The organism is Rhodococcus aetherivorans, from assembly GCF_025722975.1.
Taxonomy (GTDB): Bacteria; Actinomycetota; Actinomycetes; order Mycobacteriales; family Mycobacteriaceae; genus Rhodococcus; species Rhodococcus aetherivorans.
The window spans coordinates 5,893,928-6,009,270 of the sequence record NZ_CP106982.1; the positions used below are offsets into that span (position 1 = coordinate 5,893,928).

Annotated in this window: 91 protein-coding genes, 1 tRNA gene, 1 other RNA gene and 3 pseudogenes (2 of these 96 running past the window's edge); 42 read left to right on the forward strand and 54 right to left on the reverse strand. The window is 68.7% G+C overall.

Going from position 1 to position 115,343, the window contains the following annotated elements:
• The 6 genes from OCS65_RS27040 to OCS65_RS27065 form a co-directional block, all read right to left on the reverse strand.
• Positions 1 to 174: the 5' portion of an NAD(P)H-dependent flavin oxidoreductase gene (locus OCS65_RS27040; protein ID WP_065923141.1), read on the reverse strand. Its footprint begins 825 nt before the window's first position; the window shows 174 of its 999 coding nt (coding positions 1-174); its start codon is at positions 172 to 174; the stop codon falls past the left edge of the window.
• A gap of 72 nt (positions 175 to 246) precedes the next feature.
• Positions 247 to 1,095, reverse strand: a complete 849-nt coding sequence (locus OCS65_RS27045; RefSeq protein ID WP_065923142.1) for a crotonase/enoyl-CoA hydratase family protein — start codon at positions 1,093 to 1,095, stop codon at positions 247 to 249.
• Entirely contained in the window at positions 1,095 to 2,270 is a 1,176-nt protein-coding gene (locus OCS65_RS27050; RefSeq protein ID WP_050034450.1) for an acyl-CoA dehydrogenase family protein, read from the reverse strand. Before OCS65_RS27050 ends, OCS65_RS27045 begins: the two co-directional genes overlap by 1 nt.
• Before the next feature lie 130 nt (positions 2,271 to 2,400).
• The gene (locus tag OCS65_RS27055) at positions 2,401 to 3,555 is read right to left on the reverse strand and encodes an acyl-CoA dehydrogenase family protein (protein ID WP_231772094.1); all 1,155 of its coding nucleotides are present in this window, start codon (positions 3,553 to 3,555) and stop codon (positions 2,401 to 2,403) included.
• Between the two features lie 239 nt (positions 3,556 to 3,794).
• Positions 3,795 to 4,535: an SDR family NAD(P)-dependent oxidoreductase gene (locus OCS65_RS27060; protein ID WP_065923143.1), complete on the reverse strand. Its 741-nt coding sequence runs from the start codon at positions 4,533 to 4,535 to the stop codon at positions 3,795 to 3,797.
• An 861-nt stretch (positions 4,536 to 5,396) separates the two neighbouring features.
• A complete protein-coding gene (locus OCS65_RS27065) occupies positions 5,397 to 6,260 on the reverse strand; it encodes an acyl-CoA thioesterase (protein WP_050034447.1) in 864 nt (287 codons plus the stop codon).
• A gap of 590 nt (positions 6,261 to 6,850) precedes the next feature.
• On the opposite strand from OCS65_RS27065, the gene OCS65_RS27070 reads away from it, so the two are divergent.
• The gene (locus OCS65_RS27070; protein ID WP_050034446.1) at positions 6,851 to 7,984 is read left to right on the forward strand and encodes a thiolase family protein; all 1,134 of its coding nucleotides are present in this window, start codon (positions 6,851 to 6,853) and stop codon (positions 7,982 to 7,984) included.
• 772 nt (positions 7,985 to 8,756) lie between these two features.
• Complete coding sequence (locus OCS65_RS27075; RefSeq protein WP_231772095.1) at positions 8,757 to 9,038, forward strand: hypothetical protein; 282 nt, start codon at positions 8,757 to 8,759, stop codon at positions 9,036 to 9,038.
• A 359-nt stretch (positions 9,039 to 9,397) separates the two neighbouring features.
• Here the strand turns inward: OCS65_RS27075 and OCS65_RS29975 are convergent.
• The 6 genes and pseudogenes from OCS65_RS29975 to OCS65_RS27105 all read right to left on the reverse strand — a co-directional run.
• Positions 9,398 to 10,141 (reverse strand): annotated as a pseudogene (locus OCS65_RS29975) (enoyl-CoA hydratase/isomerase family protein); the annotation flags it as partial.
• Positions 10,107 to 11,468: an MFS transporter gene (locus OCS65_RS27085; protein WP_231772096.1), complete on the reverse strand. Its 1,362-nt coding sequence runs from the start codon at positions 11,466 to 11,468 to the stop codon at positions 10,107 to 10,109. The pseudogene OCS65_RS29975 and the gene OCS65_RS27085, both read right to left, overlap by 35 nt.
• A gap of 1,022 nt (positions 11,469 to 12,490) precedes the next feature.
• Positions 12,491 to 12,661 (reverse strand): hypothetical protein, encoded by a 171-nt coding sequence (locus tag OCS65_RS27090; RefSeq protein ID WP_263508238.1) that lies wholly within the window; start codon positions 12,659 to 12,661, stop codon positions 12,491 to 12,493.
• Positions 12,662 to 12,745: 84 nt separating this feature from the next.
• The gene (locus tag OCS65_RS27095; protein WP_050034441.1) at positions 12,746 to 12,940 is read right to left on the reverse strand and encodes a hypothetical protein; all 195 of its coding nucleotides are present in this window, start codon (positions 12,938 to 12,940) and stop codon (positions 12,746 to 12,748) included.
• A gap of 63 nt (positions 12,941 to 13,003) precedes the next feature.
• Entirely contained in the window at positions 13,004 to 14,806 is a 1,803-nt protein-coding gene (locus OCS65_RS27100; protein ID WP_338049254.1) for an AMP-dependent synthetase/ligase, read from the reverse strand.
• A gap of 31 nt (positions 14,807 to 14,837) precedes the next feature.
• Entirely contained in the window at positions 14,838 to 15,602 is a 765-nt protein-coding gene (locus tag OCS65_RS27105) for an SDR family NAD(P)-dependent oxidoreductase (protein ID WP_050034440.1), read from the reverse strand.
• A 194-nt stretch (positions 15,603 to 15,796) separates the two neighbouring features.
• Between OCS65_RS27105 and OCS65_RS27110 the strand changes: the two genes are divergently transcribed.
• The 3 genes from OCS65_RS27110 to OCS65_RS27120 are packed head-to-tail and all read left to right on the forward strand — an operon-like array spanning position 15,797 to position 18,410.
• Positions 15,797 to 17,029: a cytochrome P450 gene (locus OCS65_RS27110; protein WP_065923144.1), complete on the forward strand. Its 1,233-nt coding sequence runs from the start codon at positions 15,797 to 15,799 to the stop codon at positions 17,027 to 17,029.
• Between the two features lie 17 nt (positions 17,030 to 17,046).
• A complete protein-coding gene (locus tag OCS65_RS27115) occupies positions 17,047 to 17,241 on the forward strand; it encodes a ferredoxin (RefSeq protein WP_050034438.1) in 195 nt (64 codons plus the stop codon).
• A complete protein-coding gene (locus OCS65_RS27120) occupies positions 17,238 to 18,410 on the forward strand; it encodes an NAD(P)/FAD-dependent oxidoreductase (protein WP_065923145.1) in 1,173 nt (390 codons plus the stop codon). Before OCS65_RS27115 ends, OCS65_RS27120 begins: the two co-directional genes overlap by 4 nt.
• Here OCS65_RS27120 and OCS65_RS27125 read toward each other — a convergent pair.
• The 8 genes from OCS65_RS27125 to OCS65_RS27160 all read right to left on the reverse strand — a co-directional run bounded on the left by OCS65_RS27125 (position 18,360) and on the right by OCS65_RS27160 (position 25,945).
• Positions 18,360 to 18,572, reverse strand: coding sequence for a hypothetical protein (locus OCS65_RS27125; protein ID WP_168578952.1), 213 nt, complete (start codon positions 18,570 to 18,572; stop codon positions 18,360 to 18,362). The genes OCS65_RS27120 and OCS65_RS27125 overlap by 51 nt on opposite strands.
• Positions 18,573 to 18,966: 394 nt before the next feature.
• Positions 18,967 to 19,425 carry an acyl-CoA thioesterase gene (locus OCS65_RS27130; protein WP_263508243.1) on the reverse strand — a complete coding sequence of 153 codons (459 nt, stop codon included), beginning with the start codon at positions 19,423 to 19,425 and terminating at the stop codon, positions 18,967 to 18,969.
• Positions 19,412 to 20,566 carry a CaiB/BaiF CoA transferase family protein gene (locus tag OCS65_RS27135; protein ID WP_050034436.1) on the reverse strand — a complete coding sequence of 385 codons (1,155 nt, stop codon included), beginning with the start codon at positions 20,564 to 20,566 and terminating at the stop codon, positions 19,412 to 19,414. The genes OCS65_RS27130 and OCS65_RS27135 overlap by 14 nt, the downstream gene beginning before the upstream one ends.
• Positions 20,567 to 20,570: 4 nt before the next feature.
• The gene (locus OCS65_RS27140) at positions 20,571 to 21,359 is read right to left on the reverse strand and encodes an enoyl-CoA hydratase/isomerase family protein (RefSeq protein WP_263508245.1); all 789 of its coding nucleotides are present in this window, start codon (positions 21,357 to 21,359) and stop codon (positions 20,571 to 20,573) included.
• 16 nt (positions 21,360 to 21,375) lie between these two features.
• The gene (locus tag OCS65_RS27145) at positions 21,376 to 22,533 is read right to left on the reverse strand and encodes an acyl-CoA dehydrogenase family protein (protein WP_050034434.1); all 1,158 of its coding nucleotides are present in this window, start codon (positions 22,531 to 22,533) and stop codon (positions 21,376 to 21,378) included.
• A gap of 25 nt (positions 22,534 to 22,558) precedes the next feature.
• On the reverse strand, positions 22,559 to 24,085 hold the full coding sequence (locus tag OCS65_RS27150; RefSeq protein WP_263508249.1) for an acyl-CoA synthetase: 1,527 nt from the start codon (positions 24,083 to 24,085) through the stop codon (positions 22,559 to 22,561).
• 13 nt (positions 24,086 to 24,098) lie between these two features.
• A complete protein-coding gene (locus OCS65_RS27155; RefSeq protein WP_231772101.1) occupies positions 24,099 to 24,983 on the reverse strand; it encodes an SDR family NAD(P)-dependent oxidoreductase in 885 nt (294 codons plus the stop codon).
• A gap of 8 nt (positions 24,984 to 24,991) precedes the next feature.
• The gene (locus OCS65_RS27160) at positions 24,992 to 25,945 is read right to left on the reverse strand and encodes an acyl-CoA thioesterase (RefSeq protein ID WP_050034431.1); all 954 of its coding nucleotides are present in this window, start codon (positions 25,943 to 25,945) and stop codon (positions 24,992 to 24,994) included.
• Positions 25,946 to 26,161: 216 nt separating this feature from the next.
• On the opposite strand from OCS65_RS27160, the gene OCS65_RS27165 reads away from it, so the two are divergent.
• From OCS65_RS27165 to OCS65_RS27190, 6 genes are read left to right on the forward strand one after another with little or no spacing between them, the layout of a single operon-like run.
• Positions 26,162 to 27,349, forward strand: a complete 1,188-nt coding sequence (locus tag OCS65_RS27165; RefSeq protein ID WP_050034430.1) for a lipid-transfer protein — start codon at positions 26,162 to 26,164, stop codon at positions 27,347 to 27,349.
• A gap of 1 nt (position 27,350) precedes the next feature.
• Complete coding sequence (locus tag OCS65_RS27170) at positions 27,351 to 27,809, forward strand: MaoC family dehydratase N-terminal domain-containing protein (protein WP_050034429.1); 459 nt, start codon at positions 27,351 to 27,353, stop codon at positions 27,807 to 27,809.
• Positions 27,806 to 28,207, forward strand: coding sequence for a MaoC/PaaZ C-terminal domain-containing protein (locus tag OCS65_RS27175; RefSeq protein ID WP_050034428.1), 402 nt, complete (start codon positions 27,806 to 27,808; stop codon positions 28,205 to 28,207). Before OCS65_RS27170 ends, OCS65_RS27175 begins: the two co-directional genes overlap by 4 nt.
• Positions 28,208 to 28,244: 37 nt before the next feature.
• Entirely contained in the window at positions 28,245 to 29,048 is an 804-nt protein-coding gene (locus OCS65_RS27180) for an SDR family NAD(P)-dependent oxidoreductase (protein ID WP_050034427.1), read from the forward strand.
• Positions 29,048 to 30,214 carry a thiolase family protein gene (locus OCS65_RS27185; RefSeq protein WP_263510387.1) on the forward strand — a complete coding sequence of 389 codons (1,167 nt, stop codon included), beginning with the start codon at positions 29,048 to 29,050 and terminating at the stop codon, positions 30,212 to 30,214. Before OCS65_RS27180 ends, OCS65_RS27185 begins: the two co-directional genes overlap by 1 nt.
• 26 nt (positions 30,215 to 30,240) lie before the next feature.
• Positions 30,241 to 31,038 (forward strand): enoyl-CoA hydratase/isomerase family protein, encoded by a 798-nt coding sequence (locus OCS65_RS27190; protein WP_263508252.1) that lies wholly within the window; start codon positions 30,241 to 30,243, stop codon positions 31,036 to 31,038.
• Positions 31,039 to 31,186: 148 nt separating this feature from the next.
• On the opposite strand, the gene OCS65_RS27195 is transcribed toward OCS65_RS27190, so the two are convergent.
• The 3 genes and pseudogenes from OCS65_RS27195 to OCS65_RS29980 form a co-directional block, all read right to left on the reverse strand.
• Positions 31,187 to 31,429 (reverse strand): hypothetical protein, encoded by a 243-nt coding sequence (locus OCS65_RS27195; RefSeq protein WP_168578951.1) that lies wholly within the window; start codon positions 31,427 to 31,429, stop codon positions 31,187 to 31,189.
• Positions 31,430 to 31,434: 5 nt separating this feature from the next.
• Entirely contained in the window at positions 31,435 to 31,761 is a 327-nt protein-coding gene (locus OCS65_RS27200; protein ID WP_263508256.1) for a hypothetical protein, read from the reverse strand.
• Between the two features lie 32 nt (positions 31,762 to 31,793).
• Positions 31,794 to 31,949, reverse strand: a pseudogene (locus OCS65_RS29980) (TetR/AcrR family transcriptional regulator); the annotation flags it as partial.
• Positions 31,950 to 32,474: 525 nt separating this feature from the next.
• Between OCS65_RS29980 and OCS65_RS27205 the strand changes: the two are divergent.
• The 4 genes from OCS65_RS27205 to OCS65_RS27220 all read left to right on the forward strand — a co-directional run bounded on the left by OCS65_RS27205 (position 32,475) and on the right by OCS65_RS27220 (position 37,144).
• The gene (locus OCS65_RS27205; RefSeq protein WP_232334128.1) at positions 32,475 to 33,206 is read left to right on the forward strand and encodes an ABC transporter permease; all 732 of its coding nucleotides are present in this window, start codon (positions 32,475 to 32,477) and stop codon (positions 33,204 to 33,206) included.
• A 19-nt stretch (positions 33,207 to 33,225) separates the two neighbouring features.
• Positions 33,226 to 34,023 carry an ABC transporter ATP-binding protein gene (locus tag OCS65_RS27210; protein WP_065923564.1) on the forward strand — a complete coding sequence of 266 codons (798 nt, stop codon included), beginning with the start codon at positions 33,226 to 33,228 and terminating at the stop codon, positions 34,021 to 34,023.
• Between the two features lie 41 nt (positions 34,024 to 34,064).
• On the forward strand, positions 34,065 to 35,033 hold the full coding sequence (locus OCS65_RS27215) for an ABC transporter substrate-binding protein (protein ID WP_050034423.1): 969 nt from the start codon (positions 34,065 to 34,067) through the stop codon (positions 35,031 to 35,033).
• 470 nt (positions 35,034 to 35,503) lie between these two features.
• On the forward strand, positions 35,504 to 37,144 hold the full coding sequence (locus OCS65_RS27220; protein WP_263508260.1) for a thiamine pyrophosphate-binding protein: 1,641 nt from the start codon (positions 35,504 to 35,506) through the stop codon (positions 37,142 to 37,144).
• 358 nt (positions 37,145 to 37,502) lie between these two features.
• On the opposite strand, the gene OCS65_RS27225 is transcribed toward OCS65_RS27220, so the two are convergent.
• The 8 genes and pseudogenes from OCS65_RS27225 to OCS65_RS27255 all read right to left on the reverse strand — a co-directional run bounded on the left by OCS65_RS27225 (position 37,503) and on the right by OCS65_RS27255 (position 48,838).
• Positions 37,503 to 38,699 carry a TetR/AcrR family transcriptional regulator gene (locus OCS65_RS27225; RefSeq protein WP_050034421.1) on the reverse strand — a complete coding sequence of 399 codons (1,197 nt, stop codon included), beginning with the start codon at positions 38,697 to 38,699 and terminating at the stop codon, positions 37,503 to 37,505.
• Between the two features lie 942 nt (positions 38,700 to 39,641).
• Complete coding sequence (istB, locus tag OCS65_RS27230; protein WP_263507379.1) at positions 39,642 to 40,406, reverse strand: IS21-like element helper ATPase IstB; 765 nt, start codon at positions 40,404 to 40,406, stop codon at positions 39,642 to 39,644.
• Positions 40,407 to 40,463: 57 nt separating this feature from the next.
• Positions 40,464 to 42,002, reverse strand: a complete 1,539-nt coding sequence (gene istA / locus OCS65_RS27235; RefSeq protein ID WP_006938289.1) for an IS21 family transposase — start codon at positions 42,000 to 42,002, stop codon at positions 40,464 to 40,466.
• A 199-nt stretch (positions 42,003 to 42,201) separates the two neighbouring features.
• On the reverse strand, positions 42,202 to 42,585 hold the full coding sequence (locus OCS65_RS27240; protein WP_050034420.1) for a Zn-ribbon domain-containing OB-fold protein: 384 nt from the start codon (positions 42,583 to 42,585) through the stop codon (positions 42,202 to 42,204).
• Positions 42,582 to 43,421 carry an alpha/beta fold hydrolase gene (locus tag OCS65_RS27245; protein ID WP_050034419.1) on the reverse strand — a complete coding sequence of 280 codons (840 nt, stop codon included), beginning with the start codon at positions 43,419 to 43,421 and terminating at the stop codon, positions 42,582 to 42,584. The genes OCS65_RS27240 and OCS65_RS27245 overlap by 4 nt, the downstream gene beginning before the upstream one ends.
• A 757-nt stretch (positions 43,422 to 44,178) precedes the next feature.
• Positions 44,179 to 46,332, reverse strand: coding sequence for an ATP-binding protein (locus tag OCS65_RS27250; RefSeq protein ID WP_420833254.1), 2,154 nt, complete (start codon positions 46,330 to 46,332; stop codon positions 44,179 to 44,181).
• Between the two features lie 366 nt (positions 46,333 to 46,698).
• Positions 46,699 to 47,463, reverse strand: a pseudogene (locus OCS65_RS29985) (serine/threonine-protein kinase); the annotation flags it as partial.
• A 799-nt stretch (positions 47,464 to 48,262) separates the two neighbouring features.
• A complete protein-coding gene (locus OCS65_RS27255) occupies positions 48,263 to 48,838 on the reverse strand; it encodes an HhH-GPD-type base excision DNA repair protein (protein ID WP_029547108.1) in 576 nt (191 codons plus the stop codon).
• A gap of 239 nt (positions 48,839 to 49,077) precedes the next feature.
• On the opposite strand from OCS65_RS27255, the gene OCS65_RS27260 reads away from it, so the two are divergent.
• Positions 49,078 to 50,256 carry a carboxymuconolactone decarboxylase family protein gene (locus OCS65_RS27260; RefSeq protein ID WP_168578945.1) on the forward strand — a complete coding sequence of 393 codons (1,179 nt, stop codon included), beginning with the start codon at positions 49,078 to 49,080 and terminating at the stop codon, positions 50,254 to 50,256.
• A gap of 24 nt (positions 50,257 to 50,280) precedes the next feature.
• On the opposite strand, the gene OCS65_RS27265 is transcribed toward OCS65_RS27260, so the two are convergent.
• From OCS65_RS27265 to OCS65_RS27280, 4 genes are all read right to left on the reverse strand, one after another.
• A complete protein-coding gene (locus OCS65_RS27265; RefSeq protein WP_157127598.1) occupies positions 50,281 to 50,433 on the reverse strand; it encodes a hypothetical protein in 153 nt (50 codons plus the stop codon).
• A gap of 60 nt (positions 50,434 to 50,493) precedes the next feature.
• Positions 50,494 to 51,183 carry a ZIP family metal transporter gene (locus tag OCS65_RS27270; protein ID WP_065923156.1) on the reverse strand — a complete coding sequence of 230 codons (690 nt, stop codon included), beginning with the start codon at positions 51,181 to 51,183 and terminating at the stop codon, positions 50,494 to 50,496.
• A gap of 112 nt (positions 51,184 to 51,295) precedes the next feature.
• A complete protein-coding gene (locus OCS65_RS27275; protein WP_263508269.1) occupies positions 51,296 to 52,912 on the reverse strand; it encodes an MFS transporter in 1,617 nt (538 codons plus the stop codon).
• Positions 52,913 to 53,332: 420 nt separating this feature from the next.
• Positions 53,333 to 53,824 (reverse strand): DUF2231 domain-containing protein, encoded by a 492-nt coding sequence (locus OCS65_RS27280; protein WP_050034415.1) that lies wholly within the window; start codon positions 53,822 to 53,824, stop codon positions 53,333 to 53,335.
• 81 nt (positions 53,825 to 53,905) lie between these two features.
• Between OCS65_RS27280 and OCS65_RS27285 the strand changes: the two genes are divergently transcribed.
• Together OCS65_RS27285 and OCS65_RS27290 are read left to right on the forward strand one after the other, a co-directional pair.
• Positions 53,906 to 54,298 (forward strand): BlaI/MecI/CopY family transcriptional regulator, encoded by a 393-nt coding sequence (locus OCS65_RS27285; RefSeq protein ID WP_029547104.1) that lies wholly within the window; start codon positions 53,906 to 53,908, stop codon positions 54,296 to 54,298.
• Positions 54,299 to 54,300: 2 nt separating this feature from the next.
• The gene (locus tag OCS65_RS27290) at positions 54,301 to 55,179 is read left to right on the forward strand and encodes a M48 family metalloprotease (protein WP_082120174.1); all 879 of its coding nucleotides are present in this window, start codon (positions 54,301 to 54,303) and stop codon (positions 55,177 to 55,179) included.
• 45 nt (positions 55,180 to 55,224) lie between these two features.
• Here the strand turns inward: OCS65_RS27290 and OCS65_RS27295 are convergent, their stop codons facing one another.
• On the reverse strand, positions 55,225 to 55,680 hold the full coding sequence (locus OCS65_RS27295; RefSeq protein ID WP_050034412.1) for a DUF6098 family protein: 456 nt from the start codon (positions 55,678 to 55,680) through the stop codon (positions 55,225 to 55,227).
• A gap of 408 nt (positions 55,681 to 56,088) precedes the next feature.
• Here OCS65_RS27295 and OCS65_RS27300 point away from each other — a divergent pair, with 408 nt between their 5' ends.
• Positions 56,089 to 56,247, forward strand: coding sequence for a hypothetical protein (locus OCS65_RS27300; protein WP_006943091.1), 159 nt, complete (start codon positions 56,089 to 56,091; stop codon positions 56,245 to 56,247).
• Between the two features lie 66 nt (positions 56,248 to 56,313).
• Positions 56,314 to 57,477, forward strand: coding sequence for an IS30 family transposase (locus OCS65_RS27305; protein ID WP_029546562.1), 1,164 nt, complete (start codon positions 56,314 to 56,316; stop codon positions 57,475 to 57,477).
• A gap of 180 nt (positions 57,478 to 57,657) precedes the next feature.
• On the opposite strand, the gene OCS65_RS27310 is transcribed toward OCS65_RS27305, so the two are convergent.
• Together OCS65_RS27310 and ffs are read right to left on the reverse strand one after the other, a co-directional pair.
• On the reverse strand, positions 57,658 to 58,947 hold the full coding sequence (locus OCS65_RS27310; protein WP_263508274.1) for an aspartate aminotransferase type Ic: 1,290 nt from the start codon (positions 58,945 to 58,947) through the stop codon (positions 57,658 to 57,660).
• A gap of 49 nt (positions 58,948 to 58,996) precedes the next feature.
• An RNA gene (gene ffs / locus OCS65_RS27315) (signal recognition particle sRNA small type) lies at positions 58,997 to 59,091 on the reverse strand.
• Between the two features lie 117 nt (positions 59,092 to 59,208).
• Between ffs and OCS65_RS27320 the strand changes: the two genes are divergently transcribed.
• Positions 59,209 to 59,296 (forward strand) — tRNA-Ser (locus OCS65_RS27320).
• 89 nt (positions 59,297 to 59,385) lie between these two features.
• Positions 59,386 to 59,652: a DUF1905 domain-containing protein gene (locus OCS65_RS27325; protein WP_050034410.1), complete on the forward strand. Its 267-nt coding sequence runs from the start codon at positions 59,386 to 59,388 to the stop codon at positions 59,650 to 59,652.
• Between the two features lie 13 nt (positions 59,653 to 59,665).
• Here OCS65_RS27325 and OCS65_RS27330 read toward each other — a convergent pair whose 3' ends face one another.
• Complete coding sequence (locus tag OCS65_RS27330) at positions 59,666 to 60,652, reverse strand: GmrSD restriction endonuclease domain-containing protein (protein WP_168578942.1); 987 nt, start codon at positions 60,650 to 60,652, stop codon at positions 59,666 to 59,668.
• Positions 60,653 to 60,786: 134 nt separating this feature from the next.
• Between OCS65_RS27330 and OCS65_RS27335 the strand changes: the two genes are divergently transcribed.
• The 4 genes from OCS65_RS27335 (at position 60,787) to OCS65_RS27350 (ending at position 64,526) form a co-directional block, all read left to right on the forward strand.
• Positions 60,787 to 61,437 carry a YoaK family protein gene (locus OCS65_RS27335; RefSeq protein WP_029547091.1) on the forward strand — a complete coding sequence of 217 codons (651 nt, stop codon included), beginning with the start codon at positions 60,787 to 60,789 and terminating at the stop codon, positions 61,435 to 61,437.
• Positions 61,438 to 61,497: 60 nt separating this feature from the next.
• A complete protein-coding gene (locus OCS65_RS27340; RefSeq protein WP_231772115.1) occupies positions 61,498 to 62,310 on the forward strand; it encodes a helix-turn-helix domain-containing protein in 813 nt (270 codons plus the stop codon).
• On the forward strand, positions 62,307 to 62,864 hold the full coding sequence (locus tag OCS65_RS27345; RefSeq protein ID WP_231772116.1) for a TIGR03086 family metal-binding protein: 558 nt from the start codon (positions 62,307 to 62,309) through the stop codon (positions 62,862 to 62,864). Before OCS65_RS27340 ends, OCS65_RS27345 begins: the two co-directional genes overlap by 4 nt.
• A gap of 129 nt (positions 62,865 to 62,993) precedes the next feature.
• Positions 62,994 to 64,526 (forward strand): metallophosphoesterase, encoded by a 1,533-nt coding sequence (locus tag OCS65_RS27350; protein ID WP_231772117.1) that lies wholly within the window; start codon positions 62,994 to 62,996, stop codon positions 64,524 to 64,526.
• Between the two features lie 7 nt (positions 64,527 to 64,533).
• Here OCS65_RS27350 and OCS65_RS27355 read toward each other — a convergent pair whose 3' ends face one another.
• Positions 64,534 to 65,421: an LLM class flavin-dependent oxidoreductase gene (locus OCS65_RS27355; protein WP_029547087.1), complete on the reverse strand. Its 888-nt coding sequence runs from the start codon at positions 65,419 to 65,421 to the stop codon at positions 64,534 to 64,536.
• A gap of 124 nt (positions 65,422 to 65,545) precedes the next feature.
• On the opposite strand from OCS65_RS27355, the gene OCS65_RS27360 reads away from it, so the two are divergent.
• From OCS65_RS27360 to OCS65_RS27370, 3 genes are all read left to right on the forward strand, one after another.
• Entirely contained in the window at positions 65,546 to 65,953 is a 408-nt protein-coding gene (locus tag OCS65_RS27360) for a hypothetical protein (protein WP_006943069.1), read from the forward strand.
• A 113-nt stretch (positions 65,954 to 66,066) separates the two neighbouring features.
• A complete protein-coding gene (locus OCS65_RS27365) occupies positions 66,067 to 66,720 on the forward strand; it encodes a superoxide dismutase family protein (RefSeq protein WP_006943067.1) in 654 nt (217 codons plus the stop codon).
• Between the two features lie 138 nt (positions 66,721 to 66,858).
• Positions 66,859 to 67,443: a TetR/AcrR family transcriptional regulator gene (locus tag OCS65_RS27370; protein WP_029547085.1), complete on the forward strand. Its 585-nt coding sequence runs from the start codon at positions 66,859 to 66,861 to the stop codon at positions 67,441 to 67,443.
• Between the two features lie 54 nt (positions 67,444 to 67,497).
• On the opposite strand, the gene OCS65_RS27375 is transcribed toward OCS65_RS27370, so the two are convergent.
• The 3 genes from OCS65_RS27375 to OCS65_RS27385 form a co-directional block, all read right to left on the reverse strand.
• Complete coding sequence (locus OCS65_RS27375) at positions 67,498 to 68,661, reverse strand: IS30 family transposase (protein WP_029546562.1); 1,164 nt, start codon at positions 68,659 to 68,661, stop codon at positions 67,498 to 67,500.
• A 90-nt stretch (positions 68,662 to 68,751) separates the two neighbouring features.
• The gene (locus OCS65_RS27380) at positions 68,752 to 69,489 is read right to left on the reverse strand and encodes a 3-hydroxybutyrate dehydrogenase (protein WP_102799326.1); all 738 of its coding nucleotides are present in this window, start codon (positions 69,487 to 69,489) and stop codon (positions 68,752 to 68,754) included.
• Complete coding sequence (locus OCS65_RS27385; RefSeq protein ID WP_006943064.1) at positions 69,486 to 70,871, reverse strand: MFS transporter; 1,386 nt, start codon at positions 70,869 to 70,871, stop codon at positions 69,486 to 69,488. Before OCS65_RS27385 ends, OCS65_RS27380 begins: the two co-directional genes overlap by 4 nt.
• Before the next feature lie 123 nt (positions 70,872 to 70,994).
• On the opposite strand from OCS65_RS27385, the gene OCS65_RS27390 reads away from it, so the two are divergent.
• From OCS65_RS27390 to OCS65_RS27410, 5 genes are all read left to right on the forward strand, one after another.
• Entirely contained in the window at positions 70,995 to 71,897 is a 903-nt protein-coding gene (locus tag OCS65_RS27390) for a LysR family transcriptional regulator (RefSeq protein WP_006943063.1), read from the forward strand.
• Between the two features lie 53 nt (positions 71,898 to 71,950).
• Positions 71,951 to 72,874 (forward strand): tRNA glutamyl-Q(34) synthetase GluQRS, encoded by a 924-nt coding sequence (gluQRS, locus tag OCS65_RS27395; protein WP_168578940.1) that lies wholly within the window; start codon positions 71,951 to 71,953, stop codon positions 72,872 to 72,874.
• 181 nt (positions 72,875 to 73,055) lie between these two features.
• Positions 73,056 to 73,970 (forward strand): DUF2189 domain-containing protein, encoded by a 915-nt coding sequence (locus OCS65_RS27400; protein WP_029547082.1) that lies wholly within the window; start codon positions 73,056 to 73,058, stop codon positions 73,968 to 73,970.
• Positions 73,971 to 74,019: 49 nt separating this feature from the next.
• Positions 74,020 to 75,054: a DUF2189 domain-containing protein gene (locus OCS65_RS27405; RefSeq protein ID WP_050034404.1), complete on the forward strand. Its 1,035-nt coding sequence runs from the start codon at positions 74,020 to 74,022 to the stop codon at positions 75,052 to 75,054.
• Between the two features lie 117 nt (positions 75,055 to 75,171).
• Positions 75,172 to 75,897 carry a queuosine precursor transporter gene (locus tag OCS65_RS27410; protein WP_006946396.1) on the forward strand — a complete coding sequence of 242 codons (726 nt, stop codon included), beginning with the start codon at positions 75,172 to 75,174 and terminating at the stop codon, positions 75,895 to 75,897.
• Between the two features lie 67 nt (positions 75,898 to 75,964).
• Here OCS65_RS27410 and tgt read toward each other — a convergent pair whose 3' ends face one another.
• The 4 genes from tgt to OCS65_RS27430 form a co-directional block, all read right to left on the reverse strand.
• A complete protein-coding gene (gene tgt, locus OCS65_RS27415) occupies positions 75,965 to 77,230 on the reverse strand; it encodes a tRNA guanosine(34) transglycosylase Tgt (RefSeq protein WP_006946397.1) in 1,266 nt (421 codons plus the stop codon).
• 25 nt (positions 77,231 to 77,255) lie between these two features.
• Entirely contained in the window at positions 77,256 to 78,488 is a 1,233-nt protein-coding gene (locus tag OCS65_RS27420) for an MFS transporter (RefSeq protein ID WP_044476513.1), read from the reverse strand.
• Between the two features lie 295 nt (positions 78,489 to 78,783).
• The gene (locus tag OCS65_RS27425; protein ID WP_006946400.1) at positions 78,784 to 79,281 is read right to left on the reverse strand and encodes a cysteine dioxygenase; all 498 of its coding nucleotides are present in this window, start codon (positions 79,279 to 79,281) and stop codon (positions 78,784 to 78,786) included.
• 179 nt (positions 79,282 to 79,460) lie between these two features.
• Positions 79,461 to 80,363 (reverse strand): amidohydrolase family protein, encoded by a 903-nt coding sequence (locus OCS65_RS27430; RefSeq protein WP_080688518.1) that lies wholly within the window; start codon positions 80,361 to 80,363, stop codon positions 79,461 to 79,463.
• A gap of 181 nt (positions 80,364 to 80,544) precedes the next feature.
• On the opposite strand from OCS65_RS27430, the gene OCS65_RS27435 reads away from it, so the two are divergent.
• Positions 80,545 to 81,069 carry a DUF6448 family protein gene (locus OCS65_RS27435; protein ID WP_006946403.1) on the forward strand — a complete coding sequence of 175 codons (525 nt, stop codon included), beginning with the start codon at positions 80,545 to 80,547 and terminating at the stop codon, positions 81,067 to 81,069.
• Positions 81,070 to 81,308: 239 nt separating this feature from the next.
• Here OCS65_RS27435 and OCS65_RS27440 read toward each other — a convergent pair whose 3' ends face one another.
• Complete coding sequence (locus OCS65_RS27440; protein ID WP_231772119.1) at positions 81,309 to 84,032, reverse strand: cation-translocating P-type ATPase; 2,724 nt, start codon at positions 84,030 to 84,032, stop codon at positions 81,309 to 81,311.
• Between the two features lie 158 nt (positions 84,033 to 84,190).
• Here OCS65_RS27440 and OCS65_RS27445 point away from each other — a divergent pair, with 158 nt between their 5' ends.
• Positions 84,191 to 84,607, forward strand: coding sequence for a pyridoxamine 5'-phosphate oxidase family protein (locus tag OCS65_RS27445; protein ID WP_006946406.1), 417 nt, complete (start codon positions 84,191 to 84,193; stop codon positions 84,605 to 84,607).
• 13 nt (positions 84,608 to 84,620) lie between these two features.
• On the opposite strand, the gene OCS65_RS27450 is transcribed toward OCS65_RS27445, so the two are convergent.
• Positions 84,621 to 85,220, reverse strand: coding sequence for a LysE/ArgO family amino acid transporter (locus OCS65_RS27450; RefSeq protein WP_029547076.1), 600 nt, complete (start codon positions 85,218 to 85,220; stop codon positions 84,621 to 84,623).
• 72 nt (positions 85,221 to 85,292) lie between these two features.
• On the opposite strand from OCS65_RS27450, the gene OCS65_RS27455 reads away from it, so the two are divergent.
• On the forward strand, positions 85,293 to 86,174 hold the full coding sequence (locus OCS65_RS27455; protein WP_050034400.1) for a LysR family transcriptional regulator ArgP: 882 nt from the start codon (positions 85,293 to 85,295) through the stop codon (positions 86,172 to 86,174).
• 163 nt (positions 86,175 to 86,337) lie between these two features.
• On the opposite strand, the gene OCS65_RS27460 is transcribed toward OCS65_RS27455, so the two are convergent.
• Complete coding sequence (locus OCS65_RS27460) at positions 86,338 to 87,525, reverse strand: PucR family transcriptional regulator (protein ID WP_231772947.1); 1,188 nt, start codon at positions 87,523 to 87,525, stop codon at positions 86,338 to 86,340.
• Between the two features lie 185 nt (positions 87,526 to 87,710).
• On the opposite strand from OCS65_RS27460, the gene OCS65_RS27465 reads away from it, so the two are divergent.
• From OCS65_RS27465 to OCS65_RS27485, 5 genes are all read left to right on the forward strand, one after another.
• On the forward strand, positions 87,711 to 89,228 hold the full coding sequence (locus tag OCS65_RS27465) for a flavin-containing monooxygenase (RefSeq protein ID WP_231772120.1): 1,518 nt from the start codon (positions 87,711 to 87,713) through the stop codon (positions 89,226 to 89,228).
• Positions 89,229 to 89,244: 16 nt separating this feature from the next.
• Positions 89,245 to 90,162 (forward strand): alpha/beta hydrolase, encoded by a 918-nt coding sequence (locus tag OCS65_RS27470; RefSeq protein ID WP_231772121.1) that lies wholly within the window; start codon positions 89,245 to 89,247, stop codon positions 90,160 to 90,162.
• Between the two features lie 256 nt (positions 90,163 to 90,418).
• The gene (locus OCS65_RS27475) at positions 90,419 to 91,651 is read left to right on the forward strand and encodes an MFS transporter (RefSeq protein WP_051446036.1); all 1,233 of its coding nucleotides are present in this window, start codon (positions 90,419 to 90,421) and stop codon (positions 91,649 to 91,651) included.
• Complete coding sequence (locus OCS65_RS27480) at positions 91,648 to 93,972, forward strand: glycoside hydrolase family 3 C-terminal domain-containing protein (RefSeq protein WP_231772122.1); 2,325 nt, start codon at positions 91,648 to 91,650, stop codon at positions 93,970 to 93,972. Before OCS65_RS27475 ends, OCS65_RS27480 begins: the two co-directional genes overlap by 4 nt.
• 820 nt (positions 93,973 to 94,792) lie before the next feature.
• A complete protein-coding gene (locus tag OCS65_RS27485; RefSeq protein ID WP_420833221.1) occupies positions 94,793 to 108,622 on the forward strand; it encodes an amino acid adenylation domain-containing protein in 13,830 nt (4,609 codons plus the stop codon).
• Positions 108,623 to 108,684: 62 nt separating this feature from the next.
• Here OCS65_RS27485 and OCS65_RS27490 read toward each other — a convergent pair whose 3' ends face one another.
• The 4 genes from OCS65_RS27490 to OCS65_RS27505 all read right to left on the reverse strand — a co-directional run.
• Positions 108,685 to 110,616 carry an ABC transporter ATP-binding protein gene (locus tag OCS65_RS27490; RefSeq protein ID WP_231772124.1) on the reverse strand — a complete coding sequence of 644 codons (1,932 nt, stop codon included), beginning with the start codon at positions 110,614 to 110,616 and terminating at the stop codon, positions 108,685 to 108,687.
• Positions 110,613 to 112,340, reverse strand: coding sequence for an ABC transporter ATP-binding protein (locus tag OCS65_RS27495; protein ID WP_029547068.1), 1,728 nt, complete (start codon positions 112,338 to 112,340; stop codon positions 110,613 to 110,615). Before OCS65_RS27495 ends, OCS65_RS27490 begins: the two co-directional genes overlap by 4 nt.
• A gap of 82 nt (positions 112,341 to 112,422) precedes the next feature.
• Positions 112,423 to 114,765: an MMPL family transporter gene (locus OCS65_RS27500; protein WP_050034396.1), complete on the reverse strand. Its 2,343-nt coding sequence runs from the start codon at positions 114,763 to 114,765 to the stop codon at positions 112,423 to 112,425.
• Between the two features lie 37 nt (positions 114,766 to 114,802).
• On the reverse strand, positions 114,803 to 115,343 hold the 3' portion of the coding sequence (locus OCS65_RS27505) for a TetR/AcrR family transcriptional regulator (protein WP_044476379.1). It continues 74 nt past the right edge of the window; 541 of the gene's 615 nt are visible here — the last part of the coding sequence; its start codon lies off the right edge, out of view; its stop codon occupies positions 114,803 to 114,805.

Consider the following 115,343-nt stretch of genomic DNA (forward strand, 5'->3'; position numbering starts at 1 on the left):
GGCGATTTCCGCGGCCAACGCCTCCGGGGTCGGCTGCGTCAATGCCGTGAGAAACGCCAGTGCACCCGCGTTCGCAGTGGCAGCCACGAGTTCGGCTCGTCCCACCCACTGCATCCCGCCCTGCACAATCGGGTGTTCGATTCCGAACAGGTCGGTGAATCTAGTGCTCAGCATGGCTATTCCCGCTCTCTGTGTTGGTCCGGAGGCTGCTTTGGGACCGCTCCGGTCGACCTTGTCCGGCCTTATTCACCTGAACTCCGGCTCGCGCCAATGCGGGAAGATGGCGGGCAGGTCGGCTTCGACCGTCCGCACGAACTTGGCCGGCCGCTTCTCGAGAAATGAGGTGATGCCCTCGTGGGCGTCGCTGCTCCCGCCCTGCACGGCCATGCCCCGCGATTCGGCAATGTGTGCCTCCATCGGGTGTGCGGCTCCGAGCATCCGCCAGATCAGCTGCCGCGTCAGCGCAACCGACACCGGGGCGGTGTTGTCGATGATCTCGGCGGCGATTGCGCGCGCCTCATCGAGCAGCCGATCTCTCGGGTGGACCGCCGAGACCAGCCCCGCCTCCAGTGCCTCCCCTGCCGAGAACATCCGTCCGGTGTACAACCACTCGAGTGAGCGCTGTACCCCGACCAAGCGCGGCAGGAACCAGCTCGAGCAGCTCTCCGGGATGACACCCCGGCGGGTGAAAGGCATCGCAAATCGCGCGTCCTCAGATGCCAGTCGAATGTCCATTGGCAGCGTGATCGTGGTACCGACGCCCACCGCGGCGCCGTTGATCGCGGCGATCACCGGCTTCACGGAGTCGAAAATTCGCAGGGTAGCTACGCCGCCGCCGTCACGTGGGACGTCGTCCCCGAAATCGCCGTAGTCGAATCGTGCACCGCCGCCGGAGAGGTCGGCACCGGCACAGAACGCACGGCCCGAGCCGGTGACGATGACGACCTTGACGCCGTCATCGGCGTCTGTCCTGGCGAAGGCCGCGACGATCTCGGCGCTCATTTGCCGGGTGAAGGCGTTGAGTTTGTCCGGGCGATGCAAGGTGATGACGGCGATGCCATCTGCGATCTCGAGTCGAATCGTGTGGAATTCCATCACAGTTTCCGTTCGGTGTCGGTGCCCGCCGCGGCGCGGACATGGCGGCCCAGGTTGCGCTCGTGAATTTGGGATGCTCCCTCATAGATCCGGAGTGCCCGGACGTCGCGCCACATCCGGGGCACCGGACTGTCTCCGACGATCCCCTCGCCGCCCAGGATCTGCACCGCCCGGTCGGCCACCCGGCTGGCCATCTCCGTGCAGAAATACTTGGCGGCCGCGATGCGGTGCCGGGGAATGGACTGTCCGTGAAACTGACGGGCGCAGTCGAGTACGAGAGCTCGGCCGGCCTCCAACTCCGCGTAGCTCGATCCGAGCATCGCCTCGATGCTGCCGAATTCGCCGATAGGGCGACCGAACTGGGTTCGGGTAGCAGCATGGCGTGCCGCCTCGTCCAGGATCCGCGTCGCCTGCCCGACCGCAGTCGCGGCGACGTGGATCCGGGCATGGTTGATCCCGCGCATCGCCAACCGCAGACCCGCCCCCTCGAGCCCGCCGATCAACGCGGTGGCCGGCACGACCACCTGGTCGAACCGCAGCTCGGCGACCGGCGCCTCGGCATGCCCATTCATCCGATCGGGCAGGCTCGCGCTGACTCCGGGCGTGTCCGCCCGCACCAGGAAAGCGGACACCCCCTCAGCGCCGGCACCGCCGGTGCGGGCGAAAACCACCAGCAGATCGGCCCATGCGCCGTTGGTGATGTACCGCTTGCTGCCATTGATGACGAAATGGTCGCCCTCGCGCACGGCGGTCGTGCATATCGCTGCGGCGTCCGAGCCTGCACCCCGCTCAGTGAGTGCGAACGCAGTGACGCATTCGCCCCGTGCCATCGGCGGCAGATAGAGTTCACGTTGCGCGTCGGTGCCATAGTCGAGCAAGATTTGTGACGACAGTCCGATGGTGGTCGAGAACCGCGACCGGTACACGCACGATGCCCGGGTGAACTCGAACGTGAGCAGCACCTGCTGCTCGACCGACCATTCCAGGCCCTCCCAGCGTCTGGGCAGGGTGATCCCGAACAGTCCGAGCGACGCCATCTTCTCAACGAGGTCCGGCGGCACCTCGCCCTTGGACACCATCTCCGCCTCGCGGATGATCAGCTCCTCGTCGGTGAACCGGCGGATCCGGTCGAGGTAATCGTCGAAGGACAGCTCGTAGACGGGTGCCGCGATCATGCCAACTCCTCACCGGGGAAGATCGCGCTTCCCCTTCGCGCAGGGTTTGCGGGTGCGCCGTCCTCGAGCGCGGCCCGCGGAATGTGTTCGATTCGTCCGCGTAGCGGGGGTCCGGGGGTCGTCATACCGTTCAGTCAAGCTCGCCCATGATCACGTGCCCACGAAGAAGGTTCCGTGCGATCGTCTTGCGCTGGATCTCGTCGGTGCCGTCGTAGATCCGGGCCAGACGCAGTTCCCGGTACCACCGCTCGATCGGCAACTCGCGGGTGTAGCCCATGCCGCCGTGAATTTGCAGAATGCGGTCGACGACCTCGTTTGCAATGGTGGCTCCGTAGAGCTTGGCCTGTGAATTGGCATGCCGTGCATCCCCGCCCTGATCGCCGACCCACGCTGCACGCAGCGTCAGCAGCCGGGCCGCATCGACCTCCACCGCCGAATCGGCGAGCATCCACTGGATCGCCTGCCGCTCACCGATCGGCTTTCCGAAGGTCTGCCTTGTGTTGGCGTAGTCCACACCCATCTGGATCAGCCGATCGCAGGCGCCGATCGCCCGCGCCGGTACTCCCCATCGGGCCTTTCCGATCCACTCCATCGCCAGAGCGAATCCGAAACCCGGTTGCCCGAGGACATTTTTGGCAGGGACGCGGACATCCTCGAACACCAGGGAGGCCGGACCCCACTGGCCCATAGTGTGAATGGGCTCGGACTTCCATCCCATGTCCCGGTCGACCAGGAAGCAGGTGATGCCGCCGTTTGCACCGCGGTCCCGGTCGGTGACCGCGAAGACCATCGCGAAATCGGCCTCGTTGCCCTGCGTGATAAACACCTTCTCACCATTGATCACCCAGTCGTCGCCGTCCCGGCGAGCTGATGTGCGGATCGCCGTCGCATCGGATCCCGCTCCCGGTTCCGTAAGCGCGAAGCACGAGATCCGATCGCCTTCGATGGTGGGAAGCAGGTACCGCGCACGCTGATCGTCGTTGCATCCGTACAGAATGTTGTCGGCGCTGCCGCCGAACCTGAATCGGATGAAGCTGCGCCCCAGTTCCATCTCGATCACCGCTGCCATCACCGCGCTCAGGCCCATGCCGCCGAGCTCCTCCGGTGTCTGCACGCCCCAGAATCCGGCTTCTCGGGCCTTGAGCTGCAGGGACCGGATGGTGTCGGGCTCGACACCGACCTGGCCTGCGCGTTCGTTGCGTAGTGCTTGCTCCTCCAGCGGCTTGATCTCACGGTCGACGAAGGTGCGAACCCACATCTGGATGTCGCGCTCTTCGACTGTCAACGAAAAGTCCATACTTCGTTCTCCAATGATCGGTGGTGTTTCGGGGAATGCGGTGGCGCGGCGATCCGATCTCCGACCGGTCCGGCGGCGGGCCGACCGCCGACGCTCGAGAGCGCCGAGAGCTTACTGCCCTATGAATCAGACCTCGGACAGTCGAGACGAGCAAGACTGTCTCGGTGATGTGACGGATAGGCTGGGCCGATCGATGTGATCGGGAGCGCTTTCCACGTCCCGCCCTGTCACAGCGGCCTACGCGCGAGGCTGAATGTCTGGCCGGTCGGCCCCTCGACGGGCCGGCCAGCGAGCCAGACAATCAATTCGGCCACCTCGTCCGGGTGCTTCACCCGCTCCGTCTTGGACAACGCAGGAACCTCGCCAAGGCGAAAATCGTCCCGGGTCAAATCAGTCGCGACCGGCCCCGGTACGATCTCGTTGACGTCGACGCCGTGGCGCCACACCTCCTTGGCCAGGACCCGCACCAGATGTGCGACCCCTGCTTTTGCAGCGGCGTACGCCGATCCACCGGCACCGGCGACGTGACCGGTACCCGATCCGATGACGATGATCTTGCCCATTCCTTGAGCGGCCATCTGCGGTAGTGCAGCCTGTGCGCAATGGAAGACACTGGTGAGGTTCAGGGCGATGGTCCGTTCCCAGTCGTCCGGTGCGCTGTCGACCAGCCGGCCCGAGGTCAGGCCACCGCCCGCGTTGCAGAGCAGCACGTGCAGGCCACCGAATTCGTCGACGGTACGGGCAACCATCGCGGCCACCTGGTCGGCAACAGTGACGTCGGCCGATATCGCGATCGCGCGACCGCCCTCGTTCCGAATCGCTCGGGCCACGGATTCGACCTGGTCGGCCGTGCGGGCAGCCACGGCAACGGCGGCACCGGCACGTGCCAACGAGAGCGCACCGGCGCGCCCAATACCTCGGCCCCCACCGGTCACCAGGCAGGTAAGTCCCTCCAACGACGGTGTCATCGATGTGCGTCCTTCCTCGACGTCGGCGCGGGGAATCCGCGCCGAGGTCGATGCAACCGTCTTCGGGGGTGGCTGTCCAAGAGCGGATTTCGACACAACCCATAGGAAATACCCATCGGTCCCGACCATCGGGCGGAGGTGAATCGGCGATGTGATCCGGACGCGCTGCTGCTGTTGTCTCGATCGAGAGGCGAGGTGAGGAGGCGGACCAAGAGGGCGTGGCCGGCTCACCACCTCACGGGATCGTTTTTCGCCTCCAGCCTTTCCGTGACATACCTCGCATGTTCGGCACGCGCAGGACGTACCGCCGACATTGCACCCTCGTAATCGGATCGCCGCAGATGCACACCGTGGTGCCGGTCGGTGATACGTGCGCCGCAAAGCGTCACAGCCGCAAGCGAACTGCTAGGGGACGTCACCATGTCACGCGCGACTGGCACTTCTGCGCAAGAGGACCGGCCGGGATCACGATGTGCATTCGCCCGAATTCCCTCCACCAGACGGTGCCCTCAGCGGGCGACCTGAGTGCGTTGGTTTCGGAGATGTCCGTGTCCGTCTCGGCGCGGCGAGGGTGGCAGATATCCCGACATACCGGGAAACACCGTTCAAATATGGCGTAGCATCCGCGATCGTCGAGGTTCAATCGTGGTGGTCGCCGCACCGGTCACCCATATGATCCCGGCGAGCGGTGCAGGTCGCTTCCACTGCCGGATGTATTTGCTTGGGCGTATCGACATTCGCACTTGCGGTCGTGGCAATACTCTCGGACCGCGCACACGCCGTCGGAACCGCCGAACCGACACACTGCCCCCGGGTCCGCAGCGGGGCGGGAAGCCGTCACGTCTGCCGAACTGGACTCGCTCAGCCCGGCCCGGCGGGAACCGGTGTCGATTCACGTAGCGAGCGGAGGACCACCTCCTGTGTGGTTGTTGCGATCAATTCTCCCCGTCGGCTCCAGATTTCGCCGAAGGTATGTCCGCGCCCGTCCCCGGAGACCCGACTGCGCTGGGTGTAGAGCATCCACCGGTCGGCGTGACACTGCTGGTGAAACCAGATCGAGTGATCGAGCGACGTGGTGAAGACGGTCGACGGGTCCTGCGCGGTCGACGGGGAATGGCCGACTACCGCTGTCCGGGCGAGCGCCAGGTCCGACAAGAAGGTGAGCGCGCAATCGTGGCGGGCGGGAGAAGCGGGCAGATGCCCCGCGAAACGGATCCACAACGAGCGACGGGACTCGCCGGGTTCGCCCCCCTGATGGGGTTTCGCACGAACGGGTCGTATCTCGACGGCCCGTCCGACCGGTGAAGTCCTGTCCAGGTTTGCCCATGTTCGATCCCACTCGCCTCCGAGCTCTTCGAGCAGCTCCGGCGCGGGCACGTCCGGCATCACCGTGTGCCGGGACGAATCGCTCTCGGGAACTTTGAACGATGCGGTCATCGTGAAGATGGCACCCGACCCCTGCCAGGCAGTGACCGCACGAAGATCGTAGGAGTTCCCGTCCTTGAGTCGCTGCACGACGTATCGGACCTCACGGTCCGGGCAGCCACGGCTCGGGAAGTAGCCGTGCAGAGAGTGCACCGACCGGTCCTCCCGGATCGTGCGCTGCACCGCAGCCAATGCCTGTGCAGCGATGTGCCCACCGAATGCCCGACCGGGCGAACCCTCACAGCACAGGCCGCGAAACTCGTCTGGACCGACCATGTCCACGTCCAACAACTCGGGCATCTCGTTCCTTCACTTCACACCCCACAGGGTTCGGGATGACGGTCCTCATCACTTCGTCCGGCGGTTTCTACGGATGCGCTCAGGACCGACTGTCATGCCGGTCACGGCGCGAGTCGACCACATTCGTCGAGGAGGGCATGTGACCGCCGGACATCCGAGCAACAACTCGCTTCCCACCTAAACCAGTTCCGCGAGCGAAGTCCAATAGCGAATACGGAACTGCTCAATCGTAAGTCGCTATCTTCCCCATAGTTCGTCGCGACGGGGGAAAACGCGGCATCGAACTGATTGTCACGATCGACGAGTGGGGCGTCTCGCTCACTGCCTCGGCGCCGGAGCTGGGTGAGGACACGGAGGCAGTGCTCTGCGCGCCGGGTCGGGCTGCGAAGTTCGAGACTCTCATCTCCTCCGGTGTCATTCACCAGCGAGCAACCGCCCGAACAGAAGTCGCTACCCGATCTGCATCGATTCGTCGCGATGGTCATTCATAGGTGGATCGAATCGCCGTGTTCGCATTCGCCTCTTTGTGCCCGATGCGCTGCCCTGATTGATTCGAGGGTGCATCGAACCGAGGACACCAGGAGCACATCATGCGAGATGCAGTCATAGTCGACGCGGTACGAACCCCGGTCGGCAAGCGCAATGGATCACTGGCCGGGATCCATCCCGCAGACCTGTCGGCCCACGTATTGACCGCTCTGGCGGCGCGGACTGGTATCGATCCCGCGGTCGTCGACGACGTTGTGTGGGGTTGTGTCGGCCAGATCGGAGACCAGGCGAACAACATCGGCCGGAGCGGCGTCCTCGCGGCGGGCTGGCCCGAGTCGGTTCCGGCCACCACGGTAGACCGGCAGTGTGGTTCGAGCCAGCAGGCGCTGCACTTCGCCGCCGCCGGGGTGATCGCCGGCCACTATGACGTTGCCGTTGCCGGCGGTGTGGAGTCGATGTCTCGGGTCCCGATGGGTTCCAGCCGCCAATCCGGACAACCGTTCGGGCAGACTGTTCTGGACCGATTCGGGGTCGAGACCTTCAACCAGGGAGTCGGCGCCGAAATGATCGCCGCGAAGTGGGGGCTCACCCGTCGCCAGCTCGATCACTTCGCGGTGATGTCACATGAGAAGGCGGCCGCGGCAGTCGATTCAGAAGCACTGGTGGGCCAGATCGCCCCTCTTCCCGGTGTGTTGGACATGGACGAGGGTATTCGCCGGGGCACCACTGTCGACAAGCTCGCCGAACTGAAAACCTCGTTCAAGAAGGACGGCGTCATCCACGCCGGCAACGCCTCCCAAATCTCCGACGGTGCCGGAGCACTGCTGGTCACTACCAGCGAAAAGGCACACCAACTCGGTCTGACCCCGATCGCACGAGTCCATACCGCCGTGATGGCAGGCGACGATCCGGTAATGATGCTGACGGGGCCCATCCCGGCAACCGCAAAGGCGCTCGAACGATCCGGCCTCTCGATCGCCGATATCGGCGCATTCGAGGTCAACGAGGCGTTTGCCTCGGTTCCGCTCGCATGGCTCGGCGAGACCGGAGCCGACCCGACCCTGGTGAATCCGCTGGGCGGCGCGATTGCGGTCGGGCACCCACTCGGCGGTTCCGGCGCGATCCTGGCGACCCGGCTGGTGCATCACATGCGAGACCGAAAGATCCGGTACGGCCTGCAGACGATGTGCGAGGGCGGCGGCATGGCCAACGCCACGATTCTCGAGCTGCTCTGACAACCTACTTCTGTCGAAGATCCGTCGGGGTACAGATCAGGGGTGAAGCCACAGACGAAAGAGGATGACCAGCAGCACCGGCCTCCCGTGGCGGTGTACTCGGTGGGCGAGCAGCCGGACACCCGCTTCTCGCTCGCCAATGAATGCACCGCACGAGCCTGCGTCCGAACAGTCCGACCCCGGTCGCCGGTGAGGCCACCCCGATGACCACCCTGACGGGTCTGTCACAGACCACGATCTATCTCGGGACAAGGTCGCGTTCGTCGCCTGCGGTACCGGCAGCGTACTCGCGGTGGCAGCCGTGCGGTCATGGCGGCGCCAAGAACGAGCCCTCCACTCGACCAGCCCCTACCCCTCCCCCGGGCTCGCCGGCGGCGTCTGTGCTCTGGCCGTCGAACTGGTCGCATTCGACGTAGCCGCTCCACGTGCCGATGTGACACTCGCGGGAGGAAGGGGGCAGGCAGTGCGACGCACTCCACGCGGTGGCATCGACGTCACGCCCCACACAGCACGATGGCGGTCATCAGCGAGACGCTTCGAGCCCTCGAGTCAGGTGAACGGACCCCGCAGTGACCTGCGGCCTCGATCGACTTGTCGTGCTGGTCGACGAGGACGGTGGTGATCGTCGCTCGTGACGGCATCGGCACGTTGTGGCCCGACCAGCGGTTCGCGAGGTTGGCGTCGGGAAGGTTCGGGGTCCCGCTTGCGCGTCGGCCCGCGCGCACTCGGCCTGGATGGCCACGTTCGTGGCAACCGAGAAAAGAATGTCGCCGTGAGTGAGCTTCACGCCCTGGGGTGCACCGGTGGTTCGAGAAGGGAAGATCAGTGCGAGCAGGCCGTCGCGGGACACCGAACGCCAGACGCGGTCGAAGTCGAAATCCGGGACGTCACGCGACTCGAGGTCGTCGAGGCCGACGGTCCCGTCTGCGTAGCTGTCGACACAGACGACGGTACGGACCCCGGTGTCCGCGGCCCCCATACGAATCTTGTCGAGAGATTGCTTCTCGTACAACACAACCCGCTTGTCGATGCTGTCGACGAGGTAGGCGGCTGATCGGCGGTAAGGTGTTGTAGAACGAGGCCCAGCCGTTCGGCTCGTGGCGGGTACGGCGATCCAGGGGGAGCGGCAATTCGGCCGCGTGTCGTGGTGCGCTGAGCCGCTCCCTGCGGTGGCGTTCGACTCGCGACCGGGGAAACAACTCGCCTACCCGGCGGTGTTCGCCGCAGCCGAAGCGCTCCTTTTCGGTGGTGAACACGTCGTCGAGCACCAGATCGGCAGTATCGCGCAGGATCTGGTTGAGCACGGCCTTGCCCTGCACCGCCTTCACCGGGCCGACGGCAGATCATTCCGTGAGCGCGTGCGGCCTGGTCGAGCAGATGCTCGCGCTCGACGACACGGTTCATCAGGCCGATCCGCTCCGACTCCGACGCGGTGACCTTGTCGCCGGTCATCAGGGACTTTTTCGGGCGGGTCATCCCGACCAGCCATGACCAGGTAATAGCACCGTCGTCGCCGGCGGTGACGGTGACGGTCACGTGCGGATCGGAGATGATCGCCGTGCTCGAGATGAGCATGATGTCGCACAGCAGCGCGATGGTGGCGCCGAGATCGACTGCAGGCGTTGACCGGCGAGATGATGGCCTGGGGCGGTGCGAGGATGTCCATAGTGATCTTCCGGGCTTCCTGGAAGAGCGCGTCGAGCACTGGGCCGGCTTCCGGCTGCTCGCCCCAGGGTTTCCCGCCGTGGCGAATGCCTTGCCCTGACCGGTCAGCACGACGGCTCGTATCGTGTCGTCCTTCCGGATCTGGGCAGATTTCCGGGCGAGCTCCTCATGCATCGGACGGCGGATCGCGTTGTACAATTCGGGGCGGCTGAACTCGACCGCCAGCACGTGCCCGCCACGGTGAAATGTCAGGGGCGGCAGTCCGAGTAGTGCTTGTTCTCCCCCGTGTATGCCCCTCTTCCAGGAAGATGTGCCGGCCGGACAAATCGGCCCACCGTTCGAGTGTGTGCAGACTTGACTGCACTTCAGGCACGCAACAGGTCCTAGCGTGAGCCACAGTCGGACACGGTAGTAGTTGACTTTCTCCGTCATCGACACGACAGGACCGCAGGCGCACTCAGCGCGGTCCGATCTGCCCCGCCGATGCCGCATCGTCCGCGCGCACAGCCGACAATTCCTGCGCCTCGACGAAACACGCAACGTTGCGTTCGGGGTTGATGAGCGCAGCGGCGATCAGCGCTCCGCCCACCAGGACGACACCGAAGGCGGCGAACCCGAGCTGGTAACCATGGAGCGGGTTCGAAGCGTCGTTCACCAGGTTGCCCAGCAGCAAAGGCGCGATCACGCCACCCATGCTGTAGCAGGTGATCATCACGCCCATGACGGTGCCGCGCTGTTTGACCGGGACGACGTCCGAGACCAGCGTCCAGGCGATACCCTGGGCGCCGACCACCAGGGACGCTCCGACCGCGAGCAGGACAATTTGCAGCACACCGCGATCCAGGAGAGGCCATGCGATGGTGCTCAAACCGCCTAGTGCCACCAGCGCGCAGGGCAGCAGTCCCCTAGCAGCGCGGACGCTTGCCCCTCGCCGGGTCATGGCGCGGGACACTGCCGCGAAGACGATCATCAAGATCGCGCCGCAGAGGTACGGCAGGGACACCAGCCAGCCGGTGGCGACCTTGTCGTAACCCAGCCCCTGACGCAACGCCAACGGCAGCCAGCTGATCTTGAGCGCCACGCTGCAGTAGGTGGCAAAGAAGAGCAGGGTAATGCCGACGATGGTGCCGGACGTCAACAGGCGACGGTAGGGGACCCGCTCCGGAAGCATCGGAAACGACGACACCGCGTGCCCTGTGACCTCGGGGCCGTCGCGACCGACAATCAACCAGCCGACCACCCACACCAGGCCCACGATCGCCATGGCGGCGAAGGCCGCATGCCACGAGTAGTGGATGACGAGTGCGGTGATGATCGGTGCGGCGACGAGCGGACCGACCGATGTTCCCGACGCGACAATGGATGTGGGCAGAGCCCGCTTCTCGGCCCGGAACCAGCTATGCGTCACTCCGAAGGCCAGGGCGGCCGTCGGGCCCTCCGCGAAACCGAGGATCATGCGCGTGATCAGCAGCACGGTGAAACTGGTGCTCCACACCATCGGGAGAAGGCACAGCGCCCATATCAGTGCAACGCCGGCGAGAAGCCACCGGCCTGGAATTCGACCGATCAGCATGCCGCCGACGATGGCGCCGATTGCAAAGAACCAGAAGAAGCCGCTCTGCACGAGACCGAACTGGCTCGGGGTGATGCCCAGGTCGTCGATAAGGTCCACGCCGACGAGGCCGAGCACGGCCTTGTCGGCGAAGTTGATGAGCATGAACACGAAGAGCATCGCCGCGGTGACCCAGGCCTGACGCCTGGTCGGCGAACGGTGTGGCCCGGCCGAAACCGTTGCCGAAAATGTGTGATCGACAGCCATGGGTGGCCTTTCTCTACGTCGTTGAGTCTCGCGGAGGTGATCGACGATCGGCTCACCGCTCGGAATCCGGCCCGGCCCGGCCCGGCTGCGAGAAGCACATCACAGACCCCGCTATAGAGTGAAGTGAACCACTTTCGACACCGTCGCACAAGCCCCCCGGTCACTATCAGCGATTAACTTTAAGGCCGATTACCCTGCATACGAACCCAGGCACTCCGAATATTGAGTCACAATCGAGGGGTGGCGTACGGTGCATGTGCCGGGAACGCTGCGGATCGAGCAGACCGGCCTGCCGCCCGTCCGGGCAACCGACAACCGATCGAGGCGACGGGGACGATCGATCCCTCGCGACTCACGCATCCGCCGCCCGAACGCCCAGGTGCACAGTGGACATCCGGCGCAATCGACGTCAAACACCCCATGCCACACCCGCAGTTCGACGTCGAGTAGCGAGCCTCCGCGGACCGCGGCATTGTCGACGAGGGCCCAGGCGCGCCAACACCTCACCGATCTGATCGACGACCCGCTCGACGCTGTGTTCTGCGTTCTGCGAACCTGGCCGGTATGGACACCCGAGACATTCAGGATGAGATCAAGGTTGCGGTGCCGGCAACGATCACCAGGCCGATGACCGCAGACCGAAAGACGGTCGTGGGTACGCGCCGTGCCGCTTCCAGCCCGACGGCATTGCCGACTGGAGCAGCAATGACACCCAGTGGTACGAGTGCCCACACCATGTCCTGCGGACATCACCCTCGACAGAGGGATGCCGGCGTAAAAGTGCTAGCCACAACGACATACTCCACAAGATCGGCAATGAAGGTCAGTGGGGCCTCGGCTCGCTACATCGAAAAGGAGTACCGGCGGCAGCCCGCCGAGCGAGGTCTTGGCCGCCATGAAACCGCCCAGATCCCGGTGACTGCATGTGTCGCGTGTCGGTCCCCCCGAGTCGGTGCGATCCGGAATCGCCAACCGGATTCCGCACAACAGACCGTCACCCCGGCGACCGGTTCGAGCAGGCGCTAGGGCAGATGAGCGCCCCACACGCTCCCCGACCACGCCCCCAGGATCCTGCCCGCGCATAGCGGGCGCACCCGACACCAGTTCATGTGCTCACGCATGCAGATCGCCTCGGCAATCCACGGGATGAGCCCGGCGGCGAGTTCGGCCACCGAGACCACGGTGACGTCCATGCTTTCAGCCCCCACGCCCCGCCGGGCCCATCGAGGGTGCTGTGGTCGCGACGATGGCGCGCGCCGAGACCATCCATCTCGTGCTCACAGTTCAGGTCGCCAACGCGCGACGCCCGACCAAACATCCTTGTGGCCCATGAGAGTCGCGCCACCGCCGTCGACGATCAGGGTCTGGACACCGCCGTTGGCGAGGATGCCGGCGATTCCTTCCGGAGCCGGGTCACGAACGGTTTCGACCAGTGCGGCACGGCCGACCGGCGTCCCGAGGTCGGCGGTCACCTGGACACCGCCGAGATCGACGCCGATTACACGCACTCATGCGCAGGAACATTCCCGGTCAGGTCAGGCATAGAGCGCGGCGATTTCGGCGGCGTACTTCTCGTGCACGAGCTTGCGACGCACCTTCGTGGTGGCGGTGAGCTCGTCACTGTTGACATCCCAGTACGACGGCAGCACCGTGTGCGCACGCACCTGCTCCACCCGCGAGAGCCGCTCGTTGCCGCGCGCGATACCTTCGGCCACCTCCCGCACCACGCGCGGGTCCTGGGACAGCGTCTCGGCGCGGAGGTCGGTGATGCCGTGGGCGGCCGCGAACGCCGCGGCCTGCTCGCGGTCGAGGACGACGAGCGCCGCGACGTGCGGCCGCCCGTCACCGACGGCGACGACCGAGCCGGCGAGGGGGCAGGCGAGACGGACTGCGTTCTCGATGTTCGCCGGTGCGAGGTTCTTGCCCGACGAGTTGATGATCATGTCCTTCTTGCGGTCGACGATCCGGACGTAGCCGTCCTCATCCACGGTGGCGATGTCGCCGGTGTGGAGCCAGCCCTCCGAGTCGACGGCCTCCGCCGTCTTCGCGGGGTCGTTGCGGTAGCCGCGCATCACGCCCGGGCTGCGGAGCAGCAGCTCACCGTCGTCGGCGAGCCTCACCTCGACTCCGTTACGCGCCTGGCCCACGGTGCCCACCCGGATCCGGTGGGGGTGGTTGGCGATGCCCGAGGCAGCGCTCTCGGTGAGCCCGTAGACCTCGCAGACCGGCACGCCGAGCGCCAAGAAGAACTCCAGCGTCTCCGGCGCGATCGGCGCACCGCCCGAGGTCGCGTAGTACAGACCGTCCAAGCCGAACCGACGCCGCCAGGCGTGCAGGACCGCCGCGTCCACTGTGGCGTGCTGGGTGGCGAGCGTTTCGGGAACCGGGTCGCCGGCAAGTTCTGTGCGCACCTTCTCCAGCCCGACGGCGAGGGCTTGCTCGATCGCGGCCCGCTCGGCGGGCGGCTCGGCGGCAATTGCGTTCTCGATCAGCGCCTCGAGCTTGTACCAGATCATCGGCACGCCCATGAAGGTCGACGGGTGGACCTCCTGGAATGCCGTCAGCACCGACCGGCCGTCGACCACGTCGGTCACCGTGGCTCCGGTCACCATCGGCAGGTAGTGCGCGGCGAATCTGTTGGCGAGGTTGGCGTCGGGTAGGTACGACAGCACCCGTTCTTCCGCATCGCGCGTCGTGAACTCCGCCTGCTGTCGCGCCCTGACCGACGAAGAGTAGAGCAGGTTGGCGTGGGTGATTTCGACACCCTTGGGTTCACCGGTCGTGCCCGAGGTGTAGATCAGGGCGACCAGGTCGTCGCGCCCGACCGCGCGCCACGACGCGTCGAAGTCGAAGTCCGGGTCACCGAGCGCGACGAGCGCGTCCAGGGAGAGCTGGTCGTCGGCGGCATCGTCGATGCAGACCACGCGGGTGTCCGGGTGCTGCAGTGCGGCTGTGCGGATGACCTCACCGAACCGCGCCTCGCAGATCACCACCCGGCTGCCGGCACTACCGAACAGCGACGACACCTGGTCGGCGGTGAACGTGTTGTAGATCGAGTACGACGTCGCGCCGAGGTGCATCACCGCGGTGTCGACGATGTGGAACTCCGGTCGGTTCGTCAGCATGATCGCAACCGTGTCGCCGGGTCGGACGCCTAGTCCCGCCAGGCCGGCGGCGATGCGGCGAACTCGGTGGTCGTACTCGCGCCAGGTGAAGGTTCGACCGTCCTCCCAGGCACGGAGCGCGACCTGGTCGGGGCGCGCGGCGACGGTGGACTGGAACACGTGGCACAGGCTCTGAGCTTCGGCGACCTGCTGCATCGTCAGATGGGTGGGCACGTTGGCCTTCCTGGGGTTCGGGGAGCGGGACTCAGCGGACATCCGGCGGCCAGAGCTGAAGCACCTGACCCGACATGTGCGTGGTGGCGGGAGAGAGGAGGTAGCGTACGGCCGCTGCGACTTCGTCCGGCGTCCCGAGGCGGTCGGCGATTTCCTTCTCGCGCTCCGGCTGCTCGCTGAGGCGCACGCGCAGCCTGCCGGTCGAGATCAGGCCCGGCGCCACGCAATTGACGCGGATGCCCTCGGGTGTCAGCTCGTTGGCGAGGTAGCGGGTGTAGTGCATGACGGCCGCCTTGGTGATCCCGTAGTGGGCGTAGCCGCCCTGCGGGTTGGCGACCACGCCGGTGAGTGAACCCATGGTCACGATCGCCGGATTGGTCGCCTGCCGCAGGGCCGGGAGGGCGGCCTGCACGGTCGTGATCGTGCCGTGCAGGTTGCGGCGCAGTACGTCGTCCAACGCGCTCAGATCGATGGTGGCGGCCGTGTTGTCGGCGAAGCCGCCGCTGCCGCCGCCTGCATTGCAGACCAACGCATCGAGCCGCGACCAGTCCTGGTGGATCCGAGCGCCCAGCTCTTGCATGGCCTCGACGTCGGTGGTGCTGGCCTCGACGGCGATGGTCGGCACGCCGATCTCGCGCAGCTCGTCGACAACCGAGCCGGCGGCCTCGTCGAACTCACGGTAGCCGTCGAAGTCGGTGTCGACGACAGCGATGGCGTACCCCTCACGGGCGAGGGAGACGGCGATCTGCCGGCCGATGCCGCGAGCTGCGCCGGTGACCAGGGCTGTGGGGTGCACAGATACCTCCTTGAGTCGAACGATTATTCACTTCTAGATGCCCGCGAGAGCTCTGTCAAGAGCCCAGCCGGCACAGCATGTAATTGACTGTTTGGGTGCAGATCTTGACCTTACGCAGAATAGGTGGATACTACCAGGAGTAAGTGAATACAATTTAGAGTATTCCATCTCTCCCTTCCGCTTCTGGAGGTCGCATGCTGCACACCGCCGATGTCCCCCTGTACCCCATGCCGCGTGACACCGCACGATGCCCGTTCGACCCGGCGGGCGACCTAGCCGAGATTCAGCAGGAAGAGGGTTTGCGCCGGGTGCGGATCTGGGACGGCAGTGAGCCCTGGCTGGTGACCCGGCACACCGACATCCGCGCGGTGATGGCGAGTCCACTGGTCAGCGCGGACACCGACAATCCGGCATACCCGCACAGCTCAGCCGCGATCAAGGCGCGCCGGGCGCGGGCGAAAACCTTCTTCACCGAGGACGGCCCGGCCCACGACGAGCCGCGCCGCGCGCTGGCCCGGGACTTCACCGCCAAGCGCATGCAGAGCATGCGGGACGTCGTCCAGGCCGTCACCGACCGGTGCATCGACGAGATGCTCGCCGGCCCCAAGCCTGTCGATCTCGTCGAGTCGCTCGCCCTGCCGGTGCCGTCGGTCATGATCTGCGAGCTGCTGGGCGTTCCCTACTCCGAGCACGACCGCTTCCAGGAGCTCACCAAGGTATTCACCGCGGCAACCTCCACACCCGCGGACACCGTGGCAGCGGCCGAGGAGATGCTCGCGATGATCGGAAACGTCATCGACGCCAAGATCGAGAAACCGACTGACGACACTCTGAGCCGCCTCGTCGTCGAACAGCTCAACCCCGGTCTCATGACCCGCGAAGAGGTTGCCCGGATGGGCTTGCTGCTCCTGACCGCCGGCCATGAGACCTCCGCCAACATGATCGCCCTCGGCACCGCCGCACTACTGACCAACCCGGAGCAGGCCGCGCTGATCCGTGACGCCGACGACCCGGCGGTGGCCGCAGGTGCGGTCGAGGAGCTGCTGCGTTACCTCACGATCGTCCACAGCGGTGCCCGGCGCGTGGCCATCGGCGACTTCGAGGTTGCGGGCACGCAGATCCGCGCCGGCGACGGCCTGATCCTCGACTTTCCCTCCGCCAACCGCGACAAGGCCGCCTTCGCCAGCGAGGGCCACGCCGAACCCGACGTCCTCGACATCACCCGGCCCGCACGGCACCACCTCGCGTTCAGCTTCGGGGTCCACCAGTGCCTGGGGCAGCAGCTGGCCAGGGTCGAGCTGCAGGTCGTCTACTCGACTCTCCTCAAGCGGATCCCCACTCTCGCTCTGGCGGAGCCGGTGACGGAACTCCAATACAAGACCGACATGTCCATCTACGGCTTGCATCGCCTGCCTGTGACCTGGTGACCGAAAGGACAGACCTGATGAGGATCCACATCGACGAGGACAAGTGCGTCGGCGGCGGGCAATGCGTGCTTGCCGCGCCCGAGGTGTTCGACCAGCGGGACGAGGACGGCATCGTCATCCTGCTCGAGGACTCACCCCCGGCCGACCTCGCCCCCCAAGTGCACGAGGCCGCGCTGCTCTGCCCGGCCCTCGCGATCGTGGTCGAGGAATGAGCCTCGACCAGGTCGTGGTCGTCGGTGTCTCGGCCGCGGGTCTGACCGCGGCCGAGACACTGCGCCGCGAGGGGTACACCGCCAGACTGGTCCTGGTCGACGGAGACCAGCGGCCCCCGTACGACCGACCGCCACTGTCGAAGCAGCTGCTTCGCGGAGAGTGGGAAGAGGAGAAACTCACCCTGCGCCCGCCCGCCGCGCTCGAAGGGCTCGACGCCGAATGGCGGCTGGGAGTACGGGCCGAGCGGCTCGACCTCGCGGCGGGCCGGCTCGCGCTCGCGGACGGTTCCGACATCGCCTTCGACGGACTGGTCGTCGCGACGGGCGTGCGTCCCCGGGCCCTGCCCTTCGCAGTCGGCCGCCCCGGGGTGCACATGCTCCGCACGATCGAGGACGCCCTCGCGCTGCGTCGGGAGGTTGTACCCGGCGCAGCCGTCGTCGTCGTCGGCGCAGGCTTCCTCGGCACGGAAGCAGCCTCGGTGGCCGCCGAACTCGGCTGCCGGGTCACCGTCATCGACCCGCTGGAGCTGCCGCTGCAGCGCCAACTCGGTCCGCGGATCGGCCAGCGGGTCGCGCGACTGCACCGTGACCACGGTGTGCAGCTGCTCTGTGGACGCGGCGTCGCCGATGTCCGGGAGACCGACGGCCGGGTGAGCGGCGTCGTCCTGGACGACGGCGCGGAGGTCGCCGCAGACGTACTGCTCGTCGCGATCGGCGCCGAGCCGGTCACCGACTGGCTGCGCGGCAGCGGACTCACCATCGACGACGGAGTCCAGTGCGACGAATTCTGCCAGGCCGCACCGGGGGTCGTCGCCGCCGGTGATGTCGCCTCGTGGCTTCACCCGACGCTCGGACGGCTTCGTCTCGAGCACCGGATGAACGCCACCGAGCAGGGCATGGCGGCCGCGAGGACCCTGCTGGGGAAGCGGACACCGTTCGCACCGGTGCCATACTTCTGGAGCGACCAGTACGACGTGCGGATCCAGGTTTACGGCCGCCCCACGGCCGCGGACTTCACCGCCGTCGAGGGCTCGCTCGACGAGGGACCCTTTGCCGCCGTGCAACGCGACGCGTCCGGGCGTACCACCGCTGTCGCCGGATGGAACATGCCGCGCCAGCTACGCGCGCTGCGCCAGGAACTCGTCGAGCAGCAGGCTGTCCGGTGCTGACTGCGGCCCCGGAGGCGCGCTGCTGACGAAAACCACGGCAGCAACACCCTTCTCATCGGCCCACGTGTCGAGGTAGCGAGTTCGGGCGGATCCGTCGACGACCGTGCACAAAGTCATACACCCTTGGCCGTCGACCACGTCACAGGCGTGGTCGACGGTCACGGCGTAGCTCCTGCCTCGCAGCAATGAACATGCCGGCCGTATCGCGGTCCTACTGCTCCGACAGCAGTTCCTCGGTGAAACGGTGCAGGCAACCGGCGACTGTCCGGGGCTTCGCCCGGAACCCCGGTGCTGAGAGCGTCCGCGATACGAGTCACCAGACGACAACGCAACTCTTCCCCGACACCCTCGCCGAATTCAGTGAGCACCCATAGAGCCGCTCGCCGGTCGGAAGGGTCCGGTTCACGACCTACGAGGTCTCCGGTACCCGAGGTTTGCTTGATCGCTCACGCGAGTACCGGAGACCACACTCATTTCAATTGTCACCACACGCCGACAAGACTCCATCTTCGCTGCGGCGCCATTCTCGAAACACTCCCCAGGCCAACGGCGGTCGCTACTGGGGAATGACGCTACCTGTGAATTGTCCGCCGATTTCACACGGGATCGGCCACGGTTTGCCGGTCTCCAGGTCGACGAGCACGATGACCGCCTCGGGGGTCACCGCCGGCTCGGCGTCGGCCGAGGTGCGGATCGCGCTACCGAGGCGGAAGGACGTCGTGCCGACCGCGGACACCCACACGTCGACGAGGAACGGCTCGGCTTGGTACCAGAGTTCGTCGCGGTACTCGATGTCCTGCCGGCGCACCAGGTGCTGAATGTGGCTCGGCACCAGGTCGAGCAGCCCGCCTGGGGCGTGCGGCGTCACCGGGTGTCCGAGGAACGTGTGCCGCGCCTCTTCGATGATCCGCATCGACGCGACGTTGTCGACATGGCCGGTCGAACCCAGATCGTCGTACCGGACTGCGACGGGGACGGACGTCCCCCGTACCGCGGCGAGCTCAGGCGACGACACCGGCGGCCCGCAGTTCGTCGATCCGCTCCGGTAGGACACCCGCGGCCACAAGCACCGCGTCGGTGTCGGCACCGAGGACCGGGGCAGCGATCGGGCGCGGCAACGGCGTGCCGGAGAACCGCGGCGTCGGCGCCGGCTCGATGGTCCCTCCAGGACCTACGAGGAAGGTCTGGCGCGCCTGATTGTGCGGGTGGTGGGGCGCCTCGACCAGGTCGAGGACGGGCGAGAAGCTTGCGCCGCGACCAGCGAACAGCTGCGCCCACGTGTCGCGCTCGCGCTGGGCGAACAGGGCGGCGAGGGTCTTGCGCATCCGCGGCCACTCGGCACTGTCCTGCCGGTCGGCGAAGGTCGGGTCCTCGGCGAGGCCGAGGACGTCGAGCAACGCGGCGTAGGAGCGCTCGTCCCCGATGCCGAGGGCGACGTGGCGGTCGTCGACACAGCGGTAGACGCCGTAGCAGGGGCTGCCGCCGTCGATGCCGTTGGTACCGCGCTCGACGTTCCACCGGCCCGCGTTCCAGAAGTCGTACACCATCGCCATCATCGTGGCGCTGCCGTCGCACATGGCGGCGTCGACGACCTGGCCGCAGCCGCCGGCGCGGGCGTTCATCACGGCGCCGAGCACGCCGAGCGCCAGGAACATCCCACCACCCATGTCGCCGACCAGGTTGAGCGGCGGCAACGGCTCCTCGTGGGTCCCGATCGCCTCGAGCACGCCGGTGAGCGCGATGAAGTTGATGTCGTGACCGGGCTCCTGGGCCAGCGGTCCGTCCTGCCCCCAGCCTGTCATGCGGCCGTAGACGAGCGCGGGGTTGCAGGCGAACAGGTTGTCCGGCCCGAGACCCAGCCGCTCGGCCACCCCGGGGCGAAAGCCCTCGATGACCGCATCGACGCCGCGGGCGAGATCCAGCACGAGTCCGGCGCCGCGCCGGTCCTTGAGGTCGACCGTGATCGAACGCCGATTACGGTGCAGCACCGGGAACGGGTTGTTCCGGCCGGCCTCGCCGGGACGGTCGACGCGGATCACCTCGGCCCCCATGTCGCCGAGCAGCATGCCGGCGAAGGGCGCGGGACCGATGCCGCCCAGTTCGAGGACCCGGACGCCGGTGAGCGGGCCGCGGGAGGCGGCGGGATCGCAGTTCATCGGCTCAGCTCGCGAACTTCGGAGCGCGCTTCTCGACGAACGCCAGCCGTGCCTCCTCGGCGTCCGGAGACGCCAGGCAGGTCGCGAACTGCTCCGCCTCGAGCGGCAGGTAGTCGCCGAGCGACATGGTCGCGGCGGCCTTGAGGTTCCGCCGTACGGCGGTCAGCCCGCGCGGCGACTTCGCGGCGATCTGGGCGGCGATGTCGCGCACCCGTGCCGAAAGGTGTTCAGGCGGGAGCACTTCGTTGGCCAGTCCCCACTCGACGATCTCCGCGCCGCGGATCTTCGGCGACAGCAGCAGCAGCTCGGCGGCCTTGGCGGAGCCGAGCAGCCGGGAGAGCTGCCACGGCCCGCCGAGGTCGCCGCCGAAGGCGACGTTGACGAAGGCCGTGCTCATCACGGTCGTGGTCGCGACGTACCGCAGGTCGGCGTTGAGGGCGAGCGACATACCCGCGCCGGCGCAGCCGCCTTTGACCTCCGCGATCACGGGAGTGTTCATGTCGTGTAGCTGGGTGATCAGGCGGGTATAGCGCATCAGGCCGGCCCGGCCGAAGAGGTGATCTCCTGGGGGGTACGGCGCCGGGTCGGTGTCGGAGTTGTCACGACCCACGCAGAAGTGGTCCCCAGCGCTGGTGAGCACGACGACCCGGACGGACGGGTCCACCTCGGAGCGCTCGAGGGCGTCGAGCAGCCCGTCGGCCATCTCGATGGTGAAGGAATTGCGGCGCTCGGGACGGTTCATCGCGATAGTGGCGATGCCGCCCTCGATCGTGAACAGAACGGTGTCGGTCATGGGTTTCCCTCCGGGCCTAGAGGCCCATGTCCTTCGCGATGATGGTCTTCATGACCTCGGTGGATCCGCCGTAGATGCGGTTGACCCGCAGGTCGGTGAACATACGGGCGATGGCGTACTCCCGCATGTAGCCGTAACCGCCGTGAAGCTGGAGACACTTGTCGACCACCCGACCGGCCATCTCCGTGGTCTGCAGCTTGATGCGTGCCGCATCGGCAGGGGTGAGCTCGTGCGCGTCCTCGAGTTCGATGCCGCGGTCGACCAACGCCTGGCTCGTCTCGACCTCGACGTCGCACTCGGCGAGCACGAACTTGGTGTTCTGGAAGGCCGCCACCGGCTTGCCGAACACCTTGCGTTCCTGGACGTAGGCGCGCGTCATCTCCACGGCGGCGCGCGCGCGAGACACGGCGTCGACCCCGACGATGAGCCTCTCCCGCGGCAGGTTCTGCCCCAGGTAACTGAAGGCCATGCCCTCCTCACCGAGGAGGTTCTCGACCGGGACGTGCACGTCGGCGAACGACAGCTCGTTGGTGTCACTGGACTTGAGCCCGATCTTGTCGAGGTTGCGGCCGAACTCGAAGCCCTCGCTGTCGGTGGGCACCACGAGCAGACTCAGTCCGTTGCGGCGGTCGGTCTCGCTCGGCGCCGCGGTGCGGGCCACGACGACGCACAATTCGGAGTTGCGGGCGCCGGAGATGAACGTCTTCGCGCCATTGAGCACGTAGTGGCGCCCGTCGTCGGAGAGCCGTGCGGATGTGCGGATGCCGGCGAGATCGGAGCCTGTGCCCGGCTCGGTCATGGCGATGCACAGCAGGATGTCGCCCGACGCGATGCCCGGCAACCACCGCTGCTTCTGCTCGTCGGTGGCGAGGGTCAGCAGGTACGGCAACACCATGCCGGTGCTCAGTCCGTAGTGGCCCATGTGCACGCTCGCGCGGGCATTCTCCTCGGAAATGATCGCCTGATACTTGAAGCTCACCTCCCCCGGGCCGCCGTACACCTCGGGGATGCCGAAGCCGGTGACCCCGATCGCGCCCAGTTTGCGGAAGAAGTCCCGCGGCACGATGTGATCGTGTTCCCACTCCATGTAGTAGGGCGACAACTCGGCCGCGATGAAGTCGCGGATCATGACACGAAACGCCTCGTGGTCGGCGTCGTAGATCTTGCGTTGCACCTGAAGTTCTCCTGGGTCGTTCGGCTCAGTCGGCCGCGATGGTGGCGCGCAGCTCGCGCTTGAGGATCTTGCCGACGCCGCTCATCGGCATCTCGCCGATGATCGACATGCTGCGTGGCGCCTTGTAGCTGGCGATCCGCTCCTTGACGAAGGCCCGGACCTCCTCGATCGAGGTCGTGTGCCCAGGGCGCAGCACCAGGACGGCGTGCACCCGCTCGCCCCAGTCCGGGTCGGGGATTCCGATCACGGCGCACGAAGCGACGGCGGGATGGTCGGCGAGCACGTTCTCGACCTCGGCGGAGTACACGTTCTCGCCGCCGGTGATGATCATGTCCTTGAGCCGGTCCGCGATCCAGAGATAGCCGTCCTCGTCGAGATAGCCGCCGTCGCCGGTTTGGAACCAGCCGTCCTTGAACGCGGCGGCGGTTTCGTCGGGCTTGTTCCAGTAACCGATCATCAGGTGTCCGCCCCGGGTGACGATCTGGCCGACCGTGCCCGGCGGCACCGGGTTCCCGTCCGGGTCCACGACGTCGAGCTCGACGATCGGGGTCGCTCGTCCGACCGACCCGAGCTTGCGGCCGGCCCGGTGGTCGGGCCCGTTGAGCATGGTGAGGCACCCGGCCTCGGTCATGCCGTAGACGTGGACGAGCTGGGTCTGCGGAAGGTTCTTCATGACCAGTTCGAGCAGGCTGTCGGGGGTCCCGGAGGCGCCGTACCCGATGAACTCCAGGCTGCTGAGGTCGTACGACGCGAAGTCGGGATGCTCGCAGATCCGCTGGATCATCGTCGGCACCAGCGCACAGCCGGTGACCCGGTGCTCCTGGATCGTGCGCATCGCGTTCTCGGGCGAGAACGTCGGCACAAAGACGAGCTTGCCACCGAGCAGCTGCTGCGAGTACCACCCGAGCAGAGCCCCGATGTGGAAGAGCGGACCGGTCAGCATGGTGACGCCCCCTGCGCGGACCGCCGCCCCGGACATCTGGTAGCTGAGCAGACCGGTGAGAAACGAGCGATGGGTGATCATCACGCCCTTGGCGTGGCCCGTAGTGCCGCCGGTATAGAGGATGAACGCGAGGTCGTCGCCCGACCGGTGCGCGTCCGCAATCGGCTCGGCCCCCTCGATCAGCTCGTCGTGGACCAGCGTGCCCTGAGGCGCCTCGCCGCGGCCGACGTACACGATCGCTTCGAGGCCGGGCACCTGCTCGCGCAGCACCGGGACCATAGCGGCGAACGCCTCGTCGACGAAGACGACCTTGGTGCCCGAGTCGTTGAGCGCGTAGGTGATCTCGGTGGCGGACCAGCGCGTGTTGAGCGGGCTCGGTACCGCACCCGCCCACCAGCTCGCGAAGAACACCTCGTGGTGCCGGTCGGAGTTGAGCGCGACAATCGAGACCCGGTCGTTGTCACCGACGCCGAGTGTTCGCAGCGCGCCCGCGAGCCGGGCGACCCTCGTGGCCGACTGCGTCGAGGTGAACGCACGGTCGGCGTCGACGGTCAGAATGTCATCGCCCCAGTAGCGGACCGCGCGGTGCAGGGCGTGGGTGAGGTACATGGGGTCAGTCCCTTCAGCTCATGATCTTCGGTCGTTCGACGTCCAACGCGCGCGGGAACGAAGGATTCTCCATCACCTCGGCGAGCTCGGCGACGCTCCAGCCGTGGTCAGCGTTGACAACGTGCCCGAGCGAGAAACCTTGGTAGAGACCGACATGCCCGCCGGTGACGGAGAAGATCTGTCCGGTGAAGGGACAGTCGGCCTTCGTGAGGTAGGCGACCAGCGGAGAGGTGTTGCGCGGGTGGAACTTGTCGAACGCGTCCTCGTCCTCGGGTGCGGCGACCGCCGCGGCGAGGCCGGGTGAGGAGGTGACCATCGCGGTCCGGGCAGCGGGCGAGATCGCGTTGGCGCGAACGCCGTACCGGCCGAGCTCGGCGACCGCGAGCAACACTTGCGCAGCGAGACCCGCCTTGGCCGCAGCGTAGTTCCACTGGCCGACGTTGCCGTGCAGACCCGCGGCCGACGTGGTGTTGACGATCGAGCGGTCGGCCGAACGGCCCGCCTTGCCCTCCGCGCGCCAGTGCCGTGCCGCCGCCCGGGTCACCGAGAATGCGCCCTTGAGGTGGACGTCGACGACGAGGTCGAAGTCCTCCTCGGACATGTTCCAGACCATCGCGTCGCGGACGATACCCGCATTGTTCACAATCGCGTGCAGGTCTCCGAATGCGTGGACCGCGGCCTCGACCAGCCGCTCCCCGGTCGCCATCTCTGCCACGCTGCCGGCAACGCCGACCGCCTCGCCTCCGGCGGCGATGATCTCCGCCACGACGTCGGCCGGGTCGGACAGGTCGTTGACGACGATCCGCGCCCCCTCCTGCGCCATGAGGAGCGCGTGCTCACGTCCGATGCCGCCACCTGCGCCGGTCACGATTGCGACTCGGCCGTCGAGTTGTCCCATGTGTTGATTCACCTTTCGTCGTTACTGTCGGGAAGAAGCCTGACCACCGACTCCTGAGTAGCACTGGCGACCATGGTCCCGTCCGGACTCCAGAACGTGCCCTGGTTGAACCCCCGGCAAGACGCGATGCTGGTGCTCGTCTGACGCAGCAGCAGCCAGTCGTCGGCACGCAGCGGCCGGTGGAACCAGACCGCGTGGTCGATCGAAGCCAATCCCACCCGGCCGTGCTCGCGACGCAGGGGGTACATCACCTCGTGCTCGATCGCCGAAGACTGCGCGAGCGTGGCATCGGCGAGGTACGTCAGCGCGCAGGCGTGGACGAGTGGGTCGTCCGGGAGGGGGCCCCGCGAACGCAGCCAGACGTCCTGGCGGACGGTGCCGTCGGCCTCCGGCGCGGTGGGCCCGGCCGGTCGCGGCACGATCCGTACCTCGACCGCGCCGGCGTACACCGCCTGGGCGTGCGCCTCGGGGTGCAGCGCGCTCCACACGTCGTACACGTCGGGGGCGGTGTCGGGCGCGGGTACGACGGGTGCGACCAGTTGCCGCTCGGGGCCGGCTCCCGGCCGGACGAACGATGCGGTCAGCACGAAGATCTCGGCGCCGTCCTGGACGGCGGCAACCTGGCGCGCACTGTAGCTGCGGCCGTCGCGGCTGCGGCTGACGTGGTACTCGATGACCCGGTCCGGCCGGCCCTCGCGCAGGAAGTAGCCGTGCAGCGAGTGGGCGACACGACCAGCGTCGACGGTCGCGCCCGCGGCCGCAAGCGCCTGGGCGGCAACCTGTCCCCCCATCACCCGCTGGGGAGCACCCGCGTGACCGAAGCCGTGGAAGATGTCCGTGCCACGCGGCCGAACCGCGACGAGGTCGGCCAGCGGCGTACCGACCGCGACGACTTCGTTCGCATCGGGGCCGTCTATCGGAGCCGACGCGACCACCTTCGTCCGGACAACCTGTTCGGTCACGGCACCCCCTCTTCTCGTCACTGACGACCCGCCGTCGTCATCTCTCAGGTCTGGTCGAACGATAGTTCACTTCATGGTGTGGATGTCAAGACCGTCCCTCGAAATCGAAACTCGGCCGGCCGGACTCGGGAGCCACGTCGCCCGACCCATCCCCGACCTCGCTTGACAGTATGCGAACCGTACTGGAAAGTGAATCTACGTTAGATAAGGAGACTGATGAACTCTCGAGTCCTCATCGCCGGCGTGGGCATGGTTCCTTTCACCAAACCCAGCGCTGGCGCCAAATACGACGAAATAGGCGCCGCTGCTGCGGCTGCGGCCCTCGAAGACGCGGGGCTGAGTTACGACCAGGTCGGCCAGGTCTACGCCGGATATGTGTACGGCGACTCGACTTCTGGCCAGCGAGTCGTCTACCAGCTCGGCATGACCCGCATCCCAGTGCTCAACGTCAACAACAACTGCGCGTCCGGATCCTCGGCGCTGTGGCTCGCCCGCCAGGCGGTCGCCAACGGCGCAACCGAGTGTGCGCTCACAATCGGCTTCGAGCAGATGCCCCCGGGCGCGCTTACCGCCAAGTGGAACGATCGGCCGGCTCCGCTGTCGGCGTTCATGTCCGCCCTCGAGGACGTCTACCCTGTCGACCCCGCGCTGCCGATGACACCGCAGTACTTCGCGGCCGCAGCACAGGAGTACCTCGACACCACCGATTCCACCGTCGAGACCCTGGCCGCCGTCGCCGTCAAGGCACGCACGCACGCACGCACCAACCCCCGCGCAGTCTTCCGTGACCCGATCACCCTCGAGGACGTGCTCTCCTCCCCCACGGTCGCCGGCACGCTGACACGGCTGCAGTGCTGCCCGCCCACCTCCGGCGCGGCTGCCGCGGTCGTGTGCACCGAGGAGTTCGCCCGCAAGCACGGGCTCGATGCTCGGGTCGCGATCACAGCGCAGGCGCTGGAGTCCGACGACGAGGGCCTCTTCGACAGTCCGAGCGCGATCGCTCTCGTGGGGTCGGGCGTGACCCGTCGTACCGCCGACCGCGTCTACGCCGAGGCCGGTGTCGACCCCGCCGACATCGACGTCGTGGAGCTGCACGACTGCTTCACCATCAACGAGATACTCACCTATGAGGGGCTCGGCCTCTGCGAGCCCGGTGGTGCCGCGAAGTTCATTGCGGACGGTGACAACACCTACGGCGGCCGGGTGGTCACCAACCCGTCCGGTGGGTTGCTCTCCAAGGGCCATCCCCTCGGCGCGACCGGCCTGGCCCAGATCGCCGAGATCACTTGGCAGTTGCGCGGTTCCGCCGGCGACCGGCAGGTGCCGGGTGCCCGACTCGGCCTGCAGCACAATCTGGGCCTCGGCACGGCCGGCGTCGTGACGATCCTCGAAAGGCTCTCCTGACATGAAGATCATCGACCGCTCCATCGTCGGCTCCCGCACCGAGGAGTTCACCACGTCCGCCGAGCGTGGACGGCTCCGCTTCTTCGCCGAAGCGACGGCCCAGAGCGACCCGGTCTACACAGACCTGAGCGCCGCGAAGGCAGCAGGCCACCCGGATCTCCCGATCCCACCGACGTTCTTCTTCTGCCTGGAGATGGACAACCCGAACAGACACGTCTTCCTCGCGAACCTCGGCGTCGACGTGCGCACGATCCTCCACGGCGGCCAGAAGTTCACCTACCACGCTCCCGCTCACGCCGGCGACGTGCTGACCTATTGGACCGAGGTCGCCGACGTGTCGAGCAAGAAGGGCGGTGCGCTGCAGTTCATCGTCCGCAACACCCACGTCAGCCGCGCCGGCGAACCGGTCGCAACGCTCACCAGCACGATCGTCGTGCGTGACCCCAAGGCGGCGTCATGACCTCCCCGACCACCCACCTCGCCCCCGGCCAGGAACTGACCCTCGCGTGCCCGCGGATCACCCGCACCACGCTCGCCCTCTACGCAGGCGCGTCCGGAGACCACAACCCGGTGCACATCGACATCGACGCCTGCCGCGCCGTCGGCATCGACGACGTCTTCGCCCACGGGATGCTGTCGATGGCCTATCTCGGCCGGCTGCTCACCGACCACTGGCCCCAGGAGCAGATCGTCTCCTTCGAAGTCCGCTTCAGCGCGATCACCCCGGTCAACAGCGAGCCGACGTGCACCGGCACGATCACCAAGGTCGAGGACGGCGTGGCCCACCTCCATCTCACGGTGGCCCTGCCCGACGGGACCGTCACGCTGCGCGGCGCGGCCGTTGTGCGGCTCGCCTGAATTCCCCAGATACCACTCCCCGCAAGGAAGAACTGACATGCCCACACTGCAGGACAAGGTCGCGCTCGTCACCGGCTCCGGTCGCGGTATCGGTCGCGCCGTCGCACTCAAGCTTGCCGCCGAGGGTGCGAAGATCGTCGTCAACGACCTGGACGAGGCGCCCGCCAAGGAGACCGTCGAAGACATCATCGGCGCGGGCGGCCAGGCCGTCGCGTGCGTCGGCTCGGTTACCGCGCCCGACTTCGCCCAGCGCTTCGTCGACACGGCGATCGAGAGCTTCGGCGGACTCGACATCATCGTCAACAACGCTGGCTATATCAGGGACAACGTCATCCAGCGGATGACCGACGAACAGTGGGACGGCGTCATCGAGATGCACCTGACTGCGCCGTTCAAGATCCTGCGGGCGGCCGCGCCGTACATCAAGTCGAACCCGACCGACTACCACCGCAAGGTCGTCAATGTCTCGTCGGTCTCCGGGGTCTTCGGCAACGTGGGCCAGGCCAACTACGCCGCCGCCAAGTCCGGCGTCATCGGCTTGACCAAGACCCTTGCCAAGGAGTGGGGCCGCTACAAGGTCAACGTCAACGCCGTCGCCTTCGGATTCATCCTGACCCGGATGACCGAGGCCGTCGCCAGTGAGGACACGGTGGTCGAGATCGAGGGCCGCAAGATGCGGGTCGGCGTCAGCCAGGCCGCGATGGACTCTGTGAAGAAGACCAGTCCGCTCGGCCGCCCGGGCACGCCCGAAGAGGCGGCCGGTGCGATCTACGCCCTGTGCCTGCAGGAGATGAACTACGTCTCCGGCCAGTGCGTCACCGTCGATGCGGGTGCCCGATGATGCGCGACGCGGTCATCGTCGAGGCCGTCCGGACGCCGGTAGGGAAGCGCAACGGCTCGCTCTCCCGACAGCACGCGGCGGATCTGTCCGCCCATGTCCTCGACGCGCTGACCGAGCGCACAGGGCTCGACCCCGAACTCGTGGACGACGTGGTCTGGGGTTGCGCGATCCCGATCGGCATGCAGAGCGGAGGCATCGGCCGCGCCTCGGTGCTCGCGGCAGGGTGGCCCGAGTCGGTCCCGGCCGTGACGGTCGAGCGCCAGTGCGGCTCGTCGCAACAGGCCGTGCACCAAGCCGCGGCCGGCGTCATCGCGGGACAGTACGACATCGCGGTGGCCGGTGGCGTCGAGATCATGAGCGCCGTGCCGGCACAGGCGGCGCTCGGCGACGGCTCGTTCGGCGAGCCGTTCGGCCCCTCGGTGCTGAAGCGCTACAACGGCGTCCGCTTCCACCAGGGCGTCGGGGCGCAGATGATCGCCGACGAATACGGCCTCACCCGCACCGACCTCGACCAGCACGCGCTCGACTCCCACGCTCGGGCCGCGCGAGCGATCGACGAGGGACGATTCAAGAACCAGATCGCCCCGGTCGAGGTCCTCGACGAGGACGGCACGACGCGGCTCTTCGACACCGACGAGGGCGTCCGCCGCGGCTCCACGCTCGAGAAGCTCGCTGCACTCAGGCCCGCCTTCGGGGAGGACGGCGTCATCACCGCCGGCAACGCTTCGCAGATCTCCGACGGCTCGGCGGCGCTGCTCATCACGACCAGCGAGATCGCGAAGCAGCGCGGCTGGCGTCCGCTCGTGCGCATCCACACCGCTGTGGTCGCGGGCACCGATCCGATCACCATGCTCAAGGGCCCGATTCCCGCCACCCGTCGTGCGCTGGCAAAGGCCGGCCTGAGCATCGACGACATCGGTGTCTTCGAGATCAACGAGGCCTTCGCGCCCGTCACCCTCGCGTGGCAGCGCGAGACCGGGGCGTCGTACGAGCTGATGAACCCGAACGGCGGCGCGATGGCCATCGGTCACCCGATCGGCGGCTCCGGCGCCCGGCTCATGACCACGATGGTGCACCACATGGTCGACCACAACATCCGCTACGGGCTCCAGTCGATGTGCGAGGGCGGCGGCATGGCCAACGCCACGATCCTCGAGCGCCTCTGAACCCGACCGACAAGGAGAACACTGCCATGGACAAGCTTCACCACTACGCGTTCGACAACCTTGTCGCCACCCGGCACGGCGCGGTCCTCGAGGTCCGCATCAACCGGCCCGACGACTTCAACGCGATCAACCACGCCACCCATCGCGACCTGATCCGGCTGTGGCGCGAGCTGCGTCGCGACACCTCGGTACGTGCCGTTGTCCTGACGGGCAACGGGAAGGCCTTCTCCGCCGGCGGCAACCTCAAGGGGCCGCGGATGTCGGCGGGCCAGGAGCTCGACGACTTCTTCCTCGACGCACGCTCGATCGTCGTAGACCTGTTCGAGGTGCCGCAGCCGATCATCGCCGCCATCAACGGTCCGGCGATCGGTCTGGGCGCAACCATTGCCCTGCTCTGCGACGTCACCTATGCCTCGCGCACCGCCGTCATCGCCGATCCCCACGTCAACGTGGGCGTCGTCGCCGGCGACGGCGGTGCGATCGTCTGGCCCTGGCTGGTCGGCATGGCCAGGACCAAGGAGTACTTCCTCACCGGCGACAAGATCGACGCCGTCGAGGCCGAGCGGATCGGCCTGGTCAACCACGTCGTCGACCCCGAGGAACTTCTCGACGCCGCGCACGCATTCGCGCAGCGGGTGGCCAATGGGCACACTCGGGCCATCCAGGGCACCAAGCAGGTCCTCAACGCGGTCCTGCGCGACACCGCCCATACTGTGCTCGACCTGGCGCTGTCGGTGGAAAAGGAGTGCTTCGCCTCGGGTGACCACGCCCGCGCGGTCGAGCAGTTCTTCGCCCAGCGCGACACGGCAAAGAAGGGTGCCTGAGCCGCGGGTGAAAAAGCCGAAAGGCCGGGGAGCTCGCGCTCTTCCCGGCTCCGGGCGCTCATCTGCTCAGACCGGCAAGTGCGCGGCATCGATCCGCTTCGGAATGCCCAGGACGCCGTGCCCGAGCCGCCGGAGCGGTTCGCGCTGCTCAGTGTTCGCCACCGGTAGGCGGTGTCGCCGAGCGGTCCAGGGCCTCCACATCGGCCGGGCTCAAGTCGTCCCGGCCGGCGACAAGCAGCACCGTCCACTCGTTGACGTAGTCCTGCGGCGCCCGTCGGATCGGTGCGCCCTCCTCCCCCGGCACGTGGACAATCTCGGTCGTCAACGCCGGGCAGCCCCGCTCGGCGAGCAGACGTACGGCGGCGGCCAGCGGTGCCGCGCGCCGTGACACAGCGCTCAGCCCGCCAGGTGCCGGGTGCACCGACGCCGCGGGGAACAAGCGGGAAATCTCGGCCACCGTGAGGACTGCAGCGACAAGAGCTGCCGGCCGTGCTCGCGGTCCAGCTTGGCCCGCTCGAAGGCGCGGGCGCTGGGCAGCACCGCCTGGACAGCCCAGGTCAGGGCGTCGGCCTGGGCTTCGGTCGGGTCGGTGCGAGTCCTGGCCAGGGCGGACCACAACGGCTGTGGCGCGGCGAGATGGCGATCGGTGAGCTTCGCCCGCGTCTCCGGATCGACGAAGGAACTGCTGCGCTGCCACAGGGGGTCGACACGACCGGGGCGCAAGAGTGCCCTGGCCGCCCCGTCGAGCAGCGTCGTCAGCTCCGTCGCCCCGGAGACCCATTCGCGCTGATCGATCTCGAGCTCGATGACGGCACCAGCAGTTCCAACTTTCCGCGGAAGTGGCGGTAGGGAGCCGGACCGGTAATGCTCACTTCGGCCGCGATGTCGGTGACCGAGGTGTCGTGGAAGCCCTTGTGCTCGAACTATCGCGCGGCCGCCGCGACGATCAGCTGCTTGCGATTGCGCGGGCGACGCTGCGCAGCGCCTTCGGACATTGCTGACCCTCTCCTGACGGAACGCCGGTCGGCGCAGCGACATTGTTACCAATCGTTCGAAATGCGATGACGTTGTCGGCTACGCATGCATTGCCCGTAGCCACTGAAGTTCGCAACGGAAATCCCACAAAGTTACCTGTAGGACAGCAAAAGTGACCTGACTGTACACAAGTCACGGTACTCATAACCAGTATTGACGACTTCGTCACACCCAGGCAAAGTAAGTGACGACTTGATCACCAGTGAATTCTCACTCCGGCGCAGAAGCGCCGGCCCGCCATAGCTGAGGAGACCGTCTTGTCGCAGATCACTGCTAGCGAGCAGCCGACACATCGCCGGGACGACATGCCCCCGGTCGCGGACGCCCCCATAACGATGAAAGGCCGGCGACCACGCGCACGTACATCAAGGACGATGCTGCTCGTCCGAGGAGCACAACTCGTGCTCGTCGTCCTCTGGCTCGGCGCGTGGGACCTGACCGCGCGCAACCAGTGGATCACCCCTGTCCTTGCCAAGTCGCCGAAACAGTCGTGGGACTACTTCGTCAACGCCGTCGAGAACGGCGAGCTCTGGTCCAACGGTCAAGCCACGATGCTCGCCGTCGTCATCGCCTGGGCCCTCGCCAGCGGCGTCGGCGTCGTCGTCGGCATCACGCTGGGCCTCCTGCCCACTTTCGAGCGCATTCTCGCCCCGTTCCTCGACGCAGCCAACGCGATGCCCCGCATCGCCCTCGCACCCTTCTTCATCGTCGCCTTCGGCATCGGCACCCAGGCCAAGGTGGCACTGGCCAGCACACTCGTGTTCTTCATCGTGCTGTCGGCCTCTCGGGCCGGTGTCCGATCGGCCGACGCCGAATGGCTGCGCCTGTCGGCGGTTCTCGGCGCAAAGAAGCGCCACCTGTTCTGGAAGGTCATGCTGCCGGTTGCAACCCCCGCGATCATCGCCTCGCTCCGACTCGGCCTGATCTACGCGCTACTGGGCGTCGTCGGCTCCGAACTCATCGCCGCCGAAAACGGCCTCGGCCAGCTGATCGCCCAGTACTCGTCGCTGTTCCAACTAGAGGCGGTTTACGCGATCTTGATCCTGCTCGCCGTCATCGCCGTCGTCCTGAACCAAGTCATGGGAGCCACCGAGAGGCGACTCCTCCGCTGGCAGCCCCCAGCCGACCACTGATCCCGAGGAGATGACCGCCATGACCCACTCCACTCTCAGCGCCGACGCCGCGAACGTCCCGCCCTTCGACACGATGATCCGTCTCCGCCGGGCACAGGTCACCTTCACCAAGCCGGAGGGCGGGACGCGAACGGTCCTGCACGACATCGACCTCGACGTCACCCCCGGCCAGTTCGTCGCCCTGGTCGGACGCAGCGGCTGCGGCAAGACCACTCTGCTCAACATGATCGCCGCCTTGGTCGAGCCGTCATCCGGCAAGATCGAGGTCCACGGCACCAGCCCCCGCGAGGCCCGCCCCCACCTGGGCTTCATGCTCGCCCGCGACGCGCTGCTCCCGTGGCGCTCCGCCCAGGGCAACGTCGAATACGGTCTCGAACTGCGCGGTGTCGACCGCGCCACCCGCCGCCGGGTCGCCCACGACTGGCTGAGCCGGGTCCACCTCGGCGGCTCCGAACGGCTGTGGCCGTGGCAGCTCTCCCAGGGCATGCGCCAACGCGTCGCCCTCGCCCGTACATGGGCGCTCGACCCCGACGTCCTACTGATGGACGAACCCTTCGCAGCGCTCGACGCCCGGACCCGGATCGCGGTCCAGCAGGAGTTCCTCGAGCTGTGGCAGTCAGGACCCCAGCGCACGGTCGTCTTCGTCACCCACGACCTGGGTGAGGCGATCGCCCTCGCCGACCGCGTCGTTCTCCTCGGCGAGGGCCGGATCCTCGACGACGTCGAGGTCGGCATCGAACGGCCGCGGGACCTGGAGAGCGTAGCTGCACACCCGCGCTACCAGGAACTGTACGAACGATTCCGCAAATCCCTCTGAATCACCTCCAGACCCCGCGAATTCAGGAGATCTACACACCGATGAAGAAGAAGTTCCTGTCTCTGTGCGGCGCACTCGCACTGCTCGCCGGAGCCGCAGCGTGCGGCTCGAACGAGACCGCGGGCGCCAACCCGAACGTGATCAATGTCGGTTCGTTCCCCGGCACGATCTATACCTACCCACTTTCCGTCGCCGAGAAGAAGAGTTTCTTCACGGACCAGGATCTGAACGTGAAACTGATCGAGGGCAAGTCCGGGCCGGAGATCTTGTCCGCGATGATCGGCGGCAGCACACAAGTCATCTTCGGCCAGCCCGGCGCCATCGTCCCGGCCGGCGCCGAGGGCCAGGAGCTCAGGATCCTCGGCCCCTATTCGCGCGGCCGAGTCGTCATGGTGGCGACCGAGGAGTCCGGCATCACCTCGCTCAACGACCTTCCCGGCAAGAGATTCGCGGTCCCGCAGCGCGGCGACTCCAACGAGCAACGGACCTTGAGCGTGCTCGCGGAGTACGGCATCGACGGCAAGGAAGTCACCTTCATCGGCACCGGTACGCCAGCCACAACCGCCGCAGCCATTGCCAACGGCCAGGCCGACGCGAGCGTCCTCGGCCTGACGACCTACGAGTCGCTACTCGCCAAGGGTTCCAAGCTCCGCATCATCGCCGATTCCGCCGAGGGCACGATGGGCGAACGCGGCAGGAACGACGTGACCGGCATGTTCGCCACTACGAAGCAGTTCTGGAGCGAGAACCCCGACACGATCGGCAAGTTCTGCCGGGCGATGAAGTCCTCGATCGAGTGGATCGTCGACGAGGAGAATGCCGACGAGGCGACCAAGATCCTCGTCGACTGGACCGGTCTGCCCGAGGACGCCGCCCGCGCCGTCTGGGAGAGCGAACGCGACACCTGGTCTATGGACCTGAGCAAGGAGCTCTGGGACGCCAACGTCGCCTACGTCGACCCGACGATCGACCCGAATTACGGCGCCATCGTCACCAACGGCTGCCCCTGAGGCCACACCCTGCCCTGCCCGGGCGGGCCGGACCACTCGTGGCCGGCCCGCCCGGCGTCAGCCCCCAACCACATCTCCCTATTTCACTCATGAAGCCGGCACCCACCGACAACGGCGATCTGTCGCGCCTGCGCCCCCTCGTTCAGATCGCCACGGCGGTTCCTGACCGGGGTCACGTTTCACAGCCGGGACCCCAGTGCGCCCCTGATCTGACGCGAGTACGGTGCCGCGTACTCCCATGCAGCCGCCGGACCGGCGGCACTGGGCGCGCCGCACGGGGATTAGATCGACTAGCGGACGATCGCGTCGGCATGGCCCCGAGGCCAGCGCGCAACGTCGACAACTGCACCTCGGGATCCTCCACGAACCACGTCGCACAGCGCGGAGACCTCACGGGCACGGCCGTTCATATCGACGACGGCTTCCGTCCCGTCATCTGACCAGTACACACCGATCTCGGAGGAAACCCCATGAAGACCTATCAACTTGCGGCCCTGGCCCTGTCCGAGCTCGGGGTCGGCACCGTCTTCGGACTCATGGGCGACGCCAACCTCGCGTATCTCGGTGACTTCGTGGAGAACCACGGCGGCGAGTTCGTCGCAGCCGTGGCCGAAGGTGGTGCCGTGTCGATGGCAGACGGCTACGCCCGCATGACCGGTGGTGTCGGCGTCGCGTCGGTCACGCACGGCCCGGCCGTCACGAACTGCACGACCGCCCTGGTCGAGGCGGTGCGCTCGCGCAGCGCAGTGCTGCTGCTGACCGGCAGCACCCCGGACGTGCGCGACCACTTCCAGGACTTCGACCTCGAAGGGTTCGCCCGGCTCGCCGGTGCCGAGTACCGCCGGGTGCGCCAGGCCGCCGCGGTCGGGGCGGATATCGCCGAAGCGCTTTCGCGCGTCGCTACCACCCGGACTCCCCTCGTGCTCGACCTGCCCTACGACCTGCTCGAGGTCGCGGCAACCGGTGAGTCGCCGCGCGCGGTGCCCTCACCGCCGGTACCCGGAGCGCCCGCCGCCGACCTCGTCGACGACGCGCTCGCCGCGTTGCTCGGCAGCGCACGCCCGCTCATCCTCGCGGGCCGCGGCGCGGTCGGCTCCGGCGCCCGCGACGACATCCTGCGCCTGGCGCGGGCCCTCGACGCGCCGGTGATGACAACGCTACTCGCGAAGGACCTGTTCGCCGGCGAACCCGAGAACCTCGGTATACACGGTTCGCTGTCGCACGCGGTGGCGATCGAGGAGCTCGGCCGGATCGACTGCGTGCTTGTCGTCGGCGCCGCCCTCTCGTCGTTCACGACCGACAACACGGCGCTGCTGGCCGGCAAATTCGTCATCCAGATCGACGACCGGTCCGATGCGTTCGGGCGGTTCGCGCCGGTGGATCTGCCGATTACGGGTGACGCCGCGAAGGTGATGCACGCACTGTGCAAGCGGCTGGCCGAGGCCGACGCTCCGGCACCGTCCGGTCGCCGCGTCACGCAGCTCGCCGAAGCCGTGCGCGCCCTCGAGCAGAAGGGCTACCACAGCATCTCCGGGGGCGGCACCGTCGACATGCGAGATGCGATGGCCCGACTCGCCGCGCTACTCCCGCCAGGGTCGCAGGTCGTCACCGATATCGGACGGTTCTCGACCGCGGCGTGGAAGTACCTGCCGGTCGAGCCGGGGCGGTTCACCGTTCCTGGTGCGTTCGGCTCGATCGGGCTGGGTATCGCGACTGCGGTGGGCGCTGCGGCGAGTCACCGCGATGTGCCGACGGTCTGCGTGGTCGGGGATGGCGGCGCGATGATGGGACTGACGGAGTTGAGCACTGCGGTCCGGCATCACCTGCCGGTTGTACTCGTCGTGCTCGACGATCATTGCTACGGCGCCGAGTACCTCAAGCTCGCGGGTCTCGGCTTGAAGCCCGCGCACTCGGAGGTCGAATGGCCGGGGTTCGCGGAGACGGCGCGCGCACTCGGCGCCCGCGCGGTGACGGTGCGCGAAGTCGACGAGTTCGCACAGGTCGCGGCGCTGATCGAGAAGGGGAACTATCCGCTGGTTGTCGAGGTCAAGGCAGACCCCGCGCGGCGTCGCCCCCACGTGGCCACGGCCGCCGCAGGACGTGCGCATTGATACGGGACGGTTCCATACGGGACGCAGACTGAGTGCCCGTGGGTCGAACTCATCGGAGGAGCCCGGCATCCGGCAGCTTCTGCCTCCTGTGTGAATTTACGCTCGAACTCCAGTGGGCTGATCGTCCCCCGGCTCGAATGACGCCGACGGTTGTTCACCTGTTCGATCATGTCCCCGACTCGGACTGGTGAGCTCGTCCGCCGGCCCGCAGAACTCGAGTGCGATGTAGTCCGTGACGATGGGTCACCTCGGTGCCGTCAGCGGTTTCGTCGTTCCGGTGCGATGCCGGTCAACCCAGTGCGCAGAGTGAGGGCCTATGACAACTGATCTGTCCAACGACCATGTGGGTGCGGGTCGCCTACTGGTGTCCCGACGAAACCGCCGGACCGGCAAGCCCCAGGACGGCCCGGCCCACACGGTTCAGCTGGTTCCCCACATCCCCGGGTTCCCCACGAAGCTGTCTCCGCATCCGGTTGATGACGGACTGAGCGGTCCGTGCCAGAGCCTCGGCCTCCGCCGCCGCGAGATCGGGGCGAACCCGGATCAACAGCGCAACCCATTCGCTGGCGTAGTCGTGCTGTAGGCGCCGGATAGCGGCACGCTCGTCCGCCGGTACGTTGACGACTTCGGTGAGCAATGCACTCAACGCGTCTCCGTGTTCGACGTTGATCCGAACGAAGGACGTCAGCGCAGAGTCGAGGGCGCGGGCGGGATCATCCGTAGCCGACAACGCCCCGGAGACATCGAAGTACAGCGCGTCGAGACAACGGGTGATCACCGTGACGAGGATCGCCGACTTCCCGGAAAAATGATGGTAGAGAGTCGGTCCGGTAATCCCTGCCGCAGCGCCGATGTCGTCCATCCCCACGGCCTGATAACCACGTTCGGCGAACAAGGTCACCGCCGCCTCGAGGATCGCTTCCCGGCGCGATGCCGGCATGATCCGACCGCGCGCACCACCACGCGCGGTTGCTCGTTCGACAACGCCTAGGTCCGTCATCTCGCACACCGCCGAAGCGGCCTTGGTCATCAGCATTCGTGCTCGACCAGAATCGAGTTTGTTTCGGCTGAACAACCGATTGCTGCTCAGTACGGCATGAGCGCCCGCTACCAGCAGCTCTACCGCAGGTCCGGCGAGACCGGGCCTGGCCGTCTGTATCGCCTCGTGCAGCGGGGCGATCGCCTTCTGGTAGCGGTCGCGTAGTTCAGCGCTCACCGACGGTTCGAGGTACGCCTGATTTCGTTCCCACAGCGCGCTTGGGCGATTCTGTGCCAGCGACTTACCCGCGGCGTACTCCAGCAACTCCTGGAGCCCCGGTTGTGGTGCACCATAGGCCGCCTCGAGTCCCTCGATCTCGAATTCCACCGCAGCAGCAAGAAGATCCTGCTTACCTCGGAAATGGCGATACAACGCCGGGCCGGTAATACCGACATCGGCCGCGATTTCCGCAATCGCGGCATCATGAAAGCCCCGCCGCTCGAACTGCTTCGCCGCAGCCGCAACGATGAGTTGCTTGCGGTTTCGTGGCCGACGCTGTACGGCAACCTCGGTCATGCTCCGCTCCTCTCATCCAGGCGCTGCACTCGAGGAATCCCACGGCGACGTGCACCCCGGGTACTTGCCCCCAGCTCCGCCGACCCTCCAGCAACCGAAACCGTCGTCTTTCACCGTCATGTTAGCAGCTGTTCGGGACTATTCCGGATGCCAGGACCGCGCCGGCCGGGAGCCTCCAGGTACGTCGTCCCGAGATCGACGTATGAACCAGCACCATGCGGCATCGCTGTGCCACCCCAGGGTCGGCTTCGACGGGCCGCTCCATGAAGCGACGTGGACTGCGGCCGGCCCGAGCGACGGGATCAGGTCAGCGAGACGGAGGACACGCAGAGGATGCCTCGCAGACCCGGCGAGTGCCCCGCGGAAGTCCGTTCAGAGCGTCACCGACATTCCTGACGGGCCTTCCGCGGCCGCGGCACGGACTCTCGCCGCGGCAGAGTTGACGATGAGGTCGCCGTACGTCTGGGATACCGCGGGGCCGGATGCGTTCGATTGCTCGGATCTCGCGTAGTTGGCGTACCTGCTCGGCAAGTCCGGATCTCGGTTCCAGAGCAGGGCCACTCCACCGGAACATCCACGATGGCGATGAGAACGAATATCGGTCGGCCGCCATGTCCGGACTGTCGGCACCACGCCCACGGCGCTCGTACCTTCATACCCGCGTGTGCTTTTCGCTCCGGAAAAGGGAATTGCTGCGACCAACGGCCGAGGCGATGCGTGTCCGATCCGGGTCGACCACCAGTCAGGAAAGGGGAAGCAACGACACGGGCTTCGGCGAAAAATGTCCACCTTTGGTCCTGCTCCCATTGTTGTTTTCCAGCAGTGTTTTCAGGCTGAGCCGGAAGTGTCGACCGTCACGCAATTCCCCAGGGGTTTCCTTCACGTAATTCCCCATGCTCGGGCGTGCTGAGTCGAGGGTAGCCCGAGCGGCGGACATGCGGATCAGGTTGCGTTGGCGGCCCGGTTGCCGGGTCGTTTTCGGGGTCGGTAGGACGGTCCGTCCATCAGGGCTTGATGGCTGGTGTTGATGAGCCGGTCGAGGAGGGACTCGGCGACGATCGGGTTCGGGAACAGTGGATACCAGTCCTTCGGGGCGCGGTTGCTCGTCAGAATCAGCGGTTTGCCGGCGATCGCCCGGTCCGAGACCAGATCGTAGAGGTCGTCGGACTGAGTGGTGGTGTGCTCACGCATGGCGAAGTCATCGATGATCAACACCAGCGGCCGGGTGTATTCGCGCATCCGCTGGCCGATGGTGCGGTCTGCATGGCCGCCGGCGAGATCGGCGAGCATGCGGGAGCATTTGACGAACCGCACGTCCCCGCCGCGGCGGGCGACATGATGGCCAAGCGCCTGTGCCACATGGGTTTTGCCGACGCCAACGGGTCCGTAGAGGATGACCGACTCGCCGGCATCGAGCCAGCGCAGGGCGGCCAGATCCCGCAGCATCGCCGCCGGGAGTTTCGGGTTCGCGCTGAAATCGAAGTCCTCGAAGGTGGCCTGTTGCTCGAACCTCGCCCGCCGCAACCGACGGGCCAGCGCCGCCGTTTCCCGGCGGGCGATCTCGTCCTCACACAGCACTTGGAGGAATTCGAGGTGTCCGAGCTTCCCGTCCCGGGTTTGGGCGAGCCGGGCGTCGAGCGTGTCGAGCATCCCGGTCAACTTCAACGTCTTGAGCGCAGCCCGCAGGCTGGGATCATGAATGGTCATCACAGAAACCTCACTGGTTCAACGTGATTGCAGGAACAGTTTGGGGCGGGGTCACGGTCAGGCGGTGCGTTCGGCGTCGAAGGCGTCGGGTCCGCGCAGGAACGCCGACGTCGGCGCGGCGGCCGGGGCAGGCTGTCCGTCGTGCTCGGTGCCGGCGGCGAGGATGCCCTTGACGGTGCGGTAGCTGGGGTCACCGACCTCGAGGGCGCGGGCGCACGCCGCATCCAGGCGCCGATCCTCGTAGCGATCCCGCAGCCGGACAATGCCCTGGATCGCCCGTAGCCGGTGCAACGCGTTGACCTGCGACAACTCGGCGACCACTGCGACCGCCGCCGGGCCGATCTGCTCGGCCTGCGCCCGGCACCAGGACACGGTCTGCAGCGTGTAGGCGATCTTGTGCGGCGGATAGTGCTCAGGGTTCGTCGACCGCCCCGACAGGTGCAGCACGTGGGTGGCGACCACCTGCTCGGCGTGGAAGATCTGCACCACGTCGCCGCTGGTGCGGACCAGCACCTGCTGGCCGATCAGCCGCCAGGGCACCGAATACAGGGCCTTACCGGCCTTGACATGGCAGTCCGGGGCGACCTTCCCGACCTGGTAGAGACCCGGTTCGAATGGTCGCGGTGGCAGCTTTGTGAGACGGTGCTTTTCGGCGGCTTCGAACACCGCTGTCGGTTGTGCTCCGTCGAGACCGCGGTGCTGGTGCCGGCCGTAGACGTCGGTGCACCAGGTCAGGGCGGCGTCCTGCATCTGCGCCAGGCCGGTGAACTCGCGGCCCTTGAAGAACGAGTCGCGGATATAGGGCATCGGACGCTCGATCCGCGGTTTGTCCTTCGGCTTGCCGGCGCGGGCCGGATCGATCAACAGCCCGTAGAACAGGGCGAGCTCGGCATAGGCGCGGTTGATCTTCGGGTCGTACAGGTCCGGCCGGTCCACCCCGGTTTTGAGGTTGTCGCACACCATCCGGGCCGGGACACCGCCGAAGAACTCGAACGCCGCGACGTGCGAGGCGCACCACGAGGACTGGTCCATCCGCAGCACCGGCTGGACGAACAGCATCCGCGAGCAGGTCAGGATCATCGCGAACGCCCACACCGCCACCCGCCGGTCGGTGGCGGGATCGCGCCACATGCCGAGCTTGCCGTAGTCGACCTGGGCCTCGTCGCCCGGCGGGACCGGGCCACGAGGCACCGTCACCTTCGTCTCCGCGATCTGGTCGGCGAATTGCGCTGCCACATAACGACGTACCGTCGACTCGGACACCGCGGTACCGTGGTCGTCCCGCAGGCGTTGCGCGATCGTCGCGACCGTCACCGACGCCTTCAACTGTGCGTCGATCCAGTCGTGGTGCGCGGCGATCGCCGGCCACGTCACCGCCCGCGCTGCCGGGTCGCCGACCTCGGGAAACCATCCCGAGATCAGCTCCCGCCAGAGCGCGTCGTCGAACTTGCCGCCCTCGCCGGGCGCCAACCCGGCCGCCAACGCGGGTGCCAGGTATTTCCGGATCGTCTTGCGGTCGATCCCCAGGGCCGTCGAGATCTGCACCTGAGACCGGCCGGCATGCCAATGCCGGAACAACTCCATCAGATCGATCATCGTCCACGTTCTCCTTGCCACCGTCAGGCCCCTTCCCGGGCCTTGTCGGTGGCCCAGTCAGGAGCGAACCTGCAGCAGCGCCGGAACCCCGGCCGACACGCCCCAGGGTGGGGAATTACGTGACGGCCGGGTGGGGAATTACGTGACGGACGAACCCCTCAACCTGGGGAATTACATGACCGCTGACAGGAAGCGGCCGTCACAAGCAATCGCGGGGTGCGAAGACCGGGAATCTCTCGCCTGGCTGCGTGTACCGGAACCGCACCCGCACCGGCCGATCGGAAGAGACCGGAACGTCGCCGTCGATCCACGAATAGACCCAGGGACCCTCGTCGAGTGCGACGATGGCGATGATCGACGGGCAGGGCGCGCCGCACACCGGGTCGGGGGTGCGATCGACGACCCGGCACGAGACGATCACTCCCGCGCCGGCCGAGGAGATGGGTTCGAGAGTGCGGGCGCCGCACGAGGGACAGCACCCGGTCAGGGGTGCGAGCACCGCGGCGCAGCCCTGGCACTTCCAGATGACGAGTTTGCCGAATCGGGTGGTCTCGCGCCCGCGACGGGCGAGACCGGCGCTCACGACGCCACCTCGGTGGGGAGCCGGTCCAAGGCGGTGCGCATCGTGTGCCCGAAACACTCCGGGTCGGTGATCGGCCACCCGTGCCCGCCCGCGACGGTGAACACCGGCGGTCCCCCCAGGCCCGCGCGGAGCGATTCGACGCTCGCCCACGGGACCAGGCGGTCGCCCCGGCTCCACACCAGCGCTACCGGCAGACGTCGTTGCGCGAGCCGGTGCAGCTCAGCGGTCAGGTCCCCACCCCGGGCGGTGGGGTCCGTGCTCCCCACGCTTCCCGGATCACCGACGTCGTGGCGACTGGTAGTGGTGGGACGAGTCCGTGTGGTCGAGGCGAGCATCCGCAGCGACAGCGCGTCCCCCAGCGCCGCAGCGCCCCGCTCCCACAGGGGTCCGTCACCGAGCGGGGGCGTCGCACCATTGACGTCCGGCCACGCTCCTGCCCCGACGGAATTGACGAGAACCAGTCGCGCTACCCGATCCGGCAGATCATGGGCGGCCCGGATCGCCAGCGCCCCGCCGAACGAGTGCCCGACCAAGGTCACCGGACCGAGTCCGGCAGCGCCGAGAAACCGTCCGAGCCAGGCGGCGCAGTCCGCCACGGTCCGCTTGTCGAGGGGACGGTCCGGCACTCCGGCAAACCCGGGGATCGCCGGGGCGTAGACCCGACAGCTCCGGGCCAGCCGGGCCAAGGCGTGACGGTAGATCCAGGGCGTCAATCCCCATCCGGGCACGAAGACCACCGGCGATCCCCGCCCGAGAACGCCGCACACCTCCGCCCGGTCGTCGACGCGAACAGTGGACCAGTGGATCGCTGTGTGGTGACCGTGGGCTCGGGTCACCGGAGATCGGTGTCGGTAGGGCATCGGATGGACCTTCGGTCGAGCTGGTGAGACATGTCACACCATGGCCCGCCTGTCGCGGCCAGGCGACGGCCGTAATACCTAGCGACATACCTATTTTTTCAGAGGAAGGAAACTGGTCGGTACGAAACGAAGGCCGACGGCCGCACCCCGACATACCTTTTCGCACCGCCCGATCGTCACTAGGGGCGGAGTCATCGGACTCCGTGTCCGCCAAAGTGACGATTGTCGCGACATGACCAACACCGAAAGCGATTATTTCACAGCACTATTCTGTGTCGATTGCAATCATTCACGACAGTGGGGTGCAAAGTTCACCGTCGAATGCTGCAGAAGTTGCCGCTCACGCATCCCTTCCGCGGCACAGGCCGGTGCATACCGATCGGTCCTTACAAAAGCTGGGAAGCGGGGTGTCCGGGACTGTCAGGTACTACCGTGCCGCCCACGCAACGCACCTGCGAGTTCCGCGACTTCCTCGAGACTGTGCGAGTACTCCGACCCGGAAAGAAGTTGTATGTGGTGATCAACGACTTCAGTGTGAGGCTCCGCGCTCCTTCGCGCTGGACGGACCTGTTCACCGAGGCCATGCGGACCACACGCCGCCATCGCTCCTACACGCTGGCGAAACCCCGCGCCGACCTGAAGACGAATTGTCCCGCCCCAACGATCCTGGACCGTTTGACATCCTCCCCGGCCTGAAGGCCGAGGATTCCTACCAGCGCCAGTGGCGCTCTCCTTAGTCGTGCGTCTGCTCGGTGACCCAAGCCGCGACCTGGGCCCGGGAGGTGAATCCGAGTTTGGCCAGGATGTGCTCCACATGGCCTTGTGCCGTGCGAGGGGAGATCACCAGGCGACGGGCGATGGCCTGATTCGTCAGGCCTTCGCCGATCAGGTCGGCGACTTGGCGTTCCCTCTTGGTCAGTCGCGCCGACGCCTCGGTGCCGGGCGGGGAGTCGACTGGCGGGTGCTCGCGCAAGGCGTAGGCGATGGCCGCGTCGAAGCCGAATTGCTCACCTTGGCGGTAGGCCGCGCTGAAGGCGTCGCCCCCGAGCTTCTGCCGGGTCTTGCGGGCACCTTCTTCGTGGTAAGCAACCAGATGGGAGTGAATGATCGGGGAACTGCCGATCGCCTGCGCCAACCCGTCCGCAGCTCCCATCAGAACCGCAGCCCGACGTGCATCGCGTTGGTCGACGCTGATCCAGGCCAGCGCCTCGAGGGAGGCTGCAACGATGTGGGGACTGCGCACCTGCCGGGACAGCTCCAGTGATTCCTCGAGAAACTGCGCCGAACGACTTGTATTACCCTGCTGCCACAGGATAATTCCCAAGGCCCACAGCGCATACGATCGATGCACCGTCTCGTCGTGCGTTGTCGTGATCGCGAGGACCCGCTCATGGCATTCGAGTGCCTCCTCTCTCAGGCCGGACAGCCCATAGGCCGTCCCGAGTGCCGTCAGCGCAGTCACCTCGAGCGTCCGATCGCCGCGTTCACTGAACTGTGCAAGTGCGGATTCGAGGTGAGAACGGGCATGTTCGAAATCACCGCTGAGGAGTCCGAGCCGTCCGTCGGCGAAGGAAACCAACGCGCGCACCAGGGGGTCGGTGGTCTGCGCGGCGAGCGTGCGCGCGTGCTCGACGAGTGTGGTCCCGGCGTGGAAGTCGCCCTGGACGTTGGCCATTACGCTGGCACAGTAGAGCGCCCTGGCCCGTTCGAGGATGGGTGGGCCGTCCTGGCGGGCGAGCAGTTGGTCGTACCAGCGCCGCCCCTCGTTGTAGAGGCTCTGAGAGCTCCAGAACGAGAACAGTGCGGCAGCGATGCGCAGTCCGGCGACGGGATCGTCCTTGACGCAGAAGTCCAGTGCCTCGCGAATGTTCGGTTGTTCCCGCTTCAGGCGGGCGATCCAGTCGAGCTGGCGGGCGCTGATCCACTCGGCCTCCGCGGCGCGCGCCAACGCCTCGTACCAGTCCCGGTGGCGGCGACGCACGGCAATGTCCTCGCCGGACTGCTCGAGCTTCTCGACGCCGTAGTCGCGCAGCGTCTCGAGCATCCGGAACCGCACCACCGACCCGGCCTCCTCCCGGATCAGGATCGACTTGTCCACCAGGGCGGTCAGGGTGTCGAGCACCTCGCCCGCGGCCATATCTGCACCGCACACCTGCTCCGCGGCGTCGAGGTCGAAGCTGCCCGCGAACACCGCCACCCGACCCCACACCCGTTGCTCGACGGCGGTGCACAACTCGAAACTCCAGTCGATACACCACCGCAGCGTCTGTTGCCGCGTCGGCGCACCCCGGCTGCCGCGGGTGAGCAGGGTGTAGCGGTCGGTGAGCCGCTCGAGGATCTGCTCGGGGGAGAGCGCCCGCAGCCGGGCCGCGGCCAGCTCGATCGGCAGGGGCAACCCGTCGAGCCGGTGGCAGATCCGTGCCACCGTCGCCGCGTTGTTCTCGGTGAGCGCGAAACCGGGCACGGCGGCCGCGGCGCGTTCGGTGAACATTTTCACCGCCTCGTATCGGGGCAACGTCCGCATCGAGGGTGGCTGCTGTGGATCCGGGACCGTCAGCGGGGGGACGGCGAGCACCGCCTCTCCGCCGAGGACCAGGGGTTCGCGGCTGGTGGCCAGGATCCGCAGCCGAGGACACGTTCGCAGCAGCAGGTCGGCGAGGTCGGCGACCGCGTCGATCAGGTGCTCGCAGTTGTCGAGCACCACCAGCACCTGCCGCGGGGCGAGGAATTCGAGCAGCACTTCCTGCATCGGCCGCGCCGACTGGTCCCGCAGCCCCACTGCGGCGGCCACCGCGTCGAGCAGCGACGCGCGGTCGTGCAGCTCCCCGAGTTCGACCAGGCGCACCCCTTGGGCGTAGTCGCGCTGCACCGCCGCGGCGACGCGCATCGCCAGGCGGGTCTTGCCGACTCCGCCGATTCCGGTCAACGTCACCAGCCGGGAGCCGGTCAGGAGGTTCTTCGCCTCGGTGAGCTCGTGCCGGCGGCCGACGAAACTGGTCCGCTCCAAGGGCAGACTGCCGGTGGTGCCCGGTATGGCGGGTGCCGTGGTCCGGCGTCGGCCGCTCGGCACCGGCCCGGGGTCCCCGGCCTCCGAGTCGACCTCGGCCTCTGCGTCGGGTTCGGCGCGTAGGGCCATGTCGTCGACCGGGAGGTCGTGGTTGCGTTGCAGCTGCTGCAATTGGGTCCCGAAGGCGGCGGCGGTGGCCGGACGCCGACCGGGCTGGCGGGCCATCGCCCGGGCGATCGTGTCGGCCACGTCGTCGGGGATCCCGTGCTCGCGCAGATCCGGCACCGGTTGCGTGGTGATCCGCAGGAACTGCGCGACCACCTGCTCCCCGCTGCGGCGTTCGAACGCGGCGTGGCCGGTCAGCGCACTGAACACAGTGGCGCCCAGACCGTAGACGTCGGCGGCCGGACTCGGTGGATCCCCGGCCAGCACCTCCGGCGCGGTGTAGGCGGGCGATCCGGTGACGGCACCGGTGGCGGTCTCGAAACCCCCGGCGATGTGCGCGATGCCGAAGTCGGCCAGTTGCGGTTCGCCGTACTCGGTGAGCAGGATGTTCGCCGGTTTGACGTCGCGGTGCACGATGCCGAGCCGGTGCGCGGTCTCGAGCGCCCCGGCCATCTTCACCCCGAGCCGCAGGGCCTGATCCAGCGGCAGCGGCCCGTGCCGGTGGATTCGCGCGTCGAGGGAACCCTGCGGGTGGTACGGCATCACCAGGTAGGGCCGGCCGCTGGCGGTGGTGCCGACCTGCAGGATGGGGACGATGTTCGGGTGCCCGGTCAGCCGCCCCATCGCCCGCTGCTCCCGGAGGAACCGTGCCCGGTTCTCCTCGTCGAGGTCGACGGTGAGTACCTTCACCGCCACCGTGCGATCCAGGTCCGCCTGGGTGCAGCGGTAGACCACGCCGAACCCGCCGCGGCCGATCTCCCGGACCTCGTCGAACCCGGCGTCGGCCAACTCCGCGGCCGGGGCCGGCGGGTACCGCTGCGTATCGAACCGATCCCGGTCACCCATCGGTACGAGCTACTCACTCCGTCGACTCGCTACTCCCGCGCACCGGTCCCGACGGCACAACCAGCGCACGTTCCTCCATGACCACACCTCGTGAGGCGTGGCCTCAGGATATCGCCGTATGCGGTCGACGGATGCCTTCGACCGCTCCGGAACTGCAAGACGAGACCCAGCCCCGGTGCGACACCCGTGGTGATCAGTTTCGAGGCCACGGACCAAGTGGTGCAACTGCGGCAGGTCATCCGCTGGAGACCGCAGCCATCCACATGCCCCAGACTCTCGCCGCGGCCGTCGATGAAGCACCTCGGCGGCAGCGTGACCTGGGCGACGGTGACCTCGAGATGCCGGCAGCCGGCGAGGACCTGCTCGAGCCCGCTCTGCTCGTCGGCGGTCAGGTCATCGGAGCGCAGCCTCGAAAGACACGATCCGCCGGACCTTCGGCGCCGACCTTCCGAGCGGGGCGGCTCCGACCTTACGCCGTGGCCGTAGGTAGTCGCGGACGGTGGCGCAGCTCCGGCGATACTCCAATGTCCGACGTTCCTCGGAGACAGCAGAAGTGGAGACTTATCCGTAGTTGAGCCCACGCACGGAGACATCCGGCGAACTCGTCCCGCAGGCTGGGACGGCCGGCACGGCGATGACGAAGCGGAATCCACGGAGACAATCGGATCTTCCGGTAACCGGCGCCGGTGCGACGAACCCGCCATTACCAATTGGCCACTCACATTCGTCGTTGCCGCGACATGGTGGGTGTCCATGTGGGTGCCGCTCCCCATAGACGCCGATCGCGCTCTAGCGCGGCTCACTTCTTCTTCGCGGCCGCCTTCGACGCCTTCTTGAACTCCCGGACCTCCTGCAGGGTCTGCGCGTCGACGACGTCGGCGATGGACCGCCGCGACCCGTCCTCGCCGTACTCCCCCGCGGCCTCCCGCCAGCCCTCCGGCCGCACCCCGATCTGCTTGCCCAGCAGAGCCAGGAAGATCCGGGCCTTCTGGTCGCCGTAGCCGGGCAGGGCCTTCAGGCGCTTCAGCACCTCCTTGCCGTCGGGGTCGCCGCTCGTCCACAGTGCTGCCGCGTCGCCGTCGTAGCGGTCCGTGACCTCGGCGCACAGCGCCTGGATCCGCTTGGCCATCGATCCGGGAAACCGGTGCACGGCCGGCGGCCGGGCGCAGATCGCGGCGAACTCGTCCGGATCGGCGTCGGCAATGCGGTGCACGTCCAGACCACCGAGGCGGTCGGCGAGCTTCTTCGGTCCCGCGAACGCGGTCTCCATCGGAACCTGCTGATCGAGGAGCATCCCGATGAGCAGGGCGAGCGGATCGGCGGCGAGCAACGCATCGGCGTCGGCATCGCCCACGAGGTTCAACGTCGGTGCCATGGCCACGATCATGGCATCCGCGGCGGGCATGGGCCGAGGAGGCACTCCGCTCCGGTCGGTCATGTGAGTCAGGCCGCAGCCTGGGGCGGAGGGGTGTTCGGCGGCGTAACGCCGGGCCGACGAACTCCTCGACCTTCGCCGGCGTGCGCGGACCTGGTACCGCGGTCGGTGTCGGCGGTACGATTCGCCTCGTGACGTCCTCGCCCGGGACAATCGCTCAGGCGCTGCACGGATCGTCCGTGGACATGGTGACCCTGCAACGCCGATACGGTGCGCAGTTTGCAATGGTCCGGAAGGTTCTCGGCGTAGCGCCGAATGCCGCCGCGTATTTGGAGATCTGGCCGATCGGGATGCGCACGTACAACGTGCTCGTACCCAACTTCCTCAACCTGCCCTTCCTGCTGTTCGGTTTCGGACCCCCCAAGGCGACGGTCGGCCTCGCCATGTACACGGCCAGCCGCGCAGCGGGGTGCGCATACTGTGCATCACACTGCTGCGCGTTCGCGCTCCGGCGTGGGGCCGACGAGGGTGATCTTGTGCGGATCGTGGGCCGGGGGCCGGCGTCGGGTGGCTACAGCAGTGCCGAGCGGTCCGCGCTCGACGTCGCGGAGGGACTCGGACGCGTTCCCGGGTCGCTGACCCCGGCGCAGCGGGATGCGCTGCGCGATTCCTTTTCTCCGGCGGACGCGGAGTGGTTGGTGCTCGCAGTCGCGGTGATGGGCTTCTTGAACAAATTCAATGACACTGTGGGCATTCCGCTCGAAGAGAGCATGCTGGCCCTCGCCGACGAGGTGATCGGTCCGACGGGCTGGACGGCCGGAAAACACCTGCCGATACCGGCAGCCACCGTAACGCCGACCAAGCCGCAACCGGACAGGTTTGTGGACCTGCTCGGCTTGTTGCCGGTCTTGCCGTCGGTGATCCGCGCCGACAAGCACTGGACGTCCGGTGTGCCACACAGTTGGCCGGCAGTCGGGATTCATCTCCGCCAGCGGACGGGCCACGACTTCCCGATCCTGGCGCACCTGTCACACGGCCGGGCGATTCGCGCACTCGCCGCCGTCCTCGGTGCCAACACCGACCCGAAGCAGAGCCGGCTCGGGTTGCGCGCGAAGCACCTGGCCGGTCTCGTGTACGCGAACGCAGTCGAGGACGAGGCGCTCGCGAAATCGGCGCGCAATCTGGCCGAATATGCTGGCGCAACCACTTCACAGCTCGCCGGGAGCCGCGCCGGGCTCGACGTGCACACCGACACGGCCCTCGCCTACGCCGAGGCCGCATCGAGCAGCCCCGCGCAGATCACCCCGGAGGTCGTCGCCGCTGCCACGAAGAAACTTGCGCCGCCGGAGATTATCGAACTGACGGTGTGGATTTCCGTGATGCAGCTCCTGCACCGGCTGCACGCCTTCTACGAGTGAGTTCTTCCACTTCCGCGCCGCGGCTCAACGCATGCTCTCGTGTTCGGCGTCGAGGTAGTCGAGCATCGGGGTCGGGGCGGGCAGCGTGCGGCGGCAGCCGGTGAGCCCGGCGACCGGCGGCCCGCCCGCCGCGAGGTGCGTGCCGTCGCGCAACGGCCACCGCCGACGTCGTGCCACACGTTCCTCTACCTTGCTCGCCGGCGGTGAAACGGACGGGTTCGGATGCCGGCGACGACGTCACCCGCCCAGAGCGGACGCGACGAGGAATCCGAGGGCGGTGGATATTCCCACCCACCAGCCACCTTCCCGGTATGCCTCCGGCATCAGGGAATCGGCGAGGACCGCGATCGTCGCGCCACCGGCGAAGGCCTGGATGAGCGAGATCCCCGCGGGGGGCAGCGAGTCGGCATACGCCGTCGCGACGACCACCACGACCACCAGCAGCGCCGCCGTGATGCCCCAGATGAGCACGGCCTTCCGCCGGTCGAAGTTCGAGCGCATCGACGCGGCACCGGCGACCGCCTCGGGCACGTTGCCGACGGCGATGGCGACCAGCAGTACCATCCCGCCGGCACCGGCACCGCCGAGTGTCACCCCGAGGGCGGCGTTCTCCGGGATCCCGTCGAGCAACGCCCCGAGCATCAGCGCCCACCCCAATGCAGCGGCGCCGAGCCGGCGCTCGATCAACCGGTCGGCGACGACGTACACCACGGCACCGAGCAGCAGCGCGCCGCCTGCGGACCACAGGCCCTGGTCCGCGAAGGCGGGCGCGAACAATTCGGTGGACACCGCGGAGACCATGGCTCCGGCACCGAACGCCATCAGGGCCGCAAGCAGCGGACGGGGCAGGTCGTACCGGAGCCCCATCAGGGCACCGGCGAACAGCGGCACCGCGGTACCCAGGCCGTACCAGAAAGCTGTCAGCACCGTGCCACTCTACGGCAGAACGTGGCGCCCGCCCGGCCGGCGCCGGGTGGGCGCGTCCGACACGAAAACCGTTGAACACCAACGGTTACGTACCATTTCGCCGGAAACCCGACTACGGCGCGCATTCTGCCCCATCAGGCCCTTCGCCGGGGCTCTTCGGTGTGGGTTCCGGTATGCGCATCATGCGGAACGAGTTGAACACCCCGATGAGACCGGCGAGGAGGGGAATGAGCAGTGCCACCTGTAGGGCGAGCGGTCGTGCGTCGGTGTTGATACGGATGATCTCGTCTTGAAACTCCGGGGGTTCGCCGGCGAGCAGCTGTTCGAGCTGGGTGTTGCTCATGACTTCGGCGTCGTCCTCGAGGACCTGCGCCACCTGCTGTTGCTCTGCCTGCGGGAGCACGGTGCTCGATTCCGCCATTGCGGTGAAGGTGAGGGACAGCGTTGCCAGCATGATGGCGCCGGCGAACGCCAGCCCGAACGACAACCCGAACGATCCTGCCGCAGAATTGACGCCGGCGGCTTCGCTGATCCGCTCCTCCTCGATCGGGGCGAGTGTGTAGTTGTTGAGTTGAGAGACCAACAACCCCAATCCCGATCCGGCAATCACCAGGGGGATCACGAGGCCCCAGCCGAACTCCGCCCGCGGCACGATCGGGATCAGCGCCACGATCCCGAGCGTGAGGAGAACGAATCCCCACCGGATGATGCCGCTCGGGCGGCGATCACTCGCCTTCTTCCCCGCGAGCAACGCCACTGCGAACATGCTGAGCGACAGCGGTGCGAGGGACAGGCCCGCCTGCAGCGCGTTGTACTCGAGCACCATCTGCAGGTAGATCGGCAGCGCGATCATCGTGCCGCCGAGCGCAATCTGCTGGAGCATCTGCCCGGAGATCCCCAGCTTGAAGATCTTGGAGCGGAACAAATCCGGGTCCAGCAGCGCCGGCTCGCCTCGACGTTTGCGCCGCACGAGCCAGTAGGCCAGCACAGCCAGCGCAATCGCACCGACCACCAGGAGCGCACCAACGGCTTCGCCGCCCTCCTGCCACACCAGGATTCCCAGCACGATCCCGCCCATGCCCAGAACGGAAAGTACCGCACCAATCAGGTCAACGCCCCGAGGTCCGGTGTACGGCACATCGTGGACGAGCCTGATACCGGACAGCACGACCCCGATGATGACGACCTCGAGCACAAACCCGACGCGCCACGACAGGTAGGTGGTGATGAAGCCTCCCAGCAGCGGTCCGACCGCAGCGGCAATCGCAGCCGCCGCCCCGACCAGCGCGTAGACCTTCTTCTGCGCCTCCCCCTCGAAATTGCCGTGGATGAGAGACTGCATGGCGGGCAACAGGAGTGACGCGCCGATCCCACCGAGTACGGCCCAGAAGACGACGATCACGGTCAGGCTCTGCGCGAACGCCATCGCCGACGCACCGACTGCGTAACCGAGCAGGCCGAGCACGTACGCACGCTTGCGTCCGATGAGATCACCGACCTTGCCACCGATCAGGATGAATGCCGCAGAAACCAACGCCTCGAGCGCGATCGCAGCCTGCACGCCGCTGACCGTCGTGCCGAGGTCGCGCACCACCGATGAGATCGAGACGTTCATCAGCGATGTGTCGACGACGAGCACGAACATCGCCATCGCCAGCAGTAGGGCGAGCAGGCGCTGCGGGCCCGCTGCCTTCTCGGAGGGATCGCTGGCCGTTCGTCTCTCGATCACCGGAGACCCATCGTCCCGGCAGTGGTGACGTTCCCCCGGACGTCCGTTTCGGCACGGGAGTGTGTCGACCGGCCGATCGCTCGCCCGCGGATACCCGCGGCATCAGCCCGGGTGGGCGATCGGCGGCGGGCAGCCTCTGACATCACGGCCACCTCCTGGGTGCACGCCCGCCCATCTTCAGCTCCTCGGCCCGGCACGGGAAGGGATGGCCGGGAGCACGACGTCAATCCCGTGACACGAGTGTCTCACGTGCGAGGCGACCTATCCAGAGCGCACGAGCCGGCCACGCGACGACGGTCTCCGGGGAAACACGCCCCATGGGCTCGCGCGGTTCCATCGGATCGATTTCCGCCGAGGCGCGTTCGGTGTCGTAAGCGGGCCGCGGCCGGTGCGGGGCGCACGCGAGTGGCGCCGGACAGGTCACGGCGACTCCCCCGCGGCGACGCCCACCCGGTCCTGCCAGGTGGCCTGCGCGCCGGAGTCGCCCACCCGATACACCTGAACCGTCGCGCCGACCCCGACGAGGACCGCGACGAGGGCGGTGACCACGGTCAGGAGCCGCATTCGCGCGGCCGGGATCGACCCACGCGAATGCAGCACGTGCAGGGCCCCGACCAGCATCGCCGCGGCGAACAGCCCAGCGGCGACGAACGGCATGGTGTCACCGAGCTCGGTATGGGTGTGCAGCAGTGCGGTGCGGTCGACCTGATGCTCCAGCGACTCACCGGCCTCGACGGTCGGCGGGGTCAGGACGAGCAGTGCGGTGGCCAGCACCGCAGTGGGCCACACGAGCCGCATCCGGGCGGCGGGCCAGAGGGCCGAAAGGACGACTCCGACCGCCACGAGCGGCACCAACACTACGATGGCGTGCACGAACAGTATGTGCGCCGGGAGTCCGTTGATCTGGGACATGCTGCTCCTCGGGAGAGGGATGACCGGACATCTACTACTTTCTCGATAGTAGTAAGCTGTCCTGAGAGGAGCCTGAAACCGATGGCGCGGCGCCTACGCGGCACCCTGGAGCAGGAGATCGTCGACGTCCTTGCCGGCGCGGAAGAGCCGCTCACCGTGGCAAGGGTGAACGAGTTGCTGCCAGGAGCACTCGCCCACACCACCGTGATGACGACGCTGGCCCGCATGCACGGCAAGGGAATTCTGGACCGGACGCCATCCGGTCGTGGTTACGCGTATCGGCTCGCGGCACCGATCGAGACGCTCCCGGCTGCGCAGGCCGCCCGGGACATGCATCGGCTTCTCGACAAGTACGGCCGCCGCGCGGACGTGCTGGCCCGGTTCGTCGCGGAATTGACACCCGACGACGAGCGGATGCTGCTGAGGCTGCTCGGGCGCGAGGACGGCGAGCCGGACGAAGGGAGAGAGCCGTGATAATGCCTGCTGTCCTCGCTCCACTCGCGGTGGGAGCAGCGCTCGGTATCGGAGCCGAGCGCATCGCGGTACAGGCCCGGCCGGCGACAACGGTCCGGCTCCTACCTGTTCTCTCCGCTCTGTGCGCCCTGACATTGCTCTCGTCGGCGACTGCCGTGGCCCTCACGCTCATCCACCACCGGCCCGGCACGACATCCGTCGCAGTCGCGGCGATCCTCCTCACCGCCGCTCTGTGTGCCACAGCCGGGGGCCTGCGGCACCTCTGGCACGTCCGGCAGAACCTTTGCGCAGCAACTCGATTCTGCCGAAGTCTCCCCCGGACGGAGGGCTACCTCCTCGCCCGGAGCCCGGTCGCCGACGCCTACTCCGTCCCCGGGCGAGGGGGCGGGATCGTTGTGACGACCGCCATGAAGTCGGCTCTCACCGAGGGCGAACTGACCGTACTGCTCGCACACGAGCACGCCCACCTGCGGCACCATCATTCCCGGTGGATCCAGATCGCCGAGACGGCGGCCGCACTCCACCCGCTGCTGCGGCCGGTTCCCGACGTCGTTCGCCGGGCCGCGGAGCGGTGGGCCGACGAGGAAGCCGCCGCCGGTGGCCGTCGCGCGGCCGCCCAGGCCGTCGCCGCCGCAGCCGTCGCGAGAAGCCGCTCCCTCGAGGCTCATTCGTCGACCACGCTCTCGGTGGCGGGCGGTGACGTCGTCGAACGCGTGCACGCGCTGGTCGATCCGCCTCGGCTTCCGTGGGCTCGCACGGTCGCCGCGACGCTGATCGTGGCGATCGCGCTGGTGTCGTTCTCGGCTCTGCGGACAACGGATATCGTCCAGGACGTGCTTCTTCCGGAACACGAGACGCCCCACCTCGTCCTGCAGCGGTGAAGCCGGGCGGACGACGCCGGCCGCCCGCCTCACCGCCTTGTTGACTCACCGCCCTGGGGATTCCGCCTGCACGTCGAACCGCTCGTGATACCGCTGCTCCGCCTCCCGTAGCACCCTGGGACTGAGCCGCGCGTGCGGCTGGATGTCGATCACCAACGGTTCCTGGTCGGGTCCGCGGCCGACCATCGTTCCCTTGAGCAGCCAGAGGAAGCATCCGTCGGGCGCATCCCGCGTGGCGTACCGGTGGACCCGCCGTGCCACCCAGTCCTCGACGGGCCGACGCCACCACGGCTCCGGCGCGACCGGCAGGACCGACCAACCAGGCAGCGTGACATTGCCTTCGACATCCCGCGTGGGGCCGTCCGCGGCGTCCGCGGCCGGTCCCGGTGAACAGCGCAGATAGATGAGCGGATCCCCCGCGACGAGAGCGGCGAGCTGATCGAGGCTCGCGATGACCTGCATGTCGTCGGGATCCGGATACATCTCCTCACGTGGCGCCATCGAGGTCCTCGGTTCGTCAGGTGACCGCAGGGTTCGTCTGCGAGGAGCCGGCGATCTGCGCGAGAAATTCGTGCCGGCACGTCGCGCGTTCCGAGTCCTGCGACATAGCGATGGTGACTCCCTCCGTCGACGGTCCTTCACGGACGCCGTCCGGATACCCGGTACCCGGCGCGCTACTCCCGGTCCGCGGTCGACAGGGGCTCCCCCGACCAGTGCGCCTGGGGTGGGATCCGGTGACGCGAACGCCGACTCGAGCGCCTCGGCGATCCTTCGGTACCCGATCTCCGGTTGGGATGGTCTCTGTGATCGAGCAGCGGTGGGATCCGCGCCACCGGCGGAACCCTTGAAGGGTGCGGGCGGGCACAGAACGCAGGCCGGACGCACCATGTGCGCGCGTATCGTTCGCCTATGGCACTGCACGGTGACGAATCCGAGTACACCCGCGTTCTCGAGGACGTTCAGGCCCTCGTCGCACACGCGATCGGTGCCGGGAACTCGGCCGACAGCGTCCGGGAGTTCTGGCACGAGCAGATCGACCGCTACGTCGAGGACGCGGCCACCGGCTGAATGTCACACGCGTTCGATGTGGGCTGACTCAGGTGGTCCATGCGACACGCTCCCTGACCAGGGGAGATGTCAGTGGGTCGAGCAGCACGAGAGGCGAAGAAGGCTAGGTTCTTCGCCATGCGCATGACGAAGGTGTCGATCGCCAAGGCCGCAGCCGCGGTCGGTGTCAGCCGACAAACCGGCTACCGGTGGGAGGACGAGGCCAACGGCACCGTCCGCCGTGCCCCGCACTGGGAGCACGGCGGACGGTCGTTGTCCCTGGGCGAGCGGGAGCTTGTCGCCCTCGGACTCGCCCGCAACGAGTCGGTCCAGACGATCGCCGCGCACCTGGGCCGGCACCGGTCGGTGATCTACCGGGAGATCGAACGCAACAGCAACCGCGACGGTAGCTACCGCGCCGTGTCGGCCCACGCGCGGGCCTGGACCCGAGCACTGCGACCGAAAGTCGCCAAGCTGATGGCCGCACCCGAGTTGCGCGCGTATGTCGTCGCCAAGCTGAAGCTGCGCTGGTCCCCGCAGCAGATCTCGGCCAGGCTGGTGGTCGACTTCCCCGACCGAGCGGAGATGCGGGTGTCCCACGAAACCATCTACCAGGCCGTGTATGTGCAACTGAAAGGCGAACTGCGAAAAGAGCTTTCGGAGTATCTGCGGCGCCGGCACACCCGTCGGGTGCCGCAGGGGCGAGTGCCGAGCAGTGCCCGCCATATTCCCGACAAGATCCTCATCTCCCAGCGGCCCGCCGAGGTCGAGGACCGGGCGGTGCCCGGGCACTGGGAGGGAGATCTGATCATGGGGGCGCGCAACCGCTCGGCGATCGGCACCCTGGTCGAGCGCACCACCCGGTACGTGGTGTTGCTGCACCTGCCGAAGGTCCGCGACGTGTCCGGCGTCCGCGATGCGATGATCGCCGCGATGCGGTCGTTGCCGGAGGTGATGCAGCGGTCGGTGACCTGGGATCAGGGCCACGAGATGCGTGCTCATGCCCAGATCACCATGGCCACCGACGTCGCTGTCTACTTCTGCGATCCGCACTCGCCGTGGCAGCGCGGCACCAACGAGAACACCAACGGTCTGCTCCGGCAGTACTTCCCCAAGGGCACCGACCTGTCGGTGTACACGCCCGAGGACCTGCAGCAGGTCCAGGACGAGTTCAACGGCCGCCCCCGGCAGACGCTACGCTGGCGCACGCCAACCGAAGCGTTCACCGAGCTTGTCGCATCGGCCGCCTGAAACCGCCGTGACCGAAGCGATGTGACATTCGGCCCAGGACGACCGGGCCGTGACGGCGAGAATTGCCCGCGGCCCGACCGAGCCGAGTTGTCCACCGCTTGTCCACAGAGTTGTCCACAGGTGGGGGAAACACCCGTAGGCCCCGGTCGCCGCGTGACGACCGGGGCCTACGGGGAGGAGCTACTTGCCCAGGGCCTTCTCGGTCGCCGCGAGCAGCACGCACGTCGCGACGCCGTCCATGGCGGTGGCGAGTTCGTTCAGCGACGGGAAGCTCGGGGCGAGCCGGATGTTCTTGTCCTCGGGGTCGTTCTTGTACGGGAACGCCGACCCGGCCGCGGTCAGCGCGATCCCCGCGTTCTTCGCGAGGGAGATGACCCGCTTGGCGGTGCCCTCCACCACGTCGAGGCTGATGAAGTAGCCGCCCTTCGGCTCGGTCCAGGACGCCACCTTCGACGGCCCGAGCCGGTCCTCGAGGATCTTCAGCACGAGCGCGAACTTCGGTGCGAGGAGCTCGCGATGCTTGGCCATGTGGGCCCGCACCCCGTCGGCATCACCGAAGAAGCGCAGATGACGCAGCTGGTTGACCTTGTCCGGGCCGATGGTCTTGATACCCAGGAACTTCTCGTACCACGCCAGGTTCTCGGCCGAGCTGCCGAAGAAGCTGACGCCGGCGCCGGCGAAGGTGATCTTGGATGTCGAGGCGAGGACGAACACGCGGTTCGGGTGCCCGGCCTCGGCCGCCATGCCCAGGATGGCCAGGGCGGGGGCGGCCTCCTCGACCAGGGGATGCACGGCGTACGCGTTGTCCCAGAAGATCCGGAAGTCCGGCGCGGCGGTCGGCATCGACGCCAGTTCGCGGGCGGCGCGCTCGGAGTACACGGCGCCGGTCGGGTTCGAGTAGGTGGGCACCGCCCACATGCCCTTGATCTGCGGGTCCGAGCCGACGAGCGCGGCGATCTTCGCCAGGTCCGGCCCGTCGTCGTGCATGGGCACCGGGATCATCTCGATCCCGTACGACTCGGTGATCGCGAAGTGCCGGTCGTAGCCGGGCGCGGGGCACAGGAACCTGACGACGGGTTCCTGGGACCACGGGCGCGGTGAATCCACCGTGCCGTGCAGCAACGACGCCACGACCAGGTCGTGCATGATCTCGAGGCTGGCGTTGTTGCCGGCGATCAGGTTCTCGGTGGGGATGCCCAGGAGCTCCCCGAAGATGGCGCGCAGCTCGGGCAGTCCGCGCAGGCCGCCGTAGTTACGGCAGTCCGTGCCGGACGCGTCGCGGTAGTCGTCGACCCCGGGCAGCGACAGCAACTCCGCGGAGAGGTCCAGCTGCTCGGGGGACGGCTTGCCGCGAGTCAGGTCCAGCGTCAGCTTCTCGGCTTCGAGTCGCGCGTAGTTGTGGGACTGGCGCTCGTGCTCTGCGACGAGTTCCTCATGGCTCATCAACCCAATCTGGGTTTGGGTAGGCATGCGGAAGGACCTTTCACCGCGCCCAACGGCACGGGCATCGGCATCGGAAGCTAGGGGACCCCGCGCACCCGGCAGAGCCCGTTGACCCTTGCTGCCTTCCGGCCCTGGGGGAGTTCACAGGATGCGCGCCGCGCGGGATCCATCGGCCAGTGTAGACAAACATCGCCCCGAACCGTGAATCGGCACCGCCACACCCCGCCGAAACCCGCGGCGACCTCCCCGTTTGGCAACCACCAGGTCATATTCGGTATGCTTCCCCACGGAGGATTCGCCTAGTGGCCTATGGCGCTCGCCTGGAACGCGGGTTGGGTTAACGCCCTCAGGGGTTCAAATCCCCTATCCTCCGCCACGGGGAAGCCCCTGTGATCCGCAGCTTCGCGGATCACAGGGGCTTTTTCGCTTCCCTGTCGTGTCGGCCCCACCCTCTAGCCTCGCGGCATGCGCTTCTCCGGCATCGTCGAGGTCTTTCCCGGCCCGGGCGGCTGGCACTACGTCGACGTGCCGGCCCGGATCGTCGAGGCCGTGACGAGCGTCGCCGTACGCGGACTGATCCCGGTACGCGCCCGCATGGGCGGCACCGAGTGGGACACGTCCCTGCAGCCGCGGGGCGACGGCCGGCATTTCCTCGCGTTGAAGAGGTCGGTGCGCGCCGCCGAGTCGGTCGAGGTGGGCGACACGGTGACGATCACGGTCGCGGAGCGCTGACGCGCCGGGCGGCTCACTCGCAGGCGACACCGTCCCGGTCACCGTCCATCTCCTCGCTGTACCCGGGCTGACCGGCGTACAGCGGCGCGGCGCCGGCGGCCCGCGCCTCGGCGCAGTTGCGGTAGGTCGCGGCGGCGGCCGGCGGCGATGCCACCGACGGGGCCGGTTCCGGCGCCACGGTCGCGGCAGGCGCGGCGGGCACGGGCGCCGGGGCGGCGGCGCCGCACTCGGTGAGGACGCGGACCATCGCGTCGTGCTCGGCCTGGGTCACCCACAGCTGATAGAGGGCCTTGACCTCGATCTGCCGCGCGACGTACGTGCACCGGTAGGACCGGTTCGGCGGCAGCCAGGTCGCGGCGTCGCCGTCGCCCTTCTGCTGGTTGGCGTCGCCGTCGACGGCCTGCAGGTTGCGGGGATCGTTGGCGAAGTTCGCGCGGGTCTGCTGGTCGAGCTGCTGGGCACCCTTCTGCCACGCGTCGGACAGCGCGACGACATGGTCGATCTGCACGTCGGCGGAGGTGTCCTGGCCACGGCGGAACTCGATGGTCGTGCCGGTGTAGGCGTCGTGGAGGGTGCCGAAGAGGACCACGCAGTCCCGGGTGGCGGTCTTGTAGGTGATGTCGACGAGGTCGCGCCGCAGGATGTCGTTGCGGGTGTCGCAGCCGTTGCGGCCGCCGTCGACGTCGACGTCGTCGCTCCACGCCGGGCCGAAGAGTTCGCGGTCGTAACCGGTCTTGGGCGCTCGCCCCTTGACCGGCAGCGTCGCGAGCGTGGCCAGCGCCGACGAGGCGGATGCGTCCGCGGGAACGTGGGTCGGTGCGGGGGCCGGGGGCGGGGTGGTCGTCACCGTCGGGGTCGCGGCGACGGTGGGCGCGTGCGCCGGGGTGGCGGTGTCCGTTGCTGCGGCGCATCCGGTCAGCAGCAGGGCCGCCGCGGCGAGTCCGGCGCTCCATCCCCGCCTGCGGTGGTTCGGGGACTGGCGGGACGGTGAGGCGAACACGCTGGGTACTCCTGGGGGCGGGATGCGGTACGGCGGCACCCTCCGCGGGGGAACGAAAGGGCGTCTCCCGGACGTCGTACCGGACATCCCTTTCGTTACCAGAGGTAACAGCACAAGGTGATTACGATTTGTCCGTGGTCGGATACGGCAGACAACTCACGGCCCTCGCCATCGCGCTGTCCGGCCTCGCCGGATTCGTCGACGCGCTCGGCTTCATCACCCTCGGGGGCGTGTTCGTGTCGTTCATGAGCGGCAACTCCACGCGCATGAGCGTCGGCCTGGCCGACGGCGCCTGGGGCCAGGCGGCCCTCACCGCCGGCATCATCGGGCTCTTCCTCGTCGGTGTCGTCCTCGGCGGGGTGGTGGCGCAACTGTCCGACCGCAGCCGGCGCGCCCGCAAGACCGCCGTCCTCGCCGCGGTATCCGCGCTGCTGCTACTCGGTGCGCTCGCCCACACGGCGGGGTGGACGCCCGTCGCGGTGGTGGCGATGACCCTCGCCATGGGCGCGGAGAACTCGGTGTTCCAGCGCGACGGCGAGGTGAGCGTGGCCCTGACGTACATGACCGGGGCGCTCGTCAAGATCGGGCAGCGGCTCGCGGCCGCGCTGTTCGGCGGGCCCCGCTGGAGCTGGCTGCCGTACCTGGGCCTGTGGCTGGGCCTGGTGACCGGCGCCGTCGGCGGTGCCCTCGCGCATCGGGCGTTCGGACTGCACGCCCTGTGGGTCGCCACCGCGGTCGCCGTCGCACTCACCGTCGCGGTGCGGCACCTGCCGTACCGGCCGTGACGGAAGCCGGTTCCCCACGCAGGCAGCGATTGTCGGAGCCTGCGCCTACGCTCGTGGGCCATGAGGTGGTATGTGCCCAGCACTCCCAGCGCGGACCTCGCCGAGCACCTGGTGTGCGTGTGGTCGGCGGTCTCCGACGGGCAGAGTCACCTCCTCGTTCCGGACGGATGCGTCGACGTCCTGTGGATCGCCGGCGTCGGCATTCGCGTGTGCGGTCCGGAAACGTCCGCGTGGTCGTTCACCCTGCCGCCCGGCGTCGTCTCCGCCGGCGTGCGGTTCCGCCCCGGTCTCGCCTCGTTCGCCCTGCGCGCGTCGGCCGCGCAACTCCGCGATACCCGCGTCGGGTTGGACGACCTGATCGGCTCGGCCGGGGCCAGACCACTCGCCGACCGGCTCGACAACGCCCGGACCGCCCCCGAACGGCTCGAGGTGTTCCAATCCGCGGTGCGGCGCTGGCTCGCGCACGGCCTTGCCCCCGACCCGCTGATCGGGCACCTCCGGCAGGCACTGTCCGGGCACTCGTGGAGCGTCGGCACGCTCGCCGACACCGCCGCACTCACCGAGCGTCAGCTGCAGCGCCGCTGCAACGAGGCGTTCGGGTACGGCCCCGCCACGTTGCGATCGATCCTTCGCCTGCAACGGTTCATGGCCCTCGCCGACGCCGGTCCCGGGCGCGGACTGGCCGAACTCGCCGCGGTCGCCGGCTACAGCGACCAGTCGCACCTGAACCGTGAGGCCCGCAGAATCTCCACCCTGACGCCCACCGCCCTGCTCGCCGGCGAGGCACCACGGTGGCACGGCCCGGGCTCGGCACTCGATGTCCGAAGTATCCAATCCCTCGGCGACCTCGGGGCGGAAGAATTCGCGGCATGACCGAGACCCTCTCCCCCGCCCGTCACTACCGCGAACTCGCGGCGAAGTTCACCACACGCGTCGAGGCCGTGCCGGCCGACCGGTGGGACGCGCCGTCGCCCTGCGAGGGCTGGACCGCCCGCGACGTGCTGCGGCACGTCGTCGACACGCAGCGGCAGATCGTCACCGTCGTCGGCCTGGAACTGCCCGCCTGCCCCTCGCCGGACACCGACCCGGCCGGCGCGTGGGCCGCCACCCGCGACGGCATGCAGGCGATCCTCGACGATCCGCAGCGCGCCGGCCTCGAGTACGACGGCCACTTCGGCCGCACCACCCTCGCCGCGACCGTCGCGCGGTTCTACAACTTCGACCTCGTCGTGCACGGCTGGGACATCGCCCGCGCCGCCGGCCTGGACGACTCCGTCGACGACGAGGATCTCGACTTCGTGGAGACGACGGCGCAGGCCCTGGGCGACTCGATCCGTATGGAGGGGGTCTGCGGGCCCGCCGTCGAGGTGCCCGCGGACGCCGACCGGCGGACCCGGGTGCTCGCGCACCTCGGCCGTCGCGCCTGATCGGCGGTGGCGTTGCGCCTGATCGGCGGTGGCGTTGCGCCTGATCGGCGGTGGCGTTGCGCCTGATCGGCGGTGGCGTCGCGCCTGATCGGCGGTGGCGTCGCGCCTGATCAGCGGTAGCGTCGGGGCATGCGCGCCCCGGGCTCCTGGCTTCCGGTGTCGTTGCTGGCTGTGGCCGCCCTCCTGTCCGGCCCCGCCGGGGCGGCACCGTCGGTGCCCGCGCCCGCCACGTCCGTCGGCATCCCGGCGACGGGACTGACCACCGACGTCCCGGCGACGTCCGCGACGATGTACGCGGGCGTGACCGACTCGGCGGACCCACCGCTCCCGCGCGACGTCGCCGAGAGCGGTGCCCCGGTGTCCGTCGGCGACAAGTTCGACGAATATCCCTATGTCCGTTACGAACTCGAATTCCCCGCCGGAACCGAGGTGGTGACGCTCCGGTGGCAGGGCCGCAGCGTCAACCTCGACGACCTCGCCCTGCACGTGCGCACGGGCCGATCGTGGGGCGAGCCGCGCGCCGTGGCCCGGCCCGCGGCGCCCGGCGGACCGATCGTGCTCGAGGCCCGGATCACCGGCGTCGCCGGCCCCGTGGAGATCCTGGTGATCGACGGGCCCCGTCGCGACCGGGGTTTCCGCGACGCCAACGCCGTACCGGACCAGGCGTTCGCCGATCCGGCGGAGTACGACTTCGCTATCCAGCACCTCACCGACACCCAGTACCTCGCCCGCGACGACACCGCCGCCTTCCGGGCCATGACGACCTGGACGGCGCAGCAGGCCCGCGACCGGAAGATCGCGTACACCGTGCACACCGGGGACCTGATCCAGTCGTGGATCCGGCCGGGCGCCCCGGACGCCCGCGCCCGCGCGGAGTTCGAGGTCGCGTCGGAGGCGATGGGAATCCTCGAGGCGGCCGGGATGCCCTACGGGGTCCTGCCCGGCAACCACGACAACCTGTGGAACGTCGCGGGCCGGCTCGTGCCGGGCGAGCACGAACGCAACCACGCGCTGTACAACGAGTACTTCGGGCCACAGCGGTTCCGGGACCGGCCGCAGTGGGGCGCCTCGGTGACCGACACCGACAACTCGGCGCACTACGACCTGTTCGAGAGCGCCGGCGCCCGGTTCCTCGTCCTCTACATCGGCTACAACCCGGCGGAGCACGTGATGCGCTGGGCCGAGCAGGTGCTGGCCGCCCATCCGGACCGCAACACGATCGTCGCCGCGCACTACTACCTGGACGAGGACGGGCGCCTACGGATGAGCGGATTCGGCGACATCGGCGGCAGTTCGGGCCAGCAGATCTGGAACCGGCTCGTCGTGCCGCACGAGTCGGTGTTCATGGTGCTGTCCGGGCACGTGGACGGGCAGACGACCGTGACCGACCGCCCGATCCCCGACAGCGACCGGCGCGTGGTCGAGATGCTCGCCGACTATCAGTACTTCCTCGTCGACGGTCGACGCGCGACGGCGTTCCAGCGGTTGCTGCAGTTCGATCTCGACGACGGCACGGTCGCCGTCACCACCCACTCCCCCGCGCTCGACAGCTTCCGGGTGGAGGACCACGACCCGCGGCGCCGCTACACGCCGGAGGACGGCGACTTCGTGGTGGACGTGCAACTGCGCGCCGGCGTGCCACGTGCGGTACTCCCCGGCTGAGTCCGGATCACCTTGCCGCCGAGACGAGTTCGCGGACGCGCGGCGCGACCTCCTGCGCGAATCGCTCGATGTCGGGGCGGGCATCGGTGCCGAGCACGAAGCCGCTGATGCCGTGGCGCAGGGTCAGCTCCGCGAGCTGCTCCGCCCACACGGCGGGCGGCCCGGCGAGGAACCCGCCGTCCGCACCGCCGTCGAATCGGCCGCTGATGTTGTAGAGCCGGCGGATCTCGCGCGGGTCCCGGCCGGCGTCCACAGCCGCCTCGTCGACCCTCCTCGACATCTCGGCGAGCCGGTCCGGCGAAGCGGCGAACGAGCTGGGCAGCCACCCGTCGGCGGCGCGTCCGGTGAGGGCGAGCATGCGGGGACCGTAGGCGCCGAGCCAGATTCCGATGTCGTGGGCGGGCGCCGGGCCGCGCTTGGCGCCGGCGAGACGGTAGTGGGTGCCGTCGACGCGGGCGCCACCCCGGCGGTCGGCCCACAGCTCCCGGATGACGGTGATCGCCTCCTCCAGCGCGTCGACGGCTTCGCCCGTGGTGCGGTGCGGTCCGCCGTTCGCGGCGATCGCGTCCCAGTAGGCGCCCGCGCCGAGGCCCAGCTCCACGCGTCCGCCGCTGAGGCGGTCGAGGGAGGCCGCGCTGCGCGCGAGGATCGCCGGGCCGCGCAGCGGCAGGTTCGCCACGTTCGGCGCCACGAGTACCCGCGTCGTCCGCGCGGCGACCCAGGTCAGCAGGGTCCAGGCGTCGAGGAAACGGGCCTGGTACGGGTGGTCCTGGAAGGTGACCAGGTCCAGGCCGGCGCGTTCGGAGGCGACCGCGAGGTCGACGACCGCGGCAGGGTTCTCGGCGGCCGGCGTGAGGAAGCTGCCGAAGAGGAGCTTCCGGCCGTACTCGGGCATGGCGTCCTCCCGGTGGTGAGCCGACCGCTTCATCGTGCTGCATCCGGACGGCCGTGGGAAGTTTGCCGCCACCGTCACGGGGAATGCGGGATAATCGGTCACATTCGATCCTCCGGAGGTTCCCGTGCGACTGAGCAACGTTCCGCTCCGGCTGGCCACCGGTGCTTTCATCCTCAATTCCGGGCTGGGCAAGCGCGATCTCCCGCCCGAGGCCGCCGCAGGGCTGCAGGACATGGCGAGCAAGGCGCTCCCCCGGCTCGGGAAGATGCGGCCGGAGACGTTCGGCCAGGCCCTGTCGACCGCCGAGATCGGCGTCGGCACCCTGCTGCTGGCGCCCGTCGTCTCCCCCGTCGTGGCCGGCGCCGCGCTGACCGCGTTCAGTTCGGGTCTGCTCGCGATGTACTGGCGGATGCCCGGCATGCACGAGGGCGGATCGTTCCGCCCGACCCAGCAGGGCACGCCGATCGCCAAGGACGTCTGGCTCCTCGGGGCGGGCCTGTCCCTGATCATCAGCGGGGTGAGCAGGACCTGACCGAGCGGGACCGCGGCGGTGCAGGTCCGGCAGGTGTGCCTCTGTCTCACCGTGCCACGGGTGAGCGCTCCGCCGGAGGTTCAACGCGGCGCACCAGGGGGTAACGCCGAATCATGAACACACGACGTACAACCTTGATCGCAGGCGTGTCCCTGACCGCACTCGTCGCCGCCGGATGCGGCGGCGACGACGCCTCGACGGACAACCAGGCCACCGTCGAGACGCCTCCCGCGTCTTCGGAAACGACGACCACCGGCATGCCCACCCCCCTGCCCGGCACGGATGGAGTGGCCTTCCAGCTGCCCGGGGAAGGTGGTGGCGACGACAACGCCTACACCTACGACGAAGCCGCCGTCCCGGTGGGGTCGACCGTGACCGTCGAATCCGAAGAGGAAGACGGCCGCACGACGGTCACGCTCAACGCAACCGGTCTTGCGCCCACCCGCGACTTCGGCGTGCACGTACACACGCAGCCGTGCGGGCCACAACCGTCGGATGCGGGGCCGCACTATCAGAACAACGTGGACCCCGCGGCCACCCCGCAATCTCCGTCGACGGATCCGGCCTACGCGAACCCCCGGAACGAGATCTGGCTCGACATCACCACCGACGGCGACGGCAACGCCCAGACGTCGACGACGGTCGACTGGGCGGTCCGCGACGGTGAGGCCGCATCCGTGGTACTCCACGCGCAGCGCACCAGGACCGGTCCCGGCGAGGCCGGCATGGCCGGTGATCGCCTGGCCTGCATCGACGAGAACTTCTGACGAACGCCGGCGGTCCTGGAACAGCCCGGCCGCACGCGGCACCGCAGGTGGTGCAGCGACGGTCGCCGACACCGCCCCGAGGTGCGGGGTCGATGCCCCATACCGACGTATGGAGATGCGCGCAGGTACGGTGCATCCATGCGCGCGCGCCCCTATGCCACCACCAGCCCCACGCGTCTCGCCGCGGCCCTGCTCGAGGTCGCGGCGCGGATCGGGCTCGACGGCGCCAGCGTGCGCGAGGTGGCCAGCCATGCAGGTGTATCGATCGGCGCCGTGCAGCACCACTTCCCTACCAAGGACGAGATGCTCGCCTACTCGTTCCGCTCGCTCGCCGAACGGGTGCTGACGCGGCTGAGCACCGTCGACCCCGACATCGATCCGGCGCGCACCCTGTTCGCGGCGCTGAGCCAGCTGCTGCCGCTCGACGACCAGCGCACCGCCGAGGCGCATGTGATGGCGGCATTCACCGTGCGGGCCGCGACGTCGCCGTCGTTGAGCACGATCCGGCACACGACGCTGTTCACGATGCGCACCGCGGTCTCCGCCGTCCTGATCCGGATGGGCACCGCGGAGCCCGAGACCCGGGCGGCGCTCCTGCTGGCCGCGGTCAACGGCCTGGCCCTCGACGCCGTCGCCAGCCCGGAGCTGTATCCGCCGGAGTACCTCACCCACGCGCTGCACACCCAGATCCAGCTGTCGCTCGACGGCGCCGACGCCCACTGATCGCCTTCGAAAATGCCTGTGGCCGAATGTCACACGCGTTCGATCTGGGCGGTTTCAGGCGGCCGATGCGACAAGCTCGGTGAACGCTTCGGTTGGCGTGCGCCAGCGTAGCGTCTGCCGGGGGCGGCCGTTGAACTCGTCCTGGACCTGCTGCAGGTCCTCGGGCGTGTACACCGACAGGTCGGTGCCCTTGGGGAAGTACTGCCGGAGCAGACCGTTGGTGTTCTCGTTGGTGCCGCGCTGCCACGGCGAGTGCGGATCGCAGAAGTAGACAGCGACGTCGGTGGCCATGGTGATCTGGGCATGAGCACGCATCTCGTGGCCCTGATCCCAGGTCACCGACCGCTGCATCACCTCCGGCAACGACCGCATCGCGGCGATCATCGCATCGCGGACGCCGGACACGTCGCGGACCTTCGGCAGGTGCAGCAACACCACGTACCGGGTGGTGCGCTCGACCAGGGTGCCGATCGCCGAGCGGTTGCGCGCCCCCATGATCAGATCTCCCTCCCAGTGCCCGGGCACCGCCCGGTCCTCGACCTCGGCGGGCCGCTGGGAGATGAGGATCTTGTCGGGAATATGGCGGGCACTGCTCGGCACTCGCCCCTGCGGCACCCGACGGGTGTGCCGGCGCCGCAGATACTCCGAAAGCTCTTTTCGCAGTTCGCCTTTCAGTTGCACATACACGGCCTGGTAGATGGTTTCGTGGGACACCCGCATCTCCGCTCGGTCGGGGAAGTCGACCACCAGCCTGGCCGAGATCTGCTGCGGGGACCAGCGCAGCTTCAGCTTGGCGACGACATACGCGCGCAACTCGGGTGCGGCCATCAGCTTGGCGACTTTCGGTCGCAGTGCTCGGGTCCAGGCCCGCGCGTGGGCCGACACGGCGCGGTAGCTACCGTCGCGGTTGCTGTTGCGTTCGATCTCCCGGTAGATCACCGACCGGTGCCGGCCCAGGTGCGCGGCGATCGTCTGGACCGACTCGTTGCGGGCGAGTCCGAGGGCGACAAGCTCCCGCTCGCCCAGGGACAACGACCGTCCGCCGTGCTCCCAGTGCGGGGCACGGCGGACGGTGCCGTTGGCCTCGTCCTCCCACCGGTAGCCGGTTTGTCGGCTGACACCGACCGCGGCTGCGGCCTTGGCGATCGACACCTTCGTCATGCGCATGGCGAAGAACCTAGCCTTCTTCGCCTCTCGTGCTGCTCGACCCACTGACATCTCCCCTGGTCAGGGAGCGTGTCGCATGGACCACCTGAGTCAGCCCTGATCGACGCGATGTGACATTCGGCCCCACACACAGGGGGTGGGTCAGCGGGCGGTCCAGCCGCCGTCCATCGTGTAGGAGGCGCCGGTGACCATGCCGGCGTCGTCCGAGGCCAGCCACGCGACGAGGGAGGCCACCTCCCCGGGTTCGACGAGCCGCTTGATCGCCGGCTCGGTGAGCAGCACGTCGGCGAGCACTCGCTCCTCGTCGATGCCGTGCAGCCGGGCCTGGTCGCTGATCTGCTTCTCCACCAACGGCGTTCGCACATAGCCCGGGTTGACGCAGTTGCTGGTGACGCCGCGCGGACCGCCCTCGAGGGCCGTGACCTTCGACAGCCCCTCGAGGCCGTGCTTGGCGGTGACGTACGCGGACTTGAAGGCCGACGCCCGCAGGCCGTGCACCGACGACACGTTGACGATGCGCCCGAATGCCCGGTCGTACATGTGCGGCAGGGCCGCCTTCACGAGGAGGAAGGGCACCTCCACCATCAGGGTCTGGATCCGGCGGAAGTCGGTGAGGGCGAACTCCTCGATCGGGCGGACGACCTGGATGCCGGCGTTGTTGACGAGGATGTCGACCTCGAGCCGGAGCCCGTCGAGCTGGTCGGTGTCGAGCAGGTCCACCGCCCACGCCTGCCCGCCGATCTCGTGGGCGAGGCTCTTGGCGGCGACCTCGTCGACGTCGGCGACGGTGACCTGCACGCCGCGGGCGGCCAGTTCCCGGGCGCACGCCGCCCCGATGCCGCCGGCGCCGCCGGTGATCAGCGCGGTGCGGGCACTCATGCGGACACCGCCGTCTTCTCGGCGCCGACGGCGCGGGCATCCGCGGCATCGATGTCGCGCAGGCTGATGCCCTTGGTTTCGCGGGCGGCGACGACGGCGATGATCGTCACCACGGACGCCACGGCCAGGTAGATCGCGATGGGCACAGCGCTGCCGTAGCGGCTGAGCAGCGCGGTCGCGATGATCGGCGCGAGCGAGCCGGCGACGATGGAGGTCACCTGGTAGCCGAGCGAGACACCCGCGTAGCGCATGCGGGTCGGGAACATCTCGGCCATGATCGCGGGCTGGCCGGCGTACATGAAGGCGTGGAACACCAGGCCGATGACGATGGCGGACATGACGAGGGCATTGTGCCCGCTGTCCATCATCGGGAAGGCGAAGAAGCCCCACGTGCCGGCGGTGACGGCACCGACCATGTACACCGGGCGGCGGCCGAAGGTGTCGGACAGGCGCCCGACGACGGGGATGATCGCGAAGTGCACGGCGTGCGCGGCGAGCATCCACCACAGGATGGTGGAGGTGTTCGCACCGACGACCACCTTGAGATAGGTGATCGAGAACGTGACGACGAGGTAGTACATGACGTTCTCGGCGAAGCGCAGACCCATGGCGGTGAACACGCCGCGCGGGTATCGCTTGACGACCTCGACGACGCTGTACGAGCTGGACTTGATCTGCTCGGCCTCACGCTGGGCCTCGAGGAAGATCGGCGCGTCGGTGACCTTGGTGCGGATGTAGTAGCCGACCAGCACGATGACGGCCGACAGCCAGAACGCGATACGCCAGCCCCACGAGAGGAACGCCGCGTCGGACAGCGTGGTGGTCAGGATCAGCAGGACGACGGTGGCGACGAGATTGCCCATCGGCACGCCGGCCTGCGGCCACGACGCCCAGAAGCCGCGCGAACGGTTGGGGCTGTGCTCGGCGACGAGCAGCACCGCGCCGCCCCACTCACCGCCCACGGCGAAGCCCTGGACAAAACGCAGCGTGACGAGCAGCGCGGGCGCCCAGTAGCCGATGGCCCCGAAAGTGGGCAGACAGCCCATGAGGAAGGTGGCGACGCCGACGAGCACGAGGCTGGTCTGCAGCAGCTTCTTGCGGCCGAACTTGTCGCCGAAGTGGCCGAACACGACGCCGCCGAGGGGCCGCGCGACGAAGCCGACGGCGTAGGTGACGAACGCGGCGATGATGGCGTCGAGCTCGTTGCCGTTGTCGGGGAAGAAGACCTTGGAGAACACCAGGGTGGCGGCGGTGCCGTAGAGGAAGAACTCGTACCACTCGACGACGGTGCCGGCCATCGACGCGCCGACGACCTTGCGCAGGCCCGAGGCGGGGGTCTCGTCCGGTGTACGGCCGTCGGGCCGTGCCTGTTCGACGCTCATGGGTTCGTCCTCCTCGGTTCGACTGTGACGGGCAACACTTCTGAACGCATGTGCCGAGTATTGATGCACAGATCTGCATGCACAATGACGCGATCCGCAGAGTGGATCTGCAAGAATGCACACATGAGCGCGCCGTCGGCCGATGACCTGCTGGTTCTGCTGGCCGTCGGCCGCACGGGCCGCTTCACAACCGCCGCCGACGACCTCGGCGTCAACCACACGACCATCGCCCGTCGTATCGCGGCGCTGGAGAAGAGCCTCGGCGGGCGCGTGCTGGCCCGCGCGTCGGGCGGATGGGAGCTCACCGAGCTCGGCCGCTCGGCCCTCGCCGCGGCCGAGCGGATCGAGGCTGCCGTCGCCGGGCTGGCCGGACCCGACGGGGACCGCGGGCTCGAGGGCGTCGTCCGGGTCTCGGCGACCGACGGCTTCAGCGCCTACATCGCGGCCCCGGCCGGTGCGCTGGTGCGGCGACGGCACCCGGGCGTGGCGGTGGAGATCGTCGCGGCCACGCGTCGCGCGTCGCAGCAGCGGTCCGGCCTCGACCTCGAGGTGGTGGTGGGACGCCCCCAGGTGCACCGCGCCGAGGCGCACCGGCTGGCCGACTACACCCTCGGCCTGTACGCGGCGCGGGACTACGTCGCCGAACACGGTGCCCCGACGACGGTGCGTGAGCTGAGCCGTCACCCCCTGGTGTACTTCATCGACTCGATGCTGCAGGTCGACGACCTGGACCTGGCCCGTCGCATCGCCCCGGACATGCACGAGTCGGTGAGCTCGACCAACGTGTTCGTCCACGTCGAGGCGACCCGCGCCGCGGCCGGGCTCGGGCTGCTGCCGTGCTTCATGGCCGACCGGCACGCCGACCTGGTGCGGATCCTCCCCGGGGAGGTGGAGGCGCGGCTGAACTACTGGATGGTGGCGCGGTCGGAGACGCTGCGCCGGCCGGAGGTCGCCGCCGTCGTCGCGGCGATCCGCGAGACCGTGCACGCCCAGCGCTCCGTCCTGCTCGGCCGGCCCGTCGCGTGACCCACCGGCGTGCAGGTGACCGAATGTGACATCACGCTCGATAGTCTGACCAAATGTCACATTCGGCCGGGGACGCGCGGGTTGGGGCCGGCCGGTTCGCCCCGAGCCCGTCGGGCGACCTGCACCTCGGGAACCTGCGCACGGCGGTCCTCGCGTGGCTGTTCGCCCGGAGCACCGGGCGGCGGTTCCTGATCCGCGTCGAGGATCTGGACCGGGTCCGGCCCGGCGCGCAGGAACGTCAGCTCGCCGACCTCGCCGCGCTGGGCCTGGACTGGGACGACGAGGTGGTCCACCAGTCGCGGCGGCTGCCCCTCTACGACGCCGCGATCGCCCGCCTCACCCGCGCGGGCCTGACCTACGAGTGCTTCTGCACGAGACGCGAGATCCAGCATGCGGCGTCCGCGCCGCACGCCCCGCAGGGCGCCTATCCGGGAACGTGCCGGAACCTCACCGAGGCCGAACGGGAGGCGAAACGGGCGTCGGGGCGGCCCGCCGCGCTGCGCCTGCGGTCCGGCGCCGCCACCTTCACCGTGGCGGACGTGGTGCACGGCAGCTTCACCGGTGTCGTCGACGACCTCGTGCTGCGCCGCGGCGACGGCATCCCCGCCTACAACCTGGCCGTCGTCGTCGACGACGCGGCGCAGGGCATCGACCAGGTGGTACGCGGCGACGACCTGCTCACCTCGGCACCGCGGCAGGCCTATCTCGCAGCGCTGCTCGGGCTTCCGGTACCCACCTATGCGCACGTGCCGCTGGCGCTGAACGTGCACGGCAAACGCCTCGCCAAGCGCGACGGTGCCGTCACGCTCACCGACCAGGCGGCGCTGGGCCACACCGCGGCCGACGTCCTGAGCCGGATCGCGGTCTCGCTCGACCTGGCGGACAAGGACGAGCCCGTCACGCCGGAGTTGCTGCTCGAACGATGGGATCCGGCACGGCTCCCGCGGGAGCCGTGGGTGTACGACGGCAGCTGGTGACCGGTATCGGTGCAGCGCCACAGCCCCACGGGGTCCGCGCGGCCGGCACCGCCGCGTAGTCCGGTTCGCGCCGGTCGTCCGGCTCGCGGAAGTTCCGGTGATCGTGCAATTCGGGCGCGTCGGACGTAGTGTGCGCAGTCGACAACGCGATTGGCTCCACCCTCCCACCGAGAAGGATCCGATGACGACCGGCGGTTACGACCCCAGCAAAGAGCCCAACAACCAGGGCGGCGAACCCAACCCCCCGCAGGGCGGCTACCCCCCGCCTCCCGGCAACTACCCGCCCCCCGGCAACTATCCCCCGCCCGGGAACTACCCGCCCCCGCCCGGCAACTACCCGCCTCAGGGTGGCTACCCGCCCCCGCCGGGCAACTACCCGCCTCAGGGCGGCTACCCGCCCCCGCCCGGCAGCTACCCGCCCCCGCCCGGCAACTACCCCTCGGGCGGTAGCCAGTACGGCGGATTCGGCGCCCCCACGCAGCTCAACGTGGGTGACGCGATCGGTTACGGCTGGAAGAAGTTCAGCCAGAACGCGGGCGTCTGGATCGCGTTCGTCGTCGCGGCGGCGCTGATCCAGTTCGTGATCAACGTGATCTTCGGCGGCTTCGACACGAACGAACTGACGGCGCTCAGCATCATCGGCGCGATCGTCAGCGTGTTCGTCAGCATCCTGATCCAGGCCGCCTACGTGCGCGGCGCGCTGCACGAAACCGACGGCAATCGTCCGTCGTTCGGCTCGTTCTTCCAGTTCGAGAACATCGGCGCCGTGGTGGTCGCGAGCCTGCTCGTCTCGCTCATGACCGTGGTCGGTTTCATCCTGCTGATCATCCCCGGCTTCATCGTCATCTTCCTGACCTGGTGGACGCTGCAGTTCGTCATCGACCAGAACCAGCAGCCGGTGGACGCGATCAAGTCCAGCTTCCGGGCCATCTCGTCCAACGTGGGACCGCTGCTGCTGCTGGCGCTGGCTCTGGTCGGCATCAACATCCTCGGCGCCATCCCGTGCGGCCTGGGTCTGCTCGTCACGATTCCGCTGACGATCATCGCCTCCACCTACGCCTACCGGGTGACCACCGGCCGCGGCGTCGCGCCCTGACGGACCCGGGCGTTCCACGACGCGGCACGTTACGAACAAGAGGAACAAGATGACCACCGGGGGCTACGAGTCCAATCCCGATCCGCAGGATCCGAACAAGTACCCGGGCGCGCAGCCGTACGGCCCACCGCCCGGGTACGGCCCGCCCCAGGGTTACCCGGCGCAGGGACCGAACTACGGCGGGCCCCCGCCCGGCTATGCCCCGCCGCAGGGCCCGCCGCCGCAGTACGGCGCTCCCCAGTACGGCGCTCCCCAGTACGGCGCTCCGCAGTACGGTGGCGCCCAGTACGGTGGCGCACCGCAACAGCCCGGCCCGCAGTACGGGCCGCCGCAGTACGGGAATCCGGCCGGGTACGGACCGCCGCCCGGATACGGCGCCCCCGGCGGCTACCCGCCTCCACCCGGCTTCGGCCCTCCCCGCGCGCAGATCAACATCGGCGACGCGCTGAACTACGGGTGGCGCAAGTTCAGTGAGAACGTCGGCGGCTGGCTGAGCCTGGCCGGTGTGATCGTCGTGGCCGCCCTCGTGTTCGGTGCCCTGATGTTCGGCGTCGTGATGGCCTCGACCACGACGGACCGCTACGGCTACAGCACGGGCATGTCGGGCGTCGGGATCGTCGTGATGATCGTGCTGATCGTCGCGTTCGTCATCGGCATGCTCGTCGTCCAGGCCGCCGCGGTGCGCGGGGCCCTGTACGAGCTGGACGGGCACAAGCCGGCGCTGAAGGACTTCTTCCGCGTCGGCAGCCTCGGTCCGATCCTGCTCGTCTCCCTGCTCATCGCGGTCGGCACGTTGCTCGGCTCGCTCGTCATCGTCGGCGGCATCATCGTCGCCTTCCTGACCGTGTGGGCGCTGCATTTCGTCATCGACCAGCGGCAGGACGCGGTCACGGCGATCAAGTCGAGCGCGTCCGCCGCCGCGGCCAACGTGGGGCAGCTGATCCTGCTGTGGCTGGTGCTGTCCGCGATCAACTTCGTCGGCGCGCTGCTGTGCTACGTCGGCCTGCTGGTCACGGTGCCCGTCACCACCATCGCCTACGCATACGCGTACCGGGTCGTCACGGGCGGACGGGTAGCCCCCTGACGGCACGTCGCGGAGCCCCCTGACGGCACGTCGCGGGCCCCGATCCAACCGGGTCGGGGCCCGCGTCCTTTTCGTCCGTTCTTCGCCTTCCTCCGGTCCGAGTGCTTGGATGGCCGGGTGACAGAGCACGTGCAGACCCAGCAATCCGACCATGCGCACTTCGCCCGCGTGGTCCGCAGCTACTACCCCGGGCTGGTGGCCCTGTTCACGGCGGTGCTCATCATCTCCAACGTCGCCGCCAGCAAGGGCGTGGCCTTCTTCGGCGACGCCGAGTGGGCGCTCGGCCCGCTGCAGGTCCTGCCGATCATCACCGACGGCGCGTTCTTCCTGTTCCCGCTCGCCTACATCGTCGGTGACGTCCTGAGCGAGGTGTACGGCTTCGCCGCGACCCGTCGCGCGGTCTACTACGGCTTCGGTGCGGTGGCGCTGGCCGCGTTGTGCTTCTGGATCGCCCAGCAGCTGCCGCCCGCCGACTTCTACGAGAATCAGGCCGCATTCGAGGCGGTCCTCGGGGTGGTGCCGCGGCTGCTGCTGGCCGGCCTCGCCGGCTACCTCGTCGGGCAGCTGCTCAACTCCTACGTGCTGGTGCGCATCAAGGAGGTCACCAAGGAGAAGCACCTGTGGGCGCGGCTGATCGGCTCCACCGTCGTCGGCGAGTTCGCCGACACGCTCATCTTCTGTGCGATCGCCGCCGGCGTCATCGGCATCACCACGTGGGCGGACTTCGTGAACTACGTGGTGGTCGGGTTCCTGTGGAAGACGCTGGTCGAGGTCGCCGTCATGCCGGTCACCTACGCGGTCATCGCGCACGTGAAGCGGCGCGAGCCGACCTACGCCGAGTGAGCGCCGCGACCGGTCCGGTCGTCCGCGGCAGCCGTCGTGGACGACGGTGGAGTTCGCCGACGCTCACTCACCGCCGCGCGTAGAACCGGCCCAGGGTCTCGGCCTTGTGTTCCTCGAGGTACCCGCCGTCGATGGCGGCGCGGATCTCGTCGACGAGGCGCACCGTGAACCGCTCGTTGTGGATGGTGCACAACGTGGACGCCAGCATCTCCTTCGCCTTGAACAGGTGGTGGATGTACGCGCGCGTGTAGTGCCGGCAGGTGTAGCAGTCGCAGTCCTCGTCGATCGGGGTGAAGTCGCGGCGGAACCGGCTGGTGTTGATGTTGAAACGCCCGTCCGGGTGGTAGATCGCCGCGTTGCGCGCCACCCGCGACGGGTTCACGCAGTCGAACGTGTCGACGCCGTGCTCGATCGCGACGAACATGTCGTCGGGCTCGCTGATGCCGAGCAGGTGCCGGGGCTTGTGCTCGGGCAGTTCTTCGGTGCACCAGCGGACGATGGTGCCGAGGTTCTGCTTCTCGAGCGCCCCGCCGATGCCGTAGCCGTCGAAGCCGCGGCCCGACTCGCCGACGATCGATTCGAGCCCGCGGCACGCCTGCCGGCGCAGGTCCTCGTACTGCGCGCCCTGCACCACCCCGAACAGCGCCTGGTACGGACGGTGGGCGCGCTGCGCCGTGAGCTTCTCGTGTTCGGCGATGCACCGCACCGCCCACGCCTGAGTCCGTTCGACGGACTGTTCCTGGTAGCCGCGGGTGTTCATCAGGGTGGTCAGCTCGTCGAACGCGAACATGATGTCGGCGCCGAGCTGATGCTGGATGCGCATCGACACCTCCGGGGTGAACCGGTGCCGGGAGCCGTCGAGGTGGGATTTGAAGGTGACCCCGTCGTCGTCGACGTGCGCGAGCCGCTCCTTGCCTTCGGCGATGACGTCGTCGGACCGCACGCCCACGGCATCCATCGCCAGGACCTTCTTGAAGCCGACCCCGAGGGACATCACCTGGAATCCGCCGCTGTCGGTGAAGGTGGGCCCGTCCCAGTTCATGAACTTACCGAGCCCGCCCGCCTCGTCGACGATGTCCGACCCGGGCTGCAGGTACAGGTGGTACGCGTTGGCAAGCAGGGCCTGCACCCCGAGTTCCTTCATCGCCTCGGGCAGGACCGCCTTGACCGTCGCCTTGGTGCCCACGCCGACGAACGCCGGGGTGTGGATGTCGCCGTGCGGGGTGTGGATCGTGCCGGTGCGTCCGAGTCCGTTGGCGAGCCGGGTGCCGACGGTGAAGAACGGGTCGGGCGGGGTGGGCACGGCGGAAGCGGTGGCACTGGGGTCGGTCACGTCGGTATCCAATCACGATGTCCGATCAGGGCGCCGACGGCAGCCGCACGGCGAGCGCGAAGACGGCGACACCTGCCAGCGCGAGCACCGTGCCGACGGCGGCCGGCGCGGTGTAGCCGAAGCCGGCGGCGATCACCGCGCCCCCGATCCAGGCGCCGAACGCGTTGGCGAGGTTGAACGCCGCGTGGTTGAGGGACGCGGCCAGGGTCTGTGCGTCCTCGGCGACGTCCATGAGCCGGATCTGCAGTCCCGGGCCGACCGCGGCGCACCCGGCTCCCAGCAGGAACACCATCGCCAGGGCCGTGTACGGGTTGTGCGCCGCCGCGACGAACACGGCCAGCAGCACCGCCAGCGTCGTCATGGTCGTGAAGATGCCCGGTACCAGGGCCCGATCGGCGACGCGGCCGCCGACCACGTTGCCGACGACCATGCCGATGCCGAAGAGCATCAGGGCGACCGGAACCAGCCCCTTCGAGACGCCGGCGACGTCGGTCAGGGTGGTGCTGATGTAGGTGTACACGGCGAACACGCCGCCGAAGCCGATCATCGCGACCGCGAGCGTCATCCACACCTGCTTGCGCCGCAGGGCACCGAGTTCGGTGCTCACGCTGGTGGTGCGGATCGCCAGGGCGGGCACCCAGGCGGCGATCGCGGCGACGGTGACCGTGCCGATCACCGCCACCAGCGCGAACGCGGAGCGCCAGCCCAGCGCCATGCCGAGCCACGACGCGACGGGCACCCCCACCACGTTCGCGACGGACAGGCCCATCATCACCAGCGCCACCGCCCGGGCGCGCTGCCCGCGACCGGCCAGATGCGCGGCCACCAGCGCGGCGACCCCGAAGTACGCGCCGTGCGGCAGACCGGCGACGAACCGGGACGCGACGAGCAGTCCGTAGTTCGGCGCGAGCACCGTCGCCGCGTTGCCGACGGTGAACGCGATCATCAGGGCGATCAGCAACGTCTTGCGCGGGAGCCGGGCCGTCAGCGCCGCGATCAGCGGCGCACCGACCACGACCCCGGCGGCGTACGCCGACACCACGTGCCCGGCGGTGGGCTCGGAGACTCCGAGACCGGTCGCGATGTCGGGCAGCAGGCCCATCGCCACGAACTCGGTGGTGCCGATGCCGAACCCGCCGAGGGCGAGCGCCCACATCGCCCGGGCGCGCCCCGGCCGGGCGTCTGCTGCCGGCGCGGCCGCGGGGGCGTCCGCCGGTACTGCGGAGTCGGGTGGGCATGCGGATGCCGTCGTCGTCATGAGCGGGAACCTTCGAATAGTGCGGGATGCGCTGGATCTTGTCGGCGTGCGAACCAGCCGAGTCTCCATTGTCTTGCACACGCCGACCCGACCTCGAATCGAGCGGACGTGAGTTCGGCCACCCCCGGCACGAGTCGCGCCTTGCGAAGGATCGGTCCACGACCCGCCGCGCCCGAGACGGCGTGAGCAGATCGCGCGCCGCGGGCCGGCTACCGCACCTGCAGCGACGTTATCCAATATCGTTCTGCGACAAAGGTTTCGGATACCGCTACGACCGGCGCAGCCGCGGCGGAGTTCACCAGTCCGCGCCGGCCCGTTCGGATGCGTGCAGCCGGAGCACCCCGTCGTCGATCCGGTACCGATTCATCGTCGTCAGGGCGGGTGCGTACACGTGGATGCTGACGGCCGGAGAATTCGTGTCGTTCGTCACCTCGTGGACGTGGTCGGCGTCGAAGCCGCGAGCCATACCCGCACGAATCCTCTTGCGTGACAACGCTACTTCGACTCCATCGAGACCCCCGACCGCCGGGGTGCAGACGGTGGTCTCCGTCAGCACACCCTGCGCCACCGCGAAGGCGCCCGCGCTGTCGCCGTGATCGTGGATTTCGGTTCTCTGCCCGGGCAGCCACGAAAGCAGCCACACTTCGTGGTTGTCGGCAACGGCCAGTCGCGTGTACCAGCGCTGCTGCTCGTCGAATCGAACGATCGGCATCCAGCGGCCGGGATCGTTCGCGATCCGCAGGGCGAGGGAGGTGAGGTCGGCGCGCGTCGGCAGGGCATACGTGGAGAGCATCGAAGAGTCCTGGAATGAGGAGGCACGGGCGTGCCCGGGCCGGGCTGGGCGGAGACGGATTCAGCGACGACAGCCGGGACACGACTCGGCGGCACGGGCCGACGCCGTGCACAGTCCGCGCTGCCGCGCGCTCACCGAGAATGTCACGACGACCATGCCACCCCGGCCGGGTCCGCGTCTCAAGGGTTCTGCGCAGGCACTTTCGCGAAGAAGCGGGCCGGATTGTCCGTCCGCAGGCGCATGCCGGCGGAACCGCCGAGCACCAGCGGACGCGCGTAGGGACGATCGGAGCCGAGCAGCACCCGGTCCTCGCCCAGGCATGCGGTCACCGCCGCGACGACCTCCCGCCCGTACGACGACGTCTCCACGTAGACCCCCGGCCCGGGAACATCGCCGGGCCCGCCGCGCACCGCCATCCGATCGGCGTGCAGCGGAGCCAGGCCGGCGAGCATCGCGAACAACACCCGCAACGCCGGGAACCGGCGCGCCCCGAACTCGTGCCAGGCGAACCAGGCGGTGTGCATCTGGGTCACGTACGACACCATCGCCGGCCACCATGCCGGAGCGCCGGGCGCCGACGCCGGGCCGGGATGCACGAACAGCGGCTTGCGCGCCCGCTCGAGTTCCGACAGCAGCGGCGCACACCGGTCGAAGCCCGCCGGGTCGGCCAGGGCGGTCGCCGGCAACTGCAGGCCCACGCACCCGGCCGCGAGGACATCGCGCAGCGTCTCCGGATCGGGCTCGGTGACGCCGGCGGCGGCCCACACGCCGAACCGGTCGGGCAGGCCCAGCGCCCCCTCGTGATAGGCGTCGAGCAGCGGCCGGGCCTCCTCGGCGGGCAGTTCCTCGATCCCGAGGGGGCTCGACAGCGACACCAGCGCCAGATCGATTCCGTCCCGGACCGCCAGGGCCGTCCGCGCGGGGATCGAATGGTCGGCGGGGTCCACCCGGTACGGCGGTTCCCCGGGCAGGTGCAGCGTCCAGCCGTCGAGCCGGGGCGCGGCGCTGCGCGCCCGGAGGGCGTCGACGAAGGACGCCGGCCACACATGTTGATGCACGTCGACGCGGGGACGTCGCCTCATGCGTCCACGTTCGCCGCCGCGGCCCGCCGTGTCAACCGTCCTCGCATCCAGGCGACGAACCGGGCCGTCGAGCGACGCGGCCCCGGCGCGACCGATCCGCCCTGCGCTCGCTCGACGCCGGACGCACCCCGGCACTAGCCTGGGACCGAGCGTGTCCGCCGACCGCCGGAAGGAGCACCCCGTGCCTCCCCACTGCGATTCCATGGACGGTCCCGTCGTCAAGGCCGCCGAGGCGGCGCTGGGCGACGACAACGTCGAGCTGATCCTGCCGTTCGTGCCCGCCGACGCCGAGGACGAGGTGCGCACGGCGTTCGAGCGGGCGACGGCGGCGCGGGCGGAGGGCCCGATCGCCCACGAGGTGGCCGATCTCTACTTCTTCGACACGGTGGTCCGGCTGCACCGCGCGGGCGAGGGCGCCCCGTTCACCGGTGTGAAGCCGGCCGGCGGCGACGTCGGGCCCGTGATCCCGCTCGCCGAGGACGCGATCGAAACGGGCTCGGTCGAGAAGCTCCACGCGTTCCTGTCCGCCGAGCTGCACCGGCAGCTGCAGTCCCGGCTGGATCGGATCGTCGCTCTGACCGACGCCGTGACGACCGCCGAACGGCGGGAGTACACCGAGGCGATGCTCGGCCTGCAGGTGTACAGCCACCACCTCTACAAGAGCATGCACAGGGACCCGCACGAGGGCGGGCACTCGCACGGCTGATCCGGGGCACCGACGGTCACATCGGCATCATGTGATGCAGTCACATCGGCATCATGTGATGCAGTCACATCGGCATCATGTGATGCAGTCACATCGGCATCATGTGATGCATCGGCATACCCGGCATCAGCATGTGGTGCATCTGCATCATCAACATGTGCAGCATGTGCATCAAGCCCATGTCCATCGTTCCCACCTCCGCGTCCTGCGGTGTTCGTCGGAGGGCGACACCACCTCCACTATGCGCCCGCCCGAGCAGGCGTGTCACCACGCCGACGCCGCACGCTCCGTCCGGTGGCCTTGACGAGTTCGTCCACCCACAGCACCGAGGATCCGACGCCGACGGCGAGCGCCCACTGCTGCGAGGTGAGCGCGGTGGTGTCGAAGAAGCCCTGCAGGAAAGTCGTCTGCACCACGCACACCTGCAGGACGACCACCACGACGAGCGCGATCCAGATGCTGTGGTTGGTGAGGGTCTGCAACGAGAACACCGAGCCGAGTTCGGAGCGGACGTTGAGCAGATTGAACACCTGGAAGAAGACGAACGTGGTGAACGCGAGGGTGGTGGCGAACAGCGGGTCGCCGGCGCTCTCGGGGAACCACTGCGGCGCGTAGTGCAGCACTGCGACGGTTCCGGCGGTCATGACGATGCCCAGGCCGAGGATGCGGCGGAGCCGATCGCGGCTGAGCAGGCGCTCGTGGGCCGGCCGCGGCGGCCGGGACATGGTGCCCGGCTCGGTGGGGTCGACGCCGAGGGCGAGGGCCGGCGGGCCGTCCATGATGATGTTGACCCATAGGATCTGCAGCGCCGTGAACGGCGCACCGCCGGCGAGCCCGAGGGCCCCGGCGACGAGGAAGATCAGCACGAACCCCCACGCCGTGGTCAGCTGGAACTTCACGAACTTGACGATGTTGGCGTAGATGCCGCGGCCTTCCTCGACCGCGGCGACGATGGTCGCGAAGTTGTCGTCGGTGAGGATCATGTCGGCCGCGCTCTTGGACACGTCGGTGCCGGTAATGCCCATGGCGACACCGATGTCGGCCTGTTCGAGGGCGGGCGCGTCGTTGACGCCGTCGCCGGTCATGGCGACCACCTCGCCGTTCGCCTGCAGCGCCTTGACGACCCGGATCTTGTGCTCCGGCGCGACGCGGGCCAGCACACCGAAACCTGCTGCCCGGGAACGTAGCTCGTCGTCGTCCAGGGCGTCGAGGTCGGCGCCGGTGGCCGCGGCGCCGCCGATGCCCAGTTCCGCGGCGATCGCCGACGCGGTCACGAGGTGGTCGCCGGTGATCATGTGCACCTCGATGCCGGCGGCGTGGGCCACCTCGATGGCCCGCTTGGCCTCCGTCCGCGGCGGATCGACGATGCCGACCACGGCGTAGAGGGTCAGGTCGGACACCACGCGCTGCAGCGCCTCCCCGTCGCCCCGCGGCACCGCGTGCAGGTCCCGGCCGGCGATCATCAGGGTGCGCAGCCCCTCGGCGGCGAGCGACTGCACCGCCGAGCGGAGGCGCTCGCGGCGGCGGTCGTCGAGCGGGACGGGGCCGTCCCCGTCGAGCATCGCGGTGGCGCGGTCGAGCAGCGCACCGGGCGCGCCCTTGGCGAAGCACCGGTAGCCGCCGTCGGGCAGGGCGTGGAAGGTCGCCATGTACTTGTAGGCGGAGTCGAACGGCACCTCCGCCAGCCGCGGCACCGCGAGACGCGCCCCCTCGACGTCGATGCCGCCCTTCTCGGCGAGCACCACCAGTGCGCCCTCGGTGGGATCGCCGACGAGCACCCCGTCGCGGACGACGGCATCGTTGCACAGGGCCATCCCGAGCAGCGGCGCGGTCAGGTCCGGGGCCGGCAGCCCGTCGCCGACGAGGATCTTGCCGGCCGTTTCGTACCCGGCGCCGGTGACGCGGAAGCTGCGGCCACGGGCCAGCAGCCGCTGCACCGTCATCTGGTTGAGGGTGAGGGTGCCGGTCTTGTCGGTGGCGATGTGGGTGGTGCTGCCGAGGGTCTCGACGGCGGCGAGCCGTTTGACGATGGCGCCGCGCGCGGCGAGCCGCGACGCGCCCATCGCGAGGGTGAAGGCGACGACCGCGGTCAGCCCCTCGGGAATGGTGGCGACGGCGAGCGAGACGGCGGTGATCAGCAGGTCGGACCACGACTGCCCGCGCAGCAGACCCAGGACGAACACGACGGCGACGACGGTGAGCGCAACGATGGTGAGGGTCTTGGCGAGCTGGTCGATGCGGCGCTGCAGCGGGGTCTTCTCCACCCCGGCGGCACCGAGCAGGGTGGCGATCGCGCCGATCTCGGTCTGCATCCCGGTGGCCGTGACCACCATCGTGCCCCGCCCGCGGGTGACGTCGGTGTTCATGAACAGCATGTCGGCACGGTCGCCCAGCGGGGCCTGCTCGTCGACGACGGGTTCGACGGTCTTGTCGACGGGCTGGGACTCGCCGGTGAGCGCGGACTCGGCGACCTGCAGCCGCGCGGCCCCGACGACCCGTCCGTCGGCGGGCACGGAGTCGCCGGCCTCGAGCAGCACGACGTCGCCGGGCACGAGTTCGGTACGCGGCAGGTGCTGTTCACGGCCGTCGCGGCGGACGCGGGCGGTGTCGACCGCCATCTGTCGCAGCGCCTGCAGGCTGTTCTCGGCCCGTCGCTCCTGCACGTAGTTCAGGACGGTGTTGAGGGTGATGACGGCGAGGATGACGACGGGGGTCTCCCATTCGCGCGAGACCACGGCGCTGACCACGGCGGCGGCGACGAGTACGAGGGTCATCCGGTCGGCGAGCAGGGCGAGCACCTTGCGCCAGCCGGGGACGGCTGCCGTTTCGGCGAGGGCGTTGGGCCCGTGCTCACGCCGGCGCTCCTCGACGACGTCGGAGGGCAGCCCGGCCGCGGGGTCGACGTCGAGTGCCGCCGCGACGTCGTCGGCGTCGCGGGTGTGCCACGTGGTGGCCAGCGTCATCTCGCACGCTCCTCGGTGGGGTGAGGTCGGGCGGCTCCCACGCTATCGATGTGACGGACACCGCGCGATTCGATGGACGATCCGCCTGTGCCGGGCGCGGATTCGTGATGTGCTGGAGGCGGTGATATCGAGGCGGACGCCGCCGGATCGGAGGAACCATGAGTGAGCCGAACGTCGACAACCCCGTCGTCGTCCTGAACGACGACGAGAGCTGGGAGCTGCTCGGCACCGAGCGGATCGGCCGGCTCGTGGTGGTCTCGGGCGGGCGGCCGGACGTCTTCCCGATCAACTACGCCGTGCGGGACAGGAAGCTGTACTTCCGTACCGCCGAGGGCAGCAAGCTGGTCGAGCTGACGGTGCACGCGGAGGTCGCCTTCGAGGCCGACCACGTGGAGCAGGACCGGGCCTGGAGCGTGGTGCTGCACGGACGGGCCCGGAATCTCGTGCACTACAACGAGATCCAGGAGGCCGAGGAGCTGGGGCTGCAGGCCTGGGTGCCCACCCCGAAGTACAACTTCGTCGAGGTCACCGCGAGCGAGATCAGCGGCCGCCGGTTCGCCCTGGTCAAGGGCTGACGCGGGCCCGGCGTCAGCCCGCCACCATGCCGACGCCGAGCCCGACCATGAGCACGGCGATGCCGCCGTCGAGCACGCGCCACGACGCGGGTTTCGCGAATACTCCGCGCAGCAGGCGGGCCCCGTAGCCGAGCCCGAGGAACCACACGACGCTGGCCAGGACCGCGCCGGCGCCGAACCACCAGCGCCCCGGGTCACCGTGGTGGTTGGCGACGGAGCCGAGCATGAGCACGGTGTCGAGGTAGACGTGCGGGTTGAGCCAGGTCAACGCCAGGCAGGTGGCCAGGGCTGCGCCGACGGTGAGGGAGCCGCCCGCCGCGGCGGTCAGGGCCGACGGGCGCAGCGCCCGCCTCGCCGCGAGCACGCCGTAGCCCACGAGGAACGCCGCCCCCGCCCAGCGGATCACCCCGAGCGCGCCGGGCACCCGGTCGAGCACGGTGGCGATGCCGGCGATGCCGGCGGCGATGAGAACCGCGTCGGAGAGCGCGCACACCGCGATCACCGGCAGCACGTGGCGTCGCGCGATGGCCAGGCGCAGCACGAAGGCGTTCTGCGCGCCGATCGCGACGATGAGCGACAGTCCGGTGAGGAATCCGACGGCGACGAGGTGCATGACACCCACGCTAGGAACCGCCCTCGATGAAGAACAGTTGATTTTTCTTCAGTACCGTTAGAGTTGCTTCATATGGATCTGGACTTCGCGCAGCTGCGGACCTTCGCCGCGGTGCTGGACGAGGGCACCTTCGACGGCGCGGCCGCCGTCCTGCGCGTCACCCCCTCCGCGGTGAGCCAGCGGATCAAGGCCCTCGAGCAGCAGGCCGGCCGGGTCCTGGTGCGGCGCACCCGTCCGGTGTCCGCGACCGCCGCGGGCGAGGCGGTGATGCGGCTGGCACGGCAGGTGGCGCGGCTCGAGCAGGACACCGCCGAGGCGCTCGGGCTGACCGCCGGCCGGGACGAGTACGTGTCGGTTCCCCTCGTCGTCAACGCCGACTCGATGTCGACGTGGATGCTGCGCGCCCTGGCCCGCATGCCCGAGCGTCATCGCGCGCTGTTCGAACTGCACCGCGAGGACGAGTACCACGCCCCCGCGCGCCTGCGGGACGGCACCGCGATGGCCGCCGTGACGTCGGTGCCCGAGCCGGTGCAGGGGTGCGTCTCCGAAAAGCTCGGCGCCATGCGGTATCACGCGATGGCGAGCGTCGACTTCGCGGACCGCTGGTTTCCCGGCGGCGCGGGCGCCGAGTCGCTGCGGCAGGCCCCGATGCTGAGCTTCGACCGCAAGGACGACCTGCAGGACCGGTTCCTGCGGCGCCGCACCCGGCGCCGGCTCGACCCGCCCCGGCACTACGTGCCCGGCGCCGCCGAGTTCGTCGAGGCCGCACGGCTCGGCCTCGGCTGGGGCATGCTGCCGGAACCGATGCTCACCGACACCGAAGGACTCGTCTTCCTCGACTCGGACGATCCGCTCGACGTACCGCTGTACTGGCAGCGGTGGCGGCTCGAGTCGCCGGTGCTCGACGCGCTCACCGACGCCGTCCGGCGGACCGCCCGGGAGGTGCTGCGCTGACAGTGAGGATGGGCGAGTGATCCAACTGGCTGCCAGCACCCGATACGGGCGAGTGCGACGTGACGCTGCGCCCCTACCGGCCCGACGCGAGCACTGCGGACGGAGGCGGGAACCCGCCGGGCGTCAAGACCGGTCCCTGCCCACCGACCGCGGGCGTTGTCCCTCAGTCACGGACCAGGACTCGTGGCCCGATGTGGTGAGCCAACTCCAGCGCGAGCTCGACGGGAAGCCTGCGCTCGCCGGGGCGGTGGCCGAGCAGTTCGGTTGCGCGGCTGACACGCTGCAGGATGGTGTTGCGGTGGGTGTGCAGGCGTGCGGCGGCGCGAGGGGCGTTCTCGGCTTCCTCGAGGAACACCCGCAATGTCTGGCGGAGACGAGCCGCGCTGGGTGTGTCCGCAGCGAGCGGGCCCAGTGTTGTGGCGACGAATTCGGCCGCCCGGTCCAGGTCGCGAGCGGCCAACGTGGCGACCTCGAGCTCGCGGTAGAGCGCGACGCGGTCGCCGTCGCGTTGCCCGCTGACCAGGCGCTGAATGGCCAGCGCGGCGTCGTGTGATCGGCGGAAGCCGGTGATGCCCGCTCGGGTGGGACCGACGGCGACCCGAATGTTCGACTGCGCCTTGGTGATTTCTCCGCGCAGTGTGTCGAGCGCGGGTTCGGATTCGGTGCCCAACCACGCCCACAGCGTCGAGGTGCCCGCGGGCAGTGTGAGGGGCGTGCGGGCGCCGGCGGCCTGGGCCAGCAGCGTCGCGGCAGACTCCAGTGCCCCCTGCGTCCCGCCCGCCGGTTCGGCCCACAGGACGAGTGCGGTGTGGCGGCGAGCGAGCTGGTATCTGAGGCGTTCGCCGGCTCGGCGGGGGTCGATCGGGGCGCCGTCGAGGATCAGGTGCACGGTCTCGGCGCGGCGGGCCAGCGCGCCGCCGAGCACCTCCTCGCGTTCCCGCTGGGCGTCGGCGATGACACGGCTCACGACATGGTCGACGTAATCGAACATCAGCTGCGAGGTGACCTCCAACAACTCCACGAATTGTGGCCCCGGCGGGGCGATCCGTCCGGCATGAGCCAGAAACCGCTGCCAGGCGACGTTCTGGCCCCGGCGGTAGGCCTGGTAGATCACCTCGAGGTCGATGCCGCGGCGCACGACGGTGCGGACGACGTCGAGGGCTTCGGGCGGCACGTCGATCGGCGCGCCCCCGACGTCACGCCGAGCGAGGGTGGTCAGCAGGCGCGCGGCATTGGCGCGGTTGCTCGCCGACATCTCCGCGACGATCGCCGCGTCCGCGCCCAGCATCGGGGCCACCGCCACCTCGGCGGCGTCCATCTCGGCGACGAGCTGATCGAGTTCACGCAGCATCAATTCGGCGACGTCACCGACGAGGGAAACCACTTCGGGTGCCACTGGCTCACGGAGCACGTACCAAGTGTGCCACAGCACACATAAGGACGCGAATAGTGTGCCGGCATACATGTCAACGGGTGCCGTTGCGGTCCTACTGTGAACGCCGTCACGCCCCAGCGCAGCGCTCGAGGAGACCGACCATGAGCATCCCGACGACCACCGAGCCGACCGGTCGCCATACGGCAAGCACGCATTTCGACGTCTTGATCGTCGGCGCCGGCATTTCCGGTATCGGCGCGGCGTATCACCTCCAGACACGCCGTCCCGGTACGACGTTCGCAGTCCTGGAGGGCCGGGATTCGATCGGCGGCACGTGGAGCCTGTTCCGCTACCCGGGCATTCGCTCGGACTCGGACATGCCGAGTTTCGGCTACGGGTTCAAGCCGTGGACGCATCGGAAGTCGATCGCAGACGGGCACATCATCATGGATTACCTGAGGCAGACCGTCACCGAGAACCGTCTCGACCAGCACATTCGTTTCGGCTACCGGGTTATCGGCGCAGAGTTCTCCTCGGCGGACGAACGCTGGACCGTCACCGCGCAATCGTCCGGCAGCGCCGAGCACGTGCACTTCACCGCGCGATTCCTGTTCCTGGGCACCGGCTACTACGACTACGAGGAAGGCTTCACGCCCGACATCGAGGGTGTGGAGGAGTTCGCGGGCCGGCTGATCCACCCGCAGCACTGGCCCGAGGACCTCGACTACGCCGGCAAGCGCGTGGTGGTCATCGGCTCCGGCGCGACCGCCGTGACGCTGATCCCGTCGATGGCCGGCAAGGCCGGTCATGTCACGATGCTGCAGCGCTCGCCGAGCTACGTGTTCTCGATACCGGCCGAGGACGCGATCGCGAACACCCTGAACAAGGTGGTCGGTCCCACCCGAGCGCACCGGATCGTCCGGCGCAAAAACATCATGCTCAACCGCGGGATCTACAAGGCCTGCCAGCGCGCGCCCAAGCTCATGCGCAAGCTGTTGATCGCCGATGTGCGCCGGCAGCTGCCCAAGAGCTTCGACGTAGACACCCACTTCACCCCGCGTTACAACCCATGGGACCAGCGCCTGTGCATGGTCCCCGACGGGGATCTGTTCAAGGCGATATCCGCCGGGCAGGCCTCGGTGGTGACCGACCGGATCAAGCGGTTCACCGAGGAGGGGATTCTGCTGGAATCGGGTCAGGAGTTGGCCGCCGACATCGTCGTCACGGCGACCGGACTCAACATGACACCGTTCGGCAAGATCGCGCTGAGCGTGGACGGGCGGCGCGTGAACCTGCCCGACACGACGGTCTACAAGGCGATGATGTTGTCCGGTGTGCCGAATCTCGTGTTCGCGCTGGGCTACACGAACATCTCCTGGACCCTCAAGGTGGACTTGGTGTGCGAGCACTTCTGCCGACTGCTCGACTACATGGACAGCCACGGCTACGGCACCGTCGAACCAGTGCTCGACGATCCGCACATGGACCGTGTCCCCGTGGTCGAGATGAGCTCGGGATATGTCCAGCGGGCCGTTGCGAAGTTCCCGCGCGGCGGCACCAGCGGCCCGTGGACGGTACAGATGGCCTACGAGAAGGACGTCGAGCGGCTGCGTCGCGGGCCGGTCGAGGATCCGGCGCTCGAGTTCGCGCCCAGCCGCACGGCTGCCGTCGCGTCGTAGGAACGGAGCGACCGAGATGAAGAAGGACCTGACCTTCCCCAGCCACGGCGTCGCCTGCGCCGCCTGGCATGTTCCGGCTACCTCCGACGTGCTGGCCGGCACGGCCGGCCGGCCGTGTGTGGTGATGGCACACGGCTTCGGCGGCACCCGAGACACCGGCCTGATCGGCTATGCCGACGGGTTCGCCGACAACGGCATCGACGTATTGGTCTTCGACTACCGCGGCTTCGGCGCCTCGGAAGGAACACCGCGCCAGGATGTTTCCTTCCGGCGTCAGCGCCAGGACTATCACGCGGCGATCGCCGCCGCCCGTCACCTGCCCGGCGTGGACGCCGATCGAATCGCGTTGTGGGGAACGTCGTACTCCGGTGGTCATGTCGTCGCAGTCGCCGCGCAGGACAGGCGCGTCGCGGCAATCGTATCGATGACCCCCGCGACCGACGGACTGGCAGCCGCGATGCAGATCGCCCGCTACGCCGGAGCCGGTCAACTGGTGCGCACCACCGGCCACGGGTTGCGCGACCTCGCTCGCCGGATTACCGGACGCCGGCCGCACCACATCCCGGTGGTGGCGCGGCCGGGAAAGGTGGCGATCATCAGCGCCTCCGGCGCCGAGGAGGCCTACACCTCGATCGCCGGACCGACGTGGCGCAACGAAATCTGCGCGCGCACAGCACTGGAGGTGGCCGTGAACCGGCCCATCACCGCTGCCGGCCGCCTTGGCTGCCCAATCCTTGTGCAGGTGGGCACACACGACCGTGTCGCACCGCCCGTCGCCGCGCGCAGGACCGCGAAGAGGGCAGGGGCCACTGCACTGTTGTGCGAGTACCCCGTCGATCACTTCGACGTCTACGACGGTCCTTGGCAACAACGGATGCTGCGTGACCAGCTCAGCTTCCTGATCCGCGCCCTCGATCCGGCGCGGCCCTGCTGATCGTCACCGTTCCACCGAGCTGCTCGCGCTCGACGCCCATGACATTCCGATGGTGCGCGACTCGCTCGGCGGAGAGTCGAGATCTACCACGTCCTGTGCAGTGCACACGTTCACACGTTCACACGTTCACACGTTCACACGTTCGAGCATCGGGCCCTGACCGCAGCCGCTCGACATCCCTCGGAGCATCCACCGGTGCGTCCCGAGCGGCCGGTCGGTTAGCGTGACGGGTCCGGCCCCGGCGAGAGGACGAACGATGACCACAGCAGCACCTGCACCGGCACGACAGCTGAGCCGGGCCCTGGCCGGCGTGCTGGCCGTCCTCGTCACCACCGGGTGGGCGGCGAACCACTTCGCCGCGATGATCCCCGTCCTGCGCGAGCACGAAGGCCTCTCGCGCGCGCTGCTCGACGGGGTGTTCGGCATCTATGCGCTCGGGCTGCTGCCCGGTCTCGTCGGCGGCGGCGCACTCTCGGACCGGACCGGCCGTGCGGCGGTCGTCCTCCCCGGTGCGACGATCGCCCTCGTCGGCACCGTGCTGCTGCTCGTCCGGCACGACGCCGCCGGACTCGTCGCGGGCCGCCTCGTCGTGGGCATCGGCGCGGGCCTGGCCATCGGTGCGGGCACGGCCTGGGCCACCGACCTGCGCGGGAAGGTCGGCACGGTGCTCGCCGGCGTCGCGCTCAGCTCCGGATTCGCCCTGGGGCCTTTCGTGTCCGGTCTGCTCGCCGAGTTCGGCCCCCGGCCGCTGTCCCTGCCGTTCGTGCTCTCGGCCGCGTTGTCGGCCGCGGCCGTCACCGCCGCGACGGTGTGGAGCCGGCCGGCCCACTACGCGGCGGCGGACCTGCAGCCGGTCGTGCCGGGACACGGCCGGTCGGTGGCCGGTGCGCTGTCCTGGTCGCTGCCGCTGGCACCCTGGGTGTTCGCCTGCGTCACAGTCGCTTTCGTGACGTTTCCGGCCCGGGTCGCGAGCGCGTACGCGGGACCGGCGCTGACCGGGGCCGCGGCGCTGCTCGCCCTGGGCTCCGGGATCGTCGCGCAGGCCGTGGCCCGTCGGCGGGAGTGGGGCCCGCAGGCCGGGACGGCCGGCGCCGTCCTCGCCGGACTCGGGTTCCTCCTCGTCGGCGCCGGCGGGGCGCACCCGCCGCTGTGGCTGCTGCCCGTCGCGGCACCCGTGCTCGGGGTGGCCTACGGGCTGTGCCTGCGCGAGGGCCTGCTCGACCTGGAGTCACTCGCGCCGAAGACCTCGCGCGGGACGCTGACCGGCGTCTTCTACGTCGGCACCTACCTGGGCTTCGCGCTGCCGCTGCTGCTCGTGCTGTTCGAGCCCACCACCGGCGCGAGCCTGCCGCTGTTCGTGCTCGCCGTCCCGGCGTTCGCGGTCGCGCTGGTACGGGCCCGCCGGCTGGCCGTCGCCGAGCACCCCCGCGCCGTCGACGCGCCGCGCAGCCCCGGCGAATCGTCGCGGACGGAAGGACACCGGCGATGACCACGCGCCCCGACCTGACCCTCGAACAGCAGGCCGCCCTGCTGTCCGGCCACGACTTCTGGAGCACCGAGGCCATCGAGGAGGCCGGGATTCCGAGTGTCGTCCTGACCGACGGCCCGCACGGCGTGCGCTGTCAGTCCGGCGACAGCGACCACCTCGGCCTGCACGCCAGCCTGCCCGCGACGTGCTTCCCGCTCGCCGTCGCCGTCGGCTCGAGCTGGGACCGGAGCGTCGCCGAGGAGGTGGGCCGCGCCGTGGGACGGGAGGCGCGCGCCCTCGGCGTGCACGTGGTCCTCGGGCCGGGCGTCAACATCAAGCGCTCACCGCTGTGCGGACGCAACTTCGAGTACTACTCGGAGGACCCGCTGCTCTCCGGCGTCCTCGGTGCGGCGCACGTGCGGGGTCTCCAGTCCGTGGGGGTCGGGGCGTGCGTCAAGCACTTCGCCGCCAACAACCAGGAAACGGACCGGATGCGGGTCAGCGCGGACGTCGACGACCGGACCCTGCGCGAGATCTACCTGCCCGCCTTCGAACGAGTCGTCGCCGAGGCCCGGCCCGCGGCGGTCATGTGCTCCTACAACAAGGTCAACGGCGTATCTGCGGCCGAGAACCGATGGCTGCTCACCGAGGTGCTCCGCGAGCAGTGGGGATTCGCCGGGGTCGTCGTCTCCGACTGGGGCGCCGTCGCCGACCGGGTGGCCGGGGTCACGGCCGGGCTCGACCTCGAGATGCCGGGCAGCGGCGGCGGCACCGACCGGCAGGTGGTCGACGCCGTGCGCGACGGCCGCCTCGACCCGCGTCTCGTCGAGGCGAGCGCCTACCGGGTCCTGGCCCTGTCGGACCTCGTGCGGCCCGCCACCGGCGACCTCGACCTCGACCTCGACCTCGACGGCCAGCACGCGCTTGCGCGCCGGCTCGCCGCCGACTGCGCGGTGTTGCTGAAGAACGACGACGGCGTCCTCCCGCTGCGCCGCGGGCAGCACGTCGCGGTGCTGGGATCGTTCGCCACCACCCCCCGATTCCAGGGCGGCGGAAGCTCGCACATCGCGCCGACCCGGGTCGATCCGGCGCTCGACGCCGTCCGCGCGCTCGCCGCGGCCCACGGCCTGACGGTGTCCGCGGCCGACGGCTTCCCGCTCGGAGCGGACGGCGATGCCCGGGCCCTGCTCGACGAGGCGGTGCGCGTGGCGGCCGCCGCCGACGTGGCCGTCGTGTTCGCCGGCCTCACCGAACGTGAGGAATCCGAGGGCTTCGACCGCGACACGCTCGACCTGCCGCCGGTGCAGGTCGCCCTCGTGCGGGCCGTCGCGCGGGCGGCACCGCGCACGGTCGTCGTCCTCGCCCACGGCGGCGTGGTCTCGCTCGAGGGCTGGCACGACGAGGTCGATGCGATCCTCGACGGCTGGCTGCTCGGGCAGGCCGGCGGGTCGGCGATCGCGGATCTGCTGCTCGGTGTCGCCAACCCGTCCGGACACCTCGCCGAGACCGTCCCGCTGCGACTCGAGGACACCCCCTCGTACCTCAACTTCCCCGGCGAGCAGGGGCACGTCCGCTACGGCGAGGGCGTCATGGTGGGCTACCGCGGCTACGAAACCCTGCGCCGCGCCGTCCGCTACCCGTTCGGACACGGCCTGAGCTACACGACGTTCGTCACCGAGTCCCTCGACGTCGCGCTGGGGGGCGACGGCACCGTCGCGGTGCGCGTGCGCGTGCGCAACGCCGGCGACCGTGCCGGCAAGCACGTGGTGCAGATGTACGTCGCCACCGACGCCGGTCCGGTGCGACGCCCGGTGCGCGAACTGCGGGCGTTCGAGAAGATCGACCTGGCGCCCGGCGAGGCGCGCGACGTCGAGTTGACCTTGGAACGAAGGGCTTTCGCGTACTGGGACGTCGAGCTCGACGACTGGGTCGTGGCGCCCGGTGAATACGCGATCCAGGTGTGCGCCGACGCCGCCACGGTGCTCGAGGCGCGCACCGTCACGCTCGCGGGCGATGTGGTCTCGCGCCCTCTCTCGATGGAATCGACGGTGGGTGAATGGTTCTCGCATCCGACGGTGGGACCGGCGTTCCTCGAGGTCCTCGCCGGGGCGACGGGTTCCGCTCCCACCCCGGATCCGCAGGAACACGCCGGGCTGCTGCGCATGGTCGAATCGATGCGCATGGCCCAGTTCCTGACGTTCCTACCGATCCCGGTCCCTCAGGAGAAACTCGACGAACTCCTCGCGCTCGGTGGCACGGTCGCGAACTCGGCCACCGACGCGGCCGCGGGCAACCGGGACCACCCGGCTCCGACGCCGCCCGGGCAGCCGGGCGGACCGTGAGACGTCACCGCCCGCCGATCGTCGTTCGTCGTTTTTCTCCGAATTCCGAGGGGTGCGCGCCGATTCCTCGAATCGCCGATTTCTCACGGCCCCGATTTCCGGGGAATCGAATGCGAGAAACCGTGTGACCCGAATCGAAGAGACGATCGAAGTTGTTCCGCCGATTCGCGAAATTCTGCATTCACCTTCCGGAATCGAATTCGGTGAGGAAATCGCGTGCCCCCACTCGGTCGAAAATCCTTTCCGCGCCCGTGCACCCGAGCACCGACGCAGAGCAGACCGGAAGACGGTTGTACGCCCGGAATCACGGAGTCGAATTGGCGTAACTTCCGGAATCACACACTCCGGGTCCGACAATTCCCATACGTTCCTCAACGTTGTGCCCTGAGTATCAAAAGAGGCAGGGCGGGCTGCGCACCGATCACGACAGAACGGTCCGGACTCTTCCCACCTTGCCGATATGGAATCCCGAATATTGCGACGCGAGCAGGCGGGAGCCTATGCTGTGCAAGCACGCCGGCTCACACAGCCGCGGGAATCACCCCGGCCGTCGCAGGGAACGGGCCACCCCGCTTCCGGTGCGACGGCCCGGACCGGGGCGCACGCGGAAAGAAGGTTGCGCATCGGCATCTTCTCTTGCACCGATATCAGCCCGCCCGCCTGAATTGCCACCGATTGTCGGTGGCAATTCCGTGAAGGGCTGTGCCCGTTCCTGAAACCTCCCACGAGCGCCGGCCGAGACAGTGCGCCCGTTCGTTCGTCGCGCACAGCGTCCCGCATCGGATGCGCCACCGTCTTTTCCAGGACACAAGGGACCGATATGGCCGCCCCATCCCTACGCCACCACGCACATCCATTCCCCGATGGTCGGATCCCCCCCGAAGCGTTCCCCTTGTCACCGGCTCAGTACGGGATCTGGTTGGCGCAGCAGCTCGCCCCCCAGGTCCCCTTCGCCATCGCCCAGTACGTGGAATTTCCCGGGCCGTTGGATCTCGATCTGTTGCGTGCCGTGTCCGAAACCGCCGGTCGCGAGTTCGAGACCGTCTTCCTGCGCCTGATCGAGATCGACGGGCGCCCGTTCCAGATCGTCGATCGGGAACTCGACTTCCGGACGGAGATTCTGGACTTCCGCGACCGGCGTGAGCCGAGGGCCGCCGCCGAGGAGTGGCTCCGGCGAGACGTCGAACGCCCCGTCGACCTGCTCGCCGACCGGATGTGCAAGATCGCGGTCCTGTGCATCGACGACTCCGACTTCCTGGTCTACGTCAAAGCCCATCACATCGTGCTGGACGGTTACGGGGCAATGATCCTTATGAATCGGGGCGCGGAGTTGTACGCCGCCGCACTCGAGGGCCGCGCGGCGGACGCCGGACCGTCGACAGACCTCCGCACCCTGTACGAACGGGACCGGAAGTATCGAGCATCGCGCAGGTTCGCCGCCGATCGTGACTACTGGTCGCAGCGGATGCTGGCCGCGCCCAAAGGAACCGGAGACACCGCAGTGCCTCCGGCCGTCACGTCCCTCGTCGAGACTGCGGAGTTGTCCCCAGCCGCCTCCGATCACCTGCAGGGGTCCGCCAAGACGATGAACGCAACGCCGACGGCGGTCGTTCTCGCGGCTTTCGCATGCTTCTTCTCGCGGCTGTCCGGCAGCGGCGACGTACTCGTCAACATCCCTGTCTCCGCTCGCACAACCGCACAGCTACGACATTCGGCCGGCATGTTGGTCAACGTCGTCCCGCTGCGGATCGCGGTTCACGCCGAGGACACGCTCGGTGAGCTGGTCGGGCGGATGCAGCTCGAACTGCTGGGAGCGTTACGCCATCAGGGCTGCGGGATCGAGGACATCCGGCGCTCCACGGGGAACGCGGTGTCCCGCTTCTCGGTGCCCCTCGTCAATGTGATGCTCTTCGAGCAGGAGCTGGGACTGGGCGCGGTCCCCGGTACGGTCCACGTCCTGTCCCGGGGACCGGTCGGCGATCGAATGATCAGTGTCTGTCCCGGCGGTTCACCGGCGACGACCACGATCGAATTCCGCGCCAATCCGAATCGGTATCGAGAAGACGAGATACGCCGGCAGTGCACCCAGATCGCGGAACTTCTCGAAGAATTCGTCACTGCGGATCCGGGAACCCCCCTCGGCTCCATCCATCGCACGAGCGCGCGTGAGGCGGAACGCCGCTTCCGGGACGCATCGCTCGTGGACTACTGGACATCGACGCTGGCGGGGCTGCCCACGCCGCCGGAGCTGCCGATCGGCCCCTCGCCGATCCGCCGCACGAAAGATCCTGCGACAGTTCGGTTCCCGATCGACGACGACTCGTGCCGCGCCGTGGTCGCGCTGGCCGCCGAGCAGCACGTCGATTCGTTCGTCGTTCTGCATGCCGCGGTGTCGGTACTGTTGGCACGCCTCGGCGGTGTCGACGACGTCGCGATCGGCACTCCGGTTCCGCGCACCGGAGTATCCGACGCCGAGGTGGACGATGCCATCGGCATCCTCGTCCTGCGTGCTCGTGCCGGTTCCGCGACGAGATTCGACGACCTGGTTGCGCAGCTCGGCCGAACCGACCGGGAGGCCTTCGAACATGCCGACGTGTCCCCGCGACGCCTGGCCGAGGCACTGGGTCCGAGTCAGGACGGGACTCGGTCACCGTTGTATCGGGTGACGCTCGAACATCACGTCGAGGCACAGTCTTCCGCCGGCGAGCCGGTTACGGGCACGGCAACGACCTACGCCAGCATGTGCTTCGGCACGGCGGACCTGCAGATCTCCGTGACCGAGCGGCGGAACCGCATCACCACCGGCATGAGCGTGAGCATGCGGTATGCGACCGAGCCGATCGCCGAGGGGACCGTCTGCGGGTTCGCGAGCCGGTTCACGCGGATTCTGACGGCGATCGCGGCGGATGCGTCCGTGCGGATCGGCGACATCGATCTGCTCGGCCCGGAGGAACGGGAGACTCTGGTACCGGCGCGCGGTCCGGCCGGAGTCCCGGTGCGACGTCTGCCGGACATCCTCGCGGCTGCGGCGTCCGCGGACCCGGAGGCCGTTGCGGTGTCGTGTGGGACGGTCCGGATCTCCTACCGAACACTCGACGAGCAGACGAACCGACTGGCACGGCGCCTGATCGACCTCGGTGCGGGTCCGGAACGCTTCGTCGCGATCGGGATCGAGCGGTCGGCCGACTCGGTGGTGGCGGTATGGGCGGTAACCAAGACGGGCGCGGCGTTCGTGCCGGTGGATCCGACTTACCCGGCCGAGCGGATCGAGTTCATGCTGGACGACTGCGGCGCGGTCCTGGGACTGACGACGCTCTCCCAGCGTGCTCGGATGCCGGAACGCGTGCGGTGGGTGGTGCTCGACGATCCCCGGATGGCCGACCCGCCGGCCCGGCGCGGGACGACGGTGGCCGATACGGACCGCGTGATGCCGCTGAGGGCGGATCATCCGGCGTACCTGATCTACACCTCGGGGTCGACGGGGACGCCGAAAGGTGTCGTGATCACGCATCGCGGACTGGCGAACCTCGTGGCCTTTGCGGCGGCATCGGCCGAGCCGGGGGCGCGCGTATGGCACGGCGCGTCGCCCAGTTTCGACCTGGCAGTGCTCGAGATGCTCCTCGCGTTCGGTGTCGGGGCTCAGCTGGTCGTAGCACCCTCCGGGGTGTACGGCGGCACCGAACTCGCACGACTGCTCGCCGCCGAGCACGTCACGCACTGGTGTACCACCCCGGCGGTCCTGTCCACCCTCGACCCGAGAAGTCTGGACGACCTGGTCTTCGTGATCGTCGGCGGCGAATCGTGTCCCCCGGGCCTCGTGGAGCGGTGGGCACCGGGCCGGCGCATGGTCAACGGGTACGGTCCCAGCGAGGCCACGGTGCAGGCGACGACCGACGATCTTCTGCCCGGCGACGGCGTCGGACTCGGGAATCCGGGGCCGGGATTCGAAGCGATCGTGCTCGACGCACGCCTGCATCCCGTACCCGTCGGCGTCGTCGGGGAACTCTACCTGTCGGGACCGGCTCTGGCGCGGGGGTACCACCGCCGGTCCGGGACCACCGCGACGCGGTTCGTGGCGGATCCGTTCGGGGCGCCGGGGCGGCGGATGTACCGCACCGGAGACCTGATGCGCTGGTCGACCGGGACGAGCGCACCGGTCGGCGGAACCTCGCTGCTGCGGCTCGAGTACGTCGGACGCGCGGATCTTCAGGTGAAGCTGCGAGGCCGGCGAATCGAGCTCGGCGAGGTGGAGGCGGCGTTGCTCCGCCACGACCGGGTGGGTCAGGCAGTGGCGGTGCTCCGGGTCGACGGTGGAATCGAGCATCTCGTGGGCTACGTGGTGCCCCGCCCGGGCGAGGTCGTCGACGGGGCAGAGGTACAGAAGTCGGTGGCGACCGCGCTGCCCGACTTCCTGATGCCCGCGGTAGTGGTGGTGCTGGCCGCGATGCCCGTCACCGCCAACGGCAAGATCGACCGGAATGCACTGCCGGTCCCGACGTTCGGAGGATCGGCGTACCGGCCGCCGCGCACGGCGCTGGAACGGACCCTGGTTGGGGCCTTCGCCCAGGTACTCGGCGTCGCTCCCGACCGGGTAGGCCTCGACGACGGCTTCTTCGACCTCGGCGGGGACTCGCTGCTGGCCACGGGACTCGTCGCCCGGATCCGCGCGACCCTACGGGCCGAGGTACCGATCAGGACCGTCTTCGAGGCCCCGACCGTCGCCGGACTGGTACCGCGGCTCGCGGAGTGCGGTGTTGCGCGGCCGCCGCTCGTCCCGCAGCGGCGGCCGAAGCGGATTCCGTTGTCCTACGCCCAGAGTCGACTGTGGTTCATCCACCGATACGAGGGGCCGTCGACGACGTACAACCTTCCGATGGCGGCGCGGCTCCGCGGGGAAGTGGACGTCGCGGCCATGGTGGCGGCCTTCACCGATGTGGTCACCCGCCACGAGAGCCTGCGCACGGTGTTCGGGGAGGAAGAGGGCATTCCCTTCCAACAGATCCTGCCGGTCGACGAGGTCACGCTGTCGCTCCCCGTGACAACGGTTTCCGGCGAACTCATGGCCGACGCGGTCGAGGCGGAGGTCGCGTACCGCTTCGATCTCTCCACCGAAATCCCCATACGCGCGGCGCTGCTTCGGCAATCTCCCGACGAGCACGTTCTGGTGCTCGTGCTCCACCACATCGCCGGCGACGGCGCCTCCATGGTCCCCCTGGTGCGCGACGTCATGACCGCATACGCGGCCCGGGCCGCAGGATCGGCGCCGAACTGGGATCCGCTGCCGGTGCAGTATGCGGACTACGCGCTGTGGCAGCGGGAGATGCTCGGTACGGAGACCGATCCGGACAGTATGCTCTATCGCCAGTTCGAGTACTGGCGAGCAGAATTGGCGGATGCGCCGGAGCAGCTCCGCTTGCCGACGGATCGAATCCGGCCTCCGGTGCAGTCGTTCGAGGGCGGAACGGTCGAGTTCACCGTCGATGCGTCGCTGCGGGAAGCAGTCGACGAGCTGGCCCGCTCACGCGGAGCGACCACATCGATGGTGATGCAGTCGGCACTGGCCGTGCTACTGCACAAGCTCGGCGCCGGAACCGACATCCTCATCGGCGGTCCGGTAGCGGGCCGTACCGATGAGCTGCTGGCCGACCTGGTGGGATTCTTCGTCAACTCCTGGGTGCTGCGCGTCGATCTGTCCGGACTCGACGATTTCGCAGCGGTTCTCGACCAGGTGCGGGCAAAGGCGCTGGCCGCGTACGAGAATCAGGACGCGCCGTTCGAACGCCTCGTCGAACTGCTCAATCCGGTCCGGTCCACCGCGCATCACGCATTGTTCCAGGTCGCGATGGCGTTGCAGAACAACCCGCTTCCTGTGCTCGACTATCCCGGGCTCCAGGTCGCGATGGAGCCGGTGACGGCCGGCGTGGCCCGATTCGACCTGTTCTTCAGCCTGTCCGATGTGCCGGCGACACCGCATTCGCCCGGAGGGATGCGGGGAACGATCGAGTACGCGAGCGATCTGTTCGATCGCAGCACCGTGCAGCAGATCGCGGCGCGCTTCGTCCGGGTTCTCACGTCGATGGTGACGTGTCCGCAACGCCGCTTCGTCCTGGTGGACCTGCTCGAACCGCACGAGCGCGTGCAGGTGTTGCAGGAGTGGAACGGCACGACGGTGACCGTCCCGGACACGACGGTACCGATGCTGTTCGCCCGGCAGGTGTCCGCCGACCCGGATGCGGTGGCGCTCACGTCCGGTACCGAACAGTGGACGTACCGGGAGTTGGCGGCTCGCGCGACCCGATTGGCCCACCGGTTGATCGACCTCGGGGTGGGCCCGGAGTCGGTCGTGGCGGTCGCCCTGGATCGTTCGGCGGCATCGATCGTGGCCCTGCTGGCGGTGTCGACGGCCGGCGGCGCGTATCTGCCGATCGACCCGGGCTATCCCGGTGAACGCACCAGGTTCATCCTCGAGGACGCCGCCCCGCTCCTGGTGCTGAGCGACGCTGTCGTCGCCGGTCGATTGCGGTCCCCGGCATGCCCCGTGCTGCTCCTCGACCCCGGCGGAGCATCGGTCGGCGACCCGACGACGCGAGTCGGTCCCGTCACCGATTCCGATCGGCGAATGCCACTGCGTCCCGAGCATCCGGCATATCTCATCTACACCTCGGGCTCGACCGGCGTGCCGAAGGGCGTGGCGATCACCCACCGCAATCTCGTCCACCTGGTCTCGCACGGCTGGCCCGCGAACCGGCCGCGGGAGCGGATGTCGATGACGTCCTCGCCGGGATTCGATGCGTCCGTGTACGAAATCTGGCCGGCCCTGCTCACCGGCGCCGAGCTCGTGCTCGCCCCGCCCGGGCCGGCAGATCCGATGGATATCGCGCAGACGGTGCTCGACCACGGTGTCACAGCCGTGTTCGTCTCGACTCCGATGTTCCATCTGCTTGCCGATCCCGGCATCGCCACGGACGGGGTATGGGATCACGTGGACCAGGTGGTCACGGCTGGTGCGGCGCTGTTCCCGGCGGCCGTCGACCGCTTCCGCGCCGCGCATCCCGGCCCCCTCGTGGTCAACGCATACGGACCGACGGAGACCACCGTCTGCGCCACCCTGTATCCGGTGCCGACCACCCACGAACCGGGCAGCAGCTCGGTGCCGATCGGAATACCCATCGAGGGCGTGCAGGTGTTCGTGCTCGATGCCGGCCTGCAACCGGTACCGGTCGGGGTGCCCGGGGAGCTGTACCTGGCCGGCGCGGGCGTCGGACGCGGCTACCACGGCCGGCCGGCGATGACGGCGGGCCGGTTCGTCGCATGCCCGTTCGGGGCGCCCGGGCAGCGGATGTACCGGTCGGGGGATCTCGTGGCATGGCGGTCCCGCGAACGCACGGAAACCGGGCGGGTGAGAGCCGCAGACCTCGAATTCGTCGGCCGCGTCGACGACCAGCTCGAGATCCGTGGATTCCGGGTCGAGCCCGGTGAGGTCGAGGCGGTCCTGACTTCCCATCCCGCAGTCGCACAGGCGGCGGTGGTCCCGCGCGCGGTACCGGGTGACATCGCGAGCACGCAGCTGGTCGGATATGTCGTCCTCGACCGGGACCTGACCCTGCGGGCGGAGGCAGCCCGGGAGTCGGAAGCGGTCGAGCGCTGGCAGGCTCTGTACGACGACGTGTACTCGGACGCGGCGGCGGCCGTCCCCGCCTCACCGGCACTGTCGCTCGACGAGGACTTCGGCGGCTGGAACGCCAGCGCCACCGGTCGACCACTGCCCCTCGACGAGATGCGGCAGTGGCGGGACGCGGCCGTGCAGTCGATCCGGACGCTGCGACCGCACCGGCTGCTCGAACTCGGCGCGGGCTCGGGATTGCTGCTCGCCGAACTCGCCCCCGAATGCGGCGAGTACTGGGCGACGGACTTCGCCGCATCGGCGATCGCGTCGCTGCGTGTCAAGGTGGCCGGACAACCGTGGGCGCAGCGGGTGCGGCTGCGGACGCAGCCCGCTCACGTGACCGACGGTCTTCCCGAAGGCCACTTCGACACCGTGGTGCTCAACTCGGTGGTCCAGTACTTCCCCGACGCCGCGTATCTGCTCGAGGTACTCGGAAAGGCACTGCGACTGCTCACGCCCGGCGGGGCGCTGTACCTCGGCGACGTTCGGAACCTGGCATCGTTGCCACAGTTCGCGGCCGGAGTGGAACTCGCGCGTGCCGGCGTGACAGACACCGCATCGGTCGTTCGCGAACGGGTCCGCCGAGCGATGCTCACCGAGCGGGAATTGCTGCTCGCTCCCGAATTCTTCACCTCACTGCCGCAGCACCTGACCGGCATCACGGGGACAGAGATCCAGCTCGGCCGGATGCACGCGGTCAACGAACTCAGCTGCCACCGCTATCAGGTGATCCTGCGTACCGGTCCGGCGCCGGTCCGCTCCCTCGGAGACGCCCCGAGGCAACCGTGGCACCGGTGGGGAACGATGGCAGCCCTGTGCGACCACCTCCGCGCACATCGGCCGGACATGTTGCGTGTCGACGGGGTACCGCACGCCGGGCTGGTGCGTGCCGTCGCGCTGGCCGACCGGCTCGACGAGGCACCCGATGACGTGCCGGTGCAGAACCTGCTCGACGGAGCTCCGACGCAAGACGGCTGGATGCCGCACGACTTGGATTCCGTCGGAAAGGAACTCGGATACTCGGTCGCGGTGACCTGGTCCCCCACGCCGGGCGGGATGGACGCCGTCTTCATCGCCGGGGAGACGAACGACACCTATCCCGCCGCCGTCACGGATGTGTATCTCCCGGCGGGACCGATCGGTCCACTCGCTCGATACGTCAACGACCCCGCCGCGAGTACCCGCATCGACGAGATCCGCCGCTTCGTCTCCGAGCGACTTCCGGACTTCATGGTTCCGTCCGCACTCGTGCACATGGCCGCTCTCCCCTTGACCGCGCACGGAAAGCTCGACCATCGGGCCCTGCCGGCACCGGAGTTCGCGATCCCGGGCGCTGACGTCCAAGCGCCGTCGACACCCACCGAGGAGACACTGGCCGCCGTCTTCGCCGAAGTGCTGGGACTCGGGCGGGTCGGAGCGCACGATTCCTTCTTCGCGCTCGGCGGGGACTCGATCATGTCGATCCAGCTCGTCGCACGGGCAAAGGCGGCGGGTGTGCTCATCTCGCCACGAGACGTGTTCGAACACAAGACCGTTTCGGCGTTGGCCGCCGTGGCCACCTCCCTCGCACAGGGCCACGAGGCGCTTCCGGAACTGCCCGGAGGAGGAATCGGCGACATCACCCCGCTCCCGATCCACCGATGGCTGTTCGAACGCGGCGGTGGCTTCGACCGATTCTCCCAATCCGTGTTGCTCACCCTCCCCGCCGAGGCGGACGAGGCGAATCTGACGGCCGCTCTGCAGGCGGTCGTGGATGCGCACGACATGCTCCGCGCACGACTGCACCTCCCCTCGGAGTCCGCATCCGGATGGGGCCTCGAAACACGGCCGGCCGGAACGGTACACGCGGACAAGCTGTTCCTTCGGATATCGGTCGACTCGGTCACCGGCCCGGACTTCACCTCCACCGTCGGGGCGGCACTCGATGCCGCGACCGGGCGGCTCGACCCCGCGTCCGGGATCGTGCTGCAAGCGGTGTGGTTCGATGCGGGACCGATCGGCAGGTTGCTGCTGGTGGCCCATCACCTGGTGATCGACGGCGTGTCGTGGCGCATCCTGGTGCCGGACCTCGCCACCGCGTGGGGAAGGACCGTCGCAGGACTCGAGCCCGAACTCGAAGCCGAGCACACCTCGATGCGCCGATGGGCCCACGGGCTGCGCGAGGAATCCCGCAGCGAAAACCGGCGCGCAGAACTGGATCTGTGGCAGGACATGCTCTCGGTCGAGGAGCCTCCCCTGGGCTCGCGGTTCCTCGACACTGCGAAGGATGTCGGTGCCACCCTCGACACGATCACCGTCGACGTGCCGACCGTCACCACCGAGATCCTCCTCACCGCACTGCCGGCCGCCGTCCACGGCGGCGTGAACGACGGCCTCCTCACAGCCCTCGGCGCAGCGGTGATCACGTGGTGCCGCGCTCGCGGACAGGACACCGATCGGGTCCTGGTCGGGCTCGAAGGCCACGGTCGGGAAGAACAGGTGGTACCCGGCGCCGACCTGTCCCGGACGGTCGGGTGGTTCACCACCATGTTCCCGGTGCGGCTCGATCTGTCCGGAATCGATTCGTCCGAGGTGTTCGCGACGGGCACCGGAAGAGGTATCGATGCGGTCAAAGCGGTCAAGGAACAACTCCTCGCCGTTCCCGACCACGGCATCGGGTACGGCATGCTGCGCTGGATCGACGACGAGTACCGCACGACGCTCGAGTCCCGTCCCGAACCGCAGATCGTCTTCAACTATCTCGGCCGGGTCGCGACCACCTCGTCGGGAAGCGCCCGAGAGGCCGGATGGATACCGATCGCCGACATCGATCTCGGGCCCGGCACAGATCCGGCTCAGCCGGCGGCCGCCGCGGTGGCGGTCAACGCCGTCGTCGTCGACACGGACACCGGGCCGATGCTGCGCACATCGTTCACGTTCCCGACCGGCGTGCTGGCGACGGACGAGGTAACCGATCTGGCACAACGGTGGCGGCAGGCCCTGATCGCGCTGGCCCTCGACACCACGGTGCCCGGCGCCGGCGGCCACACACCGTCGGATCTGTCCTTGGTGCCGCTGTCCCAGCGCGCGATCGACGATCTCGAGCACCGCTGTCCGGGGCTCGAGGACGTCTGGCCGTTGACTCCCCTGCAGAGCGGCCTGCTGTTCCACGCCATCCAGGCGGACTCCGTCGACGCCTACACGGTGCAACTCACCCTGCATCTGCAGGGGCGGATCGACCCGCGGCGCCTGCGGGCTGCGGCTGCGGCCGTCGTGGTCCGACACCCGAACCTGCGGGTCGCCTTCGTACTCGACGAGGGCAACCCGGTCCAGGTCGTCCAGCGTGGGATCGAACTCCCGCTCCGCGAGATCGATCTGACGGCCGTCGACGTCGCCGTCCGCGACACCGAGCTGGACCGGATCCTGACCGAGGACCGGCTCGCGCGCTTCGACACCGCCGTCGCGCCACTGCTGCGACTGACCCTGATCCGGATGGGACCCGACGACTTCCGGCTGCTGTTCACCAATCACCACCTCCTGCTCGACGGGTGGTCTGCGCCGCTGCTACTGAAGGAACTGCTCGTCCTCTACGCCGGTGCGGGTGACACATCGGTCCTGCCCCCACCCCACGCCTACCGGGACTATCTGATCTGGCTCGGCCGCCAGGATTCCGACGCCGCATGCTCGGCATGGTCCCGCTATCTGAGGGGAGTCGACGGCCCGACTCTGCTCGTCCCGGGCCGGCGAGGTGAGCCGGTGGGTGCCGTCTCCGAGGAAACGTCCCGGACGCTCGGCGAGGACCGGACACGACAGCTCGAGGCATTCGCACGCACGCATTCCCTGACGCTCAACACCCTCGTGCAGGTCGCGTGGGGGATTGTGCTGGCCACGCTCACCTCGCTTCGCGACGTCGTGTTCGGCAGCACCGTCTCCGGCCGACAGGCGACGGTGCCCGGCATCGAGGAGATGGTCGGGCTGTTCATCAATACCGTGCCGGTACGCATCAGCGTCGATCCGAACAGGACCCTCACGGAGTTGCTCGAACGGGTCCGCGCCGAACAGACCGAGTTGCTCGACAGTCACCACGTCGGGCTGGCGGACATCCAACGGGCAGCCGGGCCGGCCGCCGTCTTCGACACGCTGACGGTGTTCGAGTCGTATCCCGTCGACCGGGCCGCGTTGAGTCGGGCCACCGATGTCGCCGGCATGCGAGTGACTCATGTGACCGCCCGCGACTCCGGTCATTACCCCGTTGCACTGATCGCACACACCGACCCCCTGCTGCACCTGCGTATCAGCTACCGACCCGACCTGTACGACCGCGGAAGTGCCGAGCAGACCCTGAGGCGGGTCGTCCGAGTGCTCGACGCCGTCGTCGACGAACCCGAGACGACGCTCGGTCGGTTGAACCTGCTCGACGAAGCCGAACGTCGGCGTCTGGCTCCGGTCGGGAGTTCCCCGGCGGTCCCGGTATCCGAGGCGACGTGGACCGAGATGCTCGCAGGACAGGTAGCCCGCCATCGGGACGCGATCGCAGTCGTCGAGAACGGAGAACAACTCACCTATGCAGACTTCGGAGCCCGGATCAGCCGGCTGGCGCGATGGTTGATCTCCCGGGGCGTCCGTCCCGAGGCGCCCGTGATCGTGGCGATGCGTCGATCCGTCGACCAGCTCGTGGCGACGCTCGCGATCCTCGAAGCCGGAGGCGTGTACGTGCCGATCGACCCTGATCACCCAGCTGAACGTATCGCACACGTCCTCGAAACTGCACAGCCGATGTGCGTGCTGGCCTCGGAAGGGATCGAGCTGCCGGGAACAGTGCCTGTAATACGCACGGACGCCCTCGATCTGTCCGGATTTCCTGCGTCTCCCGTCACCGATACCGACCGGCTCGCGCCGGTACGGCCGGACAACACCGCGTACGTGATCTTCACGTCGGGCTCGACGGGCACACCCAAGGGAGTGACGGTGACCCACCGGGGGCTGACAACTCCGGCGCAGTGGTGTGCGGGTGTCGCCGACTCCGAATCCCGGGTTCTGCACGCAATCTCACCCAGTTTCGACGCATCGCTGCTGGAGTACCTCACGGCCGTCGCGGCCGGCGGACAGCTGGTGGTGGCGCCACCCACGGTGTACGGAGGCGCCGAGATGAAGGCACTTCTGCGTACCGCGCGGATCACGCATCTGTACATCACCCCCACCGTGCTGGCCACCATCGATCCGTCGGGGCTGGACGAACTCGCATTCGTGTGCGTCGGCGGTGAGACGTGTCCACCGTGGCTCGTCGAGCGATGGGCGACCGGCAGACGCATGGTCAACGGGTACGGACCCACCGAGACGACGGTGATGTCGAATGTCCGCGACCCATTGGCGGCGGACGAACCGATCACGCTCGGCGTACCGATGCCCGGATTCGCCGAGGTGGTGACGGATCGGCGGATACAGCCGGTGCCGGTCGGGGTGAGCGGGGAACTGTACGTGGCGGGTCCGGGACTGGCCCGCGGATACCACCGGCAACCGGGAACGACGGCAACCCGATTCGTGGCCGACCCGTTCGGAGCGCCGGGACGACGGATGTACCGCACCGGTGACCTGGTGCGGTGGACGGACACGACCGGGCGACTCGAACCGGAATATGTGGGGCGTTCCGACTTCCAGGTGAAGGTGCGGGGATTGCGCATCGAACTGGAAGAGGTAGAGGCGGCGCTGGTGCGGCACCCCGCGGTTGCCCAGGCCGTGGCCGTGGTCCGCGACGGTGGGCGGGGCGAGCAATTGGTCGCCTACATCGTGCCCGCACACGCACCGGCCGACCCGGCGGAGATCCTCCGTTCCCTGGCAGCCGTGCTGCCGTCGTACATGGTGCCGGTGGCATTGACAGTGCTCCCGGCGATGCCGGTGACACCCACCGGGAAAGTGGATCGGGCGGCGCTACCGGCCCCGGAGTTCAGCCGGTCGGAGTATCGGTCCCCGCGCACCGACACCGAGCGCATCGTTGCGGAGGCCTTCGCGTCTGGGCTCGACCTGGAACGCGTCGGGATCGACGACAACTTCTTCGACCTCGGAGGAAACTCTCTCAGCGCCGTTCGTGTCGCCGCCATCCTGAAATCGAAACTCTCCGGGGACGTCCCGTTACCGCTGATCTTCCTCGCACCCACACCGGCAGGCCTGGCACATCGCCTGGATACCCGTCCCGGTGGGGGCACGCCGTCGACGATCGAGGCGCTCGAAGTGCTGATCCCGCTCCGGGCGGGGGGCAGCCGTACTCCACTGTTCTGCGTGCACCCCGCGATCGGCATCTCCTGGGTGTACGCCGGACTGTTGCGGTACCTTCCCGACCGTGCCGTGTACGGCCTTCAGCTCCCCCTCCTCTCCGGCGGGCCGGCCTATGCGTCCCACCACGCCCTCGCCCATCGCTACGTCGAGGAGCTGCGGGCGGTGCGACCGCACGGCCCCTACCACCTGCTCGGCTGGTCGCAGGGCGGCCTGATCGCGCACCACATGGCGGTCCAACTGCGAAGCGCGGGAGAGGCCGTCGATCTCGTGATGCTCGACTACTACCCGATCGAGCGCGCTCGAAAAGAGCTGACTCTCGCGGAGGTTCTCGTCAGCTTGGGTATCGACGCCGACAGCGCCGAGCCTACGGACATTTCGTTCGACACCGCGCTCACTCAGGTGAACCGTATGCTCGGGCACGAAACAGGTCTCACACCAAGCGATCTCGAGCGCATACTGGGGGCGTACGCCGAGGTGCACCGCACCGGACCGGAACTCGGGGTGGAGGTATTCGACGGCGACATGCTGTTCTTCGCTGCCGCGAACTCGTTGGACGACTCGGGCGAGACATCACCGGGGCTGTGGCGGAAGACCGTGACGGGCTCGATCGTCGAGCACGTCGTCGCGGGTGATCACCTGCATATGATGAATCCCGAAGCGACCTCGGTCATCGGCCCGATTCTGGCGGACCATCTCGGTCGAATCGATGAGCGCCGCCGATCTCCCCGGTGACGGGTCGATACTGTGTCGCAGCGCGGACGGTGTCGCAGCGCGGACGGCCCGTACTCGCCCGGTCATTCCACGAGGGCGCGGAACTGCGCGTCGTACAACCGGAAGTAGGCGCCGCGGGCCTCGAGGAGCTCGTCGTGCGTGCCCTGTTCCACGATGCGCCCGTGCTCCATCACCACGATCCGGTCCGCGTCGCGGATGGTCGACAGCCGGTGCGCGATCACGAAACTGGTGCGGCCCCGGCGCAGCACCGCCGTCGCGTGCTGCACGAGCAGCTCGGTGCGGGTGTCGACCGAGCTGGTGGCCTCGTCGAGGATCAGGATGGACGGCTGCGCGAGGAAGGCGCGGGCCGTGGTGATCAGCTGCCGCTCCCCCGCGCTGATGTTGCCGGCGTCCTCGTCGATCACGGTGTCGTAGCCGTCGGGCAGGGAACGCACGAACCGGTCGACGTAGCTGATGCGGGCGGCCTCGAGGATCTGGTCCTCGGTGGCGTCCGGCCTGCCGTAGGCGATGTTGTCGCGGATGGTGCCCCCGAAGAGCCAGGTGTCCTGCAGCACCATCCCGATACGCGAGCGCAGCTCGTCGCGGCTCATGGTCGTGATGTCCACGCCGTCGACGAGGATTCGTCCCGAATCCAGTTCGTAGAAGCGCAGGATCAGGTTCACCAGGGTGGTCTTGCCCGCGCCGGTGGGCCCGACGATCGCGACCATCTGCCCCGGCTCGACGCGCAGGTCGAGATGCTCGATCAGCGGTCGCTCCGGCAGGTACGAGAACGAGACGTCCTCGAACTCGACCAGGCCGTGCCGCCCCCACGGGGTGACGGGGGCAGGCGAGTCGGGCTCCTGTTCGGGTTCGTCGAGGATCTCGAACACCCGCTCGGCGGACGCCGCCGCGGACTGCAGCAGGTTGACCATCGCGCCGATCTGGCCGAGCGGCTGACCGAGCTGCCGCGAGTACTGGATCAGGGCCTGCACCTCGCCGAGGCTGACGGTGCCCGACGCGACCCGCAGCCCGCCGAGCACGGCGATCGCGACGTAGCTGAGGTTGCTCATGAACATCACCAGCGGCATCACCAGACCGGAGACGAACTGGGCGCGGAACCCGGCCCGGAACAATTCGTCGTTGGTCTCGGTGAAGCGACGCTCGACCTCGGCGGTCCGGCCGAAGGCGGTGACGAGTTCGTGGCCGGTGAAGGCCTCCTCGATCTGGCCGTTGAGGTTGCCGGTGGCCTTCCACTGGGTCACGAAGTGCCGTTTGGACCGCTTCGCCACCACCGCGGTCACCACCACCGACGCCGGCACCATGAGGATCGCGACGAGCGCGAGCAGCGGCGAGATCCACACCATCATCACGACGAGCCCGAGCAGGGTGAGCACCGACAGCACCAGCTGGCTGATCGACTGCTGCAAGCCCTGCGAGATGTTGTCGATGTCGTTGGTGACGCGGCTGAGCAGATCACCGCGGGAATGGGAGTCGAAATAGCGCAACGGCAGCGCGTGCACCTTGCGTTCCACCCGGGATCGCAGATCGCGGATGACGCGCTGCACGATCTCGTTGAGCCCGTACGCCGCCAGCCAGATCAGGCCCGACGACAGCAGGTACAGCGCGAGCACGAACACGAGGGTGCGGCCGAGGGCGGCGAAGTCGATGCCCGCGCCCGGCACGAGCGACATGGCCGACACCATCTCCGCGAACTGGTCGCGTCCCTGCGCCCGCAGCGCCTCGACCGCCTGTTCCTTCGACAGCCCGGCGGGCAGCTGACGGCCGATCACCCCGCTGAAGATCAGGTCGGTGGCGTGGCCGAGAATGCGGGGCGCCACCGAGGACGCCACCACCCCGAGCACGGCCAGGACGAGCACCACGGCCGCGGCCCACCGGTGCGGCCGCAACAGGCCGACGAGCCGTTTGGTGGCCGGCCACTTCTGCCGTGCCCGGTTCTCCGGCGCGCCCGGGTCCACACCCCCGAGCCGCGGCCCCGCCTCCTTGCGCTCGGTCATGCGGTCACCATGCGCTGCGACTCGACGATCTCGGCGTAGGTCGGGCAGCTCGCGAGCAGTTCCAGATGCGTGCCCGAGCCGACGACGGCCCCGCCGTCGAGGACGACGATGCGGTCGGCGTCGAGCACCGTGGACACCCGTTGCGCGACGACCACGACGCACGCATCGCGGGTCTCCGGGAACAGTGCCTCCCGCAGCCGCGCGTCGGTGGCCTGGTCCAGGGCCGAGAACGCATCGTCGAACAGGTAGATCGACGGCCGGCGGACCAGAGCCCGGGCGATGGCCAGGCGCTGGCGCTGCCCGCCCGAGACCGTGGTGCCGCCCTGGGCGACGAGGGTGTTCAGCCCCTCCGGCATCGCCCGGACGAAGTCCGCGGCCTGTGCGACCTCGAGGGCGTGCCAGAGCTCGTCGTCGGTCGCGTCGGCGCGGCCGTACCGCAGATTGTCGGCGACGGTGCCGGAGAACAGGTAGGCCCGCTGCGGCACGAGACCGATCGCGGCGCGCAGCACCTGCGGGTCCAGGTCACGCACATCGGTGCCGCCCACCAGGACCGAGCCGGCGGTGACGTCGATCAGCCGCGGGATCAGCCGCAGCAGGGTCGTCTTGCCGGAGCCGGTACCGCCGATCACGGCGGTCGTGCTGCCGGGCTCGGCCCGGAACGTCACGTCGCGCAGGACGGGCGCGTCGGCGCCGGGATACGCGAAGGCCGCACCCCGCAGCTCGAGGGTCACGGGGGTGGCGAGGGTGCGGACGGGCCGAGCCGGCGCCGGCAGCGACGATTCGGTGTCGAGCACGTCGAGGATCCGCTCGGCACACACCGCCGCGCGCGGCGCCATCATCGCCACGAACGACGTCATCATCACCGCCATGAGGATCTGCATGATGTAGCTCAGCAGCGCGGTGAGGGATCCGACCTGCATGTCACCGGTGTCGATCCGGTGGCCGCCGAACCACAGCACGGCCACGCTCGTGGCGTTGGCGATGAGCATCACGAGCGGGAACAGCAGGGCGTTGATGCGGCCGACGTGCAGGGCCGTGTCGGTCAGTTCCACGTTGGCGACCTCGAACCGGTCCCGTTCGGTGCGCTCGCGCACGAACGCCCGCACCACGCGGATGCCGGTGATCTGTTCGCGCAGTACCCGGTTGACGGCGTCGATGCGCACCTGCATCACCCGGAAGGCGGGCACCATCCTCGCGATCAGGACGAACATGGTGACCGCGAGGACGGGAACGGCAGCGACGAGCACCAGCGACGTGCCGGCGTCCTCGCGCAGCGCCATGACGATGCCACCGATACCCATGATCGGGGCCATCACCACGATGGTGCAGCTCATCAGCACGAGCATCTGCACCTGCTGCACGTCGTTGGTGTTGCGGGTGATGAGCGACGGCGCGCCGAACCGGCCGAACTCGCGGGCGGAGAATCCGCCGACGCGCCGGAGCACGGCGAGCCGCACGTCGCGGCCGACGGCCATGGCGGTGCGCGCCGCGAAGTACACCGAACCGATCGAGCAGCCGATCTGCACCGAGCTGATCGCCAGCATCACCGCGCCGGTGGTGAGGATGTACCCGATGTCGCCGCGGGCGACGCCGTAGTCGATCAGGTCGGCGTTGAGCGCCGGCAGGATCAGCATGGTGCCGGTGGCCACCATCTGCAGCAGCACCACCGCGATCAGCGCCCCCCGGTGAGGGCGCAGGAACCGCGGGAGCAACCGGACCAGCATGATCACCACGCTACCGGTGCAGCAGCCCGGTTCCCGGCACCTTTTCCGCCCGCGAGGGAACGGAAAAGGCGCCCGGGTCCGGTCATGTGTGCGCCGGCTCGCGGCTGGGCTCGGGGACGGTCAGCTCGCGGCGGAGCTTCTCGCCCTCGACGTCCACGTTCGGCAGGATGCGGTCCAGCCACGTCGGCAGCCACCAGGCCTTGTCGCCGAGCAGCGCCATCACCGCGGGGATGATCACCATGCGCACGACGAACGCGTCGAAGAACACGGCGGCGGCGAGCGCGAAGCCGATCGACTTGATGAACGAGTTCGGCTCGGCGATGAAGGCGGCGAACACCGAGATCATGATGACCGCCGCCGCGGTGACCACCCGGGCACCGTGGGCGAATCCGATCCGCACGGCCTCCTTCGCGGACGCGCCGTGGACGAACTCCTCCCGCATGCGGGTCACCAGGAAGACCTGGTAGTCCATCGCCAGGCCGAACACCACGCCGATGAGGAAGATCGGCATGAAGCTGACGATCGGCTGCGGGTTGGAGACCAGCCCGCCCCAGCCCTCCTGGAAGACCGCGACGGTCGCGCCGAACGTCGCCAGGACGCTGAGCAGGAATCCGAGGGTCGCGGTCAGCGGCACCAGGATCGACCGGAACACGAGCATCAGCAGGATGAACGCGAGTCCGACGACCACCGCGAGGTACGGGACGAGCGCGCTCTGCAGGGTCTCGGACACGTCGCCTTCGAGGGCGGTCTGTCCGGTGATGCCGTAGGAGACGCCGATCTCGTCGTGCAGCTGGGCCTCCTGGTCGCGGATGCTCGACACGAGGTCCATCGTCGCCGGCTCGCTGGGGCCCGACCGGGGGGTGACCATGATCTGCGCGGTGTCACCGGCCTGGTTGACGGCCACGATCTGGGCGTTGACCACCTCGTCCTGCTCGTACAGGCGCTGCACGACCTCCCCGAACGCCTGCTGCGGCGCGACGGTGGCCTCGCGGGCGTCGGCGACGACGAGCAGCGGGCCGTTGCGGCCGGGACCGAACGCCTCGTTCACGAGGTCGTAGGCCTGACGGGCGCTGGTCTTCGGGTCGCCGGTGGCCTCGGTGGGCAGGGCGAGCTGCAGGTTCGCGCCGGGCAGCGCGAGGATGCCGAGCAGCAGCACGCCGGCGACGAGCGGGATCAGCGGCTTGCCGGTGGCCCAGCGGATGTAACGCTGGGCGGCGCTCGGCCTGTCGGTGTCGGCCTCCGGGTCGTGGTCCTTCAGGCCCGGGATGCGGCCGGCGAACGCCTTGCGGCCGAACAGGCCGAGGATCGCCGGCAGCAGGGTGATCGCGATGAGCACGGCGATGAACACCGTGAATGCGGCCGCGTAGCCCATGGCGGACAGGAACGGGATCCCCACCACGCTGAGGGCCATCAGGGCGATGATCACAGTCAGGCCGGCGAACACGACGGCGGAGCCGGCGGTGCCCACGGCACGTCCGGCCGCCTCGGCACGGTCGGCGGTGACGGTGATCTCGTGCCGGAACCGGGAGACGATGAACAGCGAGTAGTCGATCGCGACGGCGAGACCGATCATGATCGCCAGCGTCGGGGTCATCGAGCTCAGGTCGGCGAAACCGGTGGCGATGGTGATGCCGAGGCTGCCGATGGCGATGCCGATGATGGCGGTGATCAGGGGCAGGCCCGCGGCGACGAGCGAGCCGAAGGTGATGGCGAGGACGACGGCGGCGATGCCGATTCCGATGAGTTCGGTGACGCCGCCGGGCATCTCGGCCTCCGCGGCGGCGGTGCCGCTGACCTGGACGTTCAGGCCCGCGTCCCGGCCGATCTCCGCGGCCGCGGCGATCTGCTCGCGCATCGTGTCGTCGACGTCGCCGAAGCCGCCCTCGAACGGGACGGTGACGAATCCGACGGTGCGGTCCGGGCTCAGTGGCGACAGCGCGGCCGCGTCGGCGAGCGCGGTCTCCTCCGGCTTGGCCTGTTGCTCCGCGGCGGTCTTCATCTGTTCGACGAGACCGGCGTTCGCGGTGACGGGGTCGACGAGGACGGCGGCCTGCTGCTCGGGGGTGGCGACGGCCGGGTCGATCTTGGCGGCGGCGGTCACCTTGTCGATCCCGCGGATCGCCGCCAGCACCTCGTTCATCGCCGCGAGGTTCTGTGGTTCGTCGAGGGTCCCGCCGTCGGGGGCGGCGAACACGTAGCGCGCGCTGAGCGCGTTCATCGGGTCCGCGGCGTTCGGGAACCGTTCGGCGAGCAGGTCCTGCGTCTGCTGCGCGGGAGTGCCGGGGATGGAGAACGAGTCCGTCGTCGGCCCGGACAGGGTGGCCGCACCCACGCCGAAGAGGACGAGGATCGCCAGCCAGAGGGAGAGGACCGTGCCTTTTCGCCGATAGGCGAACTTGCCGATCCGATAGAGATAGGTCGCCACGGGGAACCTCGTCTTCCGGATGTGTCGTGCAGGTGTCTTAGGAAAGGCCTTGCCGCAGCTGCCCGAAGGCGGCACGGACGAGTTCCTCGGGGGAAGCCGCCCCCGAAGTGCCGGCGAGCCACAGTTCGACTGCCGACTTCATGGCCGAGACCGCGGCGTAGCGGACCAGGCTCGGGTACAGGTCGACCCGGGGATCGGTGCCGGTGCGCTCGGCGATGGCCTCGACGAGCAGTTGCGAGGCGCGCACTTCCATCTCGACGCGGCGCGCCAGCAGTGCCGGGCTCTGATCGACGAGTTCCATGGTCGAACACAGCTCGACGAAGTCGCCGTCCGGCTCCGAAACGATCTGCCGGGCGACGGCTTCCATGGAGTCCCATACGGGTTCCCCGGCGGGCCGTGAGTGCAGGCGCCCGACCCAGGAGTGCACCAACCCCTCGAGATGCGCGAGGACGGCCTCCTCCTTGCTCGCGAAGTAGTTGTGGAAGGTGCGGGTGGACACGCCCGCCTTCGCGGCGATGGCGTCGGCGGTGACGCCGTCGATGCCCTTGGCGCGGGCAAGGTCGGCCGCGGCGGCAACG

Bases quoted from the DNA above. Each gene is read 5' to 3' on its own strand.
- OCS65_RS27175 (WP_050034428.1), top strand. From the start codon at position 27,806: ATGACCTCCCCGACCACCCACCTCGCCCCCGGCCAGGAACTGACCCTC.
- OCS65_RS27450 (WP_029547076.1), bottom strand. From the start codon at position 85,220: ATGCACCTCGTCGCCGTCGGATTCCTCACCGGACTGTCGCTCATCGTC.
- OCS65_RS27445 (WP_006946406.1), top strand. From the start codon at position 84,191: ATGAGTGAGCCGAACGTCGACAACCCCGTCGTCGTCCTGAACGACGAC.
- OCS65_RS27455 (WP_050034400.1), top strand. From the start codon at position 85,293: ATGGATCTGGACTTCGCGCAGCTGCGGACCTTCGCCGCGGTGCTGGAC.
- OCS65_RS27180 (WP_050034427.1), top strand. From the start codon at position 28,245: ATGCCCACACTGCAGGACAAGGTCGCGCTCGTCACCGGCTCCGGTCGC.
- OCS65_RS27355 (WP_029547087.1), bottom strand. From the start codon at position 65,421: ATGCCCGAGTACGGCCGGAAGCTCCTCTTCGGCAGCTTCCTCACGCCG.
- OCS65_RS27190 (WP_263508252.1), top strand. From the start codon at position 30,241: ATGGACAAGCTTCACCACTACGCGTTCGACAACCTTGTCGCCACCCGG.
- gluQRS (WP_168578940.1), top strand. From the start codon at position 71,951: ATGTCACATTCGGCCGGGGACGCGCGGGTTGGGGCCGGCCGGTTCGCC.
- OCS65_RS27375 (WP_029546562.1), bottom strand. From the start codon at position 68,661: ATGTCAGTGGGTCGAGCAGCACGAGAGGCGAAGAAGGCTAGGTTCTTC.
- OCS65_RS27325 (WP_050034410.1), top strand. From the start codon at position 59,386: ATGCGCTTCTCCGGCATCGTCGAGGTCTTTCCCGGCCCGGGCGGCTGG.
- OCS65_RS27115 (WP_050034438.1), top strand. From the start codon at position 17,047: ATGAGGATCCACATCGACGAGGACAAGTGCGTCGGCGGCGGGCAATGC.
- OCS65_RS27045 (WP_065923142.1), bottom strand. From the start codon at position 1,095: ATGGAATTCCACACGATTCGACTCGAGATCGCAGATGGCATCGCCGTC.
- OCS65_RS27165 (WP_050034430.1), top strand. From the start codon at position 26,162: ATGAACTCTCGAGTCCTCATCGCCGGCGTGGGCATGGTTCCTTTCACC.
- OCS65_RS27085 (WP_231772096.1), bottom strand. From the start codon at position 11,468: ATGGCTGTCGATCACACATTTTCGGCAACGGTTTCGGCCGGGCCACAC.
- OCS65_RS27365 (WP_006943067.1), top strand. From the start codon at position 66,067: ATGAACACACGACGTACAACCTTGATCGCAGGCGTGTCCCTGACCGCA.
- OCS65_RS27350 (WP_231772117.1), top strand. From the start codon at position 62,994: ATGCGCGCCCCGGGCTCCTGGCTTCCGGTGTCGTTGCTGGCTGTGGCC.
- OCS65_RS27400 (WP_029547082.1), top strand. From the start codon at position 73,056: ATGACGACCGGCGGTTACGACCCCAGCAAAGAGCCCAACAACCAGGGC.
- OCS65_RS27385 (WP_006943064.1), bottom strand. From the start codon at position 70,871: ATGAGCGTCGAACAGGCACGGCCCGACGGCCGTACACCGGACGAGACC.
- OCS65_RS27150 (WP_263508249.1), bottom strand. From the start codon at position 24,085: ATGTACCTCACCCACGCCCTGCACCGCGCGGTCCGCTACTGGGGCGAT.
- OCS65_RS27065 (WP_050034447.1), bottom strand. From the start codon at position 6,260: ATGCCCGAGTTGTTGGACGTGGACATGGTCGGTCCAGACGAGTTTCGC.
- OCS65_RS27225 (WP_050034421.1), bottom strand. From the start codon at position 38,699: ATGACCGAGGTTGCCGTACAGCGTCGGCCACGAAACCGCAAGCAACTC.
- OCS65_RS27345 (WP_231772116.1), top strand. From the start codon at position 62,307: ATGACCGAGACCCTCTCCCCCGCCCGTCACTACCGCGAACTCGCGGCG.
- OCS65_RS27110 (WP_065923144.1), top strand. From the start codon at position 15,797: ATGCTGCACACCGCCGATGTCCCCCTGTACCCCATGCCGCGTGACACC.
- OCS65_RS27170 (WP_050034429.1), top strand. From the start codon at position 27,351: ATGAAGATCATCGACCGCTCCATCGTCGGCTCCCGCACCGAGGAGTTC.
- OCS65_RS27305 (WP_029546562.1), top strand. From the start codon at position 56,314: ATGTCAGTGGGTCGAGCAGCACGAGAGGCGAAGAAGGCTAGGTTCTTC.
- OCS65_RS27155 (WP_231772101.1), bottom strand. From the start codon at position 24,983: ATGGGACAACTCGACGGCCGAGTCGCAATCGTGACCGGCGCAGGTGGC.
- OCS65_RS27480 (WP_231772122.1), top strand. From the start codon at position 91,648: ATGACCACGCGCCCCGACCTGACCCTCGAACAGCAGGCCGCCCTGCTG.
- OCS65_RS27210 (WP_065923564.1), top strand. From the start codon at position 33,226: ATGACCCACTCCACTCTCAGCGCCGACGCCGCGAACGTCCCGCCCTTC.
- OCS65_RS27300 (WP_006943091.1), top strand. From the start codon at position 56,089: ATGGCACTGCACGGTGACGAATCCGAGTACACCCGCGTTCTCGAGGAC.
- OCS65_RS27070 (WP_050034446.1), top strand. From the start codon at position 6,851: ATGCGAGATGCAGTCATAGTCGACGCGGTACGAACCCCGGTCGGCAAG.
- OCS65_RS27440 (WP_231772119.1), bottom strand. From the start codon at position 84,032: ATGACGCTGGCCACCACGTGGCACACCCGCGACGCCGACGACGTCGCG.
- OCS65_RS27060 (WP_065923143.1), bottom strand. From the start codon at position 4,535: ATGACACCGTCGTTGGAGGGACTTACCTGCCTGGTGACCGGTGGGGGC.
- OCS65_RS27475 (WP_051446036.1), top strand. From the start codon at position 90,419: ATGACCACAGCAGCACCTGCACCGGCACGACAGCTGAGCCGGGCCCTG.
- OCS65_RS27295 (WP_050034412.1), bottom strand. From the start codon at position 55,680: ATGGCGCCACGTGAGGAGATGTATCCGGATCCCGACGACATGCAGGTC.
- OCS65_RS27250 (WP_420833254.1), bottom strand. From the start codon at position 46,332: ATGCGCGTCGCCGCGGCGGTGCAGCGCGACTACGCCCAAGGGGTGCGC.
- OCS65_RS27390 (WP_006943063.1), top strand. From the start codon at position 70,995: ATGAGCGCGCCGTCGGCCGATGACCTGCTGGTTCTGCTGGCCGTCGGC.
- OCS65_RS27135 (WP_050034436.1), bottom strand. From the start codon at position 20,566: ATGAACTGCGATCCCGCCGCCTCCCGCGGCCCGCTCACCGGCGTCCGG.
- OCS65_RS27465 (WP_231772120.1), top strand. From the start codon at position 87,711: ATGAGCATCCCGACGACCACCGAGCCGACCGGTCGCCATACGGCAAGC.
- OCS65_RS27285 (WP_029547104.1), top strand. From the start codon at position 53,906: ATGGCGCGGCGCCTACGCGGCACCCTGGAGCAGGAGATCGTCGACGTC.
- OCS65_RS27460 (WP_231772947.1), bottom strand. From the start codon at position 87,525: ATGCTGCGTGAACTCGATCAGCTCGTCGCCGAGATGGACGCCGCCGAG.
- OCS65_RS27215 (WP_050034423.1), top strand. From the start codon at position 34,065: ATGAAGAAGAAGTTCCTGTCTCTGTGCGGCGCACTCGCACTGCTCGCC.
- istA (WP_006938289.1), bottom strand. From the start codon at position 42,002: ATGATCGATCTGATGGAGTTGTTCCGGCATTGGCATGCCGGCCGGTCT.
- OCS65_RS27310 (WP_263508274.1), bottom strand. From the start codon at position 58,947: ATGCCTACCCAAACCCAGATTGGGTTGATGAGCCATGAGGAACTCGTC.
- OCS65_RS27050 (WP_050034450.1), bottom strand. From the start codon at position 2,270: ATGATCGCGGCACCCGTCTACGAGCTGTCCTTCGACGATTACCTCGAC.
- OCS65_RS27340 (WP_231772115.1), top strand. From the start codon at position 61,498: ATGAGGTGGTATGTGCCCAGCACTCCCAGCGCGGACCTCGCCGAGCAC.
- OCS65_RS27290 (WP_082120174.1), top strand. From the start codon at position 54,301: ATGCCTGCTGTCCTCGCTCCACTCGCGGTGGGAGCAGCGCTCGGTATC.
- OCS65_RS27430 (WP_080688518.1), bottom strand. From the start codon at position 80,363: ATGAGGCGACGTCCCCGCGTCGACGTGCATCAACATGTGTGGCCGGCG.
- OCS65_RS27425 (WP_006946400.1), bottom strand. From the start codon at position 79,281: ATGCTCTCCACGTATGCCCTGCCGACGCGCGCCGACCTCACCTCCCTC.
- OCS65_RS27495 (WP_029547068.1), bottom strand. From the start codon at position 112,340: ATGCTGGTCCGGTTGCTCCCGCGGTTCCTGCGCCCTCACCGGGGGGCG.
- OCS65_RS27255 (WP_029547108.1), bottom strand. From the start codon at position 48,838: ATGGCACCGACGTTGAACCTCGTGGGCGATGCCGACGCCGATGCGTTG.
- OCS65_RS27370 (WP_029547085.1), top strand. From the start codon at position 66,859: ATGCGCGCGCGCCCCTATGCCACCACCAGCCCCACGCGTCTCGCCGCG.
- OCS65_RS27490 (WP_231772124.1), bottom strand. From the start codon at position 110,616: ATGACCGAGCGCAAGGAGGCGGGGCCGCGGCTCGGGGGTGTGGACCCG.
- OCS65_RS27185 (WP_263510387.1), top strand. From the start codon at position 29,048: ATGCGCGACGCGGTCATCGTCGAGGCCGTCCGGACGCCGGTAGGGAAG.
- OCS65_RS27420 (WP_044476513.1), bottom strand. From the start codon at position 78,488: ATGACGACGACGGCATCCGCATGCCCACCCGACTCCGCAGTACCGGCG.
- OCS65_RS27380 (WP_102799326.1), bottom strand. From the start codon at position 69,489: ATGAGTGCCCGCACCGCGCTGATCACCGGCGGCGCCGGCGGCATCGGG.
- OCS65_RS27470 (WP_231772121.1), top strand. From the start codon at position 89,245: ATGAAGAAGGACCTGACCTTCCCCAGCCACGGCGTCGCCTGCGCCGCC.
- OCS65_RS27120 (WP_065923145.1), top strand. From the start codon at position 17,238: ATGAGCCTCGACCAGGTCGTGGTCGTCGGTGTCTCGGCCGCGGGTCTG.
- OCS65_RS27280 (WP_050034415.1), bottom strand. From the start codon at position 53,824: ATGTCCCAGATCAACGGACTCCCGGCGCACATACTGTTCGTGCACGCC.
- OCS65_RS27090 (WP_263508238.1), bottom strand. From the start codon at position 12,661: ATGGACGTCACCGTGGTCTCGGTGGCCGAACTCGCCGCCGGGCTCATC.
- OCS65_RS27405 (WP_050034404.1), top strand. From the start codon at position 74,020: ATGACCACCGGGGGCTACGAGTCCAATCCCGATCCGCAGGATCCGAAC.
- OCS65_RS27485 (WP_420833221.1), top strand. From the start codon at position 94,793: ATGGCCGCCCCATCCCTACGCCACCACGCACATCCATTCCCCGATGGT.
- OCS65_RS27140 (WP_263508245.1), bottom strand. From the start codon at position 21,359: ATGACCGACACCGTTCTGTTCACGATCGAGGGCGGCATCGCCACTATC.
- istB (WP_263507379.1), bottom strand. From the start codon at position 40,406: ATGACCATTCATGATCCCAGCCTGCGGGCTGCGCTCAAGACGTTGAAG.
- OCS65_RS27220 (WP_263508260.1), top strand. From the start codon at position 35,504: ATGAAGACCTATCAACTTGCGGCCCTGGCCCTGTCCGAGCTCGGGGTC.